The organism is Streptomyces sp. NPDC026589 (assembly GCF_040638385.1).
Lineage (GTDB): Bacteria > Actinomycetota > Actinomycetes > Streptomycetales > Streptomycetaceae > Streptomyces.
In genome coordinates this window covers 1-115343 of the sequence record NZ_JBEZYG010000025.1, presented here as the reverse complement: position 1 = coordinate 115343, position 115343 = coordinate 1, and the positions used below count along the sequence as shown (strand labels likewise).

The window sequence follows — 115343 nt, the reverse complement described above, 5'->3', positions numbered from 1 at the left end:
GGGCGCGACGCTGACCGTGACGTCGAAGAACTTCAGCGAGAACATCATCCTGGGCCAGATGACCGGCCTGGTGTTCAAGGCGGCCGGGGCGGAGGTCCTGGACCGGACGAACCTGCCGGGTTCGATCAGCGCGCGCGAGGCCATCATCAACGGCGACGCCGACGCCCAGTGGGACTACACCGGCACCGGCTGGATCACCTTCCTCGGCCACGCGGACCCCATCGTCGACCCGAGGAAGCAGTACGAGGCCGTGCGGGACGAGGACCGGGGCAACGGGGTGGTCTGGCTGCCGCCGGCGCCGCTCGACAACACGTACGCGCTGGCCGTCAGCAAGAAGAACAACGCTCGGTACCGGCTGAGGACCCTCTCGGACGTGGCGGCCCTGGCGAAGAAGGACCCGGGCGCGGTGACGATCTGCGTGGAGAACGAGTTCGCCTCCCGCGACGACGGGCTGCCCGGCATGGAGAAGAAGTACGGGATGAGCATCCCGGCGGGCAACATCCGGAAGATGGACGCCGGGATCATCTACACCCAGGTCTCCGAATCCGACTCCTGCCTGCTGGGCGAGGTGTTCACCACCGACGGCCGGATCAAGGCGATGAACCTGGACGTCCTGGAGGACGACAAGAACTTCTTCCCCAACTACAACGCCTCCCCGGTCATCCACGAGGCGACCTTCGAGAAGTACCCGGTGATCGCGGAGCTGCTGGACCCGCTGGCGAAGAAGCTGACGACCGAGGTCGCGCAGACGCTGAACGCCAAGGTGGACGTGGAGGGCGAGGACCCGCACGAGGTGGCGAAGGACTGGCTGGTGGCGGAGGGGTTCATCAAGGAGGGGTGAGTTACAAAGAGTCGTTGCAAATGATTCCTTGCAAAAAAAGCTTGCAAAGCTCTCTTTGCATCTCTACTTTCGAACCATGGCAGAGAACGAGGACGTCCGCCCCTACCGGTACGACGGCACCGACCGGAAGATCCACAACGTCGACGCCCGCACCTTGCGGGCCATCGCGCACCCCCTCCGGATGCGGCTGCTGAAAGCGCTGCGCGAGTCCGGCCCCGCCACCGCCTCCAAGCTCGGCGAGCGGCTGGGCGAGTCGAGCGGCGCGACCAGCTATCACCTGCGCCAGTTGGCCGAGTCCGGCATGGTCGAGGACGCCCCGGAGCTGGGCAAGGGCCGCGAACGCTGGTGGCGGGCGGCCCACGACGGCTCGACCGTCGAGAGCGCCGAGTTCCGGAAGCACGCCGACCCGGAGGTGCGCGGGGCCATCGGCTTCCTCCTCCACGAGACGGCCACGAACCACGCCCAGGAGCTGAACACCTGGCTGGGAACGATGGACGACTGGCCGGAGGAGTGGCAGCGCAGCTGGGACATGAGCGACTTCGCGATCCGCCTCACCCCGGAGCTGGCACTGGAGCTGTCCCGGAAGGTCCAGGAGCTCGTGGAGGGCTACCGGGGCGTCGTCCCCGACGACACCGAGGGCTCGGCCGTCGTCCGGACCCACCTGCACACCTTCCCGCGCCCCTCCGAATGAGCGCCACGCCGCCAACAGCCCACCCCCCGAAGGGAACCGCCTTATGCACGCCGACATCCACCACCTCCTGCACACCGCCCGAGCCGCCGAACTCCACCACGCGGCAACGGTGTTCCGCCTCCCCCGCACCAGCCTGCGCACCCGGATCGGCTGGACCCTGGTCGAGGTGGGTCTGCGCCTGACGACCCAGAGCCGGGAAGCGACCGCGCCTCGCGCCGCCGCCTTCCATCCGGCGTAACCATCGACTCGGGGGAGACAGCACCATGGGGCATCGCAGGAACCGCACCCCGCTCGCCGCCACGCTCGCGGCCAACTCCATTTCCACCGCCGGCACTTCACTGACATTGATCGGCGTCCCCTGGTTCGTCCTGGAGACCACCGGCAGCGCGGGCCGGGCCGGGCTCGTCGCCTTCTGCGCCACCCTGCCGATCGTCGTCGCCGCCCTGATCGGCGGACCGGTCATCGACCGGATCGGCCGCCGCCGGGTCGCCATCGCCTCCGACGCGGTGTGCGCGTCGGCCATCGCGACGATCCCGCTGCTGCACTTCGCCGGCGCCCTCGACTTCTGGATGCTGTGCGCGCTGATGGCGGTCAACGGGTTCGCCCACACCCCGGGCAACACCGCGCGCTACGTACTGATCCCGGACCTGGCCGAGCACGCCGGCACCACGCTCCCCCGGGCCGCCAGCCTCTTCGACGCGGTCTCGCGCGGGGCCCGGATGGTCGGCGCGGCACTGGCCGGGGTCCTCATCGCCTTCGTCGGCGCGGAGACGGTCCTGCTGCTGGACGCGGCGACGTTCGGGCTGTCCGCCCTGCTGATCGCCGCAGGGGTACGGGGAGTGCGCGCGGCCGAGCCGCGCAAGGCCGAGGCCCTGGTATCGCTGCGCGCCTACGGCTCCGAACTCCGCGAGGGATACGCCCACTTGCTGGGCAACCGGCTGCTGCTGGCGATCGTGGTCATGGTGATGTTCATGAACGGCACCGACCAGGGCTGGTACGCCGTGCTGCTCCCCGTGCACGCCGAGGCCGAGCTGGGCGGCGCGACCGCCATCGGGCTGCTCACCGCGATGTTCGGGGCGGGCGGTCTCGCGGGGGCCCTGCTGTACGGGGCGGTGGGGCACCGGTTCTCACGGCGGACGGTGTTCACGGTGTGCGTCATCCTGTGCGGCGCGCCGAGGTTCCTGGTCGCCGCGGTGACCGGGACGACGCTGCCGCTCGCGGTGACGATGCTGCTCGGCGGGATCGCGGGCGGCGTGCTGAACCCGATCCTGACGACGGTGGTCTACGAGCGGGTACCGGACCGGCTGCGCAGCCGGGTGTCGGGGGCGCTGACGGCGGGCAGCGAGTTCGCGATGCCGCTGGGCGGGCTGGCGGCCGGGCTGCTGGTGGAGGGCACGGGCGCGACGGGGGCGCTGCTGCTGATGGGCGGGGTCTACTTCCTGGCCACGCTGAGCCCGCTGGTGTTCCCGTCCTGGCGGACGCTGGACGACGGGCCGGTGACGGAGCCCGTACAGCCGGCGCCACCCGTCGAACAGTCGGTGCCGTCGGCGCAAGTCAGCAGCTCGGCACCTTCCCGCCCGACTCCAGGGCCCTGAGCGAGCCGACCGCGTCCTTCAGCGTGGAGACGGGCACGATCCGCAGCCCGTCGGGCGCCTCGGCCTCCGCCTGAGCGCACTCGGCCTTCGGCACGAGGAAGACGCTCGCCCCGTCACGGTGGGCGCCCTGGGCCTTCATCGACACGCCGCCGACCGCGCCGACCTCGCCGTCCGCGTCGATCGTCCCCGTACCGGCGATGGTGCGGCCGCCGGTGAGGTCGCCGCCGGAGCCGTTGCCGTCGAGCTTGTCGATGATGCCGAGGGAGAGGAAGAGGCCGGCGCTCGGGCCGCCGACGTCGCCGAGGTCCACCTCGACGCGCATCGAACCGGGCTCGCGGTCCAGGTAGTTCAGGGCGGCGTCGACGGCGACGTTCTGCGACTGCCTCATGTCGTCGAGGTTGTGCTTCTCGATCTCCTTCTCGGAGCCGCCGGTGGGGTAGACGGAGTCGCGCGGCATGACCGCCCGGTCGGTCCGGAACCAGCCGTCGATCACCTCGCCGATACCGACGTCCGTCTTCGGCCCGGTGGCGAGGATCGTCGTCATCCTCAGTTGCCCGTCGGTGGGCCGGGTCTCCGCGCCGGTGATGGTGATCACGGGCCGCCCGTCGTCCTCGCCGAGCACGTCCGCGGTCAGTCCGGGCCGGGCCAGGGTGAACGGCAGCGGTGCGAGGGCCGCCGTACCGAAGAGGGCGAGGACGGGCAGCGCGCAGAGGGCGAGGACGCGGGGGCGCGTGAGACGAGTGAGCACGCACCCAATCTAACCGCCGCCCTCCGGCCGGAACGCGCCAGGCGTACGCCGCCCCCGCCGTCTCCGCGGGGGCGGACCCGAGCACTCCTCGGCCGGTACGGGCTACCGCAGCGCGTCGGCCACCTCCCGGGCGGCGTCGAGCACGCGGGGCCCGACCCGTTCCGGTACGGCGTCGGCGAGCATGACGACACCGACGCTGCCCTCCACGCCCGAGACCCCGACCAGGGGCGCGGCCGCCCCGCTGGCCCCGGCCTCGAGTTCGCCATGGGTGAGGGTGTACCCGGGGTGCCCGGCCTCCGTCGTCTGCCGGGCGGACAGGATGGCTCGGCCCGCCGCACCGCGGTCCAGCGGATGCCGGAAGCCGGCCCGGTAGGCGACGTGGTAGTCGGTCCAGGTGGGCTCGACGACGGCGACCGCGAGGGCGTCGCTGCCGTCGACGAGCGTGAGATGGGCGGTGGCCCCTATGTCCTCGGCCAGGGAGCGCAGCGCGGGCAGCGCGGCTTCCCGGACGAGCGGATGCACCTGGCGGCCGAGCCGCAGCACACCCAGGCCGACCCGGGCGCGGCCGCCCAGGTCACGGCGGACCAGGGCGTGCTGCTCCAGGGTGGCGAGCAATCGGTAGACGACGGTCCGGTTGACACCGATCTTGTTGGACAACTCCGTGACGGTCAGGCCGTGATCGGTGTCGGCGAGCAGTTTGAGGACGCGCAGTCCTCGGTCGAGCGTCTGGGAGGTCTCCGCTGTCACGACGCCCTCTCCTCTTCGGGGTGAGCGACGACGGTCCTGCTCCGGCGGGGTTGCGACGCCGGTCCCAGCGGCGACGCACGGAGAGGCCGCCGGCCTGGCAAGGCACCGGCTGCGCTCCGCGGCGGCGTTGCCACGGGGCGTTCATATGGCGGGGACAGTAGCGATCCAGTCCGCTCAGCGGAAGTCCTCGTCCAGAATCCGGTCTCCGGACACGGAGCCCCGGAACGGCTCACACATAAAGGCCGGTCAGCGGGGCGGCGTCCGGAAAGCGAACATCTACGCGCGTTCACGTGTCACGACTGGTGCACAACAGGGCACACTCAGGGGTGAACAGGCGTTAACACTGCGTAAAGTATTGGTACACGATTCCTTGTGCCTCTCCCTTGGTCACCGCATGCCGGAAGCACCGTCTGTTCGGAATGTGTGACGAACAACGGAACGGGCGGCCGCGCGACGCGCCTGATGGGTAGCTTTCCTGACACACAGCCGCCGGCAACGGGCGGCCGGGCTCGCGGGAGGCGTTCAGATCCATGGCGTGGGACGAGTGGGAGCAGCTGAAGGCCGACGCGGCCGACCAACGGATGCGGCTGAACCAGTTACCGCCGGAACCGAGTGGCGGGGGCGGCAGTCGGCAAGGGGACCTCGCGGTCAACCAGACAGACCTGGCCGCGATCGGAGACGCGGCTTTCGAGCTGCATCAGAACTTCGGCCGGGTGAGCGAGCACGCCCGCGCCGCTTCTCAGAAGGCGGCCGGAGGGCTGAAGACCCAGGGGTTCGCACTCGGCGGCGCGCTGGACCACGTGGCATCGCGCTGGATCGACCAGTCCAGGTCGTTGTTGGACGCCACCGCGCACATCTCCAACCACCTCGACTTCACCAAGGGCGCCCACGCGGGCGACGAGGTCCACATCGCGGGAACCGTCAGCAGCATCGCCACGCTCGACGCGGGCTTCAACGAGAGGAAGGGCGCCTGATGGACCTCGACGCCCTCCGCTTCGGCAACTTCTCGCAGCTCGGTGAGGCGATCACCGACTGGGAGCAGATGGTCAAGAAGTTGGCGACCCTCAAGAGCGATGCCAAGGACCACCTGGGCGGCAAGGCGGCAAAGGCCCGGTGGGCCGGGGAGAACGCCACCGTCACCCGGTCCTTCGTGGACAAGACCGCGGGTGAGTTCGCCGACGCCCACACCCAGGCCCGCACGGTCGCCCGCATCCTCGGAGACACCCGGGACGAGCTGGTCGCCTTCCGCGACGAGCTCAACGAGGTGATCTCGCAGAGCGGGAAGAAGAACCTGACGGTGAGGGACACGGGCGACGGGTCGTTCACCGTCACGATGAACATCCACCCGGACCGCGCCGCCCAGGGCACCACGCTCCCCGAGCACAGCCAGAACGACGTGGACGGCCTGCGGGACCGGGTCCAGGCAATCCTGCAGAAGGCCACGCGCAGCGACACCACCGCGTCCGAGGCGCTGCGGCTCATCGTGAACCAGGCCGAGCACGGGTTCTCCGGCGCCGACTACACGGACCGGGACTCCGCGGCGAAGGCCGTCGCCGAGGCAGCGGCACTCGCCAAGATCCTCAAGAAGGACCCGACCGACCTCACGATGACGGAACTGAACACGGTCAACGCCACACTCGCCAAGTACGGCAAGGACCCCTTGTTCGCGGAGAAGCTCACCACCTCCACGACGCCCGACGGCCTGCTGAAGTTCTACGCCGGAGTCGCCGACCCGTACCAGGGCTATGGGGCCGACCCGAAGCGGCTGGAACAGGCCAAGCTTCTCCAGAAGAATCTGGGTGTCGCGCTGGGCACCGCCACACTCTCCGACAGCGCGGCCATGCGGTCCTGGGAGCAGAAGATGGTCAAGCTGGGCCCGGAGGAACTCGGCACCGACCACGCGAACAATCCCCGTGGATTCGCCGTCATGAGCAATCTCATGCGGTTCGGCGACTACGACGACCAGTTCCTCAACGACTACGGCGAGAAGCTCGTGGCGTTCGACAAGGAACGCAACGTCGAGCACATGAGTCCATGGATCAACAACTGGAACAACGGCGACCTGAACTTCTACAGCAAGGACGACCGGGGCCGCGACCCGATGACCGGCTTCCTGGAGGCCCTCGGCCACAACCCCGGTGCCGCGACGCAGTTCTTCGCCCAGCCGGAAGGCGCCGGAGCGGGGGTCGACAAGGAATCGGAGGTGAACGAGAACCTCAAGTACCTGACGAAGGAACGCATCTGGCTGTCCGACGCCCTCATCATGGGCGGTGACAACAAGGTCATCGCGGGCCACGACTCCCTCGGCCACGCGCTGGAGGCCGCCACCACCGGATACGTCTACGACGGCGACCCGATGACCGCCAAGGATCCGTTGATCCCCGGCAACCGCGATCTGCGCACCGCGGAGACGGCGGGGGTCATGGAACAGGTCGCGTTCCTGTACGGGAGCGAGGACGGGCCGAAGATGCTCCATGAGCAATCCCAACTGGCCGACAGTCTCGGCAAGATGGGGGCGGCGTACATCGACGACATCGACTACAGCGTGTCGGGCGTCGGGGACCGGGCGAAGGACGAGGAGCTCTTCGCGCCGAAGTATCAGGGGCGTGCCGACTTCGGCGAACAGGGAGCCATCAACTTCCTCAGTGTGATCGGCCAGAACGAAACGTCGCACGGAGTCGTCTCAGCGGCACAGCACCTGTACACCCTGAGCATGCTCGATGCCCACCCGCCCACCAGCGAGGCGAACATGAACAAGGCGCATGACGCCTTGACGACCGGTGGCGAGGTGCGCGGCATCCTCGACCACTCCCGCGTACAGCAGGCGGAAGTGACGTACAAGGGCGAGGCCGAGGAGCAGAACAAGTCGCTGGGCCGCTCCGGTGACTGGGTCAAGCTGGGTGCCGGAGTCGTGGTGGGGGGCGGTATCGCCGCCATCCCCGTGCCCGGTTCGACGGCGGCGGCGCTCGTGGTCGCACCGCTGGCCGCGGACACGATCGGCAACGCGGTCAACACCTTCATCGGGCACGAGATCGACAAGGGGATCGACGGGGCCCAGAAGGACCCGACGGAACAAGCGCAGCTCACGAGCCAGGAGTTCTACTCGCGGGGCATCGAACAGCAGGCCGATGCCTACGCGACCTATATCGGGGCGGACCCCGACGTCAAGGAGGACACGAATCTCCGGGACTGGCCGCAGCACATCGAGAACAGCTATTTCGGCACCGGGTCCCAGCAGAACGACTACCGAGGGCGCCCTGCCTACAAGGACTGACGCCCGCCCACTCCGAATCTCCCTTAGGCAGCGTGCCATGCGCAACAGACCGCACTGGATGCTCTACGGGGGCCTGATACTTCTCGTGGCCACCGCCTGCACCGACGACGAGAGCGGCAAGGAAACGACGTTCTCGGCATCACAGGTGTGCGACAGCACACTGACCTCGTCTTCGTCGAAGTCCCTCGAGCGCCTGGCGTCGGCCGAGCGTTTCACCGAACTCACCGGCACCAACCAGCAGGGAGACGCCAACGAGTTCTCTCTGGAACTGGCCGCGAAAAGGCTCTACGGAGATGTGAAGGAACGCAACATCTGCAGGGTCTACAAGGCCGGCGATGACAGCGGGATCCCGTTGCTCAAGATCGAGTTCGAGCCCACGGAGAACCACCCCGTCCCGGAAGAGGAAACGCGGAAAGCCGACGGAGACCGGCTCGTCTTCCCTCTCGGCTCCTACGCCGAGGTCAACGGCGACGGCGGGGCGAACCTGTATTTCGCCTGCTCGACCAAGGGGCCCGAGGGTGCTTCGCCCTACGTCAGGGCGAGGATGTACTCGCCCGGGGGCCCGTCGGCCCCCGGCTCCGAACCCGAGGACCGCATGACCGTCCTCAACGACGTCGCCCGCGGCCTGGCCGAGGAGCTCGGCTGCGCCGACGAGGCCGCGCTGCCCGACCAGGTCCCCGAACCCGTGAACGGCTGACGGCCTCGACGAGGACGCGAAGGAGGGCGGGACGCGTACGGATACGCGTCCCGCCCTCCTTCCTTCCTCGGGCCCGTTCTCCCGGTCACGTCATCCGCGTCGCCCACTCCTGGACCTTCGCGATCCGCTGCTGGATCTGGTGTGCCGTGGCCTCCGCGCTCGGCGGGCCGCCGCAGACGCGGCGCAGTTCGTTGTGGATCACACCGTGGGGCTTGCCGCTCTGGTGCGTATAAGCGGAGACCGTGGTGTTGAGCTGCTTGCGCAGGCTCAGCAGCTGCTTGTGGGTGACCACGGGCCGGGCGTCGGCCGGCTTCTCCAGGAGGTCGGCCTCCTCGGCCGGCTTCTGGCGGCTGTGCGCGATCTGCCGGGTCTGCCGCTTCTGGAGGAGGAGCTGGACCTGGTCGGGTTCGAGGAGCCCGGGGATGCCGAGGTAGTCCTGTTCCTCCTCGGAGCCGGGGTGCGCCTGCATACCGAACTCGGCGCCGTCGTACAGCACCCGGTCGAAGACGGCGTCGGACTCCAGCGCCTCGAAGGGCAGCTGCTCCTCGGTCTCCTCGTCCTCCAGCCTCTCCGCGTCGGCGAGGAGCTTGTCCTCCTCCGAGAACGGGTTCTCCTCGTCGCTGCCCTTCTTCGGCTTGTCGAGCACGTGGTCGCGCTCGACCTCCATCTCGTTGGCGAAGTCGAGGAGCATCGGGATGGTCGGGACGAAGACGGAGGCCGTCTCGCCACGCCTGCGGGAGCGCACGAAGCGGCCGACGGCCTGGGCGAAGAAGAGAGGCGTGGAGATCGTCGTCGCGTAGACGCCGACGGCGAGGCGCGGCACGTCGACACCCTCGGACACCATGCGCACGGCGACCATCCAGCGCGACTCGTCCGCGCTGAACTTGTCGATCTTCTTCGAGGCGGCCTTCTCGTCGGAGAGGACCACGGTCGGCGTCTCGCCGGTGACCTTCTTGAGGATCTTGGCGTACGCGCGCGCCGACTCCTGGTCCGTCGCGATGACGAGGCCACCCGCGTCGGGAATGCCCTTGCGGACCTCGGTGAGCCGCTTGTCGGCGGCGGTGAGCACGTTGGGGATCCACTCGCCGGTGGGCGCCAGCGCGGTGCGCCAGGCCTGCCCGATGGCGTCCTTGGTCATCGGCTCGCCGAGCCGCGCGGCGATCTCGTCGCCGGCCTTGGTGCGCCAGCGCATGTTGCCGCTGTAGCTGAGGAAGATGACCGGGCGGACGACGCCGTCGGCGAGCGCGTTGCCGTAGCCGTAGGTGTAGTCGGCGGAAGAGCGGCGGATGCCGTCGTTGCCCTCCTCGTACGCCACGAACGGGATCGGGTTGGTGTCGGAACGGAAGGGCGTGCCGGTCAGCGCGAGCCGCCGGGTCGCCGGGTCGAACGCCTCCTGGCAGGCCTCGCCCCAGGACTTCGAGTCACCGGCGTGGTGGATCTCGTCAAGGATCACGAGGGTCTTGCGCTGCTCGCAGCGGTTGCGGTGCAGCATCGGACGGACGCCGACCCCGGCGTACGTCACGGCGACCCCGTGGTACTCCTTGCTCAGCGGGCCGGCACTGTACTCGGGGTCGAGCTTGATCCCTATCCGGGCGGCCGCCTCCGCCCACTGCTTCTTGAGGTGCTCGGTCGGGGCGACGACGGTGATCTGCTGCACGACATGGTGGTGCAGCAGCCACGACGCGAGGGTCAGCGCGAACGTGGTCTTGCCGGCGCCGGGCGTCGCGACGGCGAGGAAGTCGCGCGGCTGCTCCTGGATGTACCTCTCCATGGCACCCTGCTGCCAGGCTCGCAGCTTGCCGGCGGTGCCCCAGGGGGCGCGGCCGGGAAAGGCGGGTGAGAGGTGGTGGGAGGCGGTGGTAGTAGTCACGGTCTCCGGTTCGGGGCTCTCGGGTACGTGGGGCGCTGTCCGCACCGGACCCGGCCCTTGATCGGCCCGGCCCGCGATACGACAACCGGGCCACCCTACCGGGGGCCCGGTTGAAACCCGGCACGAACGAGCCGTGCCGGGGGCCGGCGAGACCGTGCTCACATCGCGTCGTGCAGCGCCCTCAGCCGCTCCGCGATCCGGTCCACATCCTCGACGCTGCCCATGGCCACTTCGATGACCAGCTTGTACGCCTCGTCTTGGTCGACCTCGACCATGTCGGTCCCGTTGACGTCGAGAAACACGACCGTGGACATCCACGCCATACGCTTGTTGCCGTCGACGAGCGGGTGGTTCACGGCCAAGGACTGCAACAGCCCGGCGGCCTTCTGGAACAGGTCCGTGTACGCCTCGACACCGAACATCTGGGACTGGGGACGGTGAACGGCCGAGCTGAGCAATCCGAGGTCGCGCACCGCGACCTGCTGCCCCCCGCAGGCGAGCTCCGCCAGGTCCAGGACTTCCTGGACCGTCAGGTACTTCACTACTCCCCCAGCCTCCGCAGCAGATCGGCGTGGTGCACGGCGTACTTCGCGCCGAGTCGGCGGACCGACTCCCGGTCGACCTCGACCTCCAGATAGCGGTCGATGGCCTGAAGCACGATGGCGTGCATACTCCGCCCCTCCTGCTCGGCACGGAGCTTCAGCGCCTCTTGCTGGTCCTCACGTATACGCAGGTTCATCGCCATACCAAAAAGGTACCACTCGTGGGGCCAAAGTGGTACCGCTACTTCTCCCGCACGACGACCCGGGTCGCCACCCAGGCCCCCACCAGCGCCACCCCCGCCATCGGCAGGAACACGGCGGCGAACGCGCCCGGGTGCGAGCCGGCGGCTCCGGCCTCCACCGCCCCGTGCGCGGCCGCGCCCACCGCCCCGCCGCCGAGCGCGGCGAAGGCCGCGCCGCCTCCGGCCAGGAGCAGCACGTTGGAGAGCCCGTCGGATATCTGGAGGGCGGCGGAGTTGGAGCCCGCCTCCTCCGGGGCCGACAGCTTCAGCAGCAGGACGCTGGTGGAGGCGATCACCATGCCCATCCCGAAGCAGCCGAAGGCCCAGGCGACGGCGACGGTCCAGACCGGGACCCCCTCGATCAGGACGGAGGGCGTGACGGCGATCGAGGCGGCGACCAGCACCATGCCGCTGACCATCAGCCGCTCCCGGTGGGGCTCCATGCGGGGCCGGGACTGTACGAACGAGCCGAGGGCCCAGGTCGCCCCGCCCACGGCCAGGGAGAGCCCGGCCATCGTCGGGGAGAGCCCGCGCTGGGTGACCAGCATCAGCGGTACGAAGGACTCGGCGGCGATGAACGACCCGGCGGCGACCCCGCGCAGCAGGACCACCGAAGGCAGCCCGCGCCCCGCCCGTACGGTCCCGGTGGGCAGCAGTCCGCGGACGGCGGGCACCAGCAGGGCGGTGCCGACGGCGGCCGGCAGGAGGGCGAGCCAGTTCAGCTCCTGCCCCGCGTACTGGAGCAGCCCCGCCCCGGCCGAGATCCCCAGGGCGAGCCGGATCCGGTGGCGGTCGTACGGCTCGGTGGCGGCGGCCGGGTCGGCGGGCCCGGAGGCCGTCCGCCGGATCGCCGGGAGGGCCAGGACGAGCGGGATCACTATGAGGGCCGGGATGCCGACGAAGACCCAGCGCCAGCCGAGGTGCTCGGTCACCGTCCCGGAGGCGAGCGGCCCGACGACGGAGGGGATCACCCAGCTCGCGGCGAAGGCCGCCAGGATCGCGGGCCGGATGCGCTCGGGGTAGGCCCGCCCGATGACCACGTACAGGGCGACGATCACCAGCCCGCCGCCGAGCCCCTGGACCGCCCGGCCCGCGATGAAGACCCACATGCTGGTGGCCGCCCCGGAGAGCAGCAGGCCGACGCCGAAGGCGGTGATCCCGGTGGCGAGCGGCTGGAGCGGCCCGCGCCGGTCGGCCCACTGCCCGGAGAGGACCATGGCGAACAGGCTGGTGGTGAAGTACGCGGAGAAGGCGAAGGCGTAGAGCGGGATCCCGTCCAGCTCGCGCGCGGCGACCGGCATGGCCGTGCCGACCGCCGTGGCCTCGAACGCGATGAGGAACACCACGGAGACGATGCCGATGCTGAGCGCCCGGTAGGTGCGCCCGAGGACCCCTTCGACGGCTGCGAGGGGGATGTCGGACAGCGGGTCCGAGGAGTGATCGTCGGTCGCGGGCGGCGCGAGGCGTGCGGCATCGGTTCCGTCACGCGGTTCGAGGGCGGTCATGGGCCCAGCGTAAGGGGCATGGAGCAGTTTGAACCCTGTCCATGGGCGGCACCGCACTCGGCCCTTGGTCGTAGGCCCCGGGCCTCGGCGCCGGACCGGGTGTGAACGGCGTATGGCAGTCGCGTTGCGGGCCCGCCGGATCCCTTGAGGCGGCGGGCGGAGAACCGTAGCGTCATGGACAGCAAGGAACACAGCACCGCACCGCACCGCAGGACCACGCACCGCAGCACCACGCACCACACCCGACCGTGTGCCCGAGAGGCTCAGGGGCTCGACTGCAACTCGAGTTACACCGGTTCGAATCCGGTCACGGTCTCCATCGCGAACCGGCCGTCCCCACGACAGGGGGCGGCCGGTTCGGCTTGCGCCGGTCGGCCGGTCAGCCGGTCTTCAGGGCTTTCATCACCTCGCGCGTATCGCTGATCAGATCGGCCCGGTGGGCGAGCATCTCAGGCTGGTCCAGCACGTCGGGCAGACCGTCCGTTCCGTTGTCGATGTCCGGAGGAGACATCCAGGAGGACAGGGCGAGCGTCGCGACGAAACCGCCTTCCACCACCCGCACGCGCAGGGATGCGTCCTCCATGATCAGCAGATATGCCAGGTCGCCGAGGTCCGGTACGCGCTCCACCCGGTCCACGCCCGTGCCGTCGATCTCCGTCAGCGTGCTGCTCGCCTCGAACTCGGGGCGCGGGTCGGTCGCCTTGTGCAACTCGGCCGTGAGGGACGCCTGATAGCCGGTGGACCAGCCCGAGGCCTCATCGCCGTCCGGCGCCCGAACCGCCGCCACCGTGAAGTCGACGGTACAGCGGATGCGGTGGAGGGCGGGGTGCTCGATGCCGTCCAGTTCGGTCGACGGCTGGGCCGCCGGCTCCCCCAGCGCCTCGGCGAGCGCCTTCAGCTCCACCGCCGCGCAGGAGTCGGACTCCACGCGGTAGCCGTGCGGGTCCGGCTTCCGGTCGTCGCCGATCCCGTACGCGAAGACCGCCGTCGCCCACACCGCCGACGCCACCACCGCTCCGGCGGCGGCCCACAGCAGCCGCCGCGCCCGGCGCCGGCCACCGGCCGGGAGCCCCTGCCTCGGATCGAACCCGCTCACCACGTCCGGGGGCGCATCCGACCCGGGCTCGCCCACCAGTTCCGGCTCAGTGATCACGTGCGGGCTCTCCCTTGTTCGGACAACGGTACGAACCTTTGGCCGGGTTCGGCCCTTCGCGGCATTCTCCGGCTATCCGGGCCGGCCCGGAAGCGTCCGGGTGCCCCCGTCGCTCGGAGAGCCTCTCGCTCCGGCAGGGGACGCGAAGGGCCCCGCACGGAACCGGGAGGCCGGGGGTTCGCGTGCGGGGCCGCTCACAGCCCGTGGGCCGTCAGACAGCGTCCAGAGAGTACGTACCCGTACCGTCCTGCCTGCCGCTGGAGTACTGGCGGACGAACTCCCCGTCCGCGTACCGGTCGTGGCCTATCATGGATCCGGTGTACTTGTTCTGCACACCGATCTTCGAGCTGCCGGGAACGTCGCGGTAGACGTAGAACCGCTGGAGGTCGTCCTCCGCGCAGGTGACCGTCCTCAGGACCGCCCGGTCGGTGGCCGCGTCCGGCGCGGCGATGGTCGCGCACCCGCCGTTGCCCCAGTTCCACAGGGTCGCCTCGATGACCCCGTTGCTCTCCGTCACGTTGCACAGGCGCCAGTGGTCCAGGTGGGCGCTGAAGATCGTCGAGGGCCGCAGGCGGACACCGTCGCTCGCCAGGACCGGCGCACCCCAGGACAGGGGCTTTCCGGGCACGGCGATCTTGTAGACCTGGGTCTGGCAGTCGAGTGCGGCCCGTGCGCCGCGCCCGGTGGCCCCGGGCTGTTCGGCGGACGTGCCGCTGGTGCGGGCCGGGGGCCGCGTGAGGCGGTCCTGGTCCTGCTGCTCCGGCTTCTGCTGCTGCTTCGCCGTCGGCGCCACCGCACCCGCCGGGCGCTCGGCCTTCGCGGCGGGCGAGCCGCAGTCGAGGAGCCCCTGGGCCTTGGCCATGATGCTGCCCGCGGGCACCGTGTCCTGGCAGCGCACCGCGCCTTCCTCAAGGGTGGTGTAGGTGGTGAAGCTGCCACCGCCGGGCCCCTCGGCCCACTTCAGCGCCCAGCTTCCGTCGCTCTGCTGGGAGCGGTTGCAGTTGAGGCTTCCGTAGGTACCGGTGACCTTTTTCGTGCCCTTGTAGACGCCGTAGTAGCCGGGCTGGTTGAAGCTCCACACAACCGTGTTCGACTCGCTGCTGGTGGAGGCGTAGTCGACCTTCACCTCCAGACCGAGGCTCGCTTTGGCCGCTTCGAGGGTCGCGACGGCGAAACTGCCCTCGACGCCGCCGGTGAGGCCGACGGAGACCGTGATGACCGTCTCGGTGCTGGTGACGACGGTGTGGTTGCCGGTGCTGCCCTCGGTGACGTACCAGCCCTTGAAGTGGGTGATCGTCGGGGACACTTCGGTGTTCTTGATGTACGGGTGGCGGGTGCCGAGCTCGGCCGCGGTGCAGGCGCCGCCGAGCTGGGGTGCCACCGTGGCGGTCGGTACCGCGGCAGCGGGTGAGGCGGCGAGGCCCAAGGCGGCGACCGCGTGGACGGTCACCGCCATGAATGATCTGCCGGTGAGACTCCTGGTTTCTGTGGGACGCATAGCTGTCTGTTTCCCCCTGGTCGTGACGGCCCGGACCGAACAGAGGCGAATGTAGCGGCCACAGGGGGTGCCGGAGTGAGACCCGAACTAGCCAGGAATTACCGGGGAGGGGCTTATTCCTCCCGGGCCACGACCGGGTCGGGGTCGTGTTCGTCGCTCTCGTCGGGCCCCGGTACGCCCTCACCGCCACCGTGGCGACGGCGCCTGCTGAGCGGGGCCGTCGCCAGGGGTACGCGTCAGCCCTTGGGAGGCGTCGCCACCGCCGCCTGCGGCCTGATCGGCAGTCGGTTCACCGGGCGGCCCGTCGCCGAGCGGACTGCCGAGGCGACCGCCGCGGGGGCCGTGACGACCGGGACGGCCGAGGCCGGCTTCGCGCCGAAGGGGGCCACCACGTCGCGTTCCTCGACCAGTTTCACGATGCGGATGTCCGGGGCGTCCAGCGAGGTCGGGAGCGCGTAGCCGGTCAGGTCGGGGTGGCGGATGAGGCCGCGGGCGGTCCGGAGGTTCTCCGTGAGGGCCGCGCCGATGCCCTGGGTGATGCCCGCCTCGATGCGGATCGCCAGCTGGGCCGGGTTCAGGACGCGGCCGACGTCCTGGGCGACCGCCATCTCGACCACGCGGACGGAGCCGAGCTCGATGTCGACGTCGACCACCGCCCGTACCGCGCAGAACGCGAGGCCGACGAACGCGTCGCCCTGGCCGGACTCGTCCAGCGGTTCCGTGGGGTGGGGGCGGCACTGGGCGGTGGCCCAGAGTTCCTTGCCGTCCAGCTCCTCGGTGACCGTCGTGGACAGCACCCCGTCGTACGAGGTGATCTTGCCGTCGGCGATCTGGAGCAGCTCCGTGGACATGCCGAACTTGTGGGCCAGCGGCTGGAGCAGCTGGGTGCGGACCATCTTCGCCGCGCGCTCCACCGCCCCGCCCGACACCCAGGTGTGGCGGCCGTGCGTCGCCGGGCCCGCCGGGGGCTGGTCGGTGTCGACGGCGGCCACGTGGACCTCTTCGATGCCCAGGGTCTCCTGGACGATCTGGCGGGCCAGCGTGGTGAAGCCCTGGCCCGTCTCCACCGCCGCGCAGATCACCGTGGCCACGCCGTCGTGGACCCGGACCGTGGCCGTCGAGACCTCGTCCTTGCCCTCGGCACCCAGCATGTGGACCATGCCCAGGCCGTAGCCCACGCCCCGGCGCACCGCCCCGGGCTCCCCCGCGCCCTCGGGGCCGCCCGGCAGCAGCCAGTCGTCCTCCGGGGCGTCCTTGGGGAGGGAGGGAAGGGGGAACTCGCGGACCGCCTGGAGCAGTTCGGCCACGGGGGCCGGGCAGGTCACCGTCTGGCCCGTGGGCAGGATGTCGCCCGTGGAGAGCGTGTTGCGCAGGCGCAGTTCGGCCGGGTCGATGCCCAGCTTCCCGGCCAGCTTGTCCATCTGGCCCTCGTACGCCGCGCAGACCTGCATCGCGCCCTCGCCGCGCACATGGCCCGACGGCGGGTTGTTCGTCCGGACCGCCCAGCCCTCGATGAAGGCGTGCGGGACGACGTACGGCCCGCAGGCGAAGGCCACGGCGGCCGCCAGGGACTCCGATGAGGCGTCGGCGTACGCGCCGGCGTCCAGGAGGATCTGGGCCTCCACCTTGACCAGCCGGCCCTCCGCGTCCGCGTGATGGCGGTAGCGCAGGAGCGTGGGGTGGCGGTGGGTGTGGCCGAGGAAGGACTCCTCGCGGCTCGCGGCGAGCTTCACCGGGCAGCCGGTGCGCAGCGCGAGCAGTCCGAGGGGGATCTGGAAGCCCGGGTCCTCACGGTCGCCGGTCGCGCCCGGCACCCCGGTCACGACGACCTTGACCCGGTCCGGTTCCAGGCCGAAGCAGGCGGCGATCAGGTCGCGGTCGGTGTGCGGGTCGGTGGAGGCGGTGTAGATCTCCACGCCGCCGTCCGGGCGGGGCACGGCGAGGCCGGCCTCCGCGCCGATGGGGGCCGGGTCCTGGCGGCCGATGCGGTACAGGCCCTCCACCACGACCTCGCCCGTCGCCTCCGCGTCGCCGTAGCGCAGCGGGATGTGGCGGATCAGGTTGCCGTCGGGGTGCAGGGGCTCCGCCGCGAACGCCTTCTCCGGGTCCGTGACCGGCTCCAGCACCTCGTACCGTACGGCGATGGCGGCGGCGGCCAGCCGTGCGGTGTCCGGGTGGTCGGCGGCGACGGCGGCGATCGGCTCGCCGTGGTGACGGACCAGGTCGGACGCGAACACCGGGCGGTCCACGACGTGGCGGCCGTAGTTGCTCTCCCCCGGCACGTCCTCGTGCGTGACGACCGCGCGCACCCCGGGCATCTCCTCGGCGCCCGAGGTGTCGATGGACAGGATCCGCGCGTGCGGGTGCGGGGAGCGCAGCACGGCCGCCCACAGCAGGCCCTCGGCCCAGAGGTCCGCCGCGTACGGGAAGGTGCCCTCGGTCTTCGCGCGGGCGTCGGCGGCGGGGAGCGACGCCCCCAGGCCCATCCGGGGCAGCTCCTGGTCCGGTCCGCCGCCGGGCCCGCCGCTCAGCGCGTCGATCCTGGGCAGGCTGGTGCTGGTCGCGTTGGCCGCGGTGGCCGCGTCGCTGCTCACGCCGCCTCCTTGTCGATCACCTGGTACTGGTGTTGCGTGTGCCGCTGCTGTGCGGCGGGGCCGCGGACGTGCCTCACAGCGCCTCTCCCTCGTGCGGGTGGGGTCCCCGCTGCACGCCGCCGGCGCCCGGCTCGGCCTGGTGCGGGATGCGGGCCTCGTCCTGGGCCGCCGTGGCCGCCTCGGCGGTCGCCTCGCGGGCCGCGACGACGTCCGCGACGGCGTCGAGCACGCCCCGGTAGCCGGAACAGCGGCAGAGGTTGCCGCAGAGTGCCTGGCGGGTCTCCAGCTCGCTGGGGGCGTGGTTGCCCTCCAGGAGGTCGTGGACGGTCATCGCCATGCCGGGGATGCAGAAGCCGCACTGGACGGCTCCGCAGGCGGACAGGGCGCGCTGGACGTCGGACGGCTCGCCGTCCACGGCGAGGCCCTCGACCGTACGCACCTCGCTGCCCGCCGCCGTGGCCGCGGGGACCAGGCAGGAGGCGACCAGCCGCCCGTCGACCTGGACGTTGCAGGCGCCGCACTCGCCCTGCGAGCAGCCGTCCTTGGCCCCGGCCAGACCGAGGCGCTCGCGGAGCACGTAGAGCAGGGACTCGCCGATCCAGGCGTCGCTGACCGGGCGGTCCACGCCGTTCACATGGAGCTGGTAGGACGCGGACGGGTGCTCGCTCGGTGCGTCGAGGAGGGCGGGGCCGGGGGCCGGGGCGGGGATGACGTCGGCTTCCGGGGCCGCTTCCGGGGCCGCGTCGTCCAAAGTCGCGTCCTGCGCCGCTTCCGGGGCTCCGTCCGGGACTGGGTCCTGTGCCGTGTCCGGGGCCGTGTCCGCTTCGGCCTCGGGAGCGGGTGCCGTCCCGGGCTCCTCGGCGGCGGGGGCCTCGGCGTCGGGGGTGGTGTCGGCGGCGGGCTCCGCGTCCGCCGCCCGGGCTGTTTGCTGCGCCGGTTCGTCCCGCGCCGGCCCGTCCGTCGCCGGTTCCGCTTCCGGGGCCTGCTCCGCCACGGGGACGGGGTCGGTCACCGGCTCCGGCTCCGGCTCCGGGGTGGCCCAGGGGGCGGGGGCGCCGCCGGGGAGCGTCGCCGGGCGGGCGCTGTCCGCGTACCACTGCGGCGCCTGCGCCGAGGCCAGGAACTCGCCCGATTCGTCCGGGAGGTCCCCGTCCGCCACCGGAATCGTCCACTGGCCGGTGTGCCCGGTCTGGCCGGACTGGCCAGGGTGGCCGGGCTGGCGCGTCTGGCCGGTGTGGTCCACCTGACCGGCGTGGTCACCGTGGTCCGCCCGGTCGGCATGGTCCGCCGCCCGGTCGTCGTGGCCGGGGTGTCCGCCCTCCGGGGCCGCCGCCGTCTGCGGGGCCGGCGGCCCGCCGAACGCCTCGGTGAAGTTCCACTGGGCCGTGGCGTGCGACGTGTCCTGGTACGGGCCCTGGTAGCCGCCCTGCCCGCCCTGCTGGTTCGGGTCCGGCCAGTGGACCGCGCCGGGCTCCTGGGCGACGGAGTCGTGGGCGGCGGCCTCCTGGGCGCGCTGCTCGGCCTGTGCCTGCTGCGTCTGCGTCTGGAGCACCCAGCTGCCCGTCGCCGCCGGGTCCAGACCTGCGGCCGGGGTCAGCGGCAGGATCATCGGCGGGACGTACCCCTGGCCGGGAGCGGCCAGGGGAATGTTCGCCAGGTCCTCCGGCGGGAGGTGGACGAACGCGGTGGCGTCGGCGTCGAACCCGTCGCCCTGCGGCGTCGGCTCCCAGCCGCCGTAACGGGGGTCCGGGCCCTCGGGGTGGCCCTGCCGCCCGTGCTGGTCGGGGAATTCCTCATTGCTCACGACAGTGCCCTCCCCAGCGCGCGTCGGGCGAGCGCGGCGACGGTGCGCCGCAGGTGCAGTACGGCCGGGGACAGCGGCGGGGCCTCTGTTCCGTCGGCGGGTGGTGCGTGGTCGGGGATGCAGGCCGCGGCGACGTACTCGCCGAAGGCGGCCAGCGCGTCGGGGGCCAGGCCCCGCTCGCCGTCCCAGTCGATCAGCGAGGCGATCCAGCGCTCCGCCTCCAGCGGGCGCAGCGGCATCGGGGCGATGGCGCCGACCGCGCAGCGCACGCCCCGGCGGGCCGGGTCCAGGACGATGGCGACCGAGGCGGTGGCGCGGCCCGGGCCGGTGCGGCCGGTGGCCTTCAGGAACACCTGCGGGGCGTGCAGCAGCGGTACGCGGACGAAGCCGATCAGCTCCGCGGGTTCCAGCAGTTCACGGCCCGCCAGCAGGTGGGAGACGGGGATCTCGCGGCGGGCTCCGTCGGGGCCCGCGATGACCAGCTCGGCCTCCAGCGCGGCCAGCACCGGCAGGGCGTCGCCGGTGGGCGCGGAGGTGACGATGTTGCCGCCGAGCGTGCCGGCGTTACGGATCTGCGGTGGTCCCGCGGCGCGGGCGGAGGCGGCGAGGGCGGGGATCAGGGCGGCGAAGTCGGGTCGCCCCATGCGGGCGTGGGTGAGGCCGGCGCCGAGGAGCGCGTGGCCGTCCTGGTAGTGCCAGCCGCGCAGCTCGCTGATCCGGCCGAGGCCGACCAGTCCCGAGGGGCGCAGGAGCCCCTTGTTGACGGCCGCCATCAGGTCCGTGCCCCCCGCGACCGGAACGGCTGCGGGCATGGCGCCGAGTGCCGCCACGGCCTCGTCCAACGAGGCCGGCAGCGTCACCGTCTGCATCGCCTGCGGTGCGTGCGTGGTCAACCCAGCTGCCCCTTCCCGGTCTCCCGGCTGTCCCGCCTGTTCCGCCGTACGGTACGTGTTCACAGCCCGGACGTGGCAACTCTGGCACATCTTCCGGCCGGACCGTCGCGAGGGTCCGCGAAGGGTGGATCCGTCCCTGACCTGCGAGATGGCCGGGTTTCGTCCTTCTTCGGCAGGGAGGGTGAATTGGCACTCTTCAGCGAGGCTTGTACGACTTATTGCGGTTCGCGGCCTCGCTCCGGCGCGTGGGGCGGGGTCTCGGGCGCGTGCCGTCAGGGCTGTTGGGCCCGGACGCACGCCGGCCGCGGCGGTCCCGGAGGACGGCCGCGGCCGGGCGGTGCGGTGCGGGGTCACACCACGGGCGGAGCTCCCTCGCGCGGGAAGCCGAGGACGCCGGGGCGCTGCTGCCGGGGGTACGGGCCGCCCGGCGGGCGGTAGTCCACGCCGAGGGCGTCGAGCCGGGCGTAGTGGGCCGTCATCCGGGCGTCGAACGCCGCGAAGTCCCGGTCGGCCGGGGCGGGCAGGACGGACCAGGCGACCTCGGCGAAGGCGGCGAGGCGCGGGAAGACCTGGTAGTCGACGCGGGCCCGGTTCTGCATGACCTCGGTCCAGACGTTGGCCTGGGTGCCCAGGATGTGACGGGCCGCCTCCTCGCTGAGGCCCGGCGGGACGGGCTCGAAGCGGTAGACGTCCTCCAGGCTGCGGACGTACCCGATGGGCATCGGCTCGTCGGGGCCGCCGTCCTGACGGTGGTCCAGATACACCTGCTGCTCGGGGCACATCACGACGTCGTGCCCGGCCTCGGCGGCCGCGATGCCGCCGCCGTAGCCGCGCCAGGAGGAGACCACGGCCCCCTCGGCGAGGCCCCCTTCGAGGATCTCGTCCCAGCCGATGAGGCGGCGGCCCCGCTCGGTGAGCCAGGCGTCGAAGTGCCGGATGAACCAGGACTGGAGCCCGTCCTCGTCCTTCACACCGAGTTCGGCGATCCGGGCCTGGGCGAGCGGGGACTCCTTCCACTGCCCCTTGGGGCACTCGTCGCCGCCCATGTGGACGAACGGGGAGGTCTCGGCGGGGAAGAGTTCGAGCACCTCCTCCAGGACGCCTTCGAAGAAGCGCAGGGTGTCGTCGGTGGGGGCGAGTACGTTCGGATTGACGCCCCAGGTGTCCCAGACGGTCAGGGCGGTGGTGTCGACGACGTCGGTGTTGCCCAGCTCGGGGTAGGCGCTGATGGCCGCCTGCGAGTGGCCCGGGATGTCGATCTCGGGGACGACCCGGATGTGCCGCTCGGCGGCGTAGGCGACGATCTCGCGGATGTCGTCCTGGGTGTAGAAGCCGCCGTAGGGGGTCTCGTCCCACAGGTCGGAGGCCCGGTGGCCGTATTTGGTGCGTGAGCGCCAGGAGCCGACCTCGGTCAGCCGGGGGTAGCGCTTGATCTCGATGCGCCAGCCCTGGTCGTCGGTGAGGTGGAAGTGGAAGACGTTCAGCTTGTGGGCGGCCAGCAGGTCCAGGTAACGCAGGACGTCGTCCTTGGGCAGGAAGTGCCGGCAGACGTCGAGCATCATGCCGCGCCAGCCGAAGCGGGGTTCGTCCTCGACGACGACCGCCGGGACCTCCCAGGCGCGGCTCGCGGCGAGGGGCGCGCGCCGGAAGGCGTCCGGGCCGAGGAGCTGACGGAGGGTCTGCGCCCCCCGGAAGACGCCCGCGGCGCTGCCGCCCGTGAGGCGTACGGCCTCGGTTCCGACGGCGAGACGGTAGGCCTCGGGGGCCAGTTCCTCGTCGAGGGCGAGCACGATGCCGTGCTCGCCCGTGCCCTCGGCCAGGGGCAGTCCGGTGGCCGCGCCGAGCGTGGTGCGCAGCCAGCGGGCAACGCCCTCCGTGCCCGGCGCGGCGCTCAGCGGGGTCTCGTGGCCCAGCGGGTACGGCCGCCCGGAGGGGGCCGCCGTCAGAGTGCGCGGGGCCGGGATCAGACCGAGAGCCGCGGCGTCCACGGCGCCCGTGGAGAGGGAGTCCTCGGGTGTCATGCCATCAGTCCTTTACCGCTCCGCCCAGTCCGGAGACGAGGCGTCGCTGTACGAGTACGAAGAAGACCAGTACGGGAATGGTCATCACCGTCGAGGCTGCCATGATCCCTCCCCAGTCGTTCTCGTCCGGTTTGAAGAAGACCAGCAACGCCATGGGCAGCGTCGACTGGGAGGTGTCGCTGATGATGAACGACTTCGCGAACAGGAAGTCGTTCCAGGTGGTGATGAAGGAGAAGACGCTGGTCGCCACGAGGCCCGGGAAGACCAGCGGGAAGAGGATCTGCCACAGGAAGCGGGTGCGGCTGGCCCCGTCGATGTAGGCGGCCTCCTCCAGGGCTTCGGGGACGGCCTTGACGAAGCCGCGCAGCATCCAGATGGCGAACGGCAGCGAGAAGGCGAGGTGCGGCAGGATCAGCGAGCCGAGCGTGTTCAGCTGGCCGAAGTCCCGCATCAGGAAGAACAGCGGGATGGTCAGCGCCTCCACCGGCACCATCTGCGCGACCAGGAACATGATCAGCAGCGTGGTGCGGAACTTGAAGCGGAAGCGGGTCACGGCGGTGGCGGCGAGGAAGGCGATCAGCGCGGAGAGGATGACGACCGTGCCCGCCACCAGCAGGCTGTTGAGGAAGTAGCGGCCGAAGTCCTGCTGTTCGAAGACCCGGCGGAACGAGTCGAGCGAGGGGGACAGCGTCCAGGGGCGGGCTTCGGTGGACTGGATCTCCCCGGCCGGTTTGAAGGCGGAGAGCACCATCCAGTAGAGGGGGAAGGCGACCGCCACCGCGATCAGCAGGGCGGCGGCCTCGGCGGCCAGCCTGCCGGGCCGCTTGACGCGCAGCAGCTTGGCGATGCCGTCGCCGCGCGTGCCCTTCGCGGGACCGCGTACGGGACTGCCGGTCGTCGCGCTCACAGTTCCTCCCCCTGGCGCCTCACCAGGCGCAGATAGACCAGCGTGACGGCCAGCAGGATCACCAGCATCACGACGCCGATCGCGGATCCGAGGCTGTACTGCGAGGACGCGAACGCCTTCTGGTACGCGTACACGTTGAGCACCAGGTTCTGGCCGGCGATGCCGCCGCCGCTGGTCATGACGTAGATCTGGGTGAAGACCTTGAAGTCCCAGATGATCGACTGGATGGTGACGACGATCAGGATGGGCTTGAGCATCGGCGCCATGATGGTGCGCCAGATCCGCCACTGGGACGCGCCGTCCAGCGAGGCGGCCTCCAGCACTTCGGTCGGGATGGCCCGGATGCCCGCGTACACGGTGACCATCACGAACGGGAACGAGCACCACAGGACCGCGAAGAGCACCACGGCGAAGGCGCTGTAGCGCCCGTACATCCAGGAGAAGTCGCCGAGTCCCAGCATCTTGTTGACCGGCCCGAAGTCGGGGTCGAAGAGGAAGACCCAGACGGTGGAGCCGGTGATCGCGGGGGTGGCCCAGGCGCCGAGCGCGGCCATCATCAGCGCGAGCCGGGGCACGGCGCGGACGCGGGTGAGCAGGACGGCCAGCGCGCAGCCGACGATCAGGGTGGACACCACGCAGGCCGCGGCGAAGACCACGGTGGCGAGGAGGACCTGCCAGAACTGGCTGTCGTTGAAGAGGGTGGCGTAGTTGCCGAAGCCCTGGAAGGTGGTGGGCTCGCCGCCGCTGACCTGGGCCTGGGTGTACTCCAGGAACGAGATCAGGCCGAGTTGGTAGATCGGGTAGACCAGCAGCCCGGCGAGCAGGACGAGCGCCGGCAGGAGGTAGAGCCACGGGGTCCAGCCGGCGCGGTTCGCGGGCGAGACGGACCGGCCGCGCCGGGGCGGGCGGCCGGCCGGGGTGCCGCCGCCCTTACCGGCCGCGGGCGGCACCTTGAGCGAGGTGGTGTGCGTGGTCATCGTCAGCCCGCGTCGGTGAAGGCCGTGTCCATCTTCTTCGCCGCGCCGTCCGAGGCCTCGGCCACGTCCTTACGGCCGGAGACGATCTCCTGGAACATCGTCGGCAGGACCAGCGAGGCGTCGATCTGGCCCCAGGCGGGCGAGGCGGGGACGAACTTGGCGCCCGCGCCCAGGGTCTCGACGAACGGGGCGACGAAGGGCTCCTTCTTCGCGGCGTTGTCCAGGACGTCGGTGTAGGTGGGCAGGAAGCCCATCGCGTCGAACATCTCGGCCTGGGCCTTCTTGCCGCTGAGCGACTTCATCAGGTCGACGGCGAGGGTGCGGTGCGAACTGCTCTTGAGGATGCCGAGGTTGTTGCCGCCGGCGAAGGCGGGGGCGATGGAGTTCTTGGCGACGCCGGGCAGCGGGACGACGGCGTACTTGCCCTTGACCGCGCCCGCCTCGACGGCCGCGTGGCTGAAGTCGCCGCCGATGGCCATGGCGGCCTTGCCGGAGGCGAAGGCGGTCACGGTGGCGTTGCCGCCCATGGAGGCGCACTTGGCGGCCGGGCAGTTGTCGTCGCCGAAGAGGGAGGTGTAGGCCTCGATGCCCTTGCGGGACTTCTCGCTGTTGATGCCCGACTTGTACGTCCCGCCGGTCTCGCCCGCGAGCTCGCCGCCGTTGGCCCAGATGAAGGGCATCGCGCCGTAGGTGTACGCGCCGCCGACCGCGAGGCCGTAGAGGTCGGGCTTGGCCTTGCGGATCTTCTTGGCCGTGGAGATCAGCTCGGCCTGCGACTTGGGGGCCTCGATGCCGAGGTCCTCGAAGACGTCGGTGCGGTAGTAGAGGGCCCGGACGCCGACGAAGAAGGGAGCGCCGTAGATCTTGTCGCCGACGGTGACCGACTGCTTGGCGATGGGGTCGGTGTCCTTGGCCTCGTCCCAGGCGCCGAACTCCTCGGTGATGTCCGCGAGTCCGCCGTCCTTGACGTATCCGGCGGTGTCGGAGTTGCCGTACTCGATGAGGTCCGGGGCGCTCTTGGGGTCGTTGAACGCGGCCTTGATCCGCTGCGCGCGGGTGTCGACCGGTATGTACTCGACCTCGACCTTCGCACCCTTGTGGGCCTTCTCGAACGCGGCGACGGCCGTGTCGACGACCTTCTCCTTGGGCTTGTTGCCGACCTCCTGGAAGAGCCAGACACGGAGCGTGCCGCTCTTCTCGTCACCCTTCGCACTGGTGTCGGAGGTCTGCGGCGCGCAGGCGGTGGCGGTGAGGCCGGCCAGCACAAGCGCCGCAGCCGGGGCGGCAATTCGGGCAGAAAGCTTCATCCGGAACCCCTACCGGTCATGCGTTGCATCATGTGCAACGTGCGTTTCGTTCTGCACAACTGGCAGGAGAGTAGATCCGCGTTCCGGCGACGACAAGTGGTCTCGACCACTCTGTGACCAGCGGATGCAGCCCGTGCAACGCGAGCGCCCGGTCACCGAGGGTGACCGGGCAAGCGGAAGGCCCCCGGGGCGTGCGGTGTCGCACGCCCCGGGGGCCTTCCGGCAAGTGAGGTCCGGACCTACTTCTTGTCCTTGCCGCCGCCCTTGCCCTTGTCCTTGTCGCCGCCGGCGCCCATGGACTCGTAGATCTCCTTGCACATGGGACAGACCGGGTACTTCTTGGGGTCGCGCCCCGGCACCCAGACCTTCCCGCACAGCGCGACCACGGGAGTGCCCTCCAGGGCACTCGCCATGATCTTGTCCTTCTGGACGTAATGGGCGTAGCGCTCGTGGTCGCCGTCGCCCCTCGACACCTGCGGCGTCGGCTCGACGAGGGTCCCCGTACCTGCCCCGCGATCGGGCTCAAGAGTGCTCATAACCGCCAAGGGTACTGAAAGAGGCGGCCCCCGGTTGAGGGAAGGGTCACCCCCGGTCGAGCGGAGGTTCGTCCCTCAGGTGAACGACGGGGCGCCCCCTGGCCGAGCGACGGTTCGTCGCTCAGTTGAGCGAAGGGTCGTCCGGATACGTGGCGATCATCGCGAGCTCGCTGCGCTGACGGCGGAGCACCGCGCGCCAGAGCCGTTCGGGGCGCGGGGAGGAGACGTCGCCGGGCTCCGACTCGACCACGTACCACGCGCCCTCGTTCAGCTCGCCCTCCAGCTGACCGGGGCCCCAGCCCGCGTATCCGGCGAAGATCCGCAGCGATCCGAGGGCGGGGCCGAGCAGCTCCGGCGGGGTCTCCAGATCGACCAGACCGATCGCCCCGTGCACCCGCCGCCAGCCGAGCGGGCCCTCGTCGCCGGGGATCACCGCCACGCCGAGCGCGGAGTCGAGCGAGACCGGGCCGCCCTGGAAGACGACGTCCGGCTCGCCGGTCAGACTCGCCCAGGACGCGAGGATGTCGCCGACGCCGACCGGGGTCGGGCGGTTGAGGACCACGCCGAGGGAGCCCTCCTCGTCGTGGTCGAGGAGCAGCACCACCGCCCGGTCGAAATTCGGGTCCGTGAGGGCGGGTGCGGCCACGAGCAGCCGCCCTGTGAGCGAGGACACCTCCGTCATGGCAGGAATGATCCCGCATCTTCACCCTCCACGGGGGGTGAGTGACCGTGATGCCGCCCTCAGGAGAGCGAGCGCAGCTCAGGGCGCACGGAGGCACGGGGAGCGCACCGTCGGGCGGCGGCGCGGTGGGCCATCCGGACGGTAACCCTCCGCAAGATCGGGTGCGCGGAGGGTGTTGTGGCCGTTTCATGACGTTCGTACACCCCCCTTCGTCTTACGGAAGGGGGGTAGGAGGCCATTACCCTTTTCTTTGGCCCCCTGCCCGACCACTCCGGAACGCGAGATACATGACCGGCACAGACGATGTCCTGCTTGTCCACGGCGGAACCCCGCTGGAGGGCGAGATCCGCGTCCGAGGCGCCAAGAACCTGGTGCCGAAGGCCATGGTCGCCGCGCTGCTCGGCAGCGGGCCCAGCCGCCTCCGCAACGTTCCCGACATCCGTGACGTACGGGTGGTCCGGGGGCTCCTCCAGCTCCACGGCGTCACCGTCCGGCCCGGCGACGAGCCGGGCGAACTGATCCTCGACCCCTCGCACGTCGAGTCGGCGAACGTCGCCGACATCGATGCCCACGCGGGTTCTTCGCGTATCCCGATCCTGTTCTGCGGCCCGCTGCTGCACCGCCTCGGCCACGCCTTCATCCCGGGCCTGGGCGGCTGCGACATCGGCGGCCGGCCGATCGACTTCCACTTCGAGGTGCTGCGCCAGTTCGGCGCGACCATCGAGAAGCGGGCGGACGGCCAGTACCTGGAGGCCCCGCAGCGGCTGCGCGGCACCAAGATCCGGCTGCCGTACCCCTCGGTGGGCTCCACCGAGCAGGTGCTGCTCACCGCCGTCCTCGCCGAGGGCGTCACCGAGCTGTCCAACGCGGCCGTCGAGCCGGAGATCGAGGACCTCATCTGCGTACTGCAGAAGATGGGCGCGATCATCTCCGTGGACACCGACCGGACCATCCGGATCACCGGTGTCGACAAGCTCGACGGTTACACCCACCGGGCGATCCCGGACCGCCTGGAGGCGGCTTCCTGGGCGTCGGCGGCGCTGGCGACCGAGGGCAACATCTATGTGCGCGGCGCGCAGCAGCGCTCGATGATGACCTTCCTGAACACCTTCCGCCGGGTCGGCGGGGCCTTCGAGATCGACGACGAGGGCATCCGCTTCTGGCACCCGGGCGGCGCGCTGAACGCCATCGCGCTGGAGACGGACGTGCACCCCGGCTTCCAGACGGACTGGCAGCAGCCCCTGGTGGTCGCGCTGACGCAGGCCGCGGGCCTGTCGATCGTCCACGAGACGGTGTACGAGTCGCGGCTCGGCTTCACCTCCGCGCTCAACCAGATGGGCGCGCACATCCAGCTGTACCGCGAGTGCCTCGGCGGCTCGGACTGCCGCTTCGGCCAGCGCAACTTCCTGCACTCGGCGGTCGTCTCCGGACCGACCAAGCTCCAGGGCGCCGACCTGGTCATCCCGGACCTCCGGGGCGGCTTCTCGTACCTGATCGCGGCACTGGCGGCGCAGGGCACCTCCCGGGTGCACGGCATCGACCTGATCAACCGCGGTTACGAGAACTTCATGGAGAAGCTGGAGAAGCTCGGCGCGAAGGTCGAACTGCCGGGCGGTTCGCTCGTCTGACCGTCCCCGTGCGCCGTGACGGCCGCACAGTGCTGCCGCACACAGCACTGCGCACCGCGCGGTTCCCGCGTGAGCGGCCCGCAGCCCCGGTTCCGGACTCGGAGCCGGGGCTGCGGGCTGTCGGGCGTCAGAAGGGCCCCTGAAGGCCGCGTGAGCGGGCATGGCGGGCGTAGCGCCCCGGGGTGGTGCCCGCGATCCGCTTGAAGTGCCGCGTGAGGTGGGACTGGTCGTGGAAGCCGACGGCGGCGGCCGCCTCGCCGGGCGGCATCCCGTCGAGCAGCAGACGGCGGGCCCGGTCGACGCGGCGGGACGTCACGTACTGGTGCGGCGCGATGGCGTACGCCGCGCTGAACGCCCGTACGAGGTGGGTGGGGTGCGCGTGCAGCAGCCGGGCGGCCCCGGCCAGGGTGACGCCCTCGCGCAGCCGCTCGTCGAGGAGCTCGCGCAGCTCCCGTGCGACGCCCCGGCCGGGCGGCGGGCCCGTCGGGAGGCCCCCGGGGCGCAGGTGCCCCCGCAGCCGCTCGCCGATGAACGCCAGGCGACTCTCCGCCTCGAACGCGTCACCCGGGTCCGCCAGGGCGGTGTGCAGCCGGCCGACGCGGGTGCGCAGCAGCGGGTCGGCGAGGTCGGGGGCGTCCACGGCGGGCCCGACGAGGCCCGCGTCGAGGTGCGTCATGTCCAGGTAGATCACCCGTTTACGGAAGCCGTCGGTGGTCGCGGGAGAGCCGTTGTGCGGGACGCCGGGCGGCAGCAGGCTCACCGTGCCGTCCGGGGTGGAGCGCTCGTGGCGGTCCAGGTCGTAGCGGACGGCGCCGTCGTCGACGATCAGGAGCGTCCAGGCGTCGTGGACGTGCATGGGGTAGGCGTGCTCGGTGAAGCGGGCGTGGAAGACCTCCACGACGCCGGCGACTGCCGGGCGCCAGGCCGCGACGTCTCTGATCTCCTGCCGTGGCGCCACGCCAAGAACGTACAAGACCGCGCCCGGGTCCACCGGCCAGTCTCGAACCATGAGAAACACGCACGAGACCGAAACGCAGGGCGGGACCGAAACCCAGCGCGTGACCGAGCGCGGGACCACGGTGGCCGGGAGCGTCCCCGTCCGTTTCGACACGAAGGTCGCGGTGCTGCTCCGTGACGACCTGGAGTCCTGGCAGCGCCTGAACGTGACCGCCTTTCTGGTCAGCGGCCTGGGGACGGCGGCGCCCGAGGTGATCGGCGAACCCTACGAGGACGCCGACTCCACCGCGTATCTGCCGATGCTCCGGCAGCCCGTGCTGGTCTTCGAGGGGGCGAAGGAGACGGTGACCGCCGCGCACGCCAGGGCGCTGTCCCGGTCGCTGGCGACGGCCGTGTTCACCGCGGACCTCTTCGGCACGGGCAACGACCGGGACAACCGGGCGGCCGTACGGGCGGTGGGCCGGGACGCCCTGGATCTGGTGGGCCTCGCCGTGTACGGGCCGCGCAACGCCGTGGACAAGGTCCTCAAGGGGGCGCGGATGCACCCCTGAGTCCTCCGCACGCCCGTGGGAGCCCTCGCATGCCCCCGGCACGGTGCGGGGGCTCCTGCGGGGCGCATGTGCCTCCGGCATGCGCGAGGGCGGCCACTCCTGGTCGGGAGTGGCCGCCCTCTGTTGCGCCGTTGAGGGTTACTTGCCCTTGGCGGCTTCCTTGAGCTTCGAGCCCGCGGAGACCTTCACGCTGTAGCCGGCGGGGATGTTGATCGGGTCGCCGGTCTGCGGGTTGCGAGCGGTGCGAGCGGCACGGTGGGTGCGCTCGAAGGTCAGGAAGCCGGGGATGGTGACCTTCTCGTCGCCCTTGGCGACGATCTCACCGACGGTCTCGGCGAGCGCGGCCAGCACGGCGTCGGCGTCCTTGCGAGTCACCTCGGCGCGGTCGGCCAGGGCGGCCACCAGCTCACTGCGGTTCATGTTGTTACTCCCGTGTTCTTCTTGCCTGTGAGGCGTGAGATCGAAGCCGATGCTGCCAGGGCCCTCTGACAGTCCCCGGACCCGGGTCTGATGTCAGACCCTCTCGCCCGATTACGCATCCTGCCCCCACCAGCGGCGGGAAAGCCAATCCGGAACCCTTCGGGGTCAATGAAAAGCGCCACGGTTCGCTCGTGGTGACGCTCCGTCGACTTGGCCGAGCGGACCGCAGCGGATGCCGGGCCCCGCGGGGCCCACTGCCCGCCCACCCTAAAGGGGCGTTTGGGGCGCCGCGACCCGCGACGCGCCGTACGGCACGGGCGGGTGCGGCCCGGGGTGTCCTGCGAGTGCCCCGTGAGAGGCCTCCGAAACGGTGGGGTCAGACGGAGGCGGAGGGGGCTGCTCCGGCGCCCGCGGCGGCCTTCGCGGCGGCCCGGACGGCTCCGGCGACCGCTCCCGCCACCTTGTCGTTGAAGACCGAGGGGATGATGTAGTTCGCGTTGATCTCGTCCTCGGCGACCACGTCGGCCAGCGCGCCGGCCGCGGCGAGCATCATCTCCGTGTTGACGGTGCGGGACTGAGCGTCCAGCAGGCCGCGGAAGACACCCGGGAAGACCAGCACGTTGTTGATCTGGTTGGGGAAGTCCGAGCGGCCGGTGGCGACGACCGCCGCCGTCTGACGGGCGACCGCGGGGTCGACCTCGGGGTCCGGGTTCGCGAGCGCGAACACGATCGCGCCGTCCGCCATGGCGGCGACGTCGTCGCCGTTCAGCACGTTCGGGGCGGAGACGCCGATGAAGACGTCGGCACCGGCCACGGCCTCCTTGAGCGTGCCGGTGACACCCTCCGGGTTGGTGTTGTCGGCGATCCAGCGCAGCGGGGAGTCGGGGTCGGCCGCGACCAGGTCCTCGCGTCCGGCGTGCACCACGCCGTGGATGTCGGCGACGACGGCGTGCTTGACGCCGGCGGCGATGAGCAGCTTCAGGATGGCCGTGCCGGCCGCTCCCGCGCCGGACATGACGACCCGTACGTCCCCGATGTTCTTGCCCACCACGCGCAGGGCGTTGGTCAGGGCGGCCAGCACGACGATCGCGGTGCCGTGCTGGTCGTCGTGGAAGACGGGGATGTCGAGGGCCTCGCGCAGCCGGGCCTCGATCTCGAAGCAGCGCGGCGCGGAGATGTCCTCCAGGTTGATGCCCGCGAAGCCGGGGGCGATGGCCTTGACGATGGCGACGATCTCGTCGGTGTCCTGGGTGTCCAGGCAGATCGGCCAGGCGTCGATGCCGGCGAAGCGCTTGAAGAGGGCCGCCTTGCCCTCCATGACGGGCAGCGCGGCCATCGGCCCGATGTTGCCGAGGCCGAGCACCGCGGAGCCGTCCGTCACAACTGCGACGGAGTTGCGCTTGATGGTGAGGCGGCGCGCGTCCTCGGGGTTCTCGGCGATGGCCATGCAGACCCGGGCGACGCCGGGAGTGTAGATCATCGACAGGTCGTCACGGTTGCGGATGGGGTGCTTGGACGCCATCTCGATCTTGCCGCCGAGGTGCATGAGGAACGTACGGTCGGAGACCTTGCCCAGCGTGACACCCACGATGTCGCGCAGACCTTCGACGATCTCGTCCGCGTGCGAGGTCGAGCTGGCGGCGATGGTGACGTCGATCCGCAGCATCTCGTGACCTGAGGCGGTCACGTCGAGGCCGGTGACCGAGCCCCCGGAGGACTCCACGGCCGTGGTGAGCTGGGAGACCGCGGTGCCGCTCGCGGGCACCTCCAGCCTGACCGTCATCGAGTACGAGACGCTGGGCGCCGTTGCCATGGCCGAGTCCTTCGCTTTCCTTAGCTTCATTGCCGCACATCCGGAACCCGCGTTCCGGACACGCTCCCCGATCGTCGCACCTACTGGCTGGTAGCCGGTAATGACTGCCGTCTTTCGGAAAGTAGTTTCCACCATACGAGAAACTACCCGTTCGGCGGAACCCCCAACGGGACCCCAACCGGCCGGACGGCCCGTGGAACAGGGAACGGAGCCCGGGAAACGGGCCCCGGGAAACAGGGAAAGAGCCCGGAAAACGGGAGCAGAGCACGGGAAGACAAGAACAGACCCGCGCCACCAGCAGGTGACGCGGGTCTGTCTTCTTCGGTTGGGTGGCACCGACCCGCCATGCTCGCCTCGCGGCAAGTGGTCGCTCGAAGCGACGAAGGTTGGGCCCGGGGGCTTGGATCGAGCCGGTGCCACTACCAAGGTAACAAAGACCCCCCGAGAAGTGATTCCCGCGCGCGGGGTTGACTCGCCGAGCCCCTTCGGCGTCAGTCCCTCAACAGGTCCGGTACCCCGTCCTCGTCCGGCATGTCCCGCTCCCCCGAGACCACCGTGAGCTGCTGGGTCGCCCGGGTCAGCGCCACGTACAGCACCCGCAGACCGGCCGGGGACTCGTCCGCGATCTCCGCGGGCGAGACGACCACCGTGGCGTCGTACTCCAGCCCCTTGGCCTCCAGGCTGCCCAGCGCCACCACCCGCTCCCCCAGCTCCGCGAGCCATTCGCGGGCCTGGGCGCGCCGGTTCATCGCGACGACCACGCCGACCGTGCCGTCCACCTCCGCGAGCAGCCGCGCGGCCTCCTCGCGGACCGTGCCGGCCAGGTCCCCTTCGCGTACCGGCTCGAAGCGGGGCACCACCCCGGTCGAGCGGACCGCCGCCGGGGACTCCGTGCCGGGCATCGCCAGCGCCAGTACCTTCGCGGCCAGCTCCGCGATCTCCGCCGGGTTGCGGTAGTTGACGGTGAGGGTGAAGCGGCGGCGCGGCCGGGAGCCGAGCGCCTCGTCCCGGGCGGCGCCCGCCTCGTCCGGGTCGGACCAGGAGGACTGGGCCGGGTCGCCGACGATCGTCCAGGTGGCGTGGCGGCCCCGGCGGCCGACCATGCGCCACTGCATCGGCGTGAGGTCCTGCGCCTCGTCGACGATGACGTGCGCGTACTCGGTGCGCTCCGCCGCGAGCCGCTCGGCCCGCTCCCACTGGGTCTCCTCGCGCTGCGGCATCAGCTCCTCCAGACCGGTGAGCTGGTCCAGAGGGTCCGCCTCGCGCTTGCGGCGGGGCCGGTTCGGGGTGCCGAGCAGCGCCTGGAGCTCGTCCAGGAGCGCCACGTCGTGGACGGAGAGCAGCCCGCCGCCGTCCGCGTCGAGGCGCTTCAGCGACCGGGCCAGGCGGCGCACCTCGCCCTGGTTGAGGATGCGCCGGGACCAGCGGCCGAGGCGTCGCTCGTCGGCCATCGCGGCCAGCACCCGGCGCGGCGTCAGTTCGGGCCACCAGGCGTCGAGGAACTCCAGGAACGGGGTCTCGGTGGAGACGTCCTCGTCGAACGACGAGCGCAGCTCCGCCACCAGCTGCGGGTCGGTGTACCTGCCCCGTCCGGAGGACTTGCTCCACAGGGCGTCCAGCAGCAGCTTCCGGGCGCGCGGGCGCAGCAGGTTGACCGGGGCGGTGCCGCCCAGCACGTTGTGCCGGATGCGCTGGAGCTCGTCGGCCTCCAGCTCGACCCGGGCCCCGAAGGCGACGACGCGCAGCCGGTTCGGGGTCGTCGCCGCAGCGCCCTGTTCGGGCTCCTCGCCGAAGGAGAGCTGGCCCGCCTCTTCGCGCGGCGCCGCGGGCCGGCCCTGTTCCAGCGCGCCCCGGGCGGCCTTGCGCAGCACGTGGAGCATCCGGGAGGAGCCCTTGATCCGGGCCACCGCCGGCTCGTCGTACGTGGTCGCGCCCTGGAGGCCCGCCGCGTCGTCGGAGAGCGAGCCGACCGCGCGGATCGCGACCTGGCCCTCCTCGCCGAGCGAGGGCAGCACCCCTTCGGTGTACGCGACGAGGAGCGGGGTGGGCGAGACGATCAGGATGCCGCCCGCGTACCGCCGCCGGTCCTGGTAGAGCAGATACGCCGCCCGGTGCAGGGCGACCGCGGTCTTGCCGGTGCCGGGGCCGCCGGTGACCTCGGTGACGGAGGCGGCGGGGGCCCGGATGACCAGGTCCTGTTCGGCCTGGATGGAGGAGACGATGTCCCGCATGGTGTGGCTGCGCGCCTGGCCGAGCGCCGCCATCAGCGCGCCGTCCCCGATCACCGGCAGCTTCTCGCCGTCCAGGAACGCCGTCAGCTCCGGGCGCATCAGGTCGTCCTCGACCCCGAGGACCTTGCGGCCCTTGGAGCGGATGACCCGGCGGCGCACGACGCGGCCCGGCTCCTTCGGGGTGGAGCGGTAGAACGGCGCGGCGGCCGGGGCGCGCCAGTCGATCACCAGCGGCGCGTAGTCGGAGTCCAGGACCCCGATCCGGCCGATGTGGAGCGTCTCCGCGATATCGGCTGTGGCGTCCTCCCGTACGGTGTCGTCGGCCGGCTCGACGGAGGTGAACGCGCCGTCCGGGCCGCGCTCCCCGTCCTTGCCGAGCAGCAGGTCGATCCTCCCGAAGAGGAAGTCCTCGAACTCGCTGTTCAGCCGGTTGAGGTGGATCCCCGCCCGGAACACCTGGGCGTCCCGCTCCGCGAGCGCGCCGGGGGTACCGACCTGGCCGCGCTTGACGGCGTCGTTCATAAGAAATTCCGCCTCGTGGATCTTCTCTTCGAGGCGGTGATAAACACGGTCGAGATGCTCCTGCTCGACACCGATTTCCCGGTCCCGCAGCGATTCGACAGCGGCATCCTGCGCGGCCACCGAGGCCCCCTTCTGACGTGCACTGGGCAGCCGTCAACCCTATAGCGAAGGATGCCCCGAGCGCACCTGCCGACCAGGGCCGATCGCGCGTCGCTTCGGGCGGAGCCGATCGCGCGTCGCGTCGGGCGGGGCCCGGTTCACTCGACGCCGGGCGGAATTTCCCTCCCCGGACCGCGCCCGTCGGCCGCCTCCATGGCCCTGCGCCGGTGGCGGGCGACCCGTTCGCGGTTGCCGCAGACCTCGCCGGAGCACCAGCGGCGCCGTCCGCCGCGCGAGGTGTCCAGGTAGAGCCGGTGGCACTCCTCGCCCTGGCAGCGGCGCAGGGCCGCCCGCGCGGCCGGGTCGGTGAGCAGGTCCACGGCGTCCCGGGCGACGACGGCGAGGAGCCCCGCGCAGTCGGGCGCCGTACTCAGAGCCCGTACCAGGCCGCCGTCCGCACCGCGCACCGCCCGGGGCCCCGGAGGCGCACCGGAGGCCAGGGAGTTGACCCGCTCCAGCGCCCCGTCGGCCTCGGGGCCGCCGAGCTGGGCCGCCATCAGGCGGCTGACGGCAGAGCGCAGTTCGTGGAAACGGGCCACCCAGGTGTCGTCCAGCGCCGCCAGTACGGTGCCCGGCGGGACGAGCCGGGCGTCGGTCAGCCACCGGGCCAGACGCGCGGGCCCGTCGAGCTGTTCGCAGCCCCCGGGCGCCCCGCCCGCGGGCTCCGTGGCCACCAGGTCGAGACAGATCCGGCCCGTGCCGAACCGCCACATCCGCGCACCCCTGCCCGTTGCCATGCTCCTGTCACCGCCTTGGGTCACCGGTCGAACGGCCACCCCCCAGAGTGCCCCGGTCCGGGCCCGGCCGGAACCCCCGCCACCACCTCGGTGCGGGACCCGCCCCCGTACCGTGGCGGCCATGGATCGCGAGGGGGAGACACCCATGGACCACCGGGACGGCAGCGCCGTGCTCGGCCCCGGCGGGCTGCGGCTGCGCCGGTGGCACGAGGAGGACCTGCCGGCGCTGCTGGAGGCGTACGAGGATCCGGCGATGCGGCGGTGGCTGGCCACCCAGGTCTCCGGGGCGGACGCGGCGGCCGGCTGGCTGGAGGCACAGCGCACGGGGTGGGCGACGGGCACCCGCTTCGCCTTCGCCGTGACCGAGGGCGGGCGGGACGGCGAACCGCTCGGCAACATCGTGCTGAAGCGGCCGGACCCGGGCAACGACCGCGCGGAGGTGGGCTACTGGACGACGGCCTCGGCGCGCGGCCGGGGCGTGGCGTCACGGGCCCTGACGGCGCTGACCGACTGGGCGTTCACGGAGTTCGCCGTACAGGGCCTGACCAGGCTGGAGTTGCTTCACCAGGTGGACAACGAGGCCTCGTGCCGGGTGGCGGAGAAGTGCGGTTACGCGCTGGCGCGGGTGATCCCGGCGCTGCCGCCCGACTATCCGCTGGACGGCCATGTGCATGCGCGCGTGGCCCCCTCGGCGGCGCTCATCCGACCGGCGGGTCGTCGTGCAGAAGCCGCTGGAACAGGTGGTGGTCGCGCCAGCGGCCGTTGATGTGCAGATAGCCCGGCGCGGTGCCGATCCGCTCGAACCCGGCCTTGGCGAGCACCCGTTGGGAAGCGGCGTTGTCCGTGACGGTCGCCGCCTCGACGCGGTGCAGGCCCAGCCGGTCGCGGGCGGCGTCGCAGACCGCGCCGACGGCGGCGGTGGCGAGCCCGCGTCCGGCGTGGTCCGCGTCGACCCAGTAGCCGAGGCGGGCGTTGCGGTAGGGGCCCCGCTCGACGCCGGAGAGCGTGAAGGCGCCGACCACCCGGCCGTCGTCGTCCGCGAGCGCCCAGGGCATGCACCGCCCGGCGTCCCGGTCGGCCAGCAGGGCCCTGAGCCGGGCGGTCTGGCCCTCGGCGGTGTAGAAGGTCTCGGGGCGTACGGGTTCCCAGGGGCGCATGTACGCGCGGTTGCGGGTGAGGGCCGCGGCGAAGGCGGGCGCGTCGGTGATCGCGACGGGGCGGAAGGCCACGTCCGGGGCGATCCGGTGGAGGTGATCGGTCATCCGGTCACGCTAAGCGCTGCCCCGTCGGCGGTGACGCTCCGGGGCCCTCGGTGGCCGTACGGCGGCGTTCCGGGCCCTCGGCAGCGGCCCCTCAGCGGCGGTACGGCGGCGTTCCGGGCCGTCGGCAGCGGGCCCCTCAGCGGACGTACGGCGGCGTTCCGGGCCAGGGCAGGGCGTTTCGGCAACGCGGCGAGGTGCCGTGGCGCCCTCGGCAGCGGGCCCTTCACCGGCCGGCCGTACGACGTCGCTCCGGGCCCTCGGCAGCGGGCCCCTCAGCGGTCGTACTTCGTGTCCGCCGACGGGTCCAGCGCCAGCCGGTAGCCGCGCTTGACGACCGTCTGGATCAGCCGGGGCGCGCCCAGCGCCGTACGCAGCCGGGCCATCGCGGTCTCCACCGCGTGCTCGTCGGTGCCGCTGCCGGGCAGGACCCGCAGCAGGTCGGCGCGGGCCACCACCCAGCCGGGGCGGCGGGCCAGCGCGTGCAGGAGGGCCATGCCCGCGGGCGGCACCGCGCGCAGCTCGTCGTCGACGAGGACGGCGTGGCCCCGGATCTCGACCCGGTGGCCGGCGACGGGCAGGGTGCGGGCGGCGAGCGGGAGCCGGGCGCACATCAGCTGGACGAGGGGGCCGAGCCGGAAGCGTTCCGGCTGGAGGGTGTCGATGCCCCGGGCCTGGAGCGGGAGGGCGGTGACCGGTCCGACGCAGGCGACCAGCACGTCGTCGCGGAGGGCGCCGAGGATCTCCGGGAGCAGCCCGCGGGTCTCGGCGCGGCCCAGGAACGAGGCGGCGGCGGGGGCGCTGGTGAAGGTGATCGCGTCCAGGCCCCGGGCGGCCGTGACGTCGAGCATCCGGTCGAGCGGGGCGATGTCCTGCGGGGGCATCCAGCGGTAGACGGGGACGACGACGACGTCGGCGCCCGCGGCGTTGAGGGACTCGACGAAGCCGGGCAGCGGTTCACCGTGCAGCTGGAGGGCGATCCGGCGGCCGGCGACGCCTTCGGCCAGGAGCCGGTCGAGGACCTCGGCCATCGATTCGGACCCTGGCGACCATGCCTCGGTCAGCCCGGCGGCCCGGATGGCGCCCTTGACCTTGGGGCCCCGGGCGAGGAGTTCGACCCCGCTCAACGTCTTCAGCAGGGCGTCGCCGACGCCCCAGCCGTCGGCCGCCTCGATCCAGCCGCGGAAACCGATCGCGGTGGTGGCGACCGCCACGTCGGGGGCGTGGCCGATCAGCTGCTTGGTGGCGGCGAGGAGTTCACTGTCGTCGGCGAGCTGCACGATCCGCAGGGCGGGGGCGTGCAGGACGGCGGCCCCGCGGCGTTTGAGGAGGGTGGCGAGCTCCTCGGCGCGGCGGGCGGCGGTCACCCCGACGGTGAAGCCCGCGAGGGGGCCGTGCGTTGTGTCGTCGTCCTGCATGGCGTGTTCCCGGCTCCCGTGGTTCCGCTGGTACGCGAGGTGCGAAGGCCCGAGACTGTCAACGATGCGTGACAGGCTCGGTTCCCCCGTATTTCCCGGCCGTTACGTCGTACGACGCCGGGGTGCGGTTCGGTGACCCCCTACACCTCCGCGTAGCCGAGCCGGCCCCGTGTGGGCACGGGCGCGGGACGGCGAAGGTATACCGCCCAGGTGAGCGTGGTGCACACCCCGTAGAAGGCGAGGAAGGACCAGAAGGCCGCGGTTCCGGCGCCGGAGGCCTGGAAGGACTGGCGGAAGGCGAGGTTGATGGCCAGACCGCCGAGCGCGCCGACGGCCCCGATGAGGCCCATGGCCGCGCCGGAGAGCCGTCGTCCGTGGGCGGCGGCGGCCTCCGCGTCGAGCCCCCGGGCGAGGGCCTTGGCGTGGAAGATGCCGGGGATCATCTTGTACGTCGATCCGTTGCCGAGGCCCGTCAGGACGAACAGGGCGGTGAAGCCGGTGAGGAAGACGGGCAGCGAGGCGTTCCCCGAGGCGTGGATGACGACGCCGGTGGCGGCGGCCATCGCGGCGAAGGTGGCCAGGGTGATGCGCGCGCCGCCGTACCGGTCGGCGAGCCGGCCTCCGACGGGCCGGATCAGGGAGCCCAGCAGCGGGCCGATGAAGGTGAGCGAGGCGGCCTGGAGCGGGGTCCGGCCGAACTGGGTCTGGAGCACCAGGCCGAAGGCGAAGCTGTAGCCGATGAACGAGCCGAAGGTGCCGATGTAGAGGACCGCCATGATCCAGGTGTGCGGGTCGCGGACGGCTTCCAGCGCGGCCCCGGTGTCGTTCTTCACGGGCCGTAGGTTGTCCATGTACAGGGCGGCGCAGACGCCGGCCAGGACGATCAGCGGGAGGTACACGCCGAGGACGATCCGGGGGTGCGAGGCCCCCAGCGTGCCGATGACGAGCAGGCCGACGAGCTGGACGACGGGGACGCCGATGTTGCCGCCGCCCGCGTTCAGGCCGAGCGCCCAGCCCTTCTCGCGCAGCGGGAAGAAGGCGTTGATGTTGGTCATCGACGAGGCGAAGTTGCCGCCGCCGATCCCGGTGAGCGCCGCGACCGCGACGAAGGTGGCGTACGAGGTGCCGGGCTCCATCACCCAGAACGCGGCCAGGGTCGGGACGAGCAGGCTCACCGCGCTGAAGACCGTCCAGTTGCGGCCGCCGAACCGGGCGACGGCGAAGGTGTACGGCACCCGCACCAGGGCGCCGACGAGGGTGGCGGTCGAGATGAGGAAGAACTTCCCGGCCGGGTCGATGCCGTACTCCGGTCCCATGAACAGGACCATCACCGACCAGAGGGTCCAGATGGAGAATCCGATGTGCTCGGAGAGCACGGAGAACCACAGGTTGCGGCGGGCGACGCGTTCGCCCTTCTCCCGCCAGAACGTCTCGTCCTCCGGCTCCCAGGTCTCGATCCAACGGCCTGCCATCACGCGCCTCCACAGGGGGTCGGGGTGGTGTCCCCGTCGCTTCGGGGTGTTGTCCCGACGCTAGGGAGCCCGCGTTTCGGCGTGGTGCCGTGAGGTGACCGGTGGGCAACCTTGCTCTCACCGGGCCCCTCCCGGCTCGGTGAGATGCGGTGTCCGCTACCGCCTGCCGTCCGGCCAGAGCCTCGGCCGGCGCCTGGCGGCGACGTCCTCGGCCCAGCCGAAGGCGAGGACGCAGAGCGCGATGAGGGCCCAGGCGATCAGCAGCACGGGCACCCAGCTCTCCAGCAGCCAGGGCACGTTCTCGCTGAGAGCGTCCACGGACCAGAGCCGGTCGTAGAGCGTGGCGGCCGTCAGGATGCAGACGTTGTGCCAGAGGTAGACGGTCACCGCCCGCGAGTTGAGCAGGGTGATGGGCCGGGCGAAGGGGCGCAGCCGCTTCGGCCACGCGGTCCAGGTGGGGCTGAGGTGCAGCAGGAGCAGGACGCAGCCGAAGGACCACAGGGCCTGGGCGAGCGGGATGGAGTCCAGGTCGAAGCCGCCGCGGAACCCCTCGTGGCTCGCCCACCACAGCCCCGCGCCCGCGAAGAGCGGGGCGATCGACGGCACGACGTAGGCGGGCAGCCGTTTCAGGACGCCCTCCTGGTGGGCCATGCCGAGGACCCAGCAGGCGCCGAACGTGGAGAAGTCGGTGATCGCGGAGTCGAGGCGTTCGGTGGTGGAGAACAGCTCCAGGCGCATGACGACGGCCAGGGCGAGCGGCGCGAGCAGCGTCGGCCAGGGCAGCCTGCGCAGGCCGCGCAGGATCAGCGGGGAGAACAGGACGAACCACAGGTAGGCCCGGATGTACCAGAGCGGCCCGGCCAGCTCCTCGGGCCAGCTCGCGCCGAGGAATCCGTCGATGCCCGCCACGTCGTACGCGTACGGCGGATCGCTGAGCGGCAGCACCCAGTACAGGAGGTGCTGCCACCACCAGCCGGGGTGGCCCTCGGCATCCGGGCCCCAGCCCTGGGCGGCCATGCCGGTGACGCCTATCGCGCCGAGCAGCCACAGCGGCGGCAGGAGCCGGCGGACCCGGCCCCGGATCACCTGGGCGGCGGGCCGCTTCAGCGAGCGCGCCATCAACGTTCCGGCCAGGGCGAACATGACGCCCATCGACGGGAAGACGACGGGCAGCCAGGCCCAGCCGGTCAGGTGGTAGAGGACGACGCGGAAGAGGGCGAGGGCCCGCAGCAGGTCGAAGTACCGGTCGCGGGCGGGTTCTACGGGGGCGGGCGGCGGGGCCGCGTGGTCCGGGGTGACGGTCATCGGCAGGGGCGGGGCGGTCATACGTAGGGCCTTCGGTCCGGGCTGCCGGCGCTGACGGCCCCGGTGTCGGCGGGCCGCCGACCGGACGAGCCGCCGGGAGCCTCCACCGCGCCCGTGCGCCGCAGCTTCTGCCAGCGCAGCCGGCCGCCGGTGAGCGCGGTGATCCAGGACTGGAGCAGGACGACGTACATGAGCTGGCGGTAGAGGATCTGCTGGAGCGGCAGCGAGATCAGGTGCGTCATGCGCTCCTTGTCCAGCCGGAACGCGTAGGCGGCGCAGACCGCCTGGACGACCAGGACGCCGAACCACGCGGCGACGGTCTTGCCGGTGGGGCCGAAGACCAGCCCGTACAGCAGGAACACGTCGATCAGGGGCGCGAGGAGCGGGGCGAACACCATGAAGAGGGAGACGAACGGCAGCCCGACCCGTCCGAAGCGGCCCGACGGCCCGCGTTCGATGACCGCGCGACGGTGCTTCCAGATGGCCTGCATGGTGCCGTAACTCCACCGGTAGCGCTGCGACCACAGCTGCTGCACGGACTCCGGGGCCTCGGTCCAGGCGCGGGCGTTCTCCGCGTAGACCACGCGCCAGCCGTCCCGGTGCAGGGCCATGGTGACGTCGGTGTCCTCGGCGAGGGTGTCCTCGCTCATTCCGCCGACCCGGTCCAGGGCCTCGCGGCGGAACGCGCCGACGGCCCCGGGGATGGTGGGCATGCAGCCCAGCACGTCGTACATCCGGCGGTCCAGGTTGAAGCCCATCACGTACTCGATGTGCTGCCAGGCGCCGATGAGGGAGTCGCGGTTGCCGACCTTGGCGTTGCCCGCGACGGCTCCGACCCGGGGGTCCCCGAAGGGCTGGACCAGCTCGCGGACGGTGGACGGTTCGAAGACGGTGTCGCCGTCCATCATCACGACGATGTCGTAACGGGCGTGCCGGATGCCGTTGTTGAGGGCCGCGGGTTTGCCCGCGTTCCGCTGGCGCACGACCCGTACGCGGGGCAGCCGCATCGCCTCGACGAGGTCGGCGGTGCCGTCCGTCGAGCCGTCGTCGATGACGATGATCTCGATTCTGTGCTGACTGGCGGCCAGGGAGCGCACCGTCGCCTCGATGCACGCGCGTTCGTTGTACGCGGGGACCAGGACGGAGACCGGGCGGGTGACGGGCGGGCCCCAGCTGAAGTTCCCGCGGCGGACCTTGCGGGCGTGCAGGAAGGAGAGCAGCAGCATCAGTCCGAAGCGGGCGAGGACCAGGACGCCGATGACGGCGAGCCCGACGACCAGGACGCCGGTGATCCGCTCGGAGACGGCGACGGCGCCGACGAACGCCTTGCCCTTCCACAGCGCGAACCCGGTGACCGGGGTGTGCGCGCTGGGGGCGTCGAGAGCGGTGGTGAGCCGGGTGAAGGTGTATCCCCGCTCCTTGAGGTCCGGCAGCAGGGTGTCGAGCGCGGCCACGGTCTGCGAGCGGTCGCCGCCGGAGTCGTGCATCAGGATGATCGCGCCCTTGCCGTCCTTCGGCGTGGCCCGCTCGACGATGGCGCGGACCCCGGGGCGCTTCCAGTCCTCGCTGTCGGTGTCGTTGACGACGGTGAGGTAGCCGCGGCTGCCGATGTACTGCGTGACCGGCCAGGACGTGTTGTCCATGGCGTACGAGAAGGAGGAGTACGGCGGCCGGAAGAGCGAGGTGCGGATGCCTGCCGCGCCCGCCAGCGCCAGCTGGTTCTGCGACAGCTCCCAGTCGATGCGTTCGGTGGACTGGTAGGAGAGGTCGGGGTGGTTGAAGGTGTGCAGCCCGATCTCGTGCCCCTCGGCGACCATCCGCTCGACCAGTCCGGGGTACCGGGCGGCCATGTTGCCGGTGACGAAGAAGACGCCGTGGGCGTCGTACTCCTTCAGCTTGTCGAGCACCTTCGGCGTCCAGACCGGGTCCGGGCCGTCGTCGAAGGTCAGGACGGCCCGGCGGTCGGGTACGCGCAGGGTCTTCGCGTCACCGGAGCGGGCGTCGATGACGGGCCCGCCGTCGCGGACGTCCTTCGGCACCCGGGTCCGGGAGTCGGCGTCGCTGACCCGGTGGTCGGCGAGGATCTCGCCGTGCACGTATCCGCGCAGCATCAGCATCGCGAGCAGGGCGACGAGGAACGTCGTCGGCAGGAGGTAGCGCATGGGGAGCCTGTACCGGCTCCGGCCGCGTGGCGCTCTCCTCGATCCGCCGTTCCTGCCCCGCGTGGCGGGGGAGTTCATCTACGGGGCGCTCTCTTCTTGCACCGGCTGGTCGGGAGTCTCGGCGGGAGCGGTCGTCGTCGGGTCGGACGGCTTCGGCTCGGGGGACGGCGGTGAGGGGTCGACCGGTGGCTTGGCGGTCGAGGTCGTGGGGTCCGGTTTCGTGGCACCGCCCGTACCGCCCGTACCGCCCGCGCCGGTGGTACGGGACGGGGCGGCGGAGACCGGCACGGAGGGGGTGCCGGCCGATCCGGCGGGCACCAGCACGGAGGTGGCCGACGGGGTCGCGTCGCCGGGCGTGCCGGACTCCTCGGTCGCCGCGGGGCCCGAGGCGCTGGGCCCCGGCTCCGGGGCGTCCCCGAACGGGCCGCCCGCGGTGTCGTCGGGCACCGGGGCCTCCTCGGCCTGCTCCGCCTCCGCCTTCTGCCCGGTCTCGGACAGGGGCAGCCAGGGGGCGCTGGAGCTGCCGCCGAGGAGGGCGAGGACCAGCGTCACGGCGTAGGCGACGCAGACCGAGGCCAGGACCCAGCCGAGCCGTCGGAGGGTCTTGCCGCGGCGACCGCTCTCGTCCACGAACACGGGACCGTCGGCACCGTCCGGCGGGGCGGGTTCGCCGGGCAGTTCGGCGAGCTGACGGCCCAGCCCGTCGAGCTGGATCGTCGCGTCGTCGGGCTCGTGCGTGTGCCAGGTTCTCCGGCTTTCGCGCCAATCGTCCACAGGTGCGGCCCCATCCCCCACTCAAGAATCAGGCGCACGAAATTGACTGGTTCTTTACTGTTGGACTGGGCCCCCACCCGTCCATGAACCCGGCCTTCCTGCACCCGGACGATGAATGTAGCGCACGACGTTGACACCCAAACGCCCCTGAGCGGAGTTGGTCAGGAACGGTTGCGCATCAGTGACCGATCGCCCTCGGGAAGCCAGGAGCCGGGGGGCGGGACCATCCACCCTTCAGCAAGGGCCAACTGGTCCGTAGCGCTCCGCAGCGCATCCACGCCGGGGTGGTTCAGACCCTTGCGCCAGACCAGCGCCAGCGGCGAAAGCGGAATCGGGTCGACGAGCGGGCGCAGCACCGTTCCGGGCATCGCCGGGAAGTCGACGACGGCGAGCACGGGGTGCCAGCCCTTCGACATGACCCGCTGAAATTCGGCCACGCCCACAGCGAGCGGAACGGGCGGGGCCATGCTGATGCCCCACTCGGCGAACAGCAGCGCGGCGAGGTCCGTCCACTCCCGCGTCCGCTCGTTGCCGGCCCCCGCGTAGACGGTCTCTCCGGCCAGCTCGGCCAGGGCGACGGCCTCCCGCGCGGCGAGGGGATGGGAGACCGGGAGCATCAGGGCCATCGGCTCGTACCGCACGGGGTGGACGGAGAGTCCCGCGCGCACCGCGGGGGCCAGGCCGGCGGCCCGGCCGAAGGAGGCGTCGAGCCGGCCGGCCAGGATCTCGCCTGCGGCCCAGGTGAGGCCGGACTCGAAGCGGGCCATCAGCTCGCACTCCGGCAGCAGTTCGCGGGCGCGCGCCAGCACCCGGGCGGCGGTGGCGCCGTCGCTGTTCAGGTCGACGAGCAGCGGCCTGGCGGGCGCACCGCTGAAGGCCCCGGACAGTTCGGCGTGCGCGTCGAGCACCCGGCGGGCGTACGGAAGCAGACGTTCCCCGTCCGGGGTGAGCACGACCTGCCGGGTCGTACGGACGAACAGCTCGGCGCCCAGCTCGCGCTCCAGCCGCCGGACGTCCCGGCTCAGCGCCTGCTGCGCGACGAAGAGGCGGGCGGCGGCCCGGGTGAAGTGCAGTTCGTCGGCGACGGCGAGGAAGGCGCGCAGGAGACGGGGATCGATGTCGGCGGGAGGCACAGCGCGAATCTACCGCGCGGGACGCCATTCACAACACAGACGCGTGAATCGGCGCGGAGAAGGTGTTGGACCCGGGCGGCGGTCCACGGCCAGCCTGTCCGTATGCCGATACCGCCCGCCGCCGCCCGCCAGGAGCCCGCTCCCCTGCCGGAGTCCGCTCCCCGCCCGGCGGCTGTGCCCCGCCCTCAGTCCGCTCCCCGCCCGACGACTCTTCCCCACCCTCGGCCCGCTCCCCTGCCGGCCCCGTCCCGCCGGGCCATCATGCCCCGAAACGGCCCGCCCTCCCGCCCGCTCGCCGCTCCCCGGCCCGTTCCCGCCGCCCGCCCGGACCGGGCCGTCGCACCGCCGTTCACTCCCCTGCTCGCCGTCGTCGGCGGCCAGTTGGTCGCGGCCCCTCGCTCCGAACCCGGGCGGACCGGGGGCGCCGGGCGCCGGCGGTCGTCGAACCCGTACCTCCGGCTGCTGGCCACGCCCGGGGCGCGGGCGTTCACGGCGGGCAACCTGATCGCCCGGCTGCCGATGGGGATGTTCAGCGTCAGCGCGATCATCATGATCGCCGGGTCCCGGGGGTCGTACGCCCTGGCCGGGGCCGTCACCGCGACCGGGCTGGCCGCGACGGCGGTCGTCGCGCCCTTCACCGCCCGGCTCGTGGACCGCTACGGACAGGCGCGGATCGCGGTGCCCGCCACCGCGCTCGCCGTGCTGGGATCGCTGGCCCTGGTTCTCTGCGTGCACTACGGGGCCCCGGCCTGGACGCTGTTCGCCGCGTACGCCGCGACGGCGACGACCCCGAACACCGGCGGGATGTCGCGGGCCCGCTGGGCGCATCTGCACCGGGGCGACCCGGCGGCCCTGCACACCGCGAACTCCTTCGAACAGGCCGCCGACGAGCTGTGCTTCATGCTGGGCCCGGTGCTCGCCGCGACGCTCTGCGGGGCGCTGTTCCCCGAGGCGGGCACCCTGGTGGGGGCCGTGCTCCTGATGAGCGGCGTCCTGGTCTTCGCCGCCCAGCGCGCCACGGAACCGCCCGTCACCCCCCGTACGAGGACCGTGGCCTCGCCCCTGCGCACACCGGGGGTGCCCGCGCTGCTGGCGGTCTTCCTCGCCACGGGGGCGGTGTTCGGGGCGCTGGAGGTGGTCTCCATCGCCCACGCCGGGGGCGCGATCCTGGCGCTCCAGGCGGCCGGGTCCTGCGCGGCGGGCCTGGTCTACGGCGCGCTGCGGCCCGCCCGGAACGTCCGCCTCAGGCTGCTGCTGTGCCTGGCCGGGATGACGGCGCTGATGTCCCTGCCGCTGCTGGCCGCCACCGGCTCCGCCTCCCTGCCGGTCCTGGCGCTCTGCCTGCTGGTGGCGGGGGCGGCGACCGCGCCGACGATGGTCACCGGCATGACGCTGGTCCAGCGGTCCACGCGCCCGGAGCAGCTGAACGAGGGCATGACGCTCGCGGTGACCGCGCTGCTGGGAGGCATCGCGGCCGGAGCGGCGGCCGGCGGCTGGCTGGTCGAGCACGCGGGCACGGTCACCGGCTACGCGGCCCCCATGTCCGCGGCGGCCCTCGCCCTGGTCATCGCGGGAGCGGGGACGGCGGTGCGGCGAGGGGGCCGTGCGGTATGAGCAGGGAAGAGCGGGCACGGGGCGCCGGGCACGCCAGGCGCCGGGCATGAATAGGCCTGCACGAAAAAGCCCGCATGAAAAAGCCTCCGCCCCGCGAGTGAACTCGCGGGGCGGAGGCTTACATGGGGTGGTGGAGATGGCGGGAATCGAACCCGCGTCCAACGGTGCGGAACCAGGGCTTCTCCGAGTGCAGTTCGCTGCGCTTTTCTCGGCCCCGGAGGTCACGCGAACAAGCCTCCGACAGGCCCAGCCACTGTTTGATTTCCTTCTCGGCCCCGTGGCCGGGCCGAGAAGTTTAGATCCCTAGTTGATGCCAGGATCCGGGTCGGGATCACCCCCGGGCTGACACTCCGCAGAGTCTTCGCTTAGCTGCTAATTAGGCAGCGAGGGCGAAGGCGGAGGAATCGCGCTTGGAATTGGCGATTATTGTTTGCGACATATGGTTTACGAGATCATTGCCGCTTCCTCGACTCGCTTCCCCTGCTTCGACATCCGCTGTCGAAACCGATCATCCCCATGTTGATTTTTCAAAACGCGCACCTTCGCTGAGGTGCACGGCCCATCGTACGTGACCAACGCCGGACGATGCCACTGTATTCCTGCCCGGCCGCCTGCCCCGCCGGGGCAGGTCCCGCTCGGGCCCCGCTCAGGCGCTGCGCTGCCGTCGGCGGGCCGCCGAGATGGCGCGGTTCGTCTCCCGCGTGTCCTGCTTCTCGCGGAGCGTCTGCCGCTTGTCGTACTCCTTCTTGCCCTTCGCGAGCGCGATCTCGACCTTGACCCGGCCGTCCTTGAAGTACAGCGCGAGCGGCACGATCGTGTGGCCCGTCTCCTGCGACTTCGACTCCAGCTTGTCGATCTCGGCCCGGTGCAGCAGCAGCTTCCGCTTCCGCTTGGCCGTGTGGTTGGTCCAGGTGCCCTGGACGTACTCGGGTACGTGGATGTTGTGGAGCCAGGCCTCGTGGTCGTCGATCTGGACGAAGCCGTCGACCAGGGAGGCCCGTCCCATGCGCAGGGACTTGACCTCCGTACCCATGAGGACGAGGCCGCACTCGTAGGTGTCGAGGATCGTGTAGTCGTGCCGCGCCTTCTTGTTCTGCGCGATCATCTTGCGCCCGGTGTCTTTTTCCTTCGCCATAGTGCGGTCATTTTCGCACTACGACCCACCCCCGAGGCCACTCAATACCGTCTCGGCCCGCTGCTGGGCCCTCTCCCCCACCACGAGGTCGGGTGTGATGCCCCTGCCGTCGACGTTCCGGCCGGTCGGCGTGCGGTAGTGGCCGACGGTCAGCTCGGCCACCGAACCGCCCGGCAGTTCGCTGGGCATCTGCACGGAGCCCTTGCCGAAGGTGGGCGAGCCCACGGTGACCGCACGGCTCCGGTCCTGGAGCGCACCGGTCAACAGCTCGGCGGCGCTCATCGTGCCGCCGTCGACCAGGACGACGAGCGGGCGGTCCATGTCACCGCCCGGATCGGCGTACAGGGCCTGCTGCTCCCCGCGTACGTCGTACGTCGCGACCAGCCCGCCGTCCAGGAAGGCGGAGGCGGCGACGACGGCCTCGGTGACGAGACCGCCGGAGTTGGCGCGCAGGTCGAGCAGGATCCCTGCCCCGTCGGGAGCCTCACGGACCGCTTCCCGGACCTCGGCCCCGGCGCCCTTGGTGAACGCGGCGACCTTGATCAGGACCGCCGACGACGGCTCGGCCCCCAGCCGCCGCACAGTGACCGCATCGGTGGCCAGCCGGGCCCGCCGGAGCGTCTCGGTCCAGCCCCGGCCCTCCCGCACCAGGCCGAGCTCCACCCGGCTGCCCTCGGCCGCCCCCGTACCGTCGCCGCGCAGCAACGCGACGACCTCCGCCACGGGGCGCTTGCCGATCGCGCGGCCGTCCAGGGTGCGCAGCAGGTCGCCGGCGCGGATGCCGGCCCGGTCGGCGGGACCGCCGGCCTGCACGCGGGACACGGTGACGTGGCCGCCGTCGGTGCGCCGGGCGGAGAGCCCGACGCCGGTGTAGGAGCCGTCCAGCGCCTGCTCGAACTCCTCGTACTCCCGCTCGTCGTAGACCGCGCCCCAGCGGTCGCCACTACGGCTGACGACCTCCTCCGCGGCGTCCTTCACGGACTTCCCGTCCGCCGCGGCCTCGGCGGCCGCGTCCTCGATCTCGTCGCGGTCGACCGGGGCGACGGTGGAGGAGACGGCACGCGTCTGCGGCCCGGCCCCGGAACCGGGGTCCTGCGGCAGGGATCCGGTCGCGGCGGCGGTGGCGAGAGCACACCCGAAGACCAATGTCAGGGCCGCCCCGCGGCAGAGGCCGCGGGGCCGGAAGCGGTGCGAACAACCCGACATGGCGCCGAGTCTAGGACAAGGCCCCTGGGGCGCACGGGCACTCACCCGTGCGCCCCAGGGGGCACATGTCACACCTTCAGGTACTTGCGCAGCGCGAACAGAGCGGCGACGGCGGGCATCAGCAGACCGATCGCGAGCACCAGCGGGAGCTTGGTCAGGACCGCGTCCCAGCCGATGAAGTTGATCAGGTTCAGCTTCTCCTGGAGCGCGAGGCCGCCGTCGATCAGGAAGTACCGTCCGCCGAGCAGCATGGCGCAGGCCAGCACGCCGCCGATCAGGCCGGCGACGGCCGCCTCCATGATGAAGGGGGCCTGGATGTAGAAGCCGGAGGCTCCGACGAGGCGCATGATGCCCGTTTCACGTCTCCGGCTGAACGCGGAGACGCGCACGGTGTTGACGATCAGGATCAGCGCGATGACCAGCATCAGGATCATCACGTAGACCGCGACGGCGTTCATGCCGTTCATCAGCTCGAAGAGCTGGTCCAGGATGGACCGCTGGTCCTGGACGGACTGCACCCCGTCCCGCCCGGCGAAGGCCGTCGCGACGACCTTGTACTTCTGCGGGTCGTCCAGCTTGACGCGGAAGGACTCCTGCATCTGGTCGGGCGTGATGTTGCCCGCCATCGGGGAGTCGCCGAACTGCTCCTGGTAGTGCTTGTACGCCTCGTCGACCGTCTCGAAGTGGACCGTCTCGACGGCGTCCATCTTCTCCAGGTCGGCCTCGATCTGGTCCTTCTGCTCCTTGGTGACAGCCCCCTTGGCACACTTGGGCATGTCCTTGGCGTCGTTCTTGTTGCAGAGGAAGATCGAGACGTTGACCTTGTCGTACCAGTAGTCCTTCATCGTGCTGACCTGCTCGCGCATCAGCAGCGCACCGCCGAACAGGGCGAGCGAGAGGGCGACGGAGACCACGACCGCGAAGGTCATCGTGAGGTTGCGGCGGAGACCGACGCCGATCTCCGACAGGACGAACTGGGCGCGCATGGCGTCCTTTCAGTACTCGATGCTCGAAATGCACGAGGGGCCGGAGCCCCTCGGTCAGTGCTGGTAGCCGTAGACGCCGCGTGCCTGGTCGCGTACGAGACGGCCCTGCTCGAGCTCGATGACGCGCTTGCGCATCTGGTCGACGATGTTCTGGTCGTGGGTCGCCATGATCACGGTGGTGCCGGTCCGGTTGATCCGGTCCAGCAGCTTCATGATGCCCACCGAGGTCTGCGGGTCGAGGTTGCCGGTCGGCTCGTCCGCGATCAGCAGCATGGGGCGGTTCACGAAGGCGCGGGCGATGGCCACGCGCTGCTGTTCACCACCGGAGAGCTCACCGGGCATCCGCTCCTCCTTGCCGCCGAGGCCGACGAGGTCGAGGACCTGGGGCACGGCCTTGCGGATCTCGCCGCGGGGCTTGCCGATGACCTCCTGCGCGAAGGCCACGTTCTCCGCGACCGTCTTGTTGGGCAGCAGGCGGAAGTCCTGGAAGACCGTCCCCAGCTGGCGGCGCATCTGCGGCACCTTCCAGTTGGACAGCCGCGCGAGATCCTTGCCGAGCACATGGACCATGCCCGTGCTGGCGCGCTCCTCGCGCAGGATCAGTCGCATGAAGGTCGACTTGCCGGAGCCGGAGGACCCCACCAGGAAGACGAACTCACCCTTCTCGATGTCCAACGAGACATCGCGCAGAGCCGGTCGGGTCTGCTTCGGGTAGGTCTTGGAGACGTTGTCGAATCGGATCACGGATGCACCACGGTCGGCCGGGAGTAGGTGAGCGTGACCATACGCGAACCGGGCTCACGCGTGCAGGCGGCGTCCACCAATGGGCGTTTTATGGCGGATCGACGCCTGGAACGAAACGGGTCGTGCCGGACCTTGTCCGGCGGGCCGCGCCGAATTCGCCGCGAGCTGGCACAGTGGTGGGGGGAACGGTTGCGTTTCCGTGAGCGTTGTGCGGAGAGAAGCAGGTAAGCGGCTCCGCCGCGCGGGAGGAGGAATGCGCATGACCTATGACCGACTGGTGTGCGCGAACTGCGCGTCCCCCGTCAGCGAGGGCCGGTGCCGTGTCTGCCGTGCCGTGCGGCAGCAGATGCTGGAGGAGCAGGGCCAGGGCCCGCTGGCCGGGATGAGCCCGGCCATGCTGATCGCCCTGATGGTGGTGCTGCTGACCGCGCTCGCGCTGCTGGCGCACCAAGCGGCCTGATCCGGCCGCGCACGACCCTCCGGGACCGCCCCTCATAGCCCTTTCGGGGCTGACAGACGTATGCGTACGGCCGCCCGAGCGGTTCGGGCGCACAGAAGGGCCCGGGAGGCGTTGTATGCCCTCCCGGGCCCTTCTGCATGCTGTGCCGTGTCGCTTCGGGGCCGCGACCGGACCGGACCTGCGCCCTCTACGCGCCGGTACGGTCCACCACGGTCCGTTACGGGACTAGGCGACCGTGCGACCGCCGCCGACCAGGCGGGGCAGGATACGGAAGCCGATGCCGCCCGCGATCATCGTCGCGGCGCCGATGACCAGGAAGGTCGTCTCGGCCGCACCGGTCTCGGCGAGCTCTTCCTTGCCCTTGCTCTGCTCGACCGGCTTGTTGCCGACGCTGTCGGTGTCCGTGTTGTCGGTGCACTCGGCGCCATCGAGGTCGACGGTGCAGCCGGCGTCGTCGCCACCGGTGGTGGACCCGCCGCCGGGCGCGGAACCGCCGCCGGACGTCGAGCCGCCGTTGGAGGAACCACCGTCGGAAGAGCCGCCGTCGGAGGAGCCGCCGCCAGAGGTGCTGGTGCCACCCTGGTCGCCGCCGCTGTTACCGGAGGCGCCGTTGTTGCCCGAGCCACCGTTGTTGCCCGAGCCACCATTGTTGCCCGAGCCACCGTTGTTACCGGAGCCGCCGTTGTTGCCCGAGCCACCGTTGTTGCCGGTTTCGCCGGTGGTGGTCTCGCCGGTGGTGGTTTCACCCGTGGTCGTCTCACCGGTGGTGGTCTCGCCCGTGGTGGTTTCACCCGTGGTGGTTTCACCCGTGGTCGTCTCACCCGTGGTGGTCTCACCCGTGGTCGTCTCACCCGTGGTGGTTTCACCCGTGGTGGTCTCACCCGTGGTCGTCTCACCCGTGGTGGTTTCACCCGTGGTCGTCTCACCGGTGGTCTCACCTGCGGCGCCGCCGACGTCGACGCCGCCGATCGGGTCGTCGTCCAGCAGGCCCGTCTGGACCTCGACATCGGCGACGCCGGTGTCGACGCCAATACCGATAGCCTGCGCCGCACCGGCCGCGGTCAGCGAGGCACCCGCGGCGATGACCGCGCCGGCGGCGATCCGCGCGACGCGAATACGCGTCTTCTTCGTCATGTGTTGCTACCCCCAGTAGCCGATCTCGTCATTGGAGCAGCCATATGCGGGTCGCGGCCCTGCGGGGAATCGCCTCGGCAAGGCCACGTCACGTCGTGGTCACCCCGCCAGCCCCCCGGTTCACACCCGTCCCAGACATACGCATGCTGCTCTAGCACCCTGGCCAGAGTTAAGGACTACGTCAAGGCCGTTCCGTGCACTAGGCACCCATATGGGGGTTCTTGACGGTTATTCGGAAGCCGGACTGTGACGCGTCGGGCACAGGTCCTCCGCAACGGAGAAAGGCCCGGACAGTCGCCTGTCCGGGCCCAATCTCCGTACCGCCGGGGCTACTTCTCGCTCTGCTTGCGCCAGCGGATGCCCGCTTCGACGAAGCCGTCGATCTCGCCGTTGAAGACCGCTTCGGGGTTGCCCATCTCGAACTCCGTACGCAGGTCCTTGACCATCTGGTACGGGTGCAGGACGTACGAACGCATCTGGTTGCCCCAGGAGTTGCCGCCGTCGCCCTTGAGCGCGTTCATCTTCGCCTGCTCCTCCTGGCGGCGGCGCTCAAGAAGCTTCGCCTGGAGGACGTTCATCGCGGACGCCTTGTTCTGGATCTGCGAGCGCTCGTTCTGGCAGGAGACGACGATGCCGGTGGGCAGGTGGGTCAGCCGGACCGCGGAGTCCGTGGTGTTGACGCCCTGTCCGCCGGGGCCCGAGGAGCGGTACACGTCCACGCGCAGCTCGGACTCGTCGATCTCGATGTGGTCGGTCTGCTCGACGACCGGGAGCACCTCGACGCCCGCGAAGGACGTCTGGCGGCGGCCCTGGTTGTCGAAGGGCGAGATACGGACCAGGCGGTGGGTGCCCTGCTCGACGGAGAGCGTGCCGTAGGCGTACGGGACCTGGACGGCGAAGGTGGTCGACTTGATGCCGGCCTCTTCCGCGTACGCGGTCTCGTAGACCTCGGTCTTGTAGTTGTGCCGCTCGGCCCAGCGGATGTACATGCGCTGGAGCCTCTCGGCGAAGTCGGCGGCGTCGACGCCGCCGGCCTCGGCGCGGATGGTCACCAGGGCCTCGCGCGCGTCGTACTCGCCGGAGAGGAGCGTGCGGACCTCCATCTCGTCCAGCGCCTTCTTCACCGACTCCAGCTCGGTCTCGGCCTCCGCCTGGGCGTCGGCGTCGCCCTCGTCCGCGGCGAGCTCGAAGAGGACTTCGAGGTCGTCGATGCGGCCGCGCAGGGTCTCGGCCTTGCGGACCTCGGCCTGGAGGTGGGAAAGCTTGCTGGTGATTTTCTGGGCCGCCTCCGGGTCGTCCCACAGGGACGGCGCCGCAGCCTGCTCCTCGAGCGCGGCGATGTCCGCCCTCAGCGCATCCAGGTCCAGGACGGCCTCGATCGACCCCATGGTCGAGGAGAGGGACTTCAGCTCTTCGGAAATATCGACGACTGCCACGGGTCCAGCGTAACGGCTGGGCGGATGAAGCTTGCCCTCGCCCGGAAACCGGTTGCCGGTCCCGGACCGCGGCGAGGGTTCCCGGCGGCTCTGTCAGGGGGCTTCCGACGTCTCCTACGGGCTCGCCGGCGCCGAGTTCTCGCTGTCCTGGGGCGCCCGATCCCCGTCGCCGCCGCCGGACAGCAGGCCACCGACCACAACGGCCGCGCAGACGGCGAGGGCGGCGACACCGAGGGTGATGCGGCGCTTGCGGACGGCCGCCGACTTGTTGCGGGCGGAGCCGGGCCGGGGCCTGCCCGGGGCGCGGGGGGCGCGGGCCGTCCCGAGGGGGCCGCCCGCCAGTTCGTCCGGGGCGGGGACGCGCATGCTCGTGTGGGTGTCCCGGTTGGAGTCGGGAGCGGAGCCGGGCACCAGCGGGACCGCGCCGCGGCGGCGGGGCTCCTCGGCGGCCGGGGTGTACTGCTGCTCGTCGTAGGCGGCGGGCTGCTGGTCGCTCTCCTCCGGGCCCGGCTCGTCCACCTCCAGCGGGGGTATCCCCGCCAGCAGGGGCAGCAGGTCGCGCAGCCGTACGGCGAGCTCCGAGGCGCGCAGCCGGGAGGCCGGGGCCTTGGCCAGGCACTGGACCAGGAGCTGCCAGAGCTCCTCGGGGATGCCGGGGAGCGGGACGACGGTCTCGGTGACGTGGCGGCGCAGGACCGCGCCGGGGTGGCCGCCGCCGAAGGGCGTGAATCCGGCGAGCAGCTCGTAGAGCACGGTCGCCAGGGCGTAGATGTCGACGGCGGCGCGCGGCGGGAGGCCCTCGACGATCTCGGGGGCCAGGTAGTCCGGCGTACCGATGATCTTCGTGGCCTTGGTGCGGCGCGGGGTGTCGATCAGCTTGGCGACGCCGAAGTCGGTGAGCAGGGCCGGGTGCGCGCCGCCGGGGCCGAGCGGGCCCTCCATGTCGAGCAGGATGTTCTCCGGCTTGACGTCCCGGTGGACCACGTGGGCCTTGTGCGCGGCGGCGAGCCCGTCGGCGACGTCCGCGATGATCGCGACGGCGGCCTCGGGGGCGAGGCGGCGTTCGCGGTCGAGGCGGGTGCGCAGGTCGGTGCCGCGGACGAGGGTCATGACCAGGGCCAGGTCGTTGCCGTCCACGACGAGGTCCCGGACGGCGACCACGTGGGGGTGGACGAGTCCGAGCAGGGCTGTGCGCTCCTGCACGAAGCGGCCCACGAGCTCCTGGTCGGACGCGAGGTCCTCACGGAGCAGCTTGATGGCGACCGGGCCCTCGGGCCCTTCGCCGAGCCATACCGTGCCGGCGCTGCCGCGCCCCAGGATCTGGTGGGCCGTGTACCGGCTGCCGATATTCCGTGCCAAGACTGCTCCCTCAGCGGCTGGCGGTGGACCCCCGGTCGACAAAGTTACGCGGCGTTCGGGGTGTCACGTGCCCTGGATGGCACCGACCTTCACTTCTCCGGGCCAAATAGGCCCGGAGAAGTCGACAAAGGGACAGGGTTACGGTCGGACCGCGCCCGACCGATACGGGCCGGACCTCGCCCGACCGATACGGACCGGACCTCGCCCGTCCGTTACGCGGTCGGGTGCCGCTCGACCGTTCCACGTCGGATGTCGCCCGACCCTTACGCGTCGGGCACCGCCCGGCGGTTTCGGGTCAGGCCCCGCCCGAGCTGCCCGTGCTGTCCCCGAGCTCGGAGAACCAGCCGCTGACCGTGCCGATCGCGTCGCCGATCGCCTCCCAGTAACCCTTGCCCTGCGCGACCCAGTCCTGGAGCGGGGTCAGCTCCCAGATGAGCCAGCCGGCGACGATCAGGAGCACCACGGTGAACAGGCAGCCCTTGAGGCAGCCGAGTCCGGGGATGCGCATCGGGTTGGCGCCGCGCTGCCTCGGCGGACGCGGCTCGCGCGGCGGGCGCGGGGCCGGCTGCTGCGGCTGCGGGGGCGCGTACTGCTGCCGCTGGGGCTGCTGGGGCGGCTGCGGCTGCTGGTAGCGCTGCGGCTGATGCTGTTGCTGGTGTGGCTGCTGCTGGTGTTGCGGCGGGTACTGCTGGTGCTGCGGAGGCGGCTGGCGGCGCTGGGGCGGCTGCTGCTGATGGGGCTGCTGCGGCGGCTGCTGGCGCTGGGGGCGGCGGCGCAGCGGGTCCTGGCTCGGGTCGAGGTACTGGACCTGGGTCTGCTCGTTGCGGTCGCGGGCCGCCTGGAGCTGCGACTGCCAGGGGTGCGGCCCGTCAGGCTGCGGCGGCCCGTCGGGGCGCTGCGGCACGGGTGGCATGACGGACGTCGGGTCGGCGTTGCCGCCGCCGGGGCCCTGGCCGCCCGGGCCGCCGGTCTGCTGGAAGACGCTGGTGGGCGCGGCGGGGTCGTAGGAGCCCGCGTTGCTCGGCAGCACCTGCGTGGGGTCGGCCGCGCCCGGGGTGTCCGGGACGGCGGTGGGCGCCGGGTCGGGGGCGAGCAGGGCGCCCACCCCTTCGGCGGCGGCGATCTGGGCGGAGTTCGCGTGGACGCCGATGCCCGAGGCGACCGTACGCAGACCGCGGGCCAGGTTCTCGGCGCTGGGCCGCCGGTCCGGGTCCTTGCTCAGGCAGCGCTCTATGACCGTCCACAGCGGGGCCGGGACGTTGGAGGGGCGGCGGGGCTCCTCGCTGAGGTGCCGGTGCAGGACTTCGAGGGCGGTTCCCCCGGCGAACGGCGGGCGGCCGGTGACCAGCTCGTACAGCAGGATGCCCGCGCCGTAGATGTCGACGGCGGAGGTCTGCGGGCGGCCCTCGGCGGACTCCGGCGCCACGTAGGCGGGGGTGCCGACGAACTCGTGGGTCCGGGTCAGGCCCGGGGAGTCGGCCAGGCGCGCGATGCCGAAGTCGGTGAGCATCGGGTGCATCTGGCCGTCGCGCTCGTCGACCAGCACGTTGGCCGGCTTGAGGTCACGGTGGACGACGCCGTCGGCGTGGCTGGCGGCGAGCGCGTCCGCGATCTGCGCGGTGAGCAGGGAAGCGGCGACCGGGGTGAGCGGGCCGTTCTCGCGGAGGTAGCGGTGCAGGTCGGGGCCGTCGATCAGGTCCATCACCAGGGCGAGGAGATCGCCCTCGACGACGAGGTCCCGGGTGCGCACGATGTTGGGGTGCGTGAGCCGCAGCAGGACGGAGCGCTCCCGCAGGAACCGCATCACGACGTCGGCGTCGTTGGCCAGCTCCTCCTTGAGAACCTTGATGGCCACGGTCTCGCCGGGCTGACCCGCGACGGCTGCCTCGGCGCCCGCGGTCTCCCGCTGGCGGGCTCGCCAGACGGTGCCCGTGGCGCCGCGTCCGAGCGGCTCCTCGAGCAGGTACTTGCTGCCTACGGGCCGCACGTCATGCGCTCCCTGCTGATCGTGGTGCTTGCGGTCCCCCAGGGGTCTTGTTCGCTCCTTGGGCCCGCCCGAATGTTCCGGCCCACTGTAGTGCCGCCGAACGGGGCACCGGGGGCTCATGTTTCGGGGGAAGACGCGCGGACCGGGCGGAAGGTTGCCGCACGGCTGATCACAGGCCGGTCAGACGTTCGGTGGCAGGAGCGGATTTCTGTCCGGCGCCCGGCGGGCAACCACCGGGAAACCCGTCCGAGCGGCGGGATCCGGACGCAAGCAGGCACTTTTGCGCCCACAGCCGACCATTCAAGATCATTTAAAGGTGACCGCCGGGCGTGTTGTCAGTGGCAGGTGCGAGGATGCCTCCAGCACGGATCTGCGAGGTCGGAGTCTCGCGGTGCGTGACGACCTGTACGGACGACGTGTCCGTGCCGGGTGGGGGGAATCACAGGGCGTTTCCCCTGCCGGGCACCCCCGCGCAGAAGGGACCGCTGACGGCGATGCAGATCCGGCTGACCGTCCTCGCGCCGCGCAGCGGCCAGACCCCGGCGCGCACCTGCGACGTGCTCGTCACCGCACCCGCCGGGACGGCGCTGGCCGCCGTCGCCTCCCAGCTGGCCTCCGCCGTGGCGGGGCCCGAGAGCTCCCAGGGCGGCGGAGCGATCGTGTTCTTCGCCGGACGGGAGCGGCTCGACGGGCACCGCATCGCGCTGGGCGAACCGCCTCTGGTGGACGGCGCGGTCCTCTCGCTCCAGGTCCCCGGTGACGACGAGGCGACGGACGATCCCGTTCCGGCCCAACTCCATGTGGTGGCGGGCCCTGACGCGGGCGGCGTCCACCTGCTGCACGGCGGGCAGATCCGGATCGGCCGCTCCGCCGACGCGGACGTCCCGCTCGACGACCCGGACGTCTCCCGGCTGCACTGCGCGGTGACGGTCTCCGACGACGGCCGGGTCTCGGTCGCCGACCTCGGTTCGACGAACGGCACCTCCCTGGACGGCGTCGAGGTGCGTGAGCGGCCGGTCCGCCTCGCCCCCGGCGCGCTGCTGCGGCTCGGCGAGTCCGCCCTCCGCCTCACGACGGGCTCCCGTCCGGCGACGCTGCCGACCGCCCCGGACGGCGAGGGGCATCTGCGGGTGGCCCGCGCCGAGACGGGCTCTCCCGCCCCGGGCCACGGCACCGGCGCGCCGCTCTCCACGCACACCCCCGACCACGGCGGCCCGGGCCACGGCCACGGTTACGGCGCACCGGCCTCCCCTTTCCCCGGTTCCCTCGGGTCCCCCGACTCCCTCGGGTCCCTCGCTCCCGCCGGTTCACCGGCGCCCGAAGGGCCCCACGGCGGCTCCGGAGCCCCGGGCTCCTCACTCGAAGAGGGCTCCTGGCCCGAGCACGCCGAGGCCGGGCCGGGCGGCGCGTATCCGGGGCAGGACACCCATGCCCGTGGCGAGGCTCCCCGGCGCGGCATAGGAGCATGGGCGAGGCGGCTCAAGGGCGGCGCGAGGGTCGAGCAGCCGGCGGGCCCGGAGACCGGGGCGGGCGTCCGACGCGACACGTACGGCGCCTCCCGCGCCCCGGGCGGCCCCACGGCACCCGGGTCATCGGCACCCGGCTCATCGGCGTACGGCTCATCAGCGCCCGGGGCGGGCGCGTACGACTCCGCGGCCGGGCCCCACGACTTCCCGGGCGGAGCCGGCTTCCCCGGCTTCCCGGGTGGCTCCAACGACCCGTCCGGCGGTCCGTCGGGGGCCGGACACCTCGCCTCCCCGGTCTCCCCCGGCTCCCCCTTCTCCGCGCTGCCCACGGCCCCCGAGGGCACCTGGCCGGATCCGGCGGCCGTGCTGATGACCGCGCTCGGCCCCGGGCCCCGGCTCTGGGAGCGCCATCCGGAGCACCCGGAGGCGCTGGTGGTGCGGCTCGGCACGACCGACCGGGCCGAGGTGCCCGCCGTGCCGGTGACCGTGGGGTTGCGGGAGGCCGGTTCGCTGGGGCTCGCCGGTCCGCGCGCCCGGCTGGCGGGTCTGGCCCGCGCCACGGTGGCGCAGCTCGCCGCGCTGCACTCCCCCTTCGACCTGGAGATCGTCCTCATCAGCACGGACCGCTCCCGCCCGCTGGAGGAGCGGCGGCGCGAGTGGTCCTGGCTGGGGTGGCTGCCGCATCTGCGCCCGACGCACGGGCAGGACTGCCGGCTGCTCCTCGCGTACGACCGTGAGCAGGCGGCCGCCCGTACGGCCGAGCTGGTGCGCCGCCTCGACGAGGGCCCCCTCGGTCCCGGCTGGCCGCATCTGGACCGGGCCTCGGTGGCCGAGGCCGCCCGCGCCCACACGGGTCCGCACACGGTGGTCGTCCTGGACGGCGACCCCGGTACGGCGATGCTGCGCGAGACCACGGCACGGCTGGCCGGGGCGGGCGCGGCGGCCGGGATCCATCTGATCTGCCTGGCCGAGACCCCGGCCGCCTCCCCCACCTCCCCGGTGTCCGCGACGTACGAGACCGCGTGCCGGGCGTCCATCGCCTTCCGGGAGTGCGGGGCCGTCGCGATGCTCAGCGGGGATGTCGCCACGGCGTTGCGCCTGTTGCGCACGGCGGGCGGGCAGGCCGCGGGGCACGGGACGGTGGCCGCGGTGGACGCGGTGTCGGCGGCCTGGGCCGAGCGGTTCGGGCGGGCGCTCGCCCCCCTGCGTGAGGAGGGCTCGGCCGCGCTGGCCGGCCGTCCGACGACCGCGGCGCTGCCGCCGTCCGCCCGGCTGCTGGACGAGCTGGGCCTGGCCCGGGCGACGCCGGCCTCGCTGATGGCCCGCTGGGCGTCCACGGCGGAGGCCCAGCCCGGCGCCTCGGCGCCCCGGGCCGCGGCGGCCCGGGCACCCCGCCAGGAGGTGGACAGCCCCAACTCGGGGCGGACCCTCAGCGCGGGCCCGCGCGTCGGCCCGCAGCGCACCGCCACCTCCTCCCCCGACCGCGACTCCGGCCGGACGCCGTACCCGGCCGCGGGGGCCCCCGACCCTGACCGCACCCCGTACCCACCGCTCGACGCCCGCGACTCCGGGCGCACCCCGTACCCACCGCTCGACACCCGCGACTCCGGGCGCACCCCGTACCCACCGCTGGATTCACGGGACTCGGAGCGCACGCCCTATCTCGGCGGCCGACGCTCCGGGCCGGGGCAGGGCTCCGAGGGACGGGGCGACTGGGGCGCGCCCCAGTCCGCCGCCCACATGGGCCGGCCGGTCCTCGTGCTCGGGGCGGGCCCCCGGGGGCCCCTCAGCGTCGATCTCGCCGACGAGGGGCCGCATCTGCTGATCGAGGGTCCGCCGGGCAGCGGCCGCACCGAGCTGCTCCGGGCCGTCGCCGCCTCGCTGGCCTCCGCCGCCCGGCCCGACCGGCTCGGCATCCTGCTCGTCGACGGCTCGGGCGGCGAGCGGGGGGAGCGCTGCGAAGGGCTGCTCCCCTGTACGGAGCTGCCGCATGTGTTCACCCACCTCGTGGCGTGCGACCCGGTCCGGATGAGGGAGTTCGCGCAGGCCCTGGGCGGCGAGCTGAAGCGGCGCGCCGAGCTGCTCGGCGACCTGGACTTCGCCGCCTGGCACGAGCGGCACGCCCAGCAGGAAGGCCCGCCGCGCGTCGTGGGCCAGCGTCCGCCGAGCGGCGCCGAGCGGCGGGGCGATCTGGACTCCCCGGCCAGCGGCACCCTGCGGTTGCGCCCCATCGCCCGGTCCGGGGACCCCGGACCGTCGCCGCTGCCCCGTCTCGTCGTCCTCGCCGACGACTTCGACGCGCTGGTCGCCCCGTCGCTCGGCAGTCCCGGCAGGCCGGCCGCCGGTTCGGTGGTGCGGGCGCTGGAGGCCGTGGCCCGGGACGGTGGGCGGCTCGGGGTGCACCTGGTCGCCACCTCCGCGCGCCCGGACCGCACCGAGGACACCGAGCTGGCCCGTGGCGCCCGGCTGCGCATCGTGCTGGACGCCCCGGTGCTGCCGCCGTCCCCGGACGAACCGGCCCCCGGCCGGGGCAGGCTGGGGCATCCGGACGGCCGGCTGACGCCGTTCCAAGGGGGTCGGGTCACCGGTCGCATCCCGCGTACGGCGACGCTGCGGCCCACCGTCGTCCCACTGGAATGGGAGCGGATGGGCGATCCGCCGACCCGGCGTCCGGTCCGGGAGCTGGGCAACGGGCCGACCGACCTGGCCCTGCTCGCCAGCGCGTTGGAGCGCGCGGCCCGTTCGGTGAACGCGGAACGGCTGCCGGCGCTGGTGCCGTTCCCGGCCTGACGCGGCCACCGGCGCGGCCACCTCAGCAGCCGGCCCCCTCCCCTCCGCCGGCCCGGGCACCGTTTCGACGCGCCCCCTGCCCCGGCAGGCTTCCGACATGCCCTGACATGACGTCACGAGGCGATCACGATAAGCCTGTTGGGGCCTCAGGTGGTATTGCGGGGCCCGGTCGCCCGGCGTAGGACTGTGCGCACGGACGACGTGGTCCGGGCATGCGGACATGGCCGGACGCGTACAGAAGAGACGGGGCAGGAATGCGCACAACCTTCTCGATACGCAGGGCCGCGGTCGTGTTCGCGGCGGCGGGCGCTCTGGCGCTCACCGGCTGCGGAGGCGACGGCGACGGCAAGAAGAAGACGGACGACGGCTCCGGCAAGGGCACGGACAGCGCGTCCACGGTGAAACTGCCGAAGCTGGACGGGGAGGACATCTCCGTCGCCGCGGTCTGGACCGGACCGGAGCAGGCGAACTTCACCAAGGTGCTGGACGAGTTCGAGAAGCGTACGGGCGCGAGCGTCACCTTCGTCCCGGCGCAGGACCCGATCATCAACTTCCTGGGCACCAAGATCGCGGGCCAGCAGCCGCCGGACGTGGCGATGATCCCGCAGGTCGGCGCGATCCAGCAGGCGGCCGCGAAGAAGTGGGCCAAGCCGGTCGGCCCCGAGGCGCGGGCCCAGCTCGGCCAGAACTACGCGAAGGTCTGGCAGGACCTCGGCGCGGTGGACGGCACCCAGTACGGCGTGTACTTCAAGGCGGCCAACAAGTCCCTGATCTGGTACAACGCCGCCGCGTTCGACAACGCGGGGGCGAGCGAGCCGAAGACCTGGAAGGACTTCCTGGCGACCGCGGAGACCATCTCCGCCTCCGGCGTCACACCGGTCTCGGTGGGCGGCGCGGACGGCTGGACCCTGACGGACTGGTTCGAGAACGTCTACCTCTCCCAGGCGGGGCCGGAGAAGTACGACCAGCTGGCGAAGCACGAGATCCCGTGGACCGACCCGTCCGTCAAGGACGCGCTGACCACGCTGGCCGGGCTGTGGGGGAAGCCGGAGCTGATCGCGGGCGGCGCGGACGGGGCGCTCCAGACGGAGTTCCCGGCCTCGGTGACCCAGACGTTCACCGGGGGCGACCAGCCCAAGGGCGCGATGGTCTTCGAGGGCGACTTCGTCTCCATCAACATCGCGCAGACCGAGGCGAAGATCGGCACGGACGCCAAGGTCTTCCCGTTCCCGGCGGTCGGCGCGGACTCCCCCGTGGTGACCGGCGGCGACGCGGCGGTGGCGCTGAAGGACACCAAGGGCGCGCAGGCGCTGCTGACCTGGCTGGCGTCCTCCGACGCGGCGAAGATCTGGGCCGAGGCGGGCGGGTTCATCTCCCCGAACAAGGGCCTGGACCTGAAGGCGTACCCGAACGACGTGCAGCGCACGATGGCCCAGGCGCTGATCGACGCCGGTGACGACGTCCGGTTCGACATGTCCGACCAAGCCCCGCAGTCGTTCGGCGGGACGCCCGGGAAGGGTGAGTGGAAGATCCTCCAGGACTTCCTGAAGAACCCGAAGGACATCGCGGGGACCCAGAAACAGCTGGAGTCCGAAGCGGTCAAGGCGTACAAGAGCTGACGCCGTGACGACAGCGACCGCGGGGGGCGCCGGAGCGGCGCCCCCCGCCGACGACGACACGCATCCCCGTCCGTCCCCGCCCCCGGATCCGAAGAGGTCCCGCCGGAGTGTGACCGGCACCCGCAGGGTCATCGCGGCGGCGTTCCTGCTGCCCGCGCTGGTGCTGCTCGGAGCGCTGGTGCTCTATCCGATCGGGTACTCGGTCTACCGGTCGTTCTTCGACCAGGCCGGTACGGGCTTCGCCGGGTTCGACAACTACAAGGCGCTGTTCACCGACGCCACCATCGTCACGGCGGTGAAGAACAACGCGATCTGGGTGGTCTTCGCCCCGACGGTCGCCACCGCGCTCGGGCTGATCTTCGCGGTGCTGACCGAGCGGATCCGCTGGGGCACCGCGTTCAAGCTGATCGTCTTCATGCCGATGGCGATCTCGATGCTGGCGGCGGGCATCATCTTCCGGCTGGTGTACGACCAGGCTCCCGAGCGGGGTGTGGCCAACGCGGTGGCGGTGGGCGTGCACGACACGTTCAACCAGTCCTCCGTCTTCCCGAAAGCGCGCCCGCTGCCCGTGCACCCGCTGGAGAAGGGCGACGGCGGGGCGTATCTGTCCAAGGAGCCGGTCCGGGCGGGCCAGCCGCTGCGGGTGCCGCTGATCGGCGTGGCTCCGGCGAGGATGCCGGGCGACGCACGGCCGGCGGAGGGCGCCCCAGCGGCCTCCGGGGACCAGATCTCCGGGACCGCCTGGCTGGACTTCACCCGGGGCGGCGGCGGGAAACCGAACGTCGTCGACCCGAAGGAGCTGGGCCTGAAGGGCCTGAAGGTCGAGGCGGTGAAGGACGGGAAGGTCGTCGCCACCGCCACGGCCGGAGCGGACGGCGTGTTCACCCTGCCCGCCTCGGCGGACGGGGCCCAACTACGCCTGCCCGCCGACAACTTCCGCGAGCCGTACAACGGCGTCGACTGGCTCGGACCGTCCCTCGTGACGCCCGGGATCATCGGCAGCTACGTATGGATGTGGGCCGGGTTCGCGATGGTGCTGATCGCGGCGGGCCTGGCCGGTCTGCCGCGTGAGCTCCTGGAGGCGGCACGGGTGGACGGCGCCAACGAGTGGCAGGTGTTCCGCCGGATCACGGTGCCGATGCTGGCGCCGGTGCTCGCGGTGGTCCTGGTGACGCTGATGATCAACGTGCTGAAGGTCTTCGACCTGGTGTTCATCATCGCGCCGGGCTCCTCGCAGGACGACGCGAACGTGCTGGCGCTCCAGCTGTACAGGTCCTCGTTCGGCACGGACGCGGACCTGGGCATCGGGAGCGCGATCGCGGTGCTCCTGCTGCTGCTGGTGATCCCGGTGATGCTCTTCAACATCCGCCGGATCCGGAAGGAGGGACGCCGATGACGGGCCACGCCCGCCCCGTGCCGCCTCCCGGCCGGGGGCCCGGGGGTCGCCCCCCGGGAGAACACAGCAACATTCGCCGGATCCGGAAGGAGGGACGCCGATGAGCGCGAACGACGCTTCTCTCAAGGCGCGGCAGTCCAAGCAGTCCCTCGGCGCCCGGATCGCCGCCCGCGCCGGCGGCGGGGTGATGCGGGTCTTCCTGATCCTGGTCGCCCTGTTCTGGCTGATGCCCACGATCGGTCTGCTGCTGTCCTCGCTGCGCGGGCCGCAGGACATCGCGGCGACCGGCTGGTGGAAGGTCTTCACCGCCCCGTCGGAGATGACCTTCGACAACTACCAGCGGCTGCTGGACAATTCGACGATCACCGGCTCACTCGTCAGCACCATCATGATCACCGTGCCCTCCACGGTGCTGGTGGTGGTGATCGGCTCGCTGGCCGGATACGCCTTCGCGTGGATGGAGTTCCCCGGCCGCGACTGGTGGTTCCTGCTGGTCGTCGGGTTGCTGGTGGTGCCGGTGCAGGTCGCGCTGATCCCGGTCTCCGAGCTGTTCGGCACCATCGGGATCTTCGAGACGACGCTCGGGGTGGTGCTGTTCCACACGGCGTTCGGCCTGCCGTTCGCGATCTTCCTGCTGCGGAACTTCTTCGCGGAGATCCCCCGCGAGCTGCTGGAGGCCGCCCGGCTCGACGGGGCGGGCGAGATCCGCCTGTTCACCCGGGTCGTGATGCCGCTGGGCGGTCCGGCGATCGCCTCGCTCGGGATCTTCCAGTTCCTGTGGGTGTGGAACGACATGCTGGTCGCGCTGATCTTCGCGGACTCCGAGTCGCCGCCGATCACCGTGGCGCTCCAGCAGCAGGTACGCCAGTTCGGCAACAACATCGACGTGCTGGCGCCCGGCGCGTTCGTGTCGATGGTGATCCCGCTGGCGGTGTTCTTCGCCTTCCAGCGGCAGTTCGTGTCGGGCGTGATGGCGGGCGCCGTCAAGTAGCCCTCGCCACAAGGCCGTACACCGTCGAAGACGCACGGCTGTACGTCAACCCGAAGCGGCTCGGTTCCCCGGAACCGGGCCGCTTCGCCGTCTCCGTCCCCCGATTGCCGCGTCCGGCGTAACCCTGTCATTCCATCCGACGTTTGCGGTCTGCCTGGTTTCCGCGAACGATCGACCCATGGATGTGTAGTGCCCCGGTTCTCCGTCATCGTGCCCGCATTCCGGGTCCAGGCGTATCTGCACGCGTGTCTGGATTCGGTGCTGGCCCAGTCCTTCAAGGACTACGAGGTCATCGTGGTCGACGACTGCTCCCCCGACGCCTGTGGGCCGATCGCCGACGAGTACGCCCGCCGGGACCCCCGTGTCACCGCACTGCACCTCCCCCGCAACACCGGACTGGGCCCGGCCCGCAACGCCGGGATGGACCGGGCGGGCGGCGACTACCTGGTCTTCCTCGACGGTGACGACACCCTGGTGCCGGACGCGCTCCAGACCATCGCCGACCGGATCGACGCGACCGGCGAGCCCGACGTCCTGATGTACGACTACGCCCGCACGTACTGGACGGGCCGCAGCGTGCGCAACGTCCTGGCCGCCCATCTCGACGAGGGCGGGCCCGAGCGCTTCCGGCTCACCGACCGCCCCGAGCTGCTGCAGCTCCTCATGGTCGTCTGGAACAAGGCGTACCGGCGCGCGTTCATCGAGGCCGAGGGGTTCACCTTCCCGCCCGGCTACTACGAGGACACTCCCTGGACCTACCCGGTGCTGATGTCGGCCGGGTCGATCGCGGTGCTGGACGCGGTCTGCGTCTCCTACCGGCAGCGGCGGCGCGGCAACATCCTCTCCACCACCAGCGAGAAGCACTTCGACGTCTTCGACCAGTACGACCGGGTGTTCGCGTTCATCGACTCACGCCCCGAACTCGCCCTGTGGCGGCCGGTGATGTTCCGCCGGATGCTGGACCACTTCTCGGCGCTGTTCGCCTCCCGGGACCGGCTGCCGCTCCACCGCCGCGCCGCGTTCTTCCGCCGGGCGGCCGCGTCCTGCCGCCGCTACCGCACCCCCGGCGCCCCGGCCCCCCGTCGCGCGCTGCTGCGGCACGGCCTGTTGCGGCTCGGCGCGCGGCGCACCTATCAAGCGCTGTCGGGGGCCCAGCGCCTGGGCGGCCGGCTGCGCCGGGGGGTGGCGGCCGGACGCCGGGCGGTGCGGGGCGCGGCGCTGCGGGCGCACTACCGGATCCAGTCGCGGCTGCCGCTGCGCTCCCGGGACGCGGTGTTCGCCACCCGGGCAGGCGGGTACACGGGCAGCCCGGCGGCGATCGAGGCGAAGGTCCGCGAGCTGATCCCGGGGGTGCGGACGGCCTGGATCTGCCGGCCCGTGGACGCCCACACCGTGCCGACCGGCACCCGGCACCTCGCGCCCGGCACCTTCGCCCACTGGACGGCGCTGGCCCGCTCCGCGTACCTGGTGAACGACTCCCTCTTCGACCGGTGGCTGGTCAAGCGCCGGGGCCAGGTCCTGCTCCAGACGCACGAGGGCACGCCGCTGCGGACCGTGGGCACCGATCTGCTGGACCGGCCCGCCGCCGCCCGGGGCACCGACTTCGAGCAGCTGCTGCGCTCGGTGGACACCTGGGACTTCTCCCTCTCGGCGAACCCGCACTCCACCCTCGTACGGGAGAGGGCCTATCCGTCCGCGTACACGACGCTGGAGTACGGCTCGCCGCGCAACGACGTGTACCACCGCACCGGTCCGGCCGATGTGGCGCGGCTGCGCGAGACGCTGGGGATCCCGGCGGGCAGCACGGCGCTGCTGTACGCCCCGACGCACCGCGACTACCGGCGGGTCCAGCGGCCCGCCCTGGACCTGGAGCGGCTGGTCCGGGTCCTGGGCCCGCAGTTCGTGGTCCTGGCCCGGGCGCCGCACCCCGCGGGCCCCGGCGGCCGCCGGGCGCCGCATCCCCGGATCATCGACGTCCATGGGCACCGGTCCGTGGAGACGCTCGCGCTCGCGTCGGACGCACTGATCACGGACTACGCGTCGCTGATGTTCGACTACGTCAACCTGGACCGCCCGGTGGTGCTGCACCTGCCCGACATCGAGGCGTTCGAGGCGGCCCGGGGCACGTACTTCGACATCACGGCGTTCCCGCCCGGCATCGTGGCCCGGGGCCAGGACGAGCTGTTCGACATCTTCGCCACGGACCACTGGCGGGGTTCCCGCGCGGCGCAGCTGCGGGCGGCGTTCCGGGCCCGGTTCTGTCCGTACGACGACGGGTACGCCGCCGAGCGGGTGGTGCGGCGGGTCTTCCTCGGGGAGACAGGCGGCCTGCCGTTGCCGGTGCCGTCCGCCGCCCGCCGGACGCCTACGGCCCTTCCGGCGCAGGACGGGGCCGGGGCGGGCGTCAGGGGCTGACCGGCCCCGCCGCACCCAGACGCGTGCTCCGCACGCGCCCCGCGCGCGCTCAGCGTTCCAGGAACGCGAACAGCTCCTCCCAGCGGCGCAGGGTCTCCGGCTCGGAGAACCGCTGGACGCCGGACCGGGCCCGCGCCCCCATCGCGTCGCGCAGCCGGGGGTTGCCGGTGAGCCGCAGCAGCCGGTCGGCGAGGGCGGCGACGTCTCCGGCGGGGGCCAGAAGACCGTCCTCGCCGTCGCGGACGATCTCCCGCACCCCGGGCGCGCAGTCGAACGCGGCGCAGGGCACACCGCTCGCCATCGCCTCCAGCAGGGCCAGCGGGAAGCCCTCGCCCCGGGAGGACTGGACGAAGACGGAGGCCTCGGCGAGGGCCCGCTCCACGTCGTCGGTGCGGCCCATCCACTCCACACAGCCGTCGAGGCCGAGGCTCGTGCACTGCTCCTTCAGCGCGGCCTCGTCCTCGCCGGCCCCGTAGATCCGCAGCCGCCAGTCGGGGCGGGCGGGGGCGACCAGGGCCCAGGTGTCCAGGAGCAGGTCGATGCCCTTCTGGTCGCTGAGCCGGCCGACGCTGGCGACGGTCCGCGCGGTGCGCGGGGAGGGCACGGCGGGGAGGCGGGAGAGGGCGTTGGGCAGGAAGCCGACGTTGTTCATGCCGTCCCCGGCCCACTGGTCGGCGTCCTCCTCGGTGAGGACGAGCCAGTGGTCGAGGTCCTTGTAGTGGTTCTTGATCCAGCGGTAGCGGTGGCTCGCGCGGGAGTAGCCGTAGGACTCGTGGCTCATCCCGATGACCCGCACCCCGGTGGTGTCGGCCTCTTTGACCCATTCCATCGCCCAGACCTGGGTGACGATGACGACCGCGCCGGGGCGGGCGGTCGCGAAGATCTCCGAGAGCCGGGCCACCGCCCGCTTCTTGGCGGCGACCCGGGCCGCCTCCCTGCGCCGGGTGGGGAGGCGGAAGCGGTCGCGGATGCCGTGGGGCGTCCAGGGGGTCGGCGGGTGGGCGGGGTAGAGGGCGGTGACGGGGTGGCCGGGCTCGGCGGGCAGCGCCATCTTGAGGTCGGAGGCGTGGATGCCGATGGCGTGGACCCGGTGCCCCTGGCCTGCGAGGAGGCGCGCGGTCTGGTGCGTCCAGCCGGTGACGCCGCCGAGTTCGTCGGTGCTGTTGGAGACGATGAAGACGTCGCGGCTCATCGGCCGGCCCCCCGGTCGTGGTCGAGGTCGATGGTGTGACGGGCGCCCCGGGAGGATCCGGGGGCGAAGACGGCGGCGACGGTCCTGCGGGCGGCGTCGCCCCGGTCGTAGGTCCCGAACTGCCGGATGAAGTCCCGGCGCCGGTCGGCGTACCGGGTGTCGGTCTTCTTCAGCTCCGCGAGGGTCGCGAACAGCTCCTCCTGCGTCTCGGTCACCGGCCCGGGGGCCTTCTCCCGCAGGTCGAAGTAGCTGCCGCGCTCGGCCGCGTACGCCTCCAGGTCGGGGGCGTACAGCACGACGGGCCGGTCGAGGAGGGCGAAGTCGAACATGATGGAGGAGTAGTCGGTGATCAACACGTCGGTGAGAGCCAGGAGTTCTTGGACGTCGTGGTGGCGCGAGACGTCGACGACCGCCCCGGGCGGACAGAGCGGCAGCCGCGCGGACTCCAGGTAGTGGGCCCGTACGAGCAGGGTGTGGGTGTCCCCGAACCGCTCCGCGAACTCCCGTACGTCCAGCAGGAGTCGGGCCCTGCGCTGCTTACCCGGCCCGCCCCGGAACGTGGGGGCGTACAGCACGGTCTTCTTGTGGTCGTCCAGCCCGAGCGCCCCGGCCAGCGGCGGGCGCGGCAGCCGTCCCTCGGTCTCGGCCCGGTCACGCTCCGCGATCAGGACGTCGTTGCGCGGGTAGCCGGTGCGCAGGAGCCGTTCCTCGGGCAGCCGGTAGGCGCGGGCGAGGGTGTTCACGTCGTGCTCGGAGCGGACGAGGAAGTGGTCGAAGCGGTCCACGGCCTGCTGGAGCCGCGCGCGCTGGGGGGCGTTCTGGAGCCGTACGCGGGTCTCGTCGAAGCCCATCCGCTTGTACGCGGAGCCGTGCCAGGTCTGGAGGTACGTGGTGTGCCGGGGCTTGCGCAGCTGCTGCGGGAAGCCCTGGTTGTCGACCCAGTACTCGGCGCGGGCCAGCGCCCACAGGTAGCGCCAGGACCAGCGGCGTACGAGGCGGGCGTCGTCCGGGAAGCCGACCGGGGAGGGGTCGTAGGACCAGGTGGCACGGAGCCTCAGGCCCTGGCGGCGGATCTCCTCGTAGAGGGCGCGCGGGCTGTCGCCGTAGCAGGTGCCCATGTGGCTTTCGAGGACGACGGAGCCCCGGCGCACGGGGAGCCGGGTGAGCCAGGTGTTGTAGACGGGGACCTTGAAGCCCCGGGAGCGGTAGCGGTCCAGGTGCCTGCGCAGGGACCGGACGAGGAGCTTCGCCTTGCGCGCGGGCCGGAAGCGGGTGGCGTAGCGGACCAGGCGGTGGGTGGTGCGGGCCGGGCGGCGGCGGGCGGTCAGCCGGAGCGCGAAGTGGTCCTTGAGCGTGATGTAGGGCTCCCAGGTGTCCCCGGCGAGCCGCCCGAGCCAGGGCCTGGCGGGGAACCGGACGGCCCCTTCCACCTGGTCCTGCGGGGCGAACAGGTCGCTGACGGAACGAGGCCCGTCGGGGCCCCCCGCGGTCACGGTCAGCCGCGCGTCCCACGCCGTGTCCCGGACGCCGACGGGGCGCAGGCGGCGCGCGACGTCGGCCCGTGCGCGCCAGCTGATCCCGTTGCCGTCGTGCCGGATCTCCTCGACCGGGAAAGCGACGGCGCGCGCCCCGCCCCGGGCCCGGAACTCCAGGGTCGCGGCGAGAGGGGCGTCGGGCCCCGGGCCGCCGTGGCCGGGCAGCACGAGGCGGCCCTCCAGCAGCAGGCGGCCCCGGTCGGCGGTGGCGCGGGTGAGCCGGTTCATCAGCCGCGCCCCGCCGAACGTGCGGTACCGGTGCCCGAGTTCGGTGACGTCGACGCCCGGCCCTTCCGGGCCGCCGCCCCAGGCCACCCGGCCGTCCGCGCCCGTCGTCAGCGGCGCGCACACCGTGGCGGGCCTGCTCAGCGCGTACGCCGCGGTGAGGACCCCTTCGGCGTCGCCCCGGGCCAGCAGGCGCACGGCGACCCGTTCCAGCGGCGGCAGGTCCGGCGGGCCGTCCCGGAAGGAGCCGGTCAGCGCACGGGCGGCGGCCGCGGCGACCCGGTCGCGGCGGGCGGCGGGCAGGTGGGGGAAGGACCGGGCGAGCGGCACCAGGTGGTCGCGGGCGAACGCCTTCTCCCGTTCCTCGCGCAGCTCGGACAGGCCGCGCGCGAGGAGGGTGTTGGCGACGCGGCGGTGCGCCTCGACCAGGGCGGCGAGGTCGCGGGCCCGGTCGGGGACGGCCCGGCCGGTCACGATCAGCCGGCGGACGAGGGCGATCCGGCCGACCGCCGCGGCGGCGAGCGGGCCGAAGAGGATCTCGCCGTGCGTCAGGTCCTCCTCGTACCGCAGCCCGTGCCGCCTGGCAGCCTCGCGGCGCAGGCAGAACCCGGTCACCAGGGCGTCCCTGACGACGAGTTCGGGGGCGTCGGCGAAGCGGGCGAGGGTGCGGGAGCGGGCGTACAGCCCACCCTGCCAGGACGGCTCCCGTTCCTTGCCGCTCTCGTCCGCGACCTGGCTCCAGCGGCCGGCGATCAGGTCGGCGCGGCTTCTCTCGCCGGCCTGCCAGAGGTTGCGGCAGGCGTGGAGCTGGAGGCGTTCGCCGGCGGCTAGGACCAGGACGTACCGGCCGCCCGCCGCGTCCAGGCCCGCGTTGCGCAGGGCTCCGGTGGTGCGGACGGCCGGGTCGGCGTGGAGGAGGCGGACCCGCCCGGGGGCCCGGTCGGCGAGGGCCCGGGCGGCGGTCCGGACGGCCGGGGCGGCGGTGGAGGCAAGGACCACGACGGCCTCGGCTCCGCGCAGCGACTGGCCGAGCACGGACTCCACGGAGGCGCGCAGGGCGGCGGCGCCGCCGGGGCCCTCGTTGTCCCCGCCGCCGGTGATCACACAGCTGAAGTCGCTCATGCCTGCTCCGCCTTGAGCATCCGGTCGACGACCCCGGCGGCGGCGGTCCCGTCGTCGAGGTCGCAGAACGCCTCCCGGAACCGCTCGTACGCCCCCCGGTGCCCGGCGGTCGCGGCTTCCGGGTCGTGCAGGGCGGCCACGATCCCGGCGGAGTCGGGGATCAGGGGGCCGGGGGCACGCTGCTCGAAGTCGAAGCAGAAGCCGCGCAGGGTGTCGCGGTAGTGGGCCAGGTCGTGGGTGTGGAAGAGCATCGGGCGGCCGGTCTGCGCGAAGTCGAACAGGACCGAGGAGTAGTCGGTGACCAGGACGTCGCTGATCAGCAGCAGTTCGGCGACGTCCGGGTGGCGGGAGACGTCCCGGACGAAGTCGGTGTCGGGGACGCTGCCGCCGACGAGGTAGTGGCGGCGGACCAGCAGGACATGGTCCTCGCCGAGACTCTCCCGGGCGAGGTCCAGGTCGAGTTGGAGGTCGAACCCGTGACGCCCGCCCTGCCGTGGGCGGTCCTCGCGCCAGGTGGGGGCGTACAGGATCACGCGCCGCCCCTCGGGGAGCGCGAGCCGTTCGCGTACGGTGGCGGCGACCTTGTCCCGGTCGGGGGCGTACAGCAGGTCGTTGCGCGGGTAGCCGCACTCCAGGACCTCGCCCGAGTAGCCGAAGGCGCGGCGCATCACGGGGGTGGAGAAGCTGTTCGGGGAGACGAGCACGCTCCACTGGGCGGACCGGTGCTCCATGGACGCCATGTACGCGGCATCCGCGTGCGGGGTGCCCGCGAGGTCGCGGCCGATGCGTTTGAGCGGGGTGCCGTGCCAGGTCTGGACGACGGTCTGGCCCTCGGCCCGCTCGAACCACTCGGGCAGGTGGGTGTTGGTGACGATCCACCGGCTGCGGGCCAGCGCCTCGTACCAGTCGGCGCTGTGCAGGGCGATGGGGCGGACGCCTTCGGGTACGGCCGCCTGCTGGTCGCGTACCACCCACAGGTGCTCGATGTCCCGACCACGGGTGGCGAGTTCGCGGTGGACGGCACGGGGTGAGTCGGAGTACTGGCGGCCGTCGAAGCTGGAGTAGAGGACGGCGGGGCGCAGTTCGCCGGCCGTGGCGGCGCGCAGTCCGGCGTACCGCTCGCGCTGGATCCGCTGCGCGTACGGGCCCCGCTCACCGACGGGGAGGGCGGAGGCCGACTCCAGGACGAGCCGGTCGTGGTGGCGCCGCTGGAGGGTGAAGTCCCTGCCGTTGATGTGCTGTCGCGTCGGCAGGGTGGGGTGCAGGGGGGTGCTCAGGCGGAGCGGCCGGTAGGCCTCCGGGTCCCGCTCCCCCGGCTCGCGCAGGAAGAGGTACCAGCGCCCCTCGGCGAGCGGCAGCGTCCCGCCGGGTCCCTCGACGGCGGCGGGTACGATCACGGCCCGGAAGCCGTCGCCGTCCCCCCGCTCCAGGCCGAGGACCACCTCCTCCCGGTGGCCGCTGTGGCGCAGGACGAGTTCCCGGAAGGCGCCCGTGGGCTCGGGGAAGGCCCCGTCGAGGATGAGGGCGCCCGACTCCTCCCGGACGGCGGAGGTGACGACGGGCTGGACGGGCCGGTCGGTGAGCACGAGGTCGCCCGAGGGGTTGGGGGCCGCGTACAGCTCACGGCCGCCGGGCAGTGCGTAACGTCCGTCCTGGCCGTCGGTCGGGGCGGCCACCGTCAACGGCTTGCCCTCGCCCACGAGTTGGACGCCCCAGATATCGTCCTGTCCCCGGAAGGCGCTGAGCGGGATGTCCGCCGCCCGGGAGCCGAGCGAGCCGCGCAGGGCGAACTCCCGCGTCTCCTTGGTGCGCCACTCGGTGAGCCGGAGGGCGACCGGCCCGGCGTCGCAGAGGATCTTCACCTCCAGGCGCACGGCGTCCTCGACCGGCGACTGCCCGGTCAGGACGGCCGCGACGCGTTCGGTGCGCAGCTCCAGCTTGTTGCCGGAGAGGACGGGGACGATACGGGTCCGCTCGTCGGTGTACGTCACGGCGGGCGGGGCCGGGGTGGAGACGAGCCGCATGGGGCCCCGGCGCGGCCGGCCGGCACCGACGACGACAACCTCCAGCTTCCACGTCGTGCGCCCGCCGCCGCTCACCTTCCCGGCGAGTTTGCGCGGGTCGACGACGGCCGTGAACCCGGCGCGGTCGTAGCGGTGCAGGGAGCGGCCGGAGCGGGCGGTGGCCTCGTCGCCCGGGACCGGGCGGGTCCGCAGGGGGATCAGCCGCTTCCCGGAGCGCAGCCAGCCGAGCCGGACCGGGCCGCCCGGGGCGTTCCGTACGTACGCGTGACCGGTCAGGCGCAGCAGCCCGTCCCGCCAGACGGCCTCGGTGAGGTGGGCGTGGACGGGCAGGTCGGCGGAGGTCAGCGCGGTCGTGGCGGGCGGCAGGGGGTCGCGGACGGCGGGGTGGTGGGCGCGGGGGCGGAGCCGCCCGGTGACGTGGAAGGTGTCCCGGTCCTTCTTCTCGTCGGCGAGGAGGGCGAGGAGTTCGGGCAGCCGGCGTTCGCGGATGAGCTGCCACTTGACCCGCAGGTGCAGGGGCAGCGAGGCGAGGACGTCGGAGTCGACGGTGGCGGCGAACGCGCCCGCGTGCTCCAGGAAGGCTTCGTGGAACTCCGCGTCGCCGCCCCCGAGCGCCTCGATGAACAGCCACAGGTCTCCGGAGAGCGCGTGGGCGTCGTAGCGGCTCTTGGCCCCGGCCAGGTCGGGCCGGGCGGCGAGGAAACGGCTGACGGTGGTGACGGCGGTGACCCGGTCGCGGATGCCCCGGGGCACGGCCCGCCGGGTGGTGATCGAGCCGTCGCGGTCGCGCCAGTGGTAGACGGGCTCCTCGACGACGTCGACGGAGCGGGCCAGGAAGTGGGCGGGCAGGACGACGGCGATGTCCTCGTACAGCACCCCGGTGGGGAAGGCGAAGGCGTGCTCGTCCCAGAAGGCGCGCCGGAAGACCTTGTTGCAGGCGATGCGGTCGCCCAGCAGGGCCCAGTCCCGGGTGACGTGAGTGGACCGCCGGGCCTTCTCCATCGGCTTGCGGAACATCGGGGACTGTTCGAGATCCCCGTTGGCACGTAGCCGGAGCACGTTGCCGGTGGCGAAGTCGGAGCCGGAGCGGTCGAGTTCGGCGAGCATCCGGTCGTACGCGCCGGGCGGCACGACGTCGTCGCTGTCGACGAACGTCAGGAACTCCGCGCCGGGACGGGCCTCGCGGATCCCGGCGTTGCGGGCCGCGCCGAGCCCGGCGTTCTCCTGCCGGATCAGCCGGAAGCGCGGGTCGCGGTCCACGAACTCCTGGGCGAGGTCCGGGCCGTTGTCCGTGGAGCCGTCGTCGACGAGGACGACCTCCAGGTCCGGCATGGTCTGCTCGGCGAGCGAGGACAGGCAGGCACCGAGGTACTCCTCGACGTTGTAGAGGGGGACGACGACGGTGAGACGGGGTGCCATCGCGGCGCACGATCCTTCCGGGCGGACGACATCAGGGGCAATGAGCGTCGGGGGCTTGGGGCTTCAGGGCTTGAGGGCTTGGGGCTTCGGGGGCTTGGGCTTCGGGGGCTTGGGGCTTCGGGGGCTTCGAGGCGTGGGGCTTCGAGGCGTAGGCCCGTCGGGGGCCATGGGGTACAACCCGCGCCGGAAGGAGGGGTCACCCGAGGGGGCCCGTTCGGGTGACCCGGAAGGCGGAGTCACGCACCCGGGGGGCGTGCCGGGAGCACGTTCGAGCCCCGTACCGGGAAGGCACGGGGCTCGGTGCTCGGCGCTGCCGTGAAGGGCTCGCGTCAGGGCTTCACGGCGATCCGGCCCTCGTCCATCCTCAGCAGCAGAAGCCGCTCACCGGTCTTGTCGAGGAATTCGTCGACCGCCTGCCGCGATCCCTGCCAGTAGCCGTAGTCGTCGATGAGGAGCACCCCGCCGGACACCAACCGGGAGTAAAGATGCTCCAGTTCGTGCTTGGTGGAGGCGTACCAGTCGGTGTCCAGGCGCAGGATGGAGATCTGCTCGGGGGCCTGCGCGGGAACGGTGTCCTCGACCCGCCCCTGGACGTAGTGGACGCGTTCCTTCGGGTACGGGACGCTGTCGAAGCCCGCCTTGACGTCCTCCAGCGAGGCGACCGCCCAGATCGGCCGGTCCTTGCCCTGGGCGTCCAGCAGTTCCTGGGCGGGCCGCCCGTCGCGCCGCAGATCCTCGGCGGTGGGCGGGGTCATGCCCTCGTACGTGTCGAAGAGGTACAGGTCGCGCTCGGTCTCGCCGACGGAGAGCAGGGTCCGGGCACAGGCCTGCATGGAACCGCCGCGCCAGACGCCGCACTCGACGATGTCACCGGGGATCTCGTGCCGGGCGATGTGGCGGGTGGCGAGGATGAAGGCGTTGAGCCGCTCCGGCGAGGTCATCGAGTACGGCTTGACCGCGCGGATGATCTCCTTCGCCTCGTCGTCGTAGTCCGCCGGGAACGCGAGCGCGGACTTCTTCGCCTCGGGCTTCGGGACCGTTACGGGGGCGGGTACGGCGGCCGGAGCCGGTGCGGGGGCGGTGCGGGCGGCGGGCACCGTGACGCGCCTGAGCTGGTATCCGGTGAGCTGCTGAAGGACGCCGTTGACGGCGTTGCGCCAAGCCATGCCCCGGGACAGTACGCGCGGTTTGCGCCGCATGTCATCTTTCGTCAACCTGCCATTGATCGGGGCGGATCCTGTTCGAGTGAGGGCTGCTGCGCGGGCACGGTCCCGGGGCGTCCGCACGCCTCGCGGCCGTCCAGCGGCCGGGGCAGCGGGACGCCGTCCACGCCGCCGACCCGGTTCGCCCACCACACCGCCAGCTCCCGTACGGCGAACATGGTGAGGCGCGGGTAGCGGGCCGGCTTGCGGAAGACGCCGACGGAGTCGCCCCAGTAGGCGGCCTTCTTGTCGATGGCCCGGTAGTCGTGCCAGATGCCCTTCTGCGGCGGGAAGTCCGTGTAGGCCTCGCGCAGTTCGAGCCGGGAGTGGGCGGCGAGCGCGCGGAACCCGTCGGGGTAGTAGCGCCAGCAGTCCTGCGCGTCGTGGACGTGGCCGCGCGAGGGGGCGGTGATGAACGCGTGTCCGCCCGGCTTCAGGATCCGGGCGATCTCCAGCATCGACGCCCAGAAGAACGGGATGTGCTCGAACGCCTGCCCGGACAGCACGACATCGGCGCTGTTGGAGCGGGCGGGGATGCGGTACGGCTTCTTCATCACCGCGTCGACGTTGGGGCCGTCCTGCACGTCGACCCCGAAGTAGTCGATGGGATGGTCGGCGAGAAGCGCCCGGTGGGTGCGAGTCTGCTTGCCGGAGACGCGCGATCCGAGGTCGACGACGCGGTAGACGCCGGTACGGGACGCGGCGCCTCCGCGGGCCCCCTCGACGGACCCGACGCCGGACCCGACTCCGGCACCTCCGACGGGCCCTCCGACAGGCCCTTCGACGGGCAGATACTCCTTGATGCAGAGTTCCATCTGTTCGTAGGCGGACCGGTGCATGGGCGTCTCCCAACATGGCGGGGTAAGCGGGCTGTTGGGCACAACGACCGCGCGGCGCGGAAGAATCGGCACGGGCGGGCCGCCTTGAGCCATTCGGGTTGCGGGGACGCGCCGGCCCGGCCGGGGCGGGACCCCGCGTCACAGGGACGGGGCGAAGAACCGCCGCACGACGCGTTCCGCCGCGCGCCCGTCGTCGTACGGGCAGAACCGCTCCCGGAACGCGGTGCGCAGCGCGGCCGCCTCCGGTGACCGCCACTCCCCCGTCCGGAACACGTCGGTCAGTTCGGCCGGGGTGGTGGTCACGCGGCCGGGGGTGTCGCCCGGCCGCCCGGAGAGCAGGTCGAAGTACGTCCCGCGCGTGGCCCGGTAGGCGGCCCAGTCGGGGGCGTGGACGACGATCGGGCGGTCCAGGCAGGCGTAGTCGAAGATCAGGGAGGAGTAGTCGGCGATCAACGCGTCCGCGGCCAGGCACAGTTCCTCGACCCGAGGGTGCCCGGTGACGTCGACGACCCGCCCCGCGCCCGTCGGGCCGAGCACGGCGGGCCGTCCGTAGAAGTAGTGGGCACGCACCAACAGAACGTAATCCGGTCCCAGTTCGCTCGCCAGCCGCCCGGGGTCGAGATCGGGCACGAAGCCGTCGCGGTAGTCGCGGTGGGTCGGGGCGTAGAGAAGGGCGGTCTGCCTCTCGGCGATGCCCAGTTCGGCGCGGATCCTCGCGATGTCCTCGACGGTGGCGGTGGAGTAGGTGTCGTTGCGGGGGTAACCGACGTCGAACCGTTCGTACGCACCCGGGTAGACGCGGTCCCAGACCTCGGTGCTGTGCGGGTTGGCGGAGAGGCTGACGTCCCACTGACCGACATGGGCGAGGATCTTGGCGAAGTCGGTCTTCCGGGCGAGGGCGGGGTACGCGCGCTGGTCCAGCCCCATGGTCTTGAGCGGGGTCCCGTGGTGGGTCTGGAGATAGCGCTGACCGGGCCGTTTGGTGAAGCCGCCAGGAAAGCTGGAGTTGTTGACCAGATAGGTGGCGGTGGCCATGGCCCGCCAGTAGGGGCGCGAGCCCTCGATGACGTACGGCACACCGGCCGGCATCCGGTCGCGGTGCCGGGAGGAGACGACCCACACGCCCCGGATGTGCGGGGCCAGTTCGCGGGCCTTGGCGTGGATCGCGGCGGGGTTGCAGGCGACGCCCCGGTTCCAGTACGCCCCGTAGACGGCGAGGTCCGGGTCGAGCGGGCGGTGCAGGTCGGTGCGGTAGGCGGCCCGCATGGCCTGGCGACGCACGAACCGCTTCACGGAAGCTCGGGTGGGCACGGAAGCTCGGGTGGGCATGGCAGCCGAGCGTAATCGCGGACCGGGACGGCCGAGGAGCCGCGTTCACCCGTTCGGGTCAGCGCCGGTGACCCCGGGACCCGCCCCCTGTTGACCAGGACATGAAGCCACCACTGCCACCCCTCCTCAGCGTCGTCGTCCCCGTCCACAACGTCGAGGCCTACCTCGGGGACTGCCTGCGCTCGGTGGCGGACCAGACCCTCGAAGCGATCGAGGTGGTCATGGTCGACGACGGTTCCACGGACGGCAGCGCCCGGATCGCGGCGGAGTTCGCCGCCCGGGACAGCCGCTTCCGGCTGGTGCGGCAGCGGAACGCCGGTCTGAGCGCCGCCCGCAACACCGGCGTCCGGCACACCACCCCCACCGTCCCCTATCTGGCGTTCGCCGACAGCGACGACATCGTCGTGCACGACGCGTACGAGCGGATGACGGCCTCGCTGGAGGCGACCGGTTCCGATCTGGTGACCGGCAACGTGTGGCGGCTGACGGGACAGGGACGGCAGCAGGCGTGGCAGTACCGCTGGCTGACGGCCACCCGGCCCCGCACCCACATCACCCGGGACCCTCGCCTGCTGGCCGACCGGGTGGCGTGGAACAAGGTGTTCCGGCGCTCGTTCTGGGAAGCGCACGGCTTCGCCTTCCCCGTGGGCAAGCTGTACGAGGACACCCCGGTGATGATCCCCGCGCACCATCTCGCCCGGTCCGTCGACGTCCTGCACGAGCACGTCTACTACTGGCGGGTGCGGGAGGGCTCGATCACCCGGCGGCGTACGGACGTCACGGGCGTGCGGGACCGGATCGCCGCGTGCGAGCAGGTCAGCGCGTTCCTGGGCGGCCGGGACGCGGCACAGCGGCGGGCGTACGACACGTCCTGCCTGCGGGACGACTTCGGGTACTTCCTGGACGGCCTGCCGATGGGCGGCGAGACCTACCGGTCGGCGTTCCTGGAGGGCGCGGGGGCCTTCGTCGACCGGGCGGGACCCGGCGCGCTGGAGGGGCTGCCGGTGGAGCTGCGCATCAAGTGGTCGCTGGTGCGGGAGCGGCGTCTGGAGGAGCTGCTGGCGGTCCTCGCCTTCGAACGGGCCAACGGGGCGGGTACGTTCGCGGTCGAGGGGCCCCCGGGGCGGCGGCGGGCGGTGTACCCCGGGGTGCGCGGCGCGAGCGCCCGGCTCGCGCGCACGGACGTGCCCGCCGTGGCGCGGCTGCTGGAGGCGCGCTGGGGCGCGGACGGGAGGCTGCGGCTGCGCGGGTACGCGTATCTGCGCAACCTCCCCGCCGCCTCCGCCCGGCAGCGGCTCACGGTGGGGATGGTCCGGGCGGAGCGGGGCCGGCAGGTGCGGCCGGTGCCGGTGCGCTCCGTGCGCACGCCCGAGGCGACGGTGACCTCGGGGCAGGAGCTGCACGGCTACGACCACGCGGGCTTCGAGATGGTCCTCGACCCGGACCGGCTGCCCGCGACGGCGGACGGCGGCGGCTGGCTGGTCGGCCTGGTCCTCGCCGCGCCCGGGGCGGTACGTCGGGTGGCGGTGCGCGCCCCGGACGCGGGCGCGGACCAGCCGCTCGTCCACGACCTGGGCGACGGGCGGCGGGCGGTGCTCGACTACCGGGGCGGCCGGCTCCGGCTGACCGTGTCGCGCCTGCGAGCACGGGCCGAGGGCCACCGGACCGCCGGCACGGAGGGGGCCCCGCTGGAACTCACGGGCCGGTACTTCGGCGCGAGCGGGAGCAGGCCGACGGCACTGGTGCTGACACGCGAGGGGACCGATGGCACCGAGGGGGGCGCGGAGCGCTCCTGCCCGGTGGAGTACGAGGAGACCGCCGGCAACGGGGCCCGTGCGGCGGGCGGGGACAGGGAGCCCGGCGGGGCCCGGGGGGCGGGCGAGGGCAGGAAGCCGGCCGGGGTGCGTGGGGCGGGCGAGGGCGGGAAACCGGACGAGGTCCGTGCGGCGGGCGAGGGAGGGAAGCCGGACGAGGCCCGTGCGGCGGGCGGCGGGCACGGGCCGGACGGGGTCGGGTTCACGGTGCGGGTGCCGCTCGCCGACCTCGCCGGCGCCCCGCCCGCCCCGCACCGGGCCCCCCGCGAGGTCGAGACGGCGGGCGGGCAGCGCTGGCGGGTCCGGCTACTGCTCGCCGACGGCACCCGCGTCCCGCTGCCCGCCGCCCCGGACCTGCCGCCGCCCGCGTACGCGGACCCGGCGGGCGACCTGGTGCTGGACCTGGCGGCGCCTCCGTACGCGGACCGGGTGGAGTACACACCGGAGGGGGGCCTGGGCGTCTCGGGGACTTACGTTCGCCCCGCTCCGGGGACGTACGGTCCGCCCGTGCCGGGGACGGCAGCCGCACCGGTCGGCCGGCTCGTCCTGCGCCACGAGACGCTGCACGAGACGGTGCCGGTCGCGGCGACCTTCGCGGAGCCCGCCACGGCAAGCATCGCAGGGACCGACGCGGGGACCGGCGCGGAACCCGTCGCGGGAAGCACCGCAGGCACCGCAGGCACCGCAGGCACCGCAGGCACCGACGCAGAAACGACCGCAACAGAGACACTGGGGGGCCGGTTCTCCGCGCTGATCGCCCCGCCGCTCCCGGAAGGCCGCTGGGAGGTCCGCCTGGACGGCCGGCCCGTACGCGTCCTCGGCTCCGCCGCCCGGCAGCTCCCCCGCGGCGGAGCCGAGAGCGCCCTGCGTCCGGAGCGGCGGCACGGCGACCGGCTGTCCGTCGTCGCGGGGCCGGATCCGGAAGCGGCCGCCGGGCGGAGCGCGTACGGCAGGCGCCTCCTGCGCGCCGCGCACTACCGCGACGGGCGCACGCTCCTCCGGCTCCGCGACACCGTCCTCTACGCGGGCGGCGACTCCCCGCGCGCCGTCCACGCCGAACTCGTACGCCGGGGCACGGAGACCGAACACCTGTGGGTCACCGGTACCACCCCCGGCCGCACCACCCACATCCCGCCCGGCGCGCGGGCCGTCCCGGTGCACAGCGTCGCCTGGTACGAGGCGCTGGCCCGCTCCCGCCGGATCGTCACGGACGAACAGCTGCCCGAGTGGTTCGAGCGGCGGCCGGGGCAGACTGTCGTCCAGACCTGGCACGGCACGCCGCTCGGCCGCTTCGGCGGTTGCCTGGCCGACACCCTCTACGCCGACCACCAGCACCTCGCCACCCTGCCTCGGCGGTCGGCCCAGTGGTCGGTGCTGGTCTCCCCGAGCCGCTTCGCGACCCCGTGGCTGCGCCGGTCGCTGGGGTACGAGGGGGAGGTGCTGGAAGCCGGGTCACCGGCCAACGACGTGCTGTTCCCGCCGGACCGGTACAAGGCCGCCGAGGAGGTCCGGCGCGGGCTCGGGATCCCGGAGGACCACCGCGTCGTGCTGTACGCCCCGACCTACCGCGACCACCTGGCCCATCCTCCGGCCGCGTCCGCCGACCGCACGGCCCCCGGCCCGTACCGCTGGGACCCGGCACTCGACCCGGCCGCCCTGGCCCGGGCTCTCGGCCCCCGCCACACGGTGCTGGTGCGCCGCCACCCCCGGGTCACCGGCGGCGCCCCGGTCGGGCCCGGCGTGCTCGACGTCTCGCACCACCCGGGGGCGGCCGGGCTGCTCCTGATCGCCGACATCCTGGTCACGGACTACGCGGGGCTGATGTTCGACTTCGCACTGACGGGCCGGCCGATGCTCTTCCACACGTACGACCTGGAGCACTACCGCGACACCGTGCGCGGATTCTGCCTGGACTTCGAGACCCGGGCGCCGGGGCCGCTGCTGGTCACGACGGACGAGGTGGCCCAGGCGCTGCGCGACACCGGATCGCTGGCGGCCCGGCACGCCGACGCCTACGAGAGTTTCCGCCGCGACTACTGCGATCTGGACGACGGCGGCGCGGCGGCCCGGGTCGCGGACCGGCTGCTGGCGGACACGGCCCGAGGGCGTCGGGAAGCCGGGGCCGGAATCCCTCGGACGGGTGGCGGCGGGGAGAGCGGGCCCGCCGCACGGAACCCATGAAGTGTGCCCCTCTTCTCCGCTGCCTCCGCCCCGCCCTCCGACATCCCGCCCGCCGACATCCCGCCCGCCGCGACCGGAGGCGACGGGGCCGACGGAACGGCCCGGCCGCCCCTGTGGCTGCCGTCGCCGTACCTCGTGCTGGGCGGCCTGCTGTGGGCGGTGCTGTCGGCGGCGGCCTGGCAGGCTCCGCTCTGCTGCGAGGCCGGGCTCCAGGCGGCGGTCGTCGAACGGCTGCGGGTGAACCTGCTGCACCCGGCGTTCCCCATGACCGACCTGCCCGCCGTGGCGAGCGCGCACTACTCCCCGTACGCCCTGCTCCAGGGACTGGCCGCCCGCGCCACCGGCCTCTCGGGCCCGTCCGTCGTCGCGGTGGCCGCGTCGGTGAACCTTCTGCTCCTGCTCGCCGGGATCGGCCGGCTCACCCGGCTGCTGACCCCGAACCGCTGGGTTCCGGTCCTCGTGCTGGTGCCCCTGGCCCTGATCCACTGGGCGGATCCCGCCCGTTGGAGCGCACCGAGCACGTTCGCGGTCGCGGTCACCCTGCACCTGTGGGCGTGGACCGGCCGCGCGGCCGCCCGGACCGCCCGCCCCGGTGATCCGAAGCCCGGCCGGACGCCCCGGTGGGCGGAGGCGGCCGGGATCGGCGTACTGCTCGGGCTCGTCCTGCTGGTCCACCCGCCGACGGCGATCGGCGCGGCGATCGGGTGCGTCGCCCTGATCGCGGTCCGGACGCGGACCCGGATCCGGCCGACCGTGTGGCGGTGGGCGTTCGCCGTCGTGTGCGCGGTGGCCGTCGCGGCGCTGTGGCCGTACTACAACGGGCTGACCGCCCCGCGCACCCCCGCCGAGGGCCGGACCACGGGCCCGCCGGTGGCCGAGGGGGCCCGCGCAGCCGGGGAGCCGTACGCCTGGGCGACCGCGTACGTGCCGCCGGGCGAGGTGGTCCTGACGGACAGCCGCCCGGCGATGTACGCGCTGGCCGGGCACGGGGCGTACGTGCTGGCCGACGCGCTGCCGGACGCGGGGCTCGCGCGCGCGGAGCGGCGGGAGAGGAGCAGGGCGGTGGCCGCCTACCTCGACGCGTCGACCCCGCAGGCCCGGCGGGACGGGATCACCGCCCGTTACGGGGTGCGGTGGCTGCTGCTGACCCGCTTCCAGCGCCTGCCCGAGAACGCGACGATGCTGGCGTTCAGCCCGGCCACGGGCGAGGTGCTGGCGCGGGTACCGGCGGGCTGAGCATCTTCGGACCTGCTTGAGGGTCAGCCGTGCCTGAGGGCGGCGACCGCCGAGGCGGCCAGATCGTCCAGGTAGCCCTTCGGCAGTTCCCCGCGGACCACGACGAGCCGCCAGTACAACGGCCCGACGATCAGATCGAGCGCCCGGTCCGGGTCGCTGCCCTCGGGCAATTCGCCCCGGCCCACCGCCTCCCTCACGACCACGGCGGCGACACCCTGCTGCTGGTCCAGGAGCGCGGCCTTGATCGCCTCGGAGATCTCCGGATTGCGGGCGGCCTCGACCAGCAGATCCGGGATGACCTGCGAGGCGACCGGGTGGCGCAGGGCGTACGCGGCCAGTTCCAGGACGGCGCGCACGTCCCCGTACAGCGAACCGGTGGCCGGGGCGGGCATTCCCTGCGCGGCGACGGCCGCGACCAGGTCGAGCACGAGCGCCAGCTTGGACTTCCAGCGACGGTAGACGGCGGTCTTGCCGACGCCCGCACGCCGGGCGATGCCCTCGATGGACATCCGGGCGAACCCCACCGCGGCGAGCTCCTCGAAGACGGCGGCCCGGATGGCGTCGGTCACGTCCTCACGCAGGACGGCGGCGCCTGCGGGGGCGCGGCGGCGGGTTCCCCGTTCGGTGGTCATGGCCCGCATGATAGTCGGCCGCGACGAAACGGTTGCGTTGCGACGTATAAGCGTCCTACTCTCAGCGTTACGACGATACGGTCCCGTCCCAACGAGGGCGTCCCCACGGGACCGTATCGTTCCGTCGCCGTATCGCGCCACCGCTCGCGCCACCGCTCCGGCAGTCCGGCAGTCCGGCAGTCCGGCAGTCCGGCAGTCCGGCGGTATCCCCCTCCCGCTTCCATCGAAAGCGATCGTTCGTGGTGAGCCAGACAGCAGCTCCGCCGTCCCCGATGAGCGCCCCCGCCCAGGTCGTCCCCACCTACGCCCCCGGTGAGCTGGCCGCCCTGGCCGCCCGGCACGGCCTGACGGTCAGCGGCGCCCGGCCCTCACTGCCCTCCTACATCCGGCAGCTGTGGGGGCGGCGGCACTTCATCGCCGCGTTCGCGACGGCCAAACTGACCGCGCAGTACAGCCAGGCGAAGCTCGGCCAGATCTGGCAGATCATGACGCCGCTGCTGAACGCGACGGTCTACTACTTCATCTTCGGCGTCCTGATGAACACCAAGCACGGGGTGGAGGACTTCGTCCCGTTCCTGGTCACCGGGGTCTTCATCTGGACGTTCACCGCCAGCTCGATCACCGCGGGCACACGGGCGATCAGCGGCAACATCGGCCTGGTGCGGGCCCTCCACTTCCCGCGCGCCTCCCTGCCCGTGGCCCTCGCCCTCCAGCAGTTGCAGCAACTGCTGTTCTCACTCGGCGCACTGACCGTGATCCTGCTGGTGTTCGGCCAGTACCCTCGTCCGTCCTGGCTGCTGGCCGTCCCGGCGCTCGCGCTCCAGGCGGTGTTCAACACCGGGGTGTCGATGGCCGTGGCCCGGCTGACGGCGAAGACCCCGGACATCGCGCAGCTGACACCGTTCGTGCTGCGGACCTGGATGTACTCCTCCGGCGTGATGTGGAGCCTGGACCACCTGCTCAAGGGGGAGCGGGTGCCGCACGCGGTGGTGGTGGCGCTGGAGTACAACCCGGCGGCGCTCTTCATCAACCTCATGCGGTACGCGCTCATCGACAGCTACACGTGGGCGCAGCTGCCGCCGTTCGCATGGGCGGTAGCGGCGGGCTGGGCGCTGCTGTGCGGAGTGGCCGGATTTGTGTACTTCTGGAAGGCCGAGGAGACCTACGGACGTGGCTGACCTCAAGGATTCCCCCAGGGACGACCGTGTCCCGACGGTCGTCGTCGACGACGTCCACATCACGTACACGGTCAATGGCGCCCGTACGGGCAAGGGCAGCGCCACCTCCGCGCTCAGCCGGCTCACCACCCGGCGCCGCACCCCCGGCGCACGCCAGGTGCACGCCGTGAAGGGCGTCAGCTTCGCCGCGTACAAGGGCGAGGCGATCGGCCTGATCGGCTCCAACGGCTCGGGCAAGTCGACGCTGCTCAAGGCGGTCGCGGGTCTGCTCCCGCCGACCCGGGGCAGGGTCCACACCCAGGGCCAGCCGTCGCTGCTCGGCGTGAACGCGGCACTGATGGGCGACCTGACCGGCGAGCGCAACGTGGTACTGGGCGGACTCGCGATGGGCATGACGCGCGAGCAGATCCGCGAACGCTACGACGGGATCGTCGACTTCTCCGGCATCAACGAGAAGGGCGACTTCATCACGCTGCCGATGCGCACGTACTCCTCGGGCATGGGCGCGAGGCTCCGCTTCTCCATCGCGGCGGCCAAGAGCCACGACGTACTGCTGATCGACGAGGCGCTGTCCACGGGCGACGCGAAGTTCCAGCGCCGCAGCAAGGACCGCATCAAGGAACTGCGCGCCGAGGCGGGCACGGTCTTCCTCGTCAGCCACAGCAACAAATCGATCACCGAGACCTGCGACCGGGCCCTGTGGCTGGAGGCGGGCACGCTGAGGATGGACGGCCCGGCGAACGAAGTAGTGGCAGCGTACGAGGCCTTCACCAAACGCAAGTAACCAACTCAAGCCCACCGGGCCTCCCCCAGCCGGCCCGACGCTTGAGGACACCTGCTCAGCCCGCCCGGCGCTTGAGGACACCTTTTCCAGCCCGCCGGACCGCCTCCAGACGTCCCTCCCCCAGCCGGCCCGGCGCTTGAGGGCATCTTTCCCAGCCCGTCCGGCGCGTGAGGACATCTGTTCAGCCCGTCCGGCGCTTGAGGACGGACCCCCACGCCGAGGGGGCCGGCACCACCACCTGGCGCCGGCCCCCACAGACGTACAAGAACCCCTACGCGTGCGTACGCAACAACGTCCGCATCGTCCGCATGGCCACCGACAGATTCGCCAGATCGAACGCGTCCGACCCCTGGATCTCCTCCAGCGTCGACCGCGACCGGGCAAGAATCGCCGCGTTCTTCGACTCCCACGCCCGGAACCGCTCCTCCGGCGTGGCCGACCCGTTCCCCACACTCAGCACGTCCGAGGTGAGCGCCGCGTGCGCCGCGTACAGGTCCTCGCGGATGGAGGCGCGGGCCATGGACTGCCAGCGGTCGGCCCGCGGCAGCTCGATGATCCGGTCCATCAGCTGGGTGATCCGCAGCCGGTCCGCGAGGTCGTAGTAGACCTCGGCGACCTCCAGCGGATCCCGGCCCGTACGGTCGGCGATGGCCACGATGTCCAGCGCCGGGAAGGCGGAGGAGAACCCGGCCACCCGGACCGCCAGCCCGTCCGGCACACCGGCGCCCGTCAGCTCGTCCAGGATCGAGTGGTACCAGTCCAGGTCCGCGCCCTTGACCAGCTTGGGCAGCTCGTCCCAGACCCGCGCGACGCCGTCCCGGAAGCTCTCGATCGTCTCCGCGATCGCGACGGGCTGCGGCCGGTTGCCCAGCAGCCAGCGCGAACCGCGCTCGACCAGGCGCCGCGAGTGCAGCCGGATCCGGGTCTGGACGTCGGCGGCGACCTTGTTGTCGAGCGCCTCGACCGCGTCCCACACCCGGGACAGACCGAAGATCTCACGGGCCGTGAACTGGGCCCGCACGATCTCCTCGATCGACGCCCCGGTCTCCTCCCGCAGCCGGTGCAGGAAGGTCGAACCGGCGGTGTTGACCGTGTCGTTGACCAGGACCGTCGTGATGATCTCGCGCCGCAGCGCGTGACCGTCGACCGCCTCGGGGAACCGCTCGCGCAGCTCGCTCGGGAAGTAGGCGTGCACCAGCTTCTGCAGGTGCGGGTCGTCCGGCAGGACGGTGGAGATCAGCTCGTCCGCCGTCGTGATCTTGGTGTAGGCGATCAGCACGGCCAGCTCCGGCTGGCTCAGCCCCTTCTCGTTGCCGAGCAGCTCCCGGATGTGCCGGTCGGCGGGCAGGAACTCCAGCGCCCGGTCGAGTGCGCCGTCGCGCTCCAGGCGGCGCATGAAGCGCTGCTGCGCGTGGAGCAGCGAGGGCGCCTGCGCGGAGGCGTTGGAGAGCGCGACGTTCTGCGCGTAGTTGTTGCGCAGGACGAGCCCGCCGATCTCGTCGGTCATGTCGGCGAGCAGCTTGTTGCGCTGCTTGACGGTCATGTCACCGTCCCTGACCAGACCGTTGAGCAGGATCTTGATGTTCACCTCGTGGTCGGAGGTGTCCACACCGGCGCTGTTGTCGATCGCGTCGGTGTTGATCCGGCCGCCGCTGCGGGCGAACTCGATCCGGCCGAGCTGGGTGGCCCCGAGGTTGCCGCCCTCGCCGACAACCTTGGCCCGCAGGTCCTCGCCGTTGACGCGGATCGCGTCGTTGGCCTTGTCGCCGACGTCCGCGTTCGACTCGGAGACGGCCTTGATGTACGTGCCGATGCCGCCGTTCCACACCAGGTCGACGGGGGCCTTGAGGATGGTCTGCATCAGGTCGGCGGGCGTCATCTTGCTCACCGACGGGTCGATGCCGAGCGCCTCGCGGACGTGCGAGTTGAGCGGGATCGACTTGGCGCTGCGCGGGTGGATCCCGCCGCCCGCCGAGAGCAGGCCCGTGTCGTAGTCGGCCCAGGAGCTGCGGGGCAGGTCGAAGAGCCGGCGCCGCTCGGCGTACGAGGTGGCGGCGTCCGGGTTCGGGTCGATGAAGATGTGCCGGTGGTCGAAGGCGGCGACGAGGCGGATGTGCTCGGAGAGCAGCATCCCGTTGCCGAACACGTCGCCGGACATGTCGCCGACGCCGACGACGGTGAAGTCCTCGGTCTGGGTGTCGTGGCCCAGCTCGCGGAAGTGCCGCTTGACGGACTCCCAGGCGCCCCGGGCGGTGATGCCCATGCCCTTGTGGTCGTAGCCTGCCGAGCCGCCGGAGGCGAACGCGTCGCCGAGCCAGAAGCCGTACGCGACGGCGACCTCGTTGGCGATGTCGGAGAAGCTCGCGGTGCCCTTGTCCGCGGCGACGACGAGGTAGGTGTCGTCCTCGTCGTGCCGGACGACGTCGGCGGGCGGCACGACCTCGCCGGCCACCATGTTGTCGGTGATGTCGAGCAGCGCGGAGATGAACGTGCGGTACGCGGCGATGCCCTCGGCGAACCAGGCGTCGCGGTCCACCGACGGGTCCGGGAGCTGCTTGGCGACGAAGCCGCCCTTGGCGCCGACGGGCACGATGACGGTGTTCTTCACCATCTGCGCCTTGACCAGTCCGAGGATCTCCGTACGGAAGTCCTCGCGCCGGTCCGACCAGCGCAGCCCGCCTCGGGCCACCTTGCCGAAGCGCAGGTGGACGCCCTCCACACGCGGCGAGTAGACCCAGATCTCGTACGCCGGCCGGGGCGCGGGCAGGTCCGGGATGGCCTGCGGGTCGAACTTCATCGAGACGTACGAATGCGGCGTGCCACCCTCCGTGCGCCGGCCCCCCTGATCGCTTCCCTCACTCGCGCTCTGGAAGAAGTTCGTCCGCAGGGTGGCCTTGATGACGGTGAGGAAGGACCGCAGGATCCGGTCCTCGTCGAGCGAGGCGACCTGGTCCAGGGCCCCCTCCAGCTCCTCCAGGAGCCCGTCGGTCAGCTCGGTGCCGGCGCTCTGGCGGCCGGGCGACATGCGGGCCTCGAAGAGCGAGACGAGCAGCCGGGTGGTGTGGACGTTGTTGCGGAGGGTGGACTCCATGTAGTCCTGGCTGAAGGTCGAACCGGCCTGCCGCAGGTACTTCGCGTAGGCGCGCAGCACCATGGCCTGCCGCCAGTTCAGCCCGGCGCCGAGGACCAGCGCGTTGAAGCCGTCGTTCTCCGCCTCGCCCCTCCAGACGGCGGCGAAGGCTTCCTGGAAGCGGGCGCGGGCGTCGTCGGCGAGGTAGCCGCCGTTGCCGTTGGCCAGGGGCATCCGCAGACCGAAGTCGTAGATCCAGGCGTGGGTACGGTCCGCGCAGCGCAGCTCGTACGGCCGCTCGTCGACGACCTCGACGCCGAGCTGCTGGAGCGCCGGGAGGACGGCGGAGAGGGAGACCTGCTCGCCGGTCCGGTAGATCTTGAAGCGGCGCTCGCCGGGGCCCGCGCCGACCGGCTCGTACAGGCTGAGGGCGAAGTCCTTCTCGCCCTGCTTGAGGGTCTCCATGTGGACCAGGTCGGCGACGGCGGCGCGCGGCGAGTGGTCGGCCTTGTAGCCCTCGGGGAACGAGTGGCCGTACTGGCGCTGGAGCTCCGCGCCGCGCTCCTCGCCCAGCTCGGCGTTGAGGGCCTCCTGGAAGCCGTCGGCCCAGGAGCGGGCGGCCTCGACGAGGCGGGCCTCGATGCGGTCGGCGTCGGCGTCCGTCAGGTGCGGCAGCTCGGTGCCGGCCGGGACGCGGATGACGAAGTGCAGCCGGGAGAGGATCGACTCGGTGTTCCAGGCGGTGAAGTCGACGCTGTTGCCGCCGAGCTCCTCCTTGAGGATGTCGATCAGCCGCAGGCGTACGCCGGTGGTGTACCGGTCGCGCGGCAGGTAGACGATCGCGCTGTAGTAGCGCCCGTACTCGTCCTGACGCAGGTAGAGCCGCAGCCGGCGGCGCTCCTGGAGGTAGAGGACTGAGGTCACGATGGAGCGGAGCTGGTCGACGGGCGTCTGGAACAGCTCGTCGCGGGGGTAGGTCTCCAGGATCTGGAGCAGGTCGCGGCCGTCGTGGCTGTTGTACGAGAAGCCCGCGCCCTCGACGACCTCGGCGACCTTGCGGCGGATGACGGGCACCCGGCGCACGGACTCCGTGTAGGCGGCGGAGGAGAAGAGCCCGAGGAAGCGGCGCTCGCCGACGACGTTGCCCTTGGCGTCGAACTTCTTCACGCCGACGTAGTCGAGGTAGCTGGGGCGGTGCACGGTGGCCCGGCTGTTGGCCTTCGTCAGGACGAGGAGCTTGTGCTCGCGGGCCTTGGCGCGGGCGTCGGCGGGCAGCCGGTCGAAGGACGGGCTGACCGGGTGGGCCTCGTCCTCGCTGTGGTGCGGGTCGGAGCGCAGGATGCCGAGCCCGGTGCCGGGCACGGCGGCCAGCGCGTCGCTGTCCCTCAGCTCGTACTCGCGGTAGCCGAGGAAGGTGAAGTGGTCGGCGGCCAGCCAGCGCAGCAGCTCGCGGGCCTCCTCGACCTCCTCGTCGGCGAGGTCGTCCAGCGGTTCGCCGGGCAGGTCGTCGGCGATCCGGAGGGCGGCGTCGCGCATCTTCCCCCAGTCCTCGACGGTCTCCCGCACGTCGGACAGGACGCGCAGCAGGTTCGCGGTGATCTGCTGGAGGTCGGCGCGGTCGGTCTCGCGGTCCATCTCGACGTGGATCCAGGACTCGACGAGCGCGTCGTGGGGCAGCTCGGCCTGGGCGTCCTTGGACTTCTTCCGGCCCTGGGAGGCCTTCGGGAGGCCGGGGCCGCCGGAGAGTACCTCGATGAGCTTGCCGGTGACATCGCGGCGGACCGTGACCTGCGGGTGAATCACGACGTGGATGCCGCGCCCCTGCCGGGACAGCTCGTTGGTGACGGAGTCCACCAGGAAGGGCATGTCGTCCGTGACGACCTCGACGACGGAGTGGCTGCAGGTCCAGCCGTTCTCCTCGACCGTCGGGGTGTGCACCCGGACGTTCGCGGTGCCCTGCGGACGGTTCTCGGCCAGCCGGTAGTGGGAGGCGGCGGCGCCGAAGACGTCGACCGGGTCACGCCCGCTGAGGTCCTCCGGAGCCGTATGCAGGTAGTAGCGCTGGAGGTAGGCGAGCACCGTGTCCTGACCGGGACGATCGCTCTCGTCGGCCCCGGCACCGGCCCCGGCAGCGGAAATCCGCGCCCGGGGGGCACCTCCCGGGCCACCGACACCACCGCCCGGACCGTTCTCAGCTACCTTGGCGGCCCCTGCGAGCAGCTCGGCCTTGGCTTCGTCCAGCTTGGTCTGCATGTCCTCTGGCTCCTGTCGCGCGCCGTTGCGTGACGTAGGTGAGAAAAGCGGCGTACCGCCACGACGCGGGGTTTCCGGTCTGGGTCGACGCTATGCCGCTTCGAGAGATACCCGGGACCATATTGGCCATTTTCGGCAGCCGGTCCGGAGTCGGGAGATCGCGGATCGCCCGGGTGCTGTGGCACTCCGGGCGGCGGCCGGGGGCTTCGCTGCCCCCGAGGCGTATCGCGCTGATCACGGCACCAGGCTATCCCCCTCGCACCCCGTCGCGTCATGAGCCGCTTGTGTACAAAAGAACCCCCCGAACTTTGACACTCTGGACAGTGCGCCGCGCCGTCTTGGCGAACTCCCGAAACCCGGGCAGTCTGTCCGTACCGCACGGATCCAGGCCCTCGGCACGCCACCGGGGCCACCGGCCCCGAGGAGCCCCGCCATGCCGCAGAAGATCCTCATCGTCACCGGCGACGCCGCCGAGTCGCTCGAAGTCCTCTACCCGTACCAACGGCTGCTGGAGGAGGGTTACGAGGTCGACATCGCGGCCCCCGAGCGCAAGACGCTGCGTTTCGTGGTCCACGATTTCGAGCCCGGCTTCGACACGTACACGGAGAAGCCCGGCTACACCTGGCCCGCCGACCTGTCCTTCTCCGAGGTCGACCCCGGGGCGTACATCGCCCTGGTGATTCCCGGCGGTCGCGCCCCCGAGTACCTCCGCAACAACGCCGAACTGCGGAAGATCGTCGGCGCGTTCTTCTCCGCGGACCGCCCGGTCGCGCAGATCTGCCACGGCCCCCTGATCACCGCCGCCACCGGCAGCCTCAGCGGCCGCAACGTCACGGCCTATCCGGCCCTGGAACCGGACATGCAGAGCGCGGGCGCGACCTTCCAGGACACGGAGGCGGTCGTGGACGGCACCGTGGTCTCCTCCCGTGCCTGGCCGGACCACCCGGCCTGGATGCGAGAGTTCCTGAAGGTACTCAGGTCAACCCACCCGCACACACCCTGAGCCCGACGGCCCAACGCTTGAGGACACCTTTCCCGCTCGTCCGGCGCCTTTTCCAGCTCGTCCGGCGCCCTTTCCAGCCCGTCCGGCGATTGAGGACGTTGTTTCAGCCCGTCCGGCGCCCTTCCCGCTCGTCCGGCGTCTTTCCCGCTCGCCCGGCGCCCTTTCCCGCTCGCCCTGCGCCCTTTCCAGCCCGTCCGGCGCCCTTTCCCGCTCGCCCTGCGATTGAGGACGTTGTTTCAGCCCGTCCGGCGCTTGAGGACCGGGGCCCGGGGCAGCGCCCCGAAAAACCCGCACCACGCCCACCCGCACCCGGCACCCCGCATCCGCCCCCGCTACGCGGCAAACGTCTCCGCCAACGCCACCGCCTCCCCCAGGCTGTCCACCACCGGCACCCCCGCCCCCTCCAGGCTGCTCCGGCTGTGCGACCCCCCGGTGTACAGCACCGCCCGGGCCCCCACATGCGCCGCCGCCACCGCGTCGTCCAGCGCGTCCCCGATGACCACCGCGTTCTCCGGCGCGATCCCGCCCACCCCGGCCAGCGCCTCGAAGTGCCGCTCCATGTGGAGCGCCTTGCTCCCGCCGGACGGCCCCGTACGCCCCTCGACGCGGACGAACCTCGGCTCGATTCCGTACCCCCGCACCACCGGCACCAGCTGCTCGTGCCCGTACATGCTGAGCAGCGACTGGCTGCGCCCGGCCCGCTGCCACTGGTGCAGCAGCTCCTCCACCCCGGCGGTGAGCCCACAGCCCACCCGCTGCTCCGCGTAGTACCGGTGGAAGATGCTGTCCATCCGCTCCCACTCGGCCTCGGTGGGCAGCCGGCCCAGGAACCGCTCGTAGAACCGGGGTATGGGGATCGTGTACATCTCCCGATACTGCTCCAGCGTGATCGGCGCCAGCTCGACCTCCGCGAACGCGGCGTTCGTCGCCTGGATGACGGCATGCGTGTCGTCCAGCAGCGTGCCGTTCCAGTCCCAGACCAGATGAGTGCGTGTCGTCCCCGAAGTCATACAGAAAAAATACCCGCCGGGTACGACAACGCCGCCCCTCAGCCGATGAGCTGCGGAATCTCCTGAACGCCGAACCAGAGCAGCTCGTGGTCCTCGGCCCCGTCCACCGTGAACTGCGCGTCGTCGTCGCCGAGGTCCGCCGCTCCCAGGACCGCGGCCGCGGCGGCCACGTCCTTCTCCGCGTCGTCGGCGTCCACGTGCACCGCCGCCGCCTTGGCCAGCGGCAGCGCGGCGGCGATCCGCACCTCGCCGAGCGATGCCGCGCTCAGCCCGTGGTCGGGGTCGGCGACGGCGGCCCCGTCCGGTACGTCGACGGCCACGACGACCCGGCGGCGCACCTCGTCCGGCTTCCCCGCGATCATCCGGAGCGAGGCGGCGGCGGCCCGGTTGAGCGCCGCGTACTCCAGCTCCTCGATGTCGTCGGAGACGTACCACTCACGCAGCCCGGGGGTCACCGCGTAGGCGGTCAGGGGCCCGGGGCCGACCTCGCCCGCACCGTGCGCCGCTGCGAGACCGGAGAGGGTCAGGGGGACGTACACGCGCATGGCAGGTCGCTTTCGTAGAGGGAAACGCCCTCAGGATACGTGGGAACGTCCCCTTTCGGGTTTCGGCAACCGGGGTCGTCCGTCCACCGCCAACGGCCCGTCACCCCCACTGCCGCCCTTGTCCCGCAAGGGCCGAGCCACGGACAGGTGAAACCGCCCGCACCCGATCGGCGCTCAAAGGCCCCTTGCGTCGCTGACGACCCCACCCGTAGAAGATCCCCAACACAAGTTACCGTCCGGTAGATGCCGGGCCCGGTCAACGGGGGCGACGATCATGAGCACGGACAGGACGAGGCCCACAGGCCGACGCGACCAGAGTGGTCCCCGGTCAGTACCTCCGCAGCGGTCCCGCAGGCTGCAGCCCCACCGGCCGCAGCGGCCCCACCAGTGGTTCGCCGAGCGCCTGCTCGCGGTCCTCAGCGGCCAGCGCCCGGTGCACTGGATGCTCGGCCACACCATCGGCGAGGCCTACGACCAGCTCGCCGAGCTGGCCCCGACCACCCCGCTGGGGGCCACCCAGGGCAGCCGCCCCGTCCTCCGCCACTGCCGCGGGGCGCAGCCCGCCACCGGCGTGGTCGAGGCGTTCGCCAGCATCGCCGCGGGCGACCGGGTCCGGGCGATGGCCTTCCGCCTGGAACAGGGCCCCGACCAGCGCTGGCGCTGCGCCGCCGTGGAGCTGGGCGGCGAACGCCTCACCGTCGGCGCCCCGGGCCCCCGGTGACCCGGGAGACGCGGCAGGGGCCGGACACCTCGTGGTGTCCGGCCCCTGCCGGGGTACTGCCGCTGGTGCTACTTCTTGCGACGGCGACCGCCGCCGCCACCGCTCTTCTGCGCCTTGCGACGCTCGGCGCGCGTCATGCCGTCGGCGGAACCGGACCGCGTGTCACCGGTGGCGTCGTCGTTGGCGAAGTCACCCTCGACGACACCGCCCTCGCCGTCCACCGTGGGAGCGGAGAAGTGGAGCCGGTCCGGCCGCTGCGGGGCCTCCAGGCCCTTGGCGCGGATCTGCGGGGCAGCGGCGGCGCTCTCCTTCTCCAGCGAGGTGCGCTCGGCGCCGTCCTGCACCGGAACCTCCTCGACCTGCTGCTCGACCTGGACCTCCAGGTTGAACAGGTAGCCGACGGACTCCTCCTTGATGCCCTCCATCATGGCGTTGAACATGTCGAAGCCCTCGCGCTGGTACTCGACCAGCGGGTCCTTCTGCGCCATGGCCCGCAGGCCGATGCCCTCCTGGAGGTAGTCCATCTCGTAGAGGTGCTCGCGCCACTTGCGGTCGAGCACCGAGAGGACGACGCGTCGCTCCAGCTCACGCATGATGTCGGAGCCGAGGGTGTTCTCGCGCTCCTCGTACTGCTCGTGGATGTCGTTCTTGACCGACTCGGCGATGAACTCGGCGGTGACGCCCGCCAGGTCCCCGGCCGCCTCCTCCAGCTCCTCGACGGTGACCTTCACCGGGTAGAGCTGCTTGAAGGCGCCCCACAGCCGGTCGAGGTCCCACTCCTCGGCGAAGCCCTCGGCGGTCTCCTGCCGGATGTAGTCGTCGATCGTGTCATCCATGAAGTGCCGGATCTGATCCTGGAGGTTCTCGCCCTCCAGGACGCGGCGGCGCTCACCGTAGATGACCTCACGCTGCCGGTTGAGCACCTCGTCGTACTTCAGGACGTTCTTGCGCGTCTCGAAGTTCTGCTGCTCGACCTGCGACTGTGCGGAGGCGATGGCGCGGGTGACCATCTTGTTCTCGATCGGGACGTCGTCCGGAACGTTCGCCATCGACATGACGCGCTCGACCATCTGCGCCTTGAACAGGCGCATCAGGTCGTCGCCCAGCGACAGGTAGAAACGGGACTCGCCCGGGTCGCCCTGACGTCCGGAACGACCGCGCAGCTGGTTGTCGATACGGCGCGACTCATGGCGCTCGGTGCCGAGCACGTAGAGCCCGCCGAGGTCCTTGACCTCCTCGAACTCCGCCTTCACGGCCTGCTCGGCCTGCTCCAGCGCGGCGGGCAGCGCGGCCGCCCACTCCTCGACGTTCTCCACCGGGTCGAGGCCGCGCTGGCGCAGCTCCGCCTCGGCGAGGTCGTCCGGGTTACCGCCGAGCTTGATGTCGGTGCCTCGGCCGGCCATGTTCGTCGCGACGGTGACGGCGCCCTTACGGCCCGCCTGGGCGACGATCGTCGCCTCCCGGTCGTGCTGCTTGGCGTTGAGGACCTCGTGCTGGACGCCGCGCTTGGAGAGCTGCTGCGAGAGGTACTCCGACTTCTCGACCGAGGTGGTGCCGACCAGGATCGGCTGGCCCTTCTCGTGCTTCTCGGCGATGTCGTCGACGACCGCGGCGAACTTGGCGACCTCGGTGCGGTAGATCAGGTCCGACTGGTCGGCGCGGACCATCGGCCGGTTCGTCGGGATCGGCACCACGCCGAGCTTGTAGATCTGGTGGAACTCGGCGGCCTCGGTCATCGCCGTACCGGTCATGCCGGAGAGCTTGTCGTACAGGCGGAAGAAGTTCTGCAGGGTGATCGTGGCGAGGGTCTGGTTCTCGTCCTTGATGTCCACCCCTTCCTTCGCCTCGATCGCCTGGTGCATGCCCTCGTTGTAGCGGCGGCCGGCGAGGATGCGGCCGGTGTGCTCGTCGACGATCATGACTTCGCCGTCGATGACGACGTAGTCCTTGTCCTTCTTGAACAGTTCCTTGGCCTTGATGGCGTTGTTCAGGTAACCGACGAGCGGGGTGTTCACCGACTCGTAGAGGTTGTCGATGCCGAGCCAGTCCTCGACCTTGGCGACGCCGGTCTCGTGGATGGCCACGGTCCGCTTCTTCTCGTCGACCTCGTAGTCGCCGGTCTCCTCGATGCCCTTGAGCTGGTTGCCCGCCTCACCCTTGGTGAGGCGCGTGACCAGCTTGGCGAAGTCGCCGTACCACTTGGTGGCCTGGTCGGCCGGGCCGGAGATGATCAGCGGCGTACGGGCCTCGTCGACGAGGATCGAGTCGACCTCGTCGACCACGGCGAAGTTGTGGCCGCGCTGGACGAGCTCGTCCTTGGACCACGCCATGTTGTCGCGGAGGTAGTCGAAGCCGAACTCGTTGTTCGTGCCGTACGTGATGTCGCAGGCGTACTGCTCGCGGCGCTGGGCCGGCGTCATGTTGGCGACGATGCAGCCGACTTCCAGGCCGAGGAACTTGTGGACCCGGCCCATCATCTCGGAGTCACGCTCGGCGAGATAGTCGTTGACCGTGATCAGGTGCACGCCCTTGCCGGAGAGCGCGTTCAGATACGTGGGCAGGGTGCCGACGAGGGTCTTGCCCTCACCGGTCTTCATCTCGGCCACATAACCGAGGTGCAGGGCGGCTCCGCCCATCATCTGTACGTCGTAGTGACGCTGTCCGAGGACGCGCTTCGCGGCCTCACGGACCGTGGCGAACGCTTCGGGAAGCAGGTCGTCCAGGCTCTCGCCGTCCGCGTACCGTTCCTTGTACTCGTCGGTGAGCGCCCGCAGCTCGGCGTCGGAGAGGTTGACGAAGTCCTCTTCGATGGAGCTGACCTGGTCCGCGATGCGGTGCAGTTTGCGCAGGATCTTGCCTTCGCCTGCACGCATGAGCTTGTTGAAGACGGACACTGAGGCTGGTCTCCTTGCCGGTCGGGCCTGGCACTGGGTCGTGTAATGGACTCTGGCGCGGGCACGGCAGGTGGGCCCCACCGCAACGGCCATCGTAAGCGAGGACACCACCGCGTCGGGAGGGCTGCCGTCGCGTGGACCTCACCGCACCCTCATAGGACAACGGTCCAAACGCGTGGAAGGTGCCGGGAAGCCCTAAAAGTGCTCGCATCGAGGGTGCCGGCTCACGAGAATCGGCCCATGGAGCCGATCACTCTCACCACCGAGCGACTGCTGCTGCGGCCCTTCGGCCCGCAGGACACCTATCCGGTGCACGCCGCCTGCCAGGACCCGGACATCCAGCGCTGGACGGTGATCCCTTCCCCGTACCGCCTCACCGACGCGGAGCTGTTCACCACGAAGCTCTGCCCGGCGGGCTGGCAGGACGACTCCGCCTACGGCTTCGCCCTGATCCTGCGGGAGACCGGGGCGCTCGTCGGTGCGCTCGGCATCGACCGCCGCAGCCTGCCGGGGACGTACGAGGTCGGCTACTGGTCCACCAAGGAGCACCGCCGCCGCGGATACGTCACCGAGGCGGTGCTCGGCTCCGCCCGCTGGGCCTTCTCCTCCCTCGGGGCGGACCGGCTGGAGTGGCGGGCGGAGATCGGCAACGTGGCCTCCCGGGCCGTCGTCCTGCGGGCGGGGTTCCGGCTGGAGGGCGACCAGCGGTCCGGGCTGCTCAACAAGGGGGTGCGGCGCGACGCCTGGACGGCGGCCCTGCTCCCGTCCGACCTGGGGCTCGCGGGCTCCCACCCGTACGTCCCCGAACGGCATGCCCCGCGTCCCGGTGGCGCCCCGCGTCCCGGACAGTGACCACGGGATCCGCGACGGCATCCGGGCCGGACTGTCAGTGGCGCCGTCTAGGGTTCGACGTATGACGCCTGTGCCTCCTCCCGCAGTCGAACTCTCCGCCGACCAGGCCCGCCGCATAGCGCTGCGCGCCCAGGGCTTTCTGGGGGCTCCGGACCGCCGGGCAGGGGTGCCGGGAGTGCTGCGGCACCTCGGCGCGGTCCAGCTGGACACGATCTCGGTGCTGGCCCGCTCGCACGAACTGATCCCCTACGCCCGGCTGGGTCCGGTGAGCCGCCGGACGGTGGAGGACGCCTACTGGTCGGGCGGCCGGACCTTCGAGTACTGGTCGCACGCGGCGTGCATCCTGCCGGTCGAGGAGTGGCCGCACTTCGCGTTCCGCCGCCGCGCCTACCGCTCCCGCCCGCACTGGGGCCACGATCTGCCGGACGGCTCGTACGACACCGTGATCAAGCAGCTGCGCGACGAGGGCCCGCTGACGGCGACCGAGCTGGGCGGCGCGAAGAACGGCGGCGAGTGGTGGGACTGGTCGGCGTCCAAGGTCGCCGTCGAACGGGCCCTGATGTACGGCGAGGTGGTGTGCACCGAGCGGCGCGGCTGGAAGCGGGTCTACGACCTGGCCGAGCGGGCCATTCCGGACGCGCTGCTCCACGACGACCTGAGCGACGCCGAGTGCCGGCGGCGGCTGGTGGCGCTGGCGGGCAAGTCCCTGGGCGTCGGCACCCGCGGCGACATCGCCGACTACCACCGGCTGAGGGGCGAGGAGTTCGACGCCGTGGTGGCCGACTCGGGGCTGGTCCCGGTCGTGGTGGAGGGCTGGGCGAAGCCGGCCTGGGCGGACCCGCAGGCGCTGGCCAAGGAGGTCCGCGGACGCCACCGTACGACGCTGTTGTCGCCGTTCGACTCCCTGATCTGGGAGCGCGCGCGCACGGAACGGATCTTCGGCTTCACGCATCGGCTGGAGGCCTACGTGCCCAAGCAGAAGCGGATCCACGGCTACTTCGCCATGCCGTTGCTGGCGGGCGGGAAGCTCCAGGGGCGGGTCGACCCGGCGCGCGAGGGCACCACGCTGATCGCCCGGCAGGCGTCGCTGGCCGGCCCGAAAGCGGTGGCCCCGATGGCCGAGGCCCTGGTGGAGGCGGCGGCCTGGGTGGGCTGCACGGACATCCGGGTGGACCGGGTGGACGCCCCGGAGCTGCGCGAGCCGCTCAGGACGGAGATCGGCCACGCACTCCAGCGCGCCTACCGCTGACCGGCCCCCGCTGCCCGGGACGGGAGCCGGAGCCGTCCGCTACCGGATCTCCAGGATCTTCTCGCGCATGGCGTAGACCACGGCTTCCATCCGTGAGTGCAGCTGCAGTTTCTCCAGGATATTGCGGACGTGGTTCTTCACCGTGTTCTCGGAAATGAACAACTCCTTGGCGATATCCCGGTTGTTCATGCCGGTCGCCACGAGTTTCAGCACTTCCAGCTCGCGTTCGGTGAGCCGGGGCGCCGGAACGAGCCGCCGCTCGTCGGTGCGCTGGATCATCGATTTGAACTCGGTGAGCAGCTTCGAAGCCATGGAGGGGCTGATCTGGGACTGCCCGTCGGCGACCGCGCGAATGGCCGTGGCGACCTCGTCGGTGGAGATCTCCTTGAGGAGGTAGCCGGTCGCGCCCGCCTTGATCGCCTCGTAGAGGTCGGCCTCCTCATCACTGATCGTCAACATGATGATCTTCGCGCTGGGGGCCACCTCCTTGATGGCCGTACAGGCCTCGATGCCGCCGCGCTTGGGCATCCGGACATCCATCAGAACGATGTCGGGCAGCAGGTCGGCGGCCTTGTCGACCGCCTCGGAGCCGTCCCCGGCCTCGCCGACGACCTGGATGTCCTCCTCCTGGGCGAGGACGATCTCCAGGCCCCTGCGGAAGAGCGCGTGGTCATCGACCACGAGGACCCTGATGGGCTCCTTGCGTGAAGCGCCGTCCGCCCCGCTGCCGGTGCACGCACCGGTGTCGTCGCCGGAGTCATTCGCATCGCGCACGGGCCCGAAGGTGTCCGCCATCGTTCCTCCCCCTGAAGGCCACGGCCTGAAGTGTCGGTCGTTCGCCAACGGCACTTCACAGAACACCGATTGGCTCGGGCCGCCATGATTCCATGCCCGGCCACCGGCACGGTGGTCCTGCGCCCGTGCGAGGGTGCCCCCGGTGGCGCGAAAACGCCCCGGGGGCACCCCGACGCTGTAGCCTCAGCCGCCAAGCGCACCGCCCGCGCCGCCTGCTTCGTCCGCGGCGAGCGGGTCGGTCCTCAGGTGGATGACGCCGTAGTCGTAGGCGTGCCGTCGGTAGACGACACTGGGCTCCTTCGTCTCGGAGTCGACGAACAAGTAGAAGTCGTGGCCGACCAGTTCCATCTCGTAGAGCGCCTGGTCGAGCGACATCGGTGCGGCGGTGTGGGTCTTCTCGCGCATCACGAGCGGCCCTTCGCCCTGCACTTCGAGCGAGCCGATCTTCGTGGTGGGGACGGGCTCCGACGGCTGGTCGCCGACCAGTTCACCGTCCTCGTCGAACGAAGCGACGCCGGGGACCACGTCCCCGACCTCGGCAGCCGACAGACGGCCGTTGCCTCGGCGGCTGTAGCGCTTGTCGTGCTGCTTGCGCAGCCGGGCCTCCAGCTTTCCGGTGGCCAGGTCGAGCGCTGCGTAAGGGTCGCCTGCCGCCGCCTCCGCCCGGATGACCGGCCCCCGGGAGCGGAGCGTGATCTCCACCCGGTCGGAACGGTCGGCCTGACGGGGATTCGGCTCCTTGGACACCTCGACGTCGAGGCTGATCACCTTGCCGTCGAACTTCTGGATCTTGTCCAGCTTCAGCTTCTCGGCCACGTGCTTGCGGAACCGCTCGGGCACCTCGGTCTTGCGGCCCTTGACGACGATGTCCACGCAGAACTCCGTTCCCGGATCGCTCCGCTCAGCGGCGGAGCATCTCCCTTTTGCACCAGGCCCCGGAGATCACCAGGGCCTCGGACTCGGTGACTTTCGCCTCCTCCTCCCCCGTCGGAAGGGTCGCAACCCCACCGACTCGCGTGCTTCTCCTACCGGTGAGTTACCTGCCCGAAACCTGATGGTGCATTCATCGAGGTCCGGCATTCACCGTTCCTCACAACCGAACATAGCCTGCGCACCAGGGTCTCGGCACCCGCTACTGGCACGTACCTCCGTTCAGGGGGTACTGCCCTCTCATTACCTGCAACGATGCGGGTTCTCGGTCAGTTCCGGTTTATTTCGAAGGCGGAGGGAGAGGCTGCGACGACCGCCGCCCGGCACCCTCCGTGCACGGAGGGCTCCGGACCGGCGCCGCGCGCCTCGCAGACGGCCCGCGCCGCCTCCGCCAGCGTCGATCCCGTCGTCAACAGATCGTCGACCAGGATCACCCGGCCGTGCCGGAGGAGCCGCCCTCCCCCTGCCGTGAGCTCCAGCGCGCCGGCCAGGTTCGCCCGCCGCTGCCGCGCCCCGAGACCGGCCTGGTCGGCGACCGCACGCCGCTGCCGCAACAGCGGAAGCACCTCGGCCGGCAGTCCCTCGCGCCGCAGGTCCCGCGCGGCCGTGGCAGCGATCCTGCGCACCGGGTCATGGCCACGCGCCGCGGTCGAGGAGCGCGCGGAGGGCACCGGGACCAGCAGAAGAGGGCCCGCACCGCCCGGCCGCCCCGCCCAGGCCCGTACACAACCCGCCAGGGCCCGGCCGAGCGCCCCGGCCAACCCCAGGGCGCCCCGCTCCTTGTGGGCCAGCAGAACCGCGCGTACGGCGTTCTCGTACGGCGCGGCCGCGTACACCGGCGGAAGCCCCGGGGGCCGCGGCGAGGGCCGGACCGGGCGGGCGGGCGCACCGTGCAACGCGGCCCCGCAGGCGGTGCACAGCTCGGTGCGCGGCCTGCCGCAGCCGGCGCAGGCCACCGGCAGAAGCAGACCGGACAGTTCCTGCCACGCGTTCCGCATGGCCCCACTGTGCCGGGGCCGCCGGGACCGGGCCACCCCTGTGGAAAACCCCGGACGCCCGGCGGATCCCGGTCCGCTGCCGGATCAGCCGGGGTAGACCAACGACGTGCCCTGTTGGAGAACCGTCTGCCAGTTGTCCCCGGGCGAGAGCTTCACTATGCCGTCGCCGACGGTCTCCGCCATCAGCGGAAGCAGTTCGTCGTCCGCAGCGGCGACCGACTGGACCTGGTTCACCCCGGGCAACGACCCCGAGGCCGATGTGGAGCCGTCCGCCTGCACGTAACGCACCTGCTGGACACCGCCCTCCTCCTTGCCCACGACCACCAGCCGACTGCGCCCGGACCAGGAGATGGCCGTCACGTCCGTGAGCTGCGGTGCGGCCTGCCGCAGGTCCTCGACCGAGATCTCGCCGGCCACCGAGGAGCCCCGGCGCTCGACCCGGCCGATGCTCAGCGTCGTACGGCCGTCCTTCCTCAGCAGCAGCGCGATCCGCACCCCGTCCGCGGACATCCGCAGCTCCTCGATGCGGGCGCCGTCGAGACCCGGCACCCGGACCTCCTGCGGATCGCCCGCGCCCCCGGTCAGCCGCAGCAGCCTGGGACCGGCCGGATCGCGGTCGGCGACCCACAGGTCGCCGCGGCCGTCCCAGCTCGGCGACGACAGCCGGTCGGCGGCCTTCTTCGCCTTGCTGCTGACGAGGGGGTCGGTCAGTTCACTGCTCTCCGCCTCCAGGGAGGACACGTAGAGGTCCTGCCCGTGGGAGGAGACCGCGGCGGCCCGTCGTTCGTCCCGGGCCACCCCGACGGCGCTCATCGGCACGGCGCCCGCGCCGAGCGGGCCGGTCACGGGCTCGGGCGTTCCGGTGCCGTCGGTGGCGCCGGGGATCCGCTCAACCTGACCCTTGTCGTTGATGAAGTACTGGCTGTCGGCCTCGTCGGAGCCGTTGTCGGCGGAGAAATCCGGCGCGTCGTCGGCGTCCAGTCCACAGAGCTGGGCGCCCTCGCCGCCCTCCAGCTCGACCCGCTCGACCCGTGCCGGGGTCAGGTCCTTGAGCGTGAACAGCACCTGCGCGGCCATCATCCGGCAGGCGCTGGGGCTCGCCTTGTCGGCCTTGTGGTTGAGCGGCACCTTCAGGACGTTCTGATCGTCCGACGGCAGCGCGATGATGCCCTTGCGCAGGGCGGTGCCCGTCGGGAACCGGGAGTCGACCACGGGCCGCAGCCAGTTCGTCGGACCGGCGAGCAGCGTCCTGACGGCCTGCGTGGCGGTGTCCATGCGCGTGACCGGATCCGCACGGTTGCGCACGTAGACGGGGTCAGCGACGAGTGTCGACCGGCCGCTCGTACGCCCGGTGGCGAAGAAGTACTTGTTCACGGAGCGGTAGAGGCGCTTGAAGTCGGACTGACCGAGGACCAGGCCGTCCGGCACGACGTCGATGCGCCACTCCTGCTTCCCGTCGGGCCCCTTCTCCCGCACCAGGTGCAGGGCCTGGGCGTAGTCGCTGGGCGCGAGGGGACGGTAGGAACTCTGGGCGTCGACCGCCGCCACCTTCTCGCCGGTCAGCGTGTAGGTCGTCGCCTTGTCCCGGGTGGCCCGGTCGGCCTCGTCGTGGAGCAGCGGGCCACTGCGGTTGGGGGCCTGGGCGAGCACCGTGATGCCCCCGCCCGGCTGCCAGGTGCGCCGGGCGTCGGCGCTCAGGTACTTCCGGGTGGTCGCGAACGCGGGATCGTCACTGGTCATCGACTCCAGGAAGCCGTCGACGATCTCGCTGGGCGCCGCGCCTTCCCGGGGTGCCACCGCGTACACCTGGACCTGGGAGTCCCCGGGCTGTGAGGCGTCGACCGCCTTGACGTCCCCGGTCACCGGCATCGAGCCGCACCCGGCCAGCACGACGACGCCGCATCCCAGCAGCGCGACCCTCCGCACCGCCCGTCCTCGGCCGCCCGGACCGCGGTCAGTACCCACGAGTGGTGTCCTCCTGGTCGGAATCGAGTACGCCGTTGCCCGAACGCCCACCGGGGCGCTCCTGGGCCGGGCGCGCCACGACACGTGCCCCGTTGCCGGGCAGCGCGGCGGGGTGCACCGACGAGGGGGCGCCGTTGCGGACGACGGGGCCGCGACCGGGCACGGGCAGCGGCGAACGCTCGCCGGCCCCGGGCTGGGGCGGCACGGACATCAGCCGGTGGTCGTCCGACGCGCCCGCTCCGGCCTCGTCGCGTTCCCGGTTGCCGCGGTTGCGCCGCGAGTCCTCGGGCTCCAGCGGTATCGGCGAACCGCGCAGGGGCTCGTCCGCCGTACGCGGCAGGGTCAGCCTGAACTGGGAGCCGCCGCCCGGCTCGCCCCAGGCCTGCAGCCAGCCGCCGTGCAGCCGGGCGTCCTCCACGGCGATCGACAGACCGAGACCCGTCCCGCCGGTCGTCCGGGCCCGCGCCGGGTCCGCACGCCAGAACCGGTTGAAGACCCGGGTCGCCTCGCCGGGCTTGAGCCCGACCCCGTAGTCCCGGACGGCCACGGCGACCGCGCCCTGCGCCACGCCCATCCGCACCACGACGTCCCGGCCCTCACCGTGCTCGACGGCGTTCACCACGAGGTTGCGCAGGACGCGTTCGACACGGCGTGCGTCGGCCTCGGCTATCACCGGCTGTTCGTCGCCGACGACCAGGATCCGGGTGCCCTTGCGCTCGGCGAGCGGTTCGGCGCCACCGATCACCCGGTGCACCACGGTCCGCAGGTCTATCGGCTCGGCCTCCAGGGCCGCGGCGCCCGCGTCGAACCGGCTGATCTCCAGCAGATCGGCGAGCAGCGACTCGAACCGGTCGAGCTGGTCGCCGAGCAGTTCGGCGGAGCGCGCGGTGACGGGGTCGAAGTCGGCACGCGCCTCGTGGATGACGTCGGCGGCCATCCTGACGGTCGTGAGGGGGGTCCGCAGCTCGTGCGATACGTCGGAGACGAAGCGCCGCTGCATCCGGGAGAGCTCCTCCAGCTGCTGGATCTTCAGCTGGAGGTTCTGGGCCATCTTGTTGAAGGCCTCGCCTAGCCGGGCGATGTCGTCCTCACCGGTGACCTTCATCCGTTCCTGGAGCTTGCCGGCGGAGAGTCGCTCGGCGATGCCGGCGGCCATCCGCACCGGCGTGACGACCTGCCGCACCACGAACCAGGCGATGGCCCCGAGCAGCACGACGACGAACAGTCCGGCGGTCGCCAGGGTCGTCTTGACCAGTGTCAGGGACTTCTCCTCCTGCGTGAGCGGGAAGAGGTAGTACAGCTCGTAGGGCTGCTGATCGATGTCGTAGAGCCGCTTGCCGACGACGAGGCCGGGCTGCGCCTCACTGCCGTACGAGTACCGGATCCGGGAGTACGTCTGGAACGCGCCCTGCCCCTCGCTCACCTTCTGCCGCAGGCGCTCAGGGACGCTGGACGCCTCGACGCTGCCGGAACCGCGCGCGGCACGGCTGCTCGCGCCCTCCGCCACCGAGTCGACGCTGAGCGCCACCACGTTGAAGGCGTTCTTGCCACCGCTGGCGAGTTGGTCGACGAGCTCGGTGCGCCAGGAGGTGCTGCCGGTCATGCCGTCGGTGGGCTCGCTCCCCTGGCCGTCGGGGGCAAGGGGGACGTTGGCCTTTTCCTGGGCCGCGGCGAAGCCGCCGACGGCCTGGGTCTGGGCGGCCTTGCCCTTGGCGTCGAGCAGGCCGTTGCGCACCTGGCCGATGACGACGAAGCCGAGCAGCAGCACGACGCCGATCGACATCAGCAGGGTGCCCGCGACGACGCGGAGCTGCAGATTGCGCCGCCACAACCGGACGGCGGGCAGCAACGGGCGGCGTACCCACCGCATCAGCAACCGCGGTACGGGCCCGCCGGGCGTCCGGTCCTCGAACAGCCGGCCGCCCTGCAGGAAACGGCTCATACGTGACGCCTTCCGTCCCGGGCCGGCAGCCCGCTCCGTACGGACTCCCGGCTCGCCGGGCCCCGGAGCGACGCTGCCTCGGGGCACCTCAGCTCGGTCCGGCCTTGTAGCCGACGCCTCGGACCGTCACGACGATCTCCGGCCGTTCCGGGTCCTTCTCGACCTTGGAACGCAGACGCTGGACATGCACATTCACCAGGCGGGTGTCGGCCGCGTGGCGGTAACCCCACACCTGTTCCAGCAGGACCTCACGGGTGAAGACCTGCCACGGCTTGCGGGCGAGCGCGACCAGCAGGTCGAACTCCAGCGGGGTCAGGGCGATGGACTGCCCCTCCCGCTTCACGGAGTGGCCTGCCACGTCGATGACCAGGTCACCGATGGTCAGCTGTTCCGGCGCGGGCTCTTCGGACCGCCGCAGACGTGCCCTGATCCGGGCAACCAACTCCTTAGGTTTGAACGGCTTGACGATGTAGTCGTCGGCCCCTGATTCCAGGCCCACCACCACATCGACGGTGTCGCTCTTGGCAGTGAGCATGACGATCGGCACACCGGACTCGGCCCTGATCAGCCTGCACACCTCGATGCCGTCCCTTCCGGGCAGCATGAGGTCGAGCAGCACCAGGTCCGGCTTGGCCTCACGAAATGCGGCCAGTGCCCTGTCGCCGTCCGCTACGAACGACGGCTCGAAACCTTCTCCACGCAGCACAATCCCGAGCATCTCGGCCAGTGCGGTGTCGTCGTCGACGACAAGGACGCGTCCCTTCATAATCGACATCATCCCATTAGCTAATCGTTACCTGCGATGACCTGGCACACAGCTCTGCCAGTCCGGCCCCCGTGACCGGCGAAACAGCGCCCTCCTCGGTGACGATCGCCGTGATCAGTTCCGGGGGTGTGACGTCGAAGGCCGGGTTGTACGCCGGGGCCCCGAGGGGTGCGACGACCATCCCTCCTCCACCGTCGGCCGATACACCCTGCCACGATGTGAGCTCCGTCACTTCTCGCCCGGGGCGCTGCTCGACGATGATCGATGTGCCGTCCGGGGTCTCCAGATCCACGGTCGTCGTCGGCGCCACCACGATGAAGGGCACGTGGTGATACTTCGCGAGCACGGCCAGCGGATAGCTCCCCACCTTGTTCGCCACCGAACCGTCGGCGGCGATGCGGTCCGCCCCTATGAGCACCGCATCGACCTCCCCGGCCGCGAACAGGGACCCCGCCGCATTGTCCGTGAGCAGGCTGTACGCCAGACCGTTGCGCGCAGCCTCGTACGCGGTCAGCCGGGCCCCCTGGAGCAGCGGCCGTGTCTCGTCCACCCACAGCCGTCGCAACCGGCCCTTCCGGTGCACCCGCAACGCCACGGCCAGCGCCGTCCCCTCGCCCCCGGAGACCAGCGCCCCGGTATTGCAGTGGGTCAGCAGCTGATACCCGCCGCCCTGGACCAGCTCCTCCAGCAACGCCTCGCCGTACTCCGCCATACGCCTGCTGGCCTGGGCATCCTCCCGGTGCAGGGCCCGCGCCGCGGCCAGCGCCGCCGCGGCGGCCGCCTCGTCGCCCGCCCCCTCGCCGACGGCCTCCCCGTAGGCGGCCGCCACCCGCCGCACCCCGTAGCCGAGGTTCACCGCGGTGGGCCGCGCCCGCTCCAGCAGACCGGCCGCCTCCGCCACGTCGTAGCCCCGCGCCGCCGCGAGCGCCACCCCATAACCCCCGGCGATCCCGAGCAGCGGGGCCCCTCGCACCGCCAGAGTCTGGATCGCCCGCACCAGCGCGGGGACATCGGTGCACACCAGCTCGACCTCCTCGGCGGGCAGCCGCGTCTGGTCGAGAAGCACCAGCACGGGACCCTCCGGGAGCTCGTCCCAGCGGAGTACGGAAAGCGCGGGAGGCTCGAAGCCCACCGTCGATTGCGCGTCCTGATCAGCCATCCGTCCAGTCTGCCCGGTGAGCCGCCCGTACCTGAAGGCACCATGGAGACAGAGCGGCTGGTCCACCCCGGACCCACGCGTGGCACGATGGCTGCCAACCTGCCGCCCCGATGAGCGGTCAGGACGGTGAAGGAGCGAGAATGAACGACTCTCCGGGCTGGGCGTCGCCCGGATCTGCCCCCTCCGACGGCAAGGAGACGGCGATTCCCCGCCCCTCCGAACCTCAGGACGGAAGCGGCCCGACGGGACAGTGGTCCCCCGAGCAGCCGCCCCCAGGGCAGTGGTCCCCACCGAGCAACCCCGACAGCCGTCCCGGAGCCCGGCCTCCCGCCCCCGGCTGGGGCGGTGGCCCGCAGCGCCAGGGCTGGGCAGGACCGCCGCCGGCCGCGAAGCCCGGCGTCATCCCGCTGCGCCCCCTGAGCCTCGGCGAAATCCTCGACGGCTCCGTCTCCGCCCTGCGCGCCCACTGGCGTACCGCACTCGGTTTCAGCCTCGCGGTCTCGGTGGTCACCCAGATCGCCGTCATCCTCATGCAGCGCTATCTGCTGCCGGAACCGACCTCCGTCGACCCGAACGCCACCGGCACCGAGGCCCTCCGCCAGGCCACCGACTCCGCCCGGTCGACACTGATCTCCCTGGTCCCGGCCTCCCTCGTCATGATGATCGCCACGCTCTTCACCGCGTCGATCATCACCGTGGTCATCAGCCGCTCGGTCCTGGGCCGTCCCACCACGCTCTCCGACACCTGGGCAGAGGCTCGCCCCCGGGTCCTCCCGCTGCTCGGGCTGACCTTGCTGGTGGCCCTGATCATGGCAGCGATCATGACCGTGGGCATCGGCCCCGGCCTGCTGCTGGGCTCCGGGGCGGGAGCGGCACTCGCCTTCCTCGGCTTCGCCGCCGCCTGCGTCGTGATGCTCTGGCTGAACGTCAGCTTCGCACTCGCCGCCCCCGCCCTGATGCTGGAACGACAGAGCATCGTCGCCGCGCTGCGCAGGTCGGCGAAGCTGGTCCGCGGCGCCTGGTGGCGTACCTTCGGGATCCTCGCCCTGACCTGGCTGCTGACCTTCCTGCTGACGTTCCTCGTCTCCATCCCGTTCGGCGTCATCGCGGTGATCGCCGACGGAACCGACGTCAGCGAACTCTTCAGCGGCACCGCCCCTTCCTTCGGCTGGCCGTTCCTGATCGTCACCGGCATCGGCGAAGTGATCGTCTCGACACTGATCTACCCCTTCGTCGCCGGTGTGATGGCCCTCCTCTACGTGGACCAGCGCATCCGCCGCGAAGCACTCGACCTCGACCTCGCACGGGCCGCGGGTCTGCCCGGCTACGGCGCCGACACCCCCAGGAGCTGATGCGGTGTCGGGGGCGGGGGGCATCACCACAGCACGGCGGGACACAGCAACGGGCGACATACCCGTGGACACTCCGCGTCTCCCCGCACGGGAGGCGGCGGAGAGCGAGCTGTCCAAGCCCATGTACCACGAGAACGACCCGAACTTCCTCCAGCGCGCCCTGTACCAGTTCTGGGACTGGGTCGCCGGGGTGTTCGACGCCGCCGCGGGCGCCGCCCCCGGCGGCCCGGCCGGACTCGTGGTCCTGGTCGTCCTCGTCCTCGGCCTTGCCGCCGCCCTCTGGTGGCGGCTCGGCACCCCGCAACGCTCCTCCCGGAGCCCGGACGCTCTCTTCGACAGCGACGGCCCCCGCAGCGCGGCCCAGCACCGCGCCACCGCCGAGGCACACGCCACGGCTCTGCGCTGGACCGAGGCCGTCCAGGAACGCATGCGTGCCGTCGTCCGGTCCCTTGAGGAACGTGCCCTGCTCGACCCACGCCCCGGCCGCACAGCGGACGAAGCCGCAGCCGAAGCCGGCCGGGCCCTGCCCGAGCACAGGGTCCGGCTGCGCGCCGCCGCCCGGGCCTTCGACGACGTGACGTACGGGGGCCGCACCGCGGACCAGCCGACATATCTGTCCCTGCGCACCCTCGACCTCGAACTCGACGAGGCAAAGCCGCTGCTGCCCGGAACCTCCCGAGGAGCCGCCGGATGACCACGGCGACCACCGCTTCCCCCACCTCGACAGCGCCCACCCCCGGCCAGGTGTGGACCCGTGCCCGAGGCATCCTGGCCGTCGTCCTCATCCTCGTCGTCGCCGGCATCACGTTCGCCGTCGTACGTTCCGGAACGAACCACGGACAGCTCGACCCCCGCTCGACGGACCCCAAGGGAAGCCGCGCCGTGGCCGAACTCCTCAAGGCTCGCGGCGTCTCCGTCACCGTCGCCACCACTCTCGACGAAGTCACCGCCGCGACCGGCCCCGACACCACACTCTTCGTCGCCGGCCCCAATCTCCTGACCCGGTCGCAGCAGCTCCGACTGGACGCGGCGGCCTCCGCCTCCGCAGGGCGCACCCTGCTGATCGCCCCGGGACCGGAAGCCACGTCTCGGCTCGCCCCCGGCGTCCACGCCGCGCCGCACCAGGCCGTCAGTGCTCTCGCCCCGTCGTGCGAGCTCCCCGCCGCCCGGCTGGCCGGCACAGCGGACATGGGCGGCACCCGGTACACGACACAGGACGCCGGCGCCGTCACCTGCTACCCGGCCGCAGGCCTTCCCAGTCTGATCGTCCTCCCGACCGGAGAGGGAGGCGACACCGTCATCCTCGGCTCCCCCGACCTCCTCCACAACGAGCGTCTCGACAAGCAGGGCAACGCCTCGCTCGCCCTGCAACTCCTCGGCTCCCGTCCTCATCTCGTCTGGTACCTCCCCTCTCTCGCAGATCCATCCGCGACAACCGACGACGACTCCCCCGGCGACGGAAACAAGGCCCCATCAGAGGACGGCACGAGGGACGACGCGTCCGACGAGAGCGGCTTCCTCGACCTCATCCCCTCCGGCTGGCTGTGGGGAACGCTCCAACTCGTCCTTGCAGCAGTCCTTGCCGCCGTCTGGCGGGCCCGCCGACTCGGCCCTCTGGTGAAGGAACGGCTACCAGTGGCCATCCGCGCATCCGAATCGGCCGAAGGCCGCTCGCTCCTCTACCGCAAGGCCAACGCCCGCGACCGTGCCGCCGACGCACTCCGAGCCGCCACCCGCACGCGTATCGCCCCCCTCGCCGGAGTGCCCGCCCGTGATGCGCACACCCCTGATGTCCTTCTCTCCGCCGTGTCCGCCCGCATCACCACCCCGGACCACGACCTCCGCACCCTCCTTTTCGGTACGGCTCCCTCCACCGATGCCGCCCTGGTCCTCCTCGCTGATCAACTCGACGCCCTCGAAAGAGAGGTACGCACTTCATGAGCGCCCCGACCCCCGAGCCGGCCGAGCCCACGGTGCCCACAGCGGCCCCCGTGAGGCCCGCGGAACCGGAGCCGTCCGACAGCGCCCGCGCGTCCTTGGAGGCTCTGCGCTCCGAGATCGCCAAGGCCGTCGTCGGCCAGGACCCCGCCGTCACCGGACTCGTCGTCGCGCTGCTCTGCCGGGGACACGTACTCCTCGAAGGCGTACCCGGCGTGGCCAAGACGCTGCTGGTCCGTGCACTTGCCGCATCACTCGAACTCGACACCAAGCGCGTCCAGTTCACCCCCGACCTCATGCCCAGTGACGTCACGGGTTCACTGGTCTACGACGCGCGCACCGCCGAGTTCTCGTTCCAGCCCGGTCCCGTCTTCACCAACCTGCTGATCGCCGACGAGATCAACCGCACTCCTCCCAAGACCCAGTCCTCCCTCCTCGAAGCGATGGAGGAAAGGCAGGTCACCGTGGACGGGACGCCACGGCCACTGCCTGACCCCTTCCTCGTCGCCGCGACCCAGAACCCCGTCGAGTACGAAGGCACCTATCCCCTCCCCGAAGCCCAACTCGACCGCTTCCTGCTGAAACTGACGGTTCCGCTCCCTTCACGACAGGATGAGATAGACGTCCTCACCCGTCACGCCGACGGCTTCAACCCGCGCGACCTCCAAGCCGCGGGGATACGGCCCGTCGCCGGGCCCGCCGATCTGGAAGCAGCACGCGAAGCCGTCGCGAAGACCACCGTCTCCCCCGAGATCGCCGGCTATGTCGTGGATATCTGCCGTGCCACGCGCGATTCCCCCTCGCTCTCCCTCGGAGTCTCCCCCCGAGGCACCACCGCACTGCTGTCGACCGCCCGGGCCTGGGCCTGGCTGACCGGCCGGGACTATGTCACCCCGGACGATGTGAAGGCCCTGGCGCTCCCCACGCTCCGTCATCGCATCCACCTGCGGCCCGAGGCGGAAATGGAAGGAGTCACCCCCGACTCCGTCATCGCCTCAGTGCTCGCCCACGTCCCCGTACCCCGATGAGGCGGTGACCATGGCCCTCACCGGACGTACCGCGTTGCTGGCCGCCCTGGGATCACTCCCCGTAGGCATCCTCGCTCCCAGCTGGGCCGGGATGCTTGCGGTCAACGCTCCGCTCTCACTGGCAATACTGTGCGACTATGCGCTGGCCGCGCCAGTGCGTACGCTCCGATTCACTCGATCCGGCGACACATCTGTTCGACTCGGTGACGTGGCCGAAGTGCAACTGACGGTGACCAACACCTCGCGTCGGCGCCTGCGCGCCCAGCTGCGGGACGCCTGGCCCCCCAGCAGCTGGACCTCGGGCTCCGAACGTCGCGCTTCCCGCCACACGCTGGCGATTCCCGCCGGGGAACGCCGACGTCTGGTCACTGTTCTGCGCCCGAGCCGGCGCGGCGATCGGCAGGCCGACCGCATCACCATCCGCTCGTACGGCCCGCTGGGCCTTGCCGCACGCCAAGGACAGCACCGGGCACCGTGGACCGTACGAGTCCTGCCACCGTTCACCAGCCGCAAGCATCTGCCTTCCCGGCTCGCCCGGCTCCGGGAACTCGACGGCCGCACCAGCGTTCTGACACGCGGTGAAGGCACGGAGTTCGACAGTCTGCGGGCCTACGTGCCCGGGGACGACACCCGCTCCATCGACTGGCGGGCCACCGCACGCCAGTCCGCCGTAGCGGTCCGGACATGGCGTCCCGAGCGTGACCGGCACATCCTGATCGTCCTCGACACCGGCCGCACGTCAGCGGGCCGGGTAGGTGACGTCCCCCGTCTGGACGCCTCGATGGACGCCACACTCCTTCTCACCGCGCTCGCCACCCGGGCGGGCGACCGCGTAAGCCTCCTCGCCTACGACCGCCAGGTCCGAGCCCGGGTCCAGGGCCGGACGGCAACGGGCAATGTGCTGGCCACCGTCATCAACACCCTGGCCACGCTGGAACCCGAGCTCATCGAGACGGACGCCCGAGGCCTGAGCAACGCCGCCCTCACCGACGCCCCTCGCGGTTCGCTGATCGTTCTTCTCACGACGTTGGAGGCCGCCCCCATCGAGGAGGGGCTTCTCCCGGTGCTGCCTCAACTCACCCAGCGCCACACCGTTCTGCTGGCCGCGGTCTCCGACCCTCGGATTGAAGGAATGGCCCACGCGCGGGGAACCGTGGACTCCGTGTACGACGCGGCAGCCGCCGCGCAGGCCCAGGCCGACCGCGGCCGCACGGCCGACAGGCTCCGCCGCCACGGCGTTGTCGTCGTGGACGCCACTCCGGAGAATCTCGCTCCCACGCTTGCCGATACGTACTTGGCCCTGAAGGCGGCAGGGCGTCTCTGACGGAGAGCCCAGCGCCTTGCCCTGCCGGCTCTACGGTCGAGGAGTAGCCGGGGAACTGCCTGCTCCAGCTCGCGTTCCTCTGATTCTCCTCGGCGCCGGTGCCGATCGAGTCGTGAACGCAGAAAAGCCCCGCACCAAAAGGTGCGGGGCTTTCCCGGAAAAATTGTTCGGCGGCGTCCTACTCTCCCACAGGGTCCCCCCTGCAGTACCATCGGCGCTGAAAGGCTTAGCTTCCGGGTTCGGAATGTAACCGGGCGTTTCCCTAACGCAATGACCACCGAAACACTATGAAATTAACCAACACCGGATGAAAACACGGCCGTTCGTTATTTCAGAACTAACACAGTGGACGCGAGCAACTGAGGACAAGCCCTCGGCCTATTAGTACCAGTCAGCTCCACCCGTTGCCGGGCTTCCACATCTGGCCTATCAAC

The 115343-nt window shown here is 71.9% G+C and carries 85 protein-coding genes, 1 tRNA gene, 2 rRNA genes and 1 other RNA gene (1 of these 89 running past the window's edge); 31 read left to right on the top strand and 58 right to left on the bottom strand.

The genetic code is table 11. The annotated features are described in order from the left end of the window. From AB0F29_RS33145 to AB0F29_RS33130, 4 genes are all read left to right on the top strand, one after another. On the top strand, nt 1–841 hold the 3' portion of the coding sequence (locus tag AB0F29_RS33145) for a glycine betaine ABC transporter substrate-binding protein (protein ID WP_361880102.1). It extends 50 nt beyond the left edge of the window; only the last 841 of its 891 coding nucleotides appear in the window; its start codon lies beyond the left edge, outside the window; its stop codon occupies nt 839–841. 76 nt (nt 842–917) lie between these two features. Beyond that, nucleotides 918–1532 (top strand): metalloregulator ArsR/SmtB family transcription factor, encoded by a 615-nt coding sequence (locus AB0F29_RS33140; protein WP_361880035.1) that lies wholly within the window; start codon nt 918–920, stop codon nt 1530–1532. A gap of 43 nt (nt 1533–1575) precedes the next feature. Continuing rightward, nucleotides 1576–1770, top strand: coding sequence for a hypothetical protein (locus AB0F29_RS33135; RefSeq protein WP_361880033.1), 195 nt, complete (start codon nt 1576–1578; stop codon nt 1768–1770). A 25-nt stretch (nt 1771–1795) separates the two neighbouring features. Continuing rightward, the gene (locus tag AB0F29_RS33130; protein ID WP_361880030.1) at nt 1796–3127 is read left to right on the top strand and encodes an MFS transporter; all 1332 of its coding nucleotides are present in this window, start codon (nt 1796–1798) and stop codon (nt 3125–3127) included. Here AB0F29_RS33130 and AB0F29_RS33125 read toward each other — a convergent pair. Both AB0F29_RS33125 and AB0F29_RS33120 read right to left on the bottom strand, forming a co-directional pair. Then, a complete protein-coding gene (locus AB0F29_RS33125; RefSeq protein ID WP_361880027.1) occupies nt 3087–3875 on the bottom strand; it encodes a S16 family serine protease in 789 nt (262 codons plus the stop codon). The two genes, AB0F29_RS33130 and AB0F29_RS33125, sit on opposite strands and share 41 nt — an antisense overlap. 102 nt (nt 3876–3977) lie before the next feature. Then, a complete protein-coding gene (locus AB0F29_RS33120) occupies nt 3978–4622 on the bottom strand; it encodes a helix-turn-helix domain-containing protein (RefSeq protein ID WP_361880025.1) in 645 nt (214 codons plus the stop codon). Between the two features lie 530 nt (nt 4623–5152). On the opposite strand from AB0F29_RS33120, the gene AB0F29_RS33115 reads away from it, so the two are divergent. From AB0F29_RS33115 to AB0F29_RS33105, 3 genes are read left to right on the top strand one after another with little or no spacing between them, the layout of a single operon-like run. Next, nucleotides 5153–5596 carry a hypothetical protein gene (locus AB0F29_RS33115; RefSeq protein WP_361880022.1) on the top strand — a complete coding sequence of 148 codons (444 nt, stop codon included), beginning with the start codon at nt 5153–5155 and terminating at the stop codon, nt 5594–5596. Beyond that, nucleotides 5596–7896, top strand: a complete 2301-nt coding sequence (locus AB0F29_RS33110) for a DUF6571 family protein (RefSeq protein ID WP_361880019.1) — start codon at nt 5596–5598, stop codon at nt 7894–7896. Before AB0F29_RS33115 ends, AB0F29_RS33110 begins: the two co-directional genes overlap by 1 nt. 37 nt (nt 7897–7933) lie before the next feature. Further along, entirely contained in the window at nt 7934–8593 is a 660-nt protein-coding gene (locus tag AB0F29_RS33105; RefSeq protein WP_361880016.1) for a hypothetical protein, read from the top strand. A gap of 85 nt (nt 8594–8678) precedes the next feature. On the opposite strand, the gene AB0F29_RS33100 is transcribed toward AB0F29_RS33105, so the two are convergent. From AB0F29_RS33100 to AB0F29_RS33085, 4 genes are all read right to left on the bottom strand, one after another. Further along, entirely contained in the window at nt 8679–10463 is a 1785-nt protein-coding gene (locus AB0F29_RS33100; protein WP_361880014.1) for a DEAD/DEAH box helicase, read from the bottom strand. Between the two features lie 158 nt (nt 10464–10621). Beyond that, nucleotides 10622–11005, bottom strand: a complete 384-nt coding sequence (locus AB0F29_RS33095; RefSeq protein ID WP_361880012.1) for a type II toxin-antitoxin system death-on-curing family toxin — start codon at nt 11003–11005, stop codon at nt 10622–10624. Beyond that, nucleotides 11005–11208, bottom strand: a complete 204-nt coding sequence (locus AB0F29_RS33090) for a CopG family transcriptional regulator (protein WP_361880009.1) — start codon at nt 11206–11208, stop codon at nt 11005–11007. The genes AB0F29_RS33095 and AB0F29_RS33090 overlap by 1 nt, the downstream gene beginning before the upstream one ends. Before the next feature lie 38 nt (nt 11209–11246). Beyond that, nucleotides 11247–12752, bottom strand: coding sequence for an MFS transporter (locus tag AB0F29_RS33085; RefSeq protein ID WP_361880006.1), 1506 nt, complete (start codon nt 12750–12752; stop codon nt 11247–11249). 244 nt (nt 12753–12996) lie between these two features. Between AB0F29_RS33085 and AB0F29_RS33080 the strand changes: the two genes are divergently transcribed. After that, nucleotides 12997–13071: transfer RNA gene (locus AB0F29_RS33080), tRNA-Cys, on the top strand. A gap of 60 nt (nt 13072–13131) precedes the next feature. Here AB0F29_RS33080 and AB0F29_RS33075 read toward each other — a convergent pair. From AB0F29_RS33075 to AB0F29_RS33025, 11 genes are all read right to left on the bottom strand, one after another. Further along, nucleotides 13132–13905, bottom strand: a complete 774-nt coding sequence (locus AB0F29_RS33075) for a hypothetical protein (RefSeq protein WP_361880003.1) — start codon at nt 13903–13905, stop codon at nt 13132–13134. 211 nt (nt 13906–14116) lie between these two features. Next, nucleotides 14117–15403, bottom strand: coding sequence for a hypothetical protein (locus tag AB0F29_RS33070; RefSeq protein WP_361880000.1), 1287 nt, complete (start codon nt 15401–15403; stop codon nt 14117–14119). Between the two features lie 236 nt (nt 15404–15639). Then, complete coding sequence (locus AB0F29_RS33065; protein WP_361879997.1) at nt 15640–17997, bottom strand: molybdopterin cofactor-binding domain-containing protein; 2358 nt, start codon at nt 17995–17997, stop codon at nt 15640–15642. Between the two features lie 73 nt (nt 17998–18070). Next, complete coding sequence (locus AB0F29_RS33060; RefSeq protein WP_361879994.1) at nt 18071–19801, bottom strand: 2Fe-2S iron-sulfur cluster-binding protein; 1731 nt, start codon at nt 19799–19801, stop codon at nt 18071–18073. Further along, a complete protein-coding gene (locus AB0F29_RS33055; RefSeq protein WP_018958448.1) occupies nt 19798–20694 on the bottom strand; it encodes an FAD binding domain-containing protein in 897 nt (298 codons plus the stop codon). The genes AB0F29_RS33060 and AB0F29_RS33055 overlap by 4 nt, the downstream gene beginning before the upstream one ends. Nucleotides 20695–21044: 350 nt before the next feature. Next, nucleotides 21045–22715, bottom strand: coding sequence for a beta-N-acetylhexosaminidase (locus AB0F29_RS33050; protein ID WP_361879990.1), 1671 nt, complete (start codon nt 22713–22715; stop codon nt 21045–21047). 4 nt (nt 22716–22719) lie between these two features. Next, nucleotides 22720–23562 carry a carbohydrate ABC transporter permease gene (locus AB0F29_RS33045; protein WP_265603978.1) on the bottom strand — a complete coding sequence of 281 codons (843 nt, stop codon included), beginning with the start codon at nt 23560–23562 and terminating at the stop codon, nt 22720–22722. Nucleotides 23563–23618: 56 nt separating this feature from the next. After that, on the bottom strand, nt 23619–24599 hold the full coding sequence (locus tag AB0F29_RS33040) for a sugar ABC transporter permease (RefSeq protein WP_361879987.1): 981 nt from the start codon (nt 24597–24599) through the stop codon (nt 23619–23621). 2 nt (nt 24600–24601) lie between these two features. After that, complete coding sequence (locus tag AB0F29_RS33035; RefSeq protein ID WP_361879984.1) at nt 24602–25906, bottom strand: extracellular solute-binding protein; 1305 nt, start codon at nt 25904–25906, stop codon at nt 24602–24604. Between the two features lie 239 nt (nt 25907–26145). Next, complete coding sequence (locus AB0F29_RS33030; RefSeq protein WP_006124925.1) at nt 26146–26442, bottom strand: DUF3039 domain-containing protein; 297 nt, start codon at nt 26440–26442, stop codon at nt 26146–26148. Between the two features lie 121 nt (nt 26443–26563). Further along, complete coding sequence (locus AB0F29_RS33025) at nt 26564–27124, bottom strand: YqgE/AlgH family protein (protein WP_018958443.1); 561 nt, start codon at nt 27122–27124, stop codon at nt 26564–26566. Nucleotides 27125–27411: 287 nt separating this feature from the next. On the opposite strand from AB0F29_RS33025, the gene murA reads away from it, so the two are divergent. Further along, nucleotides 27412–28752, top strand: a complete 1341-nt coding sequence (murA, locus tag AB0F29_RS33020) for a UDP-N-acetylglucosamine 1-carboxyvinyltransferase (RefSeq protein WP_097866898.1) — start codon at nt 27412–27414, stop codon at nt 28750–28752. Nucleotides 28753–28879: 127 nt separating this feature from the next. Here the strand turns inward: murA and AB0F29_RS33015 are convergent, their stop codons facing one another. Further along, on the bottom strand, nt 28880–29710 hold the full coding sequence (locus tag AB0F29_RS33015; protein ID WP_361879979.1) for an AraC family transcriptional regulator: 831 nt from the start codon (nt 29708–29710) through the stop codon (nt 28880–28882). Between the two features lie 49 nt (nt 29711–29759). Here AB0F29_RS33015 and AB0F29_RS33010 point away from each other — a divergent pair, with 49 nt between their 5' ends. Next, nucleotides 29760–30260, top strand: a complete 501-nt coding sequence (locus AB0F29_RS33010; RefSeq protein WP_361879976.1) for a DUF2000 domain-containing protein — start codon at nt 29760–29762, stop codon at nt 30258–30260. 138 nt (nt 30261–30398) lie between these two features. Here AB0F29_RS33010 and AB0F29_RS33005 read toward each other — a convergent pair whose 3' ends face one another. The 4 genes from AB0F29_RS33005 to AB0F29_RS32990 form a co-directional block, all read right to left on the bottom strand. Further along, on the bottom strand, nt 30399–30680 hold the full coding sequence (locus AB0F29_RS33005) for an HU family DNA-binding protein (RefSeq protein ID WP_003968811.1): 282 nt from the start codon (nt 30678–30680) through the stop codon (nt 30399–30401). A gap of 376 nt (nt 30681–31056) precedes the next feature. Then, nucleotides 31057–32493, bottom strand: coding sequence for an NAD-dependent malic enzyme (locus AB0F29_RS33000; protein ID WP_361879973.1), 1437 nt, complete (start codon nt 32491–32493; stop codon nt 31057–31059). Between the two features lie 491 nt (nt 32494–32984). Then, nucleotides 32985–35366 carry a UvrD-helicase domain-containing protein gene (locus tag AB0F29_RS32995; protein ID WP_361879970.1) on the bottom strand — a complete coding sequence of 794 codons (2382 nt, stop codon included), beginning with the start codon at nt 35364–35366 and terminating at the stop codon, nt 32985–32987. Between the two features lie 137 nt (nt 35367–35503). Beyond that, nucleotides 35504–36142 (bottom strand): CGNR zinc finger domain-containing protein, encoded by a 639-nt coding sequence (locus tag AB0F29_RS32990; RefSeq protein ID WP_361879967.1) that lies wholly within the window; start codon nt 36140–36142, stop codon nt 35504–35506. Between the two features lie 145 nt (nt 36143–36287). On the opposite strand from AB0F29_RS32990, the gene AB0F29_RS32985 reads away from it, so the two are divergent. Next, complete coding sequence (locus AB0F29_RS32985) at nt 36288–36908, top strand: GNAT family N-acetyltransferase (protein ID WP_361880099.1); 621 nt, start codon at nt 36288–36290, stop codon at nt 36906–36908. Here AB0F29_RS32985 and AB0F29_RS32980 read toward each other — a convergent pair. The 7 genes from AB0F29_RS32980 to AB0F29_RS32950 form a co-directional block, all read right to left on the bottom strand. Continuing rightward, nucleotides 36841–37404 (bottom strand): GNAT family protein, encoded by a 564-nt coding sequence (locus tag AB0F29_RS32980; RefSeq protein WP_361879964.1) that lies wholly within the window; start codon nt 37402–37404, stop codon nt 36841–36843. The two genes, AB0F29_RS32985 and AB0F29_RS32980, sit on opposite strands and share 68 nt — an antisense overlap. 272 nt (nt 37405–37676) lie before the next feature. Next, nucleotides 37677–38819, bottom strand: coding sequence for a uroporphyrinogen-III synthase (locus tag AB0F29_RS32975; protein WP_361879961.1), 1143 nt, complete (start codon nt 38817–38819; stop codon nt 37677–37679). Nucleotides 38820–38959: 140 nt separating this feature from the next. Next, nucleotides 38960–40291: a nitrate/nitrite transporter gene (locus AB0F29_RS32970; RefSeq protein ID WP_361879957.1), complete on the bottom strand. Its 1332-nt coding sequence runs from the start codon at nt 40289–40291 to the stop codon at nt 38960–38962. A gap of 156 nt (nt 40292–40447) precedes the next feature. Continuing rightward, entirely contained in the window at nt 40448–41617 is a 1170-nt protein-coding gene (locus AB0F29_RS32965; protein ID WP_361879955.1) for an acyltransferase family protein, read from the bottom strand. Then, nucleotides 41614–43836 (bottom strand): glycosyltransferase, encoded by a 2223-nt coding sequence (locus AB0F29_RS32960; RefSeq protein ID WP_361879952.1) that lies wholly within the window; start codon nt 43834–43836, stop codon nt 41614–41616. The genes AB0F29_RS32965 and AB0F29_RS32960 overlap by 4 nt, the downstream gene beginning before the upstream one ends. Further along, a complete protein-coding gene (locus tag AB0F29_RS32955) occupies nt 43837–44532 on the bottom strand; it encodes a hypothetical protein (protein WP_361879949.1) in 696 nt (231 codons plus the stop codon). It abuts the gene before it with no gap. A 161-nt stretch (nt 44533–44693) separates the two neighbouring features. Further along, nucleotides 44694–45665, bottom strand: a complete 972-nt coding sequence (locus tag AB0F29_RS32950; RefSeq protein WP_361879946.1) for a LysR family transcriptional regulator — start codon at nt 45663–45665, stop codon at nt 44694–44696. Between the two features lie 261 nt (nt 45666–45926). Between AB0F29_RS32950 and AB0F29_RS32945 the strand changes: the two genes are divergently transcribed. Continuing rightward, nucleotides 45927–47279, top strand: a complete 1353-nt coding sequence (locus AB0F29_RS32945; protein WP_361879943.1) for an MFS transporter — start codon at nt 45927–45929, stop codon at nt 47277–47279. A gap of 128 nt (nt 47280–47407) precedes the next feature. Here AB0F29_RS32945 and ssrA read toward each other — a convergent pair. The 5 genes from ssrA to ftsE form a co-directional block, all read right to left on the bottom strand. After that, nucleotides 47408–47795, bottom strand: a transfer-messenger RNA (tmRNA) gene (gene ssrA, locus AB0F29_RS32940). A gap of 130 nt (nt 47796–47925) precedes the next feature. Continuing rightward, nucleotides 47926–48414: an SsrA-binding protein SmpB gene (gene smpB, locus AB0F29_RS32935; RefSeq protein WP_097934728.1), complete on the bottom strand. Its 489-nt coding sequence runs from the start codon at nt 48412–48414 to the stop codon at nt 47926–47928. A gap of 18 nt (nt 48415–48432) precedes the next feature. Next, on the bottom strand, nt 48433–49620 hold the full coding sequence (locus tag AB0F29_RS32930) for a S41 family peptidase (RefSeq protein WP_361879939.1): 1188 nt from the start codon (nt 49618–49620) through the stop codon (nt 48433–48435). A 68-nt stretch (nt 49621–49688) separates the two neighbouring features. Then, the gene (gene ftsX, locus AB0F29_RS32925; RefSeq protein WP_361879936.1) at nt 49689–50606 is read right to left on the bottom strand and encodes a permease-like cell division protein FtsX; all 918 of its coding nucleotides are present in this window, start codon (nt 50604–50606) and stop codon (nt 49689–49691) included. Between the two features lie 54 nt (nt 50607–50660). Continuing rightward, the gene (ftsE, locus tag AB0F29_RS32920; protein ID WP_003968787.1) at nt 50661–51350 is read right to left on the bottom strand and encodes a cell division ATP-binding protein FtsE; all 690 of its coding nucleotides are present in this window, start codon (nt 51348–51350) and stop codon (nt 50661–50663) included. 259 nt (nt 51351–51609) lie between these two features. Between ftsE and AB0F29_RS32915 the strand changes: the two genes are divergently transcribed. Continuing rightward, entirely contained in the window at nt 51610–51810 is a 201-nt protein-coding gene (locus AB0F29_RS32915) for a hypothetical protein (protein WP_003968786.1), read from the top strand. Nucleotides 51811–52035: 225 nt separating this feature from the next. Here AB0F29_RS32915 and AB0F29_RS32910 read toward each other — a convergent pair whose 3' ends face one another. From AB0F29_RS32910 to AB0F29_RS32895, 4 genes are all read right to left on the bottom strand, one after another. Continuing rightward, nucleotides 52036–52944 carry an LPXTG cell wall anchor domain-containing protein gene (locus AB0F29_RS32910; protein WP_361879932.1) on the bottom strand — a complete coding sequence of 303 codons (909 nt, stop codon included), beginning with the start codon at nt 52942–52944 and terminating at the stop codon, nt 52036–52038. A gap of 329 nt (nt 52945–53273) precedes the next feature. After that, nucleotides 53274–54380 carry a peptide chain release factor 2 gene (prfB, locus tag AB0F29_RS32905; protein ID WP_361879929.1) on the bottom strand — a complete coding sequence of 369 codons (1107 nt, stop codon included), beginning with the start codon at nt 54378–54380 and terminating at the stop codon, nt 53274–53276. Nucleotides 54381–54494: 114 nt separating this feature from the next. Further along, the gene (locus AB0F29_RS32900; RefSeq protein WP_361879926.1) at nt 54495–55739 is read right to left on the bottom strand and encodes a serine/threonine-protein kinase; all 1245 of its coding nucleotides are present in this window, start codon (nt 55737–55739) and stop codon (nt 54495–54497) included. A gap of 295 nt (nt 55740–56034) precedes the next feature. After that, complete coding sequence (locus tag AB0F29_RS32895; protein WP_361879923.1) at nt 56035–57726, bottom strand: serine/threonine-protein kinase; 1692 nt, start codon at nt 57724–57726, stop codon at nt 56035–56037. Nucleotides 57727–58220: 494 nt separating this feature from the next. On the opposite strand from AB0F29_RS32895, the gene AB0F29_RS32890 reads away from it, so the two are divergent. The 5 genes from AB0F29_RS32890 to AB0F29_RS32870 all read left to right on the top strand — a co-directional run bounded on the left by AB0F29_RS32890 (nt 58221) and on the right by AB0F29_RS32870 (nt 68403). Then, complete coding sequence (locus AB0F29_RS32890; RefSeq protein WP_361879920.1) at nt 58221–61982, top strand: FHA domain-containing protein; 3762 nt, start codon at nt 58221–58223, stop codon at nt 61980–61982. A gap of 254 nt (nt 61983–62236) precedes the next feature. Beyond that, on the top strand, nt 62237–63601 hold the full coding sequence (locus AB0F29_RS32885; RefSeq protein ID WP_361879917.1) for an ABC transporter substrate-binding protein: 1365 nt from the start codon (nt 62237–62239) through the stop codon (nt 63599–63601). Nucleotides 63602–63710: 109 nt separating this feature from the next. Continuing rightward, nucleotides 63711–64997: a sugar ABC transporter permease gene (locus tag AB0F29_RS32880; protein WP_361879914.1), complete on the top strand. Its 1287-nt coding sequence runs from the start codon at nt 63711–63713 to the stop codon at nt 64995–64997. A gap of 100 nt (nt 64998–65097) precedes the next feature. Continuing rightward, nucleotides 65098–65988: a carbohydrate ABC transporter permease gene (locus tag AB0F29_RS32875; protein WP_361879911.1), complete on the top strand. Its 891-nt coding sequence runs from the start codon at nt 65098–65100 to the stop codon at nt 65986–65988. A 189-nt stretch (nt 65989–66177) separates the two neighbouring features. Further along, nucleotides 66178–68403: a bifunctional glycosyltransferase family 2 protein/CDP-glycerol:glycerophosphate glycerophosphotransferase gene (locus tag AB0F29_RS32870; RefSeq protein ID WP_361879909.1), complete on the top strand. Its 2226-nt coding sequence runs from the start codon at nt 66178–66180 to the stop codon at nt 68401–68403. Between the two features lie 49 nt (nt 68404–68452). Here AB0F29_RS32870 and AB0F29_RS32865 read toward each other — a convergent pair whose 3' ends face one another. From AB0F29_RS32865 to AB0F29_RS32840, 6 genes are all read right to left on the bottom strand, one after another. Next, nucleotides 68453–69595 carry a glycosyltransferase gene (locus tag AB0F29_RS32865; RefSeq protein ID WP_361879906.1) on the bottom strand — a complete coding sequence of 381 codons (1143 nt, stop codon included), beginning with the start codon at nt 69593–69595 and terminating at the stop codon, nt 68453–68455. After that, nucleotides 69592–72477, bottom strand: coding sequence for a CDP-glycerol:glycerophosphate glycerophosphotransferase (locus AB0F29_RS32860; protein WP_361879904.1), 2886 nt, complete (start codon nt 72475–72477; stop codon nt 69592–69594). Before AB0F29_RS32860 ends, AB0F29_RS32865 begins: the two co-directional genes overlap by 4 nt. Beyond that, the gene (locus AB0F29_RS32855) at nt 72474–75920 is read right to left on the bottom strand and encodes a CDP-glycerol glycerophosphotransferase family protein (RefSeq protein WP_361879901.1); all 3447 of its coding nucleotides are present in this window, start codon (nt 75918–75920) and stop codon (nt 72474–72476) included. The genes AB0F29_RS32860 and AB0F29_RS32855 overlap by 4 nt, the downstream gene beginning before the upstream one ends. A 329-nt stretch (nt 75921–76249) precedes the next feature. Beyond that, nucleotides 76250–77119, bottom strand: coding sequence for a TylF/MycF/NovP-related O-methyltransferase (locus tag AB0F29_RS32850; protein WP_361879899.1), 870 nt, complete (start codon nt 77117–77119; stop codon nt 76250–76252). An 11-nt stretch (nt 77120–77130) separates the two neighbouring features. Beyond that, nucleotides 77131–77961, bottom strand: coding sequence for a methyltransferase domain-containing protein (locus AB0F29_RS32845; RefSeq protein ID WP_361879896.1), 831 nt, complete (start codon nt 77959–77961; stop codon nt 77131–77133). Nucleotides 77962–78099: 138 nt separating this feature from the next. Continuing rightward, nucleotides 78100–79290, bottom strand: a complete 1191-nt coding sequence (locus tag AB0F29_RS32840) for a CDP-glycerol glycerophosphotransferase family protein (protein WP_361879894.1) — start codon at nt 79288–79290, stop codon at nt 78100–78102. 101 nt (nt 79291–79391) lie between these two features. Here AB0F29_RS32840 and AB0F29_RS32835 point away from each other — a divergent pair, with 101 nt between their 5' ends. Further along, complete coding sequence (locus AB0F29_RS32835) at nt 79392–83285, top strand: CDP-glycerol glycerophosphotransferase family protein (RefSeq protein ID WP_361879891.1); 3894 nt, start codon at nt 79392–79394, stop codon at nt 83283–83285. 3 nt (nt 83286–83288) lie between these two features. Continuing rightward, entirely contained in the window at nt 83289–84521 is a 1233-nt protein-coding gene (locus AB0F29_RS32830) for a hypothetical protein (protein ID WP_361879889.1), read from the top strand. 23 nt (nt 84522–84544) lie between these two features. Here the strand turns inward: AB0F29_RS32830 and AB0F29_RS32825 are convergent, their stop codons facing one another. Next, nucleotides 84545–85153 (bottom strand): TetR/AcrR family transcriptional regulator, encoded by a 609-nt coding sequence (locus AB0F29_RS32825; RefSeq protein WP_361879886.1) that lies wholly within the window; start codon nt 85151–85153, stop codon nt 84545–84547. A gap of 272 nt (nt 85154–85425) precedes the next feature. On the opposite strand from AB0F29_RS32825, the gene AB0F29_RS32820 reads away from it, so the two are divergent. Beyond that, complete coding sequence (locus AB0F29_RS32820; protein WP_361879883.1) at nt 85426–86331, top strand: ABC transporter permease; 906 nt, start codon at nt 85426–85428, stop codon at nt 86329–86331. Further along, complete coding sequence (locus tag AB0F29_RS32815; protein WP_361879880.1) at nt 86324–87115, top strand: ABC transporter ATP-binding protein; 792 nt, start codon at nt 86324–86326, stop codon at nt 87113–87115. Before AB0F29_RS32820 ends, AB0F29_RS32815 begins: the two co-directional genes overlap by 8 nt. Nucleotides 87116–87386: 271 nt before the next feature. On the opposite strand, the gene AB0F29_RS32810 is transcribed toward AB0F29_RS32815, so the two are convergent. Beyond that, nucleotides 87387–92438 (bottom strand): NAD-glutamate dehydrogenase, encoded by a 5052-nt coding sequence (locus tag AB0F29_RS32810; protein WP_361879877.1) that lies wholly within the window; start codon nt 92436–92438, stop codon nt 87387–87389. Nucleotides 92439–92871: 433 nt separating this feature from the next. Here AB0F29_RS32810 and AB0F29_RS32805 point away from each other — a divergent pair, with 433 nt between their 5' ends. Then, entirely contained in the window at nt 92872–93441 is a 570-nt protein-coding gene (locus AB0F29_RS32805; protein WP_018958401.1) for a DJ-1/PfpI family protein, read from the top strand. A gap of 332 nt (nt 93442–93773) precedes the next feature. Here AB0F29_RS32805 and AB0F29_RS32800 read toward each other — a convergent pair whose 3' ends face one another. Next, a complete protein-coding gene (locus tag AB0F29_RS32800) occupies nt 93774–94451 on the bottom strand; it encodes an HAD family hydrolase (protein ID WP_361879874.1) in 678 nt (225 codons plus the stop codon). 38 nt (nt 94452–94489) lie between these two features. After that, nucleotides 94490–94996 (bottom strand): hypothetical protein, encoded by a 507-nt coding sequence (locus tag AB0F29_RS32795; protein WP_265601281.1) that lies wholly within the window; start codon nt 94994–94996, stop codon nt 94490–94492. Between the two features lie 274 nt (nt 94997–95270). Between AB0F29_RS32795 and AB0F29_RS32790 the strand changes: the two genes are divergently transcribed. Beyond that, complete coding sequence (locus AB0F29_RS32790; protein WP_361879871.1) at nt 95271–95717, top strand: Rv3235 family protein; 447 nt, start codon at nt 95271–95273, stop codon at nt 95715–95717. Nucleotides 95718–95785: 68 nt separating this feature from the next. On the opposite strand, the gene secA is transcribed toward AB0F29_RS32790, so the two are convergent. Continuing rightward, on the bottom strand, nt 95786–98611 hold the full coding sequence (secA, locus tag AB0F29_RS32785; protein ID WP_361879869.1) for a preprotein translocase subunit SecA: 2826 nt from the start codon (nt 98609–98611) through the stop codon (nt 95786–95788). Between the two features lie 240 nt (nt 98612–98851). Here secA and AB0F29_RS32780 point away from each other — a divergent pair, with 240 nt between their 5' ends. Both AB0F29_RS32780 and AB0F29_RS32775 read left to right on the top strand, forming a co-directional pair. Beyond that, nucleotides 98852–99463 (top strand): GNAT family N-acetyltransferase, encoded by a 612-nt coding sequence (locus AB0F29_RS32780; RefSeq protein WP_361879866.1) that lies wholly within the window; start codon nt 98852–98854, stop codon nt 99461–99463. Between the two features lie 61 nt (nt 99464–99524). Next, complete coding sequence (locus AB0F29_RS32775) at nt 99525–100712, top strand: crosslink repair DNA glycosylase YcaQ family protein (RefSeq protein WP_361879863.1); 1188 nt, start codon at nt 99525–99527, stop codon at nt 100710–100712. Nucleotides 100713–100751: 39 nt separating this feature from the next. Here AB0F29_RS32775 and AB0F29_RS32770 read toward each other — a convergent pair whose 3' ends face one another. The 7 genes from AB0F29_RS32770 to mtnA form a co-directional block, all read right to left on the bottom strand. Continuing rightward, nucleotides 100752–101507 carry a response regulator transcription factor gene (locus AB0F29_RS32770; RefSeq protein WP_361879860.1) on the bottom strand — a complete coding sequence of 252 codons (756 nt, stop codon included), beginning with the start codon at nt 101505–101507 and terminating at the stop codon, nt 100752–100754. 183 nt (nt 101508–101690) lie between these two features. Further along, nucleotides 101691–102380: a ribosome-associated translation inhibitor RaiA gene (gene raiA / locus AB0F29_RS32765; protein WP_003968752.1), complete on the bottom strand. Its 690-nt coding sequence runs from the start codon at nt 102378–102380 to the stop codon at nt 101691–101693. A gap of 326 nt (nt 102381–102706) precedes the next feature. After that, complete coding sequence (locus AB0F29_RS32760) at nt 102707–103435, bottom strand: ComF family protein (protein ID WP_361879858.1); 729 nt, start codon at nt 103433–103435, stop codon at nt 102707–102709. A gap of 84 nt (nt 103436–103519) precedes the next feature. Then, on the bottom strand, nt 103520–105361 hold the full coding sequence (locus tag AB0F29_RS32755) for an LpqB family beta-propeller domain-containing protein (RefSeq protein WP_361880096.1): 1842 nt from the start codon (nt 105359–105361) through the stop codon (nt 103520–103522). Between the two features lie 28 nt (nt 105362–105389). Further along, entirely contained in the window at nt 105390–107342 is a 1953-nt protein-coding gene (gene mtrB / locus AB0F29_RS32750) for an MtrAB system histidine kinase MtrB (protein ID WP_361879855.1), read from the bottom strand. A gap of 88 nt (nt 107343–107430) precedes the next feature. Beyond that, nucleotides 107431–108120: a two-component system response regulator MtrA gene (mtrA, locus tag AB0F29_RS32745; RefSeq protein WP_199787808.1), complete on the bottom strand. Its 690-nt coding sequence runs from the start codon at nt 108118–108120 to the stop codon at nt 107431–107433. A 4-nt stretch (nt 108121–108124) separates the two neighbouring features. Beyond that, on the bottom strand, nt 108125–109267 hold the full coding sequence (gene mtnA, locus AB0F29_RS32740) for an S-methyl-5-thioribose-1-phosphate isomerase (protein ID WP_361879852.1): 1143 nt from the start codon (nt 109265–109267) through the stop codon (nt 108125–108127). Nucleotides 109268–109407: 140 nt separating this feature from the next. Here mtnA and AB0F29_RS32735 point away from each other — a divergent pair, with 140 nt between their 5' ends. The 5 genes from AB0F29_RS32735 to AB0F29_RS32715 are packed head-to-tail and all read left to right on the top strand — an operon-like array spanning nt 109408 to nt 114909. After that, nucleotides 109408–110619 carry a hypothetical protein gene (locus tag AB0F29_RS32735; protein ID WP_361879849.1) on the top strand — a complete coding sequence of 404 codons (1212 nt, stop codon included), beginning with the start codon at nt 109408–109410 and terminating at the stop codon, nt 110617–110619. Nucleotides 110620–110623: 4 nt separating this feature from the next. After that, complete coding sequence (locus AB0F29_RS32730; protein WP_361879846.1) at nt 110624–111313, top strand: DUF4129 domain-containing protein; 690 nt, start codon at nt 110624–110626, stop codon at nt 111311–111313. Beyond that, the gene (locus AB0F29_RS32725; RefSeq protein WP_361879844.1) at nt 111310–112560 is read left to right on the top strand and encodes a DUF4350 domain-containing protein; all 1251 of its coding nucleotides are present in this window, start codon (nt 111310–111312) and stop codon (nt 112558–112560) included. Before AB0F29_RS32730 ends, AB0F29_RS32725 begins: the two co-directional genes overlap by 4 nt. Further along, complete coding sequence (locus tag AB0F29_RS32720; RefSeq protein WP_361879841.1) at nt 112557–113585, top strand: MoxR family ATPase; 1029 nt, start codon at nt 112557–112559, stop codon at nt 113583–113585. The genes AB0F29_RS32725 and AB0F29_RS32720 overlap by 4 nt, the downstream gene beginning before the upstream one ends. Nucleotides 113586–113595: 10 nt before the next feature. Beyond that, complete coding sequence (locus AB0F29_RS32715) at nt 113596–114909, top strand: DUF58 domain-containing protein (protein ID WP_361879838.1); 1314 nt, start codon at nt 113596–113598, stop codon at nt 114907–114909. A 165-nt stretch (nt 114910–115074) separates the two neighbouring features. On the opposite strand, the gene rrf is transcribed toward AB0F29_RS32715, so the two are convergent. Next, a 5S ribosomal RNA gene (rrf, locus tag AB0F29_RS32710) occupies nt 115075–115191 on the bottom strand. A gap of 79 nt (nt 115192–115270) precedes the next feature. Further along, nucleotides 115271–115343: ribosomal RNA gene (locus AB0F29_RS32705) — 23S ribosomal RNA — on the bottom strand; the annotation flags it as partial.

Bases quoted from the DNA above. Each gene is read 5' to 3' on its own strand.
- AB0F29_RS33090 (WP_361880009.1), bottom strand. From the start codon at position 11,208: ATGGCGATGAACCTGCGTATACGTGAGGACCAGCAAGAGGCGCTGAAG.
- mtrB (WP_361879855.1), bottom strand. From the start codon at position 107,342: ATGAGCCGTTTCCTGCAGGGCGGCCGGCTGTTCGAGGACCGGACGCCC.
- AB0F29_RS32835 (WP_361879891.1), top strand. From the start codon at position 79,392: ATGAAGCCACCACTGCCACCCCTCCTCAGCGTCGTCGTCCCCGTCCAC.
- AB0F29_RS33030 (WP_006124925.1), bottom strand. From the start codon at position 26,442: ATGAGCACTCTTGAGCCCGATCGCGGGGCAGGTACGGGGACCCTCGTC.
- smpB (WP_097934728.1), bottom strand. From the start codon at position 48,414: ATGGCGAAGGAAAAAGACACCGGGCGCAAGATGATCGCGCAGAACAAG.
- AB0F29_RS32790 (WP_361879871.1), top strand. From the start codon at position 95,271: ATGAGCACGGACAGGACGAGGCCCACAGGCCGACGCGACCAGAGTGGT.
- AB0F29_RS32945 (WP_361879943.1), top strand. From the start codon at position 45,927: ATGCCCCGAAACGGCCCGCCCTCCCGCCCGCTCGCCGCTCCCCGGCCC.
- AB0F29_RS32885 (WP_361879917.1), top strand. From the start codon at position 62,237: ATGCGCACAACCTTCTCGATACGCAGGGCCGCGGTCGTGTTCGCGGCG.
- AB0F29_RS32960 (WP_361879952.1), bottom strand. From the start codon at position 43,836: ATGAACTCCCCCGCCACGCGGGGCAGGAACGGCGGATCGAGGAGAGCG.
- AB0F29_RS33005 (WP_003968811.1), bottom strand. From the start codon at position 30,680: ATGAACCGCAGTGAGCTGGTGGCCGCCCTGGCCGACCGCGCCGAGGTG.
- AB0F29_RS33115 (WP_361880022.1), top strand. From the start codon at position 5,153: ATGGCGTGGGACGAGTGGGAGCAGCTGAAGGCCGACGCGGCCGACCAA.
- AB0F29_RS33035 (WP_361879984.1), bottom strand. From the start codon at position 25,906: ATGAAGCTTTCTGCCCGAATTGCCGCCCCGGCTGCGGCGCTTGTGCTG.
- AB0F29_RS32775 (WP_361879863.1), top strand. From the start codon at position 99,525: ATGACGCCTGTGCCTCCTCCCGCAGTCGAACTCTCCGCCGACCAGGCC.
- AB0F29_RS32720 (WP_361879841.1), top strand. From the start codon at position 112,557: ATGAGCGCCCCGACCCCCGAGCCGGCCGAGCCCACGGTGCCCACAGCG.
- AB0F29_RS32850 (WP_361879899.1), bottom strand. From the start codon at position 77,119: ATGCGGCGCAAACCGCGCGTACTGTCCCGGGGCATGGCTTGGCGCAAC.
- AB0F29_RS32760 (WP_361879858.1), bottom strand. From the start codon at position 103,435: ATGCGGAACGCGTGGCAGGAACTGTCCGGTCTGCTTCTGCCGGTGGCC.
- murA (WP_097866898.1), top strand. From the start codon at position 27,412: ATGACCGGCACAGACGATGTCCTGCTTGTCCACGGCGGAACCCCGCTG.
- AB0F29_RS33050 (WP_361879990.1), bottom strand. From the start codon at position 22,715: ATGACACCCGAGGACTCCCTCTCCACGGGCGCCGTGGACGCCGCGGCT.
- AB0F29_RS32930 (WP_361879939.1), bottom strand. From the start codon at position 49,620: ATGTCGGGTTGTTCGCACCGCTTCCGGCCCCGCGGCCTCTGCCGCGGG.
- AB0F29_RS32725 (WP_361879844.1), top strand. From the start codon at position 111,310: ATGACCACGGCGACCACCGCTTCCCCCACCTCGACAGCGCCCACCCCC.
- AB0F29_RS33085 (WP_361880006.1), bottom strand. From the start codon at position 12,752: ATGACCGCCCTCGAACCGCGTGACGGAACCGATGCCGCACGCCTCGCG.
- AB0F29_RS32860 (WP_361879904.1), bottom strand. From the start codon at position 72,477: ATGAGCGACTTCAGCTGTGTGATCACCGGCGGCGGGGACAACGAGGGC.
- AB0F29_RS32975 (WP_361879961.1), bottom strand. From the start codon at position 38,819: ATGCAGGACGACGACACAACGCACGGCCCCCTCGCGGGCTTCACCGTC.
- AB0F29_RS33000 (WP_361879973.1), bottom strand. From the start codon at position 32,493: ATGGCAACGGCGCCCAGCGTCTCGTACTCGATGACGGTCAGGCTGGAG.
- AB0F29_RS32980 (WP_361879964.1), bottom strand. From the start codon at position 37,404: ATGACCGATCACCTCCACCGGATCGCCCCGGACGTGGCCTTCCGCCCC.
- AB0F29_RS32715 (WP_361879838.1), top strand. From the start codon at position 113,596: ATGGCCCTCACCGGACGTACCGCGTTGCTGGCCGCCCTGGGATCACTC.
- AB0F29_RS33010 (WP_361879976.1), top strand. From the start codon at position 29,760: ATGAGAAACACGCACGAGACCGAAACGCAGGGCGGGACCGAAACCCAG.
- AB0F29_RS32735 (WP_361879849.1), top strand. From the start codon at position 109,408: ATGAACGACTCTCCGGGCTGGGCGTCGCCCGGATCTGCCCCCTCCGAC.
- AB0F29_RS32845 (WP_361879896.1), bottom strand. From the start codon at position 77,961: ATGCACCGGTCCGCCTACGAACAGATGGAACTCTGCATCAAGGAGTAT.
- AB0F29_RS33135 (WP_361880033.1), top strand. From the start codon at position 1,576: ATGCACGCCGACATCCACCACCTCCTGCACACCGCCCGAGCCGCCGAA.
- AB0F29_RS33140 (WP_361880035.1), top strand. From the start codon at position 918: ATGGCAGAGAACGAGGACGTCCGCCCCTACCGGTACGACGGCACCGAC.
- AB0F29_RS32800 (WP_361879874.1), bottom strand. From the start codon at position 94,451: ATGACTTCGGGGACGACACGCACTCATCTGGTCTGGGACTGGAACGGC.
- AB0F29_RS32985 (WP_361880099.1), top strand. From the start codon at position 36,288: ATGGACCACCGGGACGGCAGCGCCGTGCTCGGCCCCGGCGGGCTGCGG.
- AB0F29_RS32890 (WP_361879920.1), top strand. From the start codon at position 58,221: ATGCAGATCCGGCTGACCGTCCTCGCGCCGCGCAGCGGCCAGACCCCG.
- mtnA (WP_361879852.1), bottom strand. From the start codon at position 109,267: ATGGCTGATCAGGACGCGCAATCGACGGTGGGCTTCGAGCCTCCCGCG.
- AB0F29_RS32820 (WP_361879883.1), top strand. From the start codon at position 85,426: ATGAGCGCCCCCGCCCAGGTCGTCCCCACCTACGCCCCCGGTGAGCTG.
- AB0F29_RS32780 (WP_361879866.1), top strand. From the start codon at position 98,852: ATGGAGCCGATCACTCTCACCACCGAGCGACTGCTGCTGCGGCCCTTC.
- AB0F29_RS32770 (WP_361879860.1), bottom strand. From the start codon at position 101,507: ATGGCGGACACCTTCGGGCCCGTGCGCGATGCGAATGACTCCGGCGAC.
- AB0F29_RS33130 (WP_361880030.1), top strand. From the start codon at position 1,796: ATGGGGCATCGCAGGAACCGCACCCCGCTCGCCGCCACGCTCGCGGCC.
- AB0F29_RS33110 (WP_361880019.1), top strand. From the start codon at position 5,596: ATGGACCTCGACGCCCTCCGCTTCGGCAACTTCTCGCAGCTCGGTGAG.
- AB0F29_RS32915 (WP_003968786.1), top strand. From the start codon at position 51,610: ATGACCTATGACCGACTGGTGTGCGCGAACTGCGCGTCCCCCGTCAGC.
- AB0F29_RS32875 (WP_361879911.1), top strand. From the start codon at position 65,098: ATGAGCGCGAACGACGCTTCTCTCAAGGCGCGGCAGTCCAAGCAGTCC.
- AB0F29_RS32970 (WP_361879957.1), bottom strand. From the start codon at position 40,291: ATGGCAGGCCGTTGGATCGAGACCTGGGAGCCGGAGGACGAGACGTTC.
- AB0F29_RS32865 (WP_361879906.1), bottom strand. From the start codon at position 69,595: ATGAGCCGCGACGTCTTCATCGTCTCCAACAGCACCGACGAACTCGGC.
- AB0F29_RS32965 (WP_361879955.1), bottom strand. From the start codon at position 41,617: ATGACCGCCCCGCCCCTGCCGATGACCGTCACCCCGGACCACGCGGCC.
- AB0F29_RS32990 (WP_361879967.1), bottom strand. From the start codon at position 36,142: ATGGCAACGGGCAGGGGTGCGCGGATGTGGCGGTTCGGCACGGGCCGG.
- AB0F29_RS32810 (WP_361879877.1), bottom strand. From the start codon at position 92,438: ATGCAGACCAAGCTGGACGAAGCCAAGGCCGAGCTGCTCGCAGGGGCC.
- ftsX (WP_361879936.1), bottom strand. From the start codon at position 50,606: ATGCGCGCCCAGTTCGTCCTGTCGGAGATCGGCGTCGGTCTCCGCCGC.
- AB0F29_RS32795 (WP_265601281.1), bottom strand. From the start codon at position 94,996: ATGCGCGTGTACGTCCCCCTGACCCTCTCCGGTCTCGCAGCGGCGCAC.
- AB0F29_RS32805 (WP_018958401.1), top strand. From the start codon at position 92,872: ATGCCGCAGAAGATCCTCATCGTCACCGGCGACGCCGCCGAGTCGCTC.
- AB0F29_RS32855 (WP_361879901.1), bottom strand. From the start codon at position 75,920: ATGGCACCCCGTCTCACCGTCGTCGTCCCCCTCTACAACGTCGAGGAG.
- AB0F29_RS33070 (WP_361880000.1), bottom strand. From the start codon at position 15,403: ATGCGTCCCACAGAAACCAGGAGTCTCACCGGCAGATCATTCATGGCG.
- AB0F29_RS32910 (WP_361879932.1), bottom strand. From the start codon at position 52,944: ATGACGAAGAAGACGCGTATTCGCGTCGCGCGGATCGCCGCCGGCGCG.
- AB0F29_RS33105 (WP_361880016.1), top strand. From the start codon at position 7,934: ATGCGCAACAGACCGCACTGGATGCTCTACGGGGGCCTGATACTTCTC.
- AB0F29_RS33025 (WP_018958443.1), bottom strand. From the start codon at position 27,124: ATGACGGAGGTGTCCTCGCTCACAGGGCGGCTGCTCGTGGCCGCACCC.
- AB0F29_RS33040 (WP_361879987.1), bottom strand. From the start codon at position 24,599: ATGACCACGCACACCACCTCGCTCAAGGTGCCGCCCGCGGCCGGTAAG.
- AB0F29_RS32825 (WP_361879886.1), bottom strand. From the start codon at position 85,153: ATGACCACCGAACGGGGAACCCGCCGCCGCGCCCCCGCAGGCGCCGCC.
- AB0F29_RS32840 (WP_361879894.1), bottom strand. From the start codon at position 79,290: ATGCCCACCCGAGCTTCCGTGCCCACCCGAGCTTCCGTGAAGCGGTTC.
- mtrA (WP_199787808.1), bottom strand. From the start codon at position 108,120: ATGATGTCGATTATGAAGGGACGCGTCCTTGTCGTCGACGACGACACC.